Annotated in this window: 102 protein-coding genes, 2 tRNA genes, 1 other RNA gene and 1 pseudogene (2 of these 106 cut by a window edge); 74 read left to right on the top strand and 32 right to left on the bottom strand. The window is 67.8% G+C overall.

Features of this window, described 5'->3' with window-relative positions; all coding sequences use genetic code 11:
* From J4H85_RS13790 to J4H85_RS13765, 6 genes are all read left to right on the top strand, one after another.
* On the top strand, positions 1-169 hold the 3' end of the coding sequence (locus J4H85_RS13790) for a glycosyltransferase (RefSeq protein ID WP_208240799.1). Its footprint begins 1,454 nt before the window's first position; only the last 169 of its 1,623 coding nucleotides appear in the window; its start codon lies off the left edge, out of view; the stop codon is at positions 167-169.
* Positions 157-1,044 carry a glycosyltransferase family 2 protein gene (locus J4H85_RS13785; protein WP_208240797.1) on the top strand — a complete coding sequence of 296 codons (888 nt, stop codon included), beginning with the start codon at positions 157-159 and terminating at the stop codon, positions 1,042-1,044. Before J4H85_RS13790 ends, J4H85_RS13785 begins: the two co-directional genes overlap by 13 nt.
* A 72-nt stretch (positions 1,045-1,116) precedes the next feature.
* Entirely contained in the window at positions 1,117-1,764 is a 648-nt protein-coding gene (locus tag J4H85_RS13780; protein WP_208240795.1) for a hypothetical protein, read from the top strand.
* A 159-nt stretch (positions 1,765-1,923) separates the two neighbouring features.
* A complete protein-coding gene (locus J4H85_RS13775) occupies positions 1,924-2,535 on the top strand; it encodes a copper chaperone PCu(A)C (RefSeq protein ID WP_243893843.1) in 612 nt (203 codons plus the stop codon).
* The gene (locus J4H85_RS13770) at positions 2,532-3,995 is read left to right on the top strand and encodes a PepSY-associated TM helix domain-containing protein (RefSeq protein ID WP_208240793.1); all 1,464 of its coding nucleotides are present in this window, start codon (positions 2,532-2,534) and stop codon (positions 3,993-3,995) included. Before J4H85_RS13775 ends, J4H85_RS13770 begins: the two co-directional genes overlap by 4 nt.
* Entirely contained in the window at positions 3,992-5,266 is a 1,275-nt protein-coding gene (locus J4H85_RS13765; protein ID WP_208240792.1) for a Dyp-type peroxidase, read from the top strand. Before J4H85_RS13770 ends, J4H85_RS13765 begins: the two co-directional genes overlap by 4 nt.
* A gap of 7 nt (positions 5,267-5,273) precedes the next feature.
* Here the strand turns inward: J4H85_RS13765 and J4H85_RS13760 are convergent, their stop codons facing one another.
* The 7 genes from J4H85_RS13760 to J4H85_RS13730 form a co-directional block, all read right to left on the bottom strand.
* Entirely contained in the window at positions 5,274-6,296 is a 1,023-nt protein-coding gene (locus J4H85_RS13760) for a siderophore-interacting protein (protein WP_208240791.1), read from the bottom strand.
* Complete coding sequence (locus J4H85_RS13755; RefSeq protein WP_208240790.1) at positions 6,286-7,086, bottom strand: ABC transporter ATP-binding protein; 801 nt, start codon at positions 7,084-7,086, stop codon at positions 6,286-6,288. Before J4H85_RS13755 ends, J4H85_RS13760 begins: the two co-directional genes overlap by 11 nt.
* Positions 7,083-8,129, bottom strand: coding sequence for a FecCD family ABC transporter permease (locus tag J4H85_RS13750; protein ID WP_208240789.1), 1,047 nt, complete (start codon positions 8,127-8,129; stop codon positions 7,083-7,085). The genes J4H85_RS13755 and J4H85_RS13750 overlap by 4 nt, the downstream gene beginning before the upstream one ends.
* Entirely contained in the window at positions 8,126-9,121 is a 996-nt protein-coding gene (locus J4H85_RS13745) for a FecCD family ABC transporter permease (RefSeq protein WP_208240788.1), read from the bottom strand. The genes J4H85_RS13750 and J4H85_RS13745 overlap by 4 nt, the downstream gene beginning before the upstream one ends.
* A complete protein-coding gene (locus J4H85_RS13740; RefSeq protein ID WP_208240786.1) occupies positions 9,118-10,143 on the bottom strand; it encodes an ABC transporter substrate-binding protein in 1,026 nt (341 codons plus the stop codon). The genes J4H85_RS13745 and J4H85_RS13740 overlap by 4 nt, the downstream gene beginning before the upstream one ends.
* 116 nt (positions 10,144-10,259) lie before the next feature.
* Positions 10,260-10,649: a hypothetical protein gene (locus J4H85_RS13735; RefSeq protein ID WP_307863722.1), complete on the bottom strand. Its 390-nt coding sequence runs from the start codon at positions 10,647-10,649 to the stop codon at positions 10,260-10,262.
* Positions 10,646-12,025, bottom strand: a complete 1,380-nt coding sequence (locus J4H85_RS13730; RefSeq protein ID WP_208240784.1) for an O-antigen ligase family protein — start codon at positions 12,023-12,025, stop codon at positions 10,646-10,648. The genes J4H85_RS13735 and J4H85_RS13730 overlap by 4 nt, the downstream gene beginning before the upstream one ends.
* Positions 12,026-12,081: 56 nt before the next feature.
* Between J4H85_RS13730 and manA the strand changes: the two genes are divergently transcribed.
* The 10 genes from manA to hpf all read left to right on the top strand — a co-directional run bounded on the left by manA (position 12,082) and on the right by hpf (position 24,840).
* Positions 12,082-13,368, top strand: a complete 1,287-nt coding sequence (gene manA, locus J4H85_RS13725) for a mannose-6-phosphate isomerase, class I (protein WP_208240782.1) — start codon at positions 12,082-12,084, stop codon at positions 13,366-13,368.
* A gap of 112 nt (positions 13,369-13,480) precedes the next feature.
* The gene (locus J4H85_RS13720) at positions 13,481-13,795 is read left to right on the top strand and encodes a WhiB family transcriptional regulator (RefSeq protein ID WP_208240780.1); all 315 of its coding nucleotides are present in this window, start codon (positions 13,481-13,483) and stop codon (positions 13,793-13,795) included.
* 89 nt (positions 13,796-13,884) lie between these two features.
* Positions 13,885-17,055, top strand: coding sequence for a glycosyltransferase (locus J4H85_RS13715; RefSeq protein WP_208240778.1), 3,171 nt, complete (start codon positions 13,885-13,887; stop codon positions 17,053-17,055).
* Positions 17,052-18,461 (top strand): DUF5719 family protein, encoded by a 1,410-nt coding sequence (locus tag J4H85_RS13710; RefSeq protein WP_208240776.1) that lies wholly within the window; start codon positions 17,052-17,054, stop codon positions 18,459-18,461. The genes J4H85_RS13715 and J4H85_RS13710 overlap by 4 nt, the downstream gene beginning before the upstream one ends.
* 34 nt (positions 18,462-18,495) lie before the next feature.
* Positions 18,496-18,936, top strand: coding sequence for a hypothetical protein (locus J4H85_RS13705; protein WP_243893841.1), 441 nt, complete (start codon positions 18,496-18,498; stop codon positions 18,934-18,936).
* 17 nt (positions 18,937-18,953) lie between these two features.
* Positions 18,954-19,637, top strand: a complete 684-nt coding sequence (mtrA, locus tag J4H85_RS13700) for an MtrAB system response regulator MtrA (RefSeq protein WP_208240774.1) — start codon at positions 18,954-18,956, stop codon at positions 19,635-19,637.
* 7 nt (positions 19,638-19,644) lie between these two features.
* Positions 19,645-21,345 (top strand): MtrAB system histidine kinase MtrB, encoded by a 1,701-nt coding sequence (mtrB, locus tag J4H85_RS13695; RefSeq protein ID WP_208240772.1) that lies wholly within the window; start codon positions 19,645-19,647, stop codon positions 21,343-21,345.
* Positions 21,342-23,015 carry an LpqB family beta-propeller domain-containing protein gene (locus J4H85_RS13690; protein ID WP_208240770.1) on the top strand — a complete coding sequence of 558 codons (1,674 nt, stop codon included), beginning with the start codon at positions 21,342-21,344 and terminating at the stop codon, positions 23,013-23,015. Before mtrB ends, J4H85_RS13690 begins: the two co-directional genes overlap by 4 nt.
* Before the next feature lie 157 nt (positions 23,016-23,172).
* Positions 23,173-24,093: a ComF family protein gene (locus J4H85_RS13685; protein ID WP_208240768.1), complete on the top strand. Its 921-nt coding sequence runs from the start codon at positions 23,173-23,175 to the stop codon at positions 24,091-24,093.
* 114 nt (positions 24,094-24,207) lie between these two features.
* Positions 24,208-24,840, top strand: coding sequence for a ribosome hibernation-promoting factor, HPF/YfiA family (gene hpf, locus J4H85_RS13680; RefSeq protein ID WP_208240766.1), 633 nt, complete (start codon positions 24,208-24,210; stop codon positions 24,838-24,840).
* A gap of 216 nt (positions 24,841-25,056) precedes the next feature.
* Here the strand turns inward: hpf and J4H85_RS14315 are convergent, their stop codons facing one another.
* The 6 genes from J4H85_RS14315 to J4H85_RS13650 form a co-directional block, all read right to left on the bottom strand.
* On the bottom strand, positions 25,057-25,566 hold the full coding sequence (locus J4H85_RS14315; RefSeq protein WP_208240764.1) for an endonuclease domain-containing protein: 510 nt from the start codon (positions 25,564-25,566) through the stop codon (positions 25,057-25,059).
* Between the two features lie 664 nt (positions 25,567-26,230).
* Positions 26,231-27,253, bottom strand: a complete 1,023-nt coding sequence (locus J4H85_RS13670; protein WP_208240762.1) for a bile acid:sodium symporter family protein — start codon at positions 27,251-27,253, stop codon at positions 26,231-26,233.
* An 85-nt stretch (positions 27,254-27,338) separates the two neighbouring features.
* Complete coding sequence (locus tag J4H85_RS13665; RefSeq protein ID WP_307863719.1) at positions 27,339-28,502, bottom strand: ABC transporter permease; 1,164 nt, start codon at positions 28,500-28,502, stop codon at positions 27,339-27,341.
* On the bottom strand, positions 28,499-29,425 hold the full coding sequence (locus J4H85_RS13660; protein ID WP_208240760.1) for an ABC transporter ATP-binding protein: 927 nt from the start codon (positions 29,423-29,425) through the stop codon (positions 28,499-28,501). Before J4H85_RS13660 ends, J4H85_RS13665 begins: the two co-directional genes overlap by 4 nt.
* A 22-nt stretch (positions 29,426-29,447) precedes the next feature.
* The gene (locus tag J4H85_RS13655; protein WP_307863717.1) at positions 29,448-30,227 is read right to left on the bottom strand and encodes a polyprenol monophosphomannose synthase; all 780 of its coding nucleotides are present in this window, start codon (positions 30,225-30,227) and stop codon (positions 29,448-29,450) included.
* Between the two features lie 45 nt (positions 30,228-30,272).
* Positions 30,273-31,193: an Lrp/AsnC family transcriptional regulator gene (locus J4H85_RS13650; protein WP_208240758.1), complete on the bottom strand. Its 921-nt coding sequence runs from the start codon at positions 31,191-31,193 to the stop codon at positions 30,273-30,275.
* A gap of 202 nt (positions 31,194-31,395) precedes the next feature.
* Here J4H85_RS13650 and J4H85_RS13645 point away from each other — a divergent pair, with 202 nt between their 5' ends.
* Complete coding sequence (locus J4H85_RS13645; RefSeq protein WP_208240756.1) at positions 31,396-33,072, top strand: amidohydrolase; 1,677 nt, start codon at positions 31,396-31,398, stop codon at positions 33,070-33,072.
* A gap of 66 nt (positions 33,073-33,138) precedes the next feature.
* Here J4H85_RS13645 and J4H85_RS13640 read toward each other — a convergent pair whose 3' ends face one another.
* Positions 33,139-34,599 (bottom strand): catalase, encoded by a 1,461-nt coding sequence (locus tag J4H85_RS13640; protein WP_208240754.1) that lies wholly within the window; start codon positions 34,597-34,599, stop codon positions 33,139-33,141.
* A 235-nt stretch (positions 34,600-34,834) separates the two neighbouring features.
* On the opposite strand from J4H85_RS13640, the gene secA reads away from it, so the two are divergent.
* The 4 genes from secA (at position 34,835) to J4H85_RS13620 (ending at position 39,852) form a co-directional block, all read left to right on the top strand.
* On the top strand, positions 34,835-37,624 hold the full coding sequence (secA, locus tag J4H85_RS13635) for a preprotein translocase subunit SecA (protein WP_208240752.1): 2,790 nt from the start codon (positions 34,835-34,837) through the stop codon (positions 37,622-37,624).
* A 53-nt stretch (positions 37,625-37,677) separates the two neighbouring features.
* Positions 37,678-38,640, top strand: a complete 963-nt coding sequence (locus tag J4H85_RS13630; protein ID WP_208240745.1) for a DsbA family protein — start codon at positions 37,678-37,680, stop codon at positions 38,638-38,640.
* Positions 38,641-38,737: 97 nt separating this feature from the next.
* Positions 38,738-38,813 (top strand) — tRNA-Thr (locus tag J4H85_RS13625).
* A 67-nt stretch (positions 38,814-38,880) separates the two neighbouring features.
* The gene (locus J4H85_RS13620) at positions 38,881-39,852 is read left to right on the top strand and encodes a DMT family transporter (RefSeq protein ID WP_307863715.1); all 972 of its coding nucleotides are present in this window, start codon (positions 38,881-38,883) and stop codon (positions 39,850-39,852) included.
* A 2-nt stretch (positions 39,853-39,854) separates the two neighbouring features.
* On the opposite strand, the gene J4H85_RS13615 is transcribed toward J4H85_RS13620, so the two are convergent.
* Positions 39,855-40,436, bottom strand: coding sequence for a nitroreductase family protein (locus J4H85_RS13615; RefSeq protein WP_307863714.1), 582 nt, complete (start codon positions 40,434-40,436; stop codon positions 39,855-39,857).
* 166 nt (positions 40,437-40,602) lie between these two features.
* Here J4H85_RS13615 and J4H85_RS13610 point away from each other — a divergent pair, with 166 nt between their 5' ends.
* From J4H85_RS13610 to groL, 10 genes are all read left to right on the top strand, one after another.
* On the top strand, positions 40,603-41,361 hold the full coding sequence (locus J4H85_RS13610; protein ID WP_208240742.1) for a siderophore-interacting protein: 759 nt from the start codon (positions 40,603-40,605) through the stop codon (positions 41,359-41,361).
* Between the two features lie 165 nt (positions 41,362-41,526).
* Complete coding sequence (locus J4H85_RS13605) at positions 41,527-44,496, top strand: Ig-like domain repeat protein (protein WP_208240740.1); 2,970 nt, start codon at positions 41,527-41,529, stop codon at positions 44,494-44,496.
* 196 nt (positions 44,497-44,692) lie between these two features.
* A complete protein-coding gene (locus J4H85_RS13600; RefSeq protein WP_208240737.1) occupies positions 44,693-48,394 on the top strand; it encodes an HtaA domain-containing protein in 3,702 nt (1,233 codons plus the stop codon).
* A 47-nt stretch (positions 48,395-48,441) separates the two neighbouring features.
* The gene (locus J4H85_RS13595; protein WP_208240736.1) at positions 48,442-49,407 is read left to right on the top strand and encodes an HtaA domain-containing protein; all 966 of its coding nucleotides are present in this window, start codon (positions 48,442-48,444) and stop codon (positions 49,405-49,407) included.
* Positions 49,404-50,564, top strand: coding sequence for a heme/hemin ABC transporter substrate-binding protein (locus tag J4H85_RS13590; protein WP_208240735.1), 1,161 nt, complete (start codon positions 49,404-49,406; stop codon positions 50,562-50,564). Before J4H85_RS13595 ends, J4H85_RS13590 begins: the two co-directional genes overlap by 4 nt.
* Complete coding sequence (locus tag J4H85_RS13585; RefSeq protein WP_208240734.1) at positions 50,561-51,631, top strand: FecCD family ABC transporter permease; 1,071 nt, start codon at positions 50,561-50,563, stop codon at positions 51,629-51,631. Before J4H85_RS13590 ends, J4H85_RS13585 begins: the two co-directional genes overlap by 4 nt.
* On the top strand, positions 51,628-52,404 hold the full coding sequence (locus J4H85_RS13580) for a heme ABC transporter ATP-binding protein (RefSeq protein WP_208240733.1): 777 nt from the start codon (positions 51,628-51,630) through the stop codon (positions 52,402-52,404). The genes J4H85_RS13585 and J4H85_RS13580 overlap by 4 nt, the downstream gene beginning before the upstream one ends.
* 9 nt (positions 52,405-52,413) lie before the next feature.
* Positions 52,414-53,184, top strand: coding sequence for a lytic murein transglycosylase (locus J4H85_RS13575; RefSeq protein ID WP_307863712.1), 771 nt, complete (start codon positions 52,414-52,416; stop codon positions 53,182-53,184).
* Between the two features lie 115 nt (positions 53,185-53,299).
* Positions 53,300-54,028, top strand: a complete 729-nt coding sequence (locus J4H85_RS13570; protein WP_307863711.1) for a LytR C-terminal domain-containing protein — start codon at positions 53,300-53,302, stop codon at positions 54,026-54,028.
* Between the two features lie 153 nt (positions 54,029-54,181).
* Positions 54,182-55,801 (top strand): chaperonin GroEL, encoded by a 1,620-nt coding sequence (gene groL / locus J4H85_RS13565; protein WP_208240732.1) that lies wholly within the window; start codon positions 54,182-54,184, stop codon positions 55,799-55,801.
* Positions 55,802-55,882: 81 nt separating this feature from the next.
* Here the strand turns inward: groL and J4H85_RS13560 are convergent, their stop codons facing one another.
* A complete protein-coding gene (locus J4H85_RS13560; RefSeq protein WP_208240731.1) occupies positions 55,883-56,569 on the bottom strand; it encodes a GntR family transcriptional regulator in 687 nt (228 codons plus the stop codon).
* Between the two features lie 138 nt (positions 56,570-56,707).
* On the opposite strand from J4H85_RS13560, the gene J4H85_RS13555 reads away from it, so the two are divergent.
* The 5 genes from J4H85_RS13555 to J4H85_RS13535 are packed head-to-tail and all read left to right on the top strand — an operon-like array spanning position 56,708 to position 63,071.
* Positions 56,708-57,967 carry an NRAMP family divalent metal transporter gene (locus tag J4H85_RS13555; protein ID WP_208240730.1) on the top strand — a complete coding sequence of 420 codons (1,260 nt, stop codon included), beginning with the start codon at positions 56,708-56,710 and terminating at the stop codon, positions 57,965-57,967.
* Between the two features lie 37 nt (positions 57,968-58,004).
* Entirely contained in the window at positions 58,005-58,790 is a 786-nt protein-coding gene (locus tag J4H85_RS13550; RefSeq protein WP_208240729.1) for a LamB/YcsF family protein, read from the top strand.
* Positions 58,787-60,517 carry a 5-oxoprolinase subunit B/C family protein gene (locus tag J4H85_RS13545; RefSeq protein ID WP_307863710.1) on the top strand — a complete coding sequence of 577 codons (1,731 nt, stop codon included), beginning with the start codon at positions 58,787-58,789 and terminating at the stop codon, positions 60,515-60,517. Before J4H85_RS13550 ends, J4H85_RS13545 begins: the two co-directional genes overlap by 4 nt.
* A complete protein-coding gene (locus J4H85_RS13540) occupies positions 60,514-62,274 on the top strand; it encodes an acetyl/propionyl/methylcrotonyl-CoA carboxylase subunit alpha (RefSeq protein WP_208240727.1) in 1,761 nt (586 codons plus the stop codon). The genes J4H85_RS13545 and J4H85_RS13540 overlap by 4 nt, the downstream gene beginning before the upstream one ends.
* Positions 62,271-63,071 (top strand): putative hydro-lyase, encoded by an 801-nt coding sequence (locus tag J4H85_RS13535; RefSeq protein ID WP_208240725.1) that lies wholly within the window; start codon positions 62,271-62,273, stop codon positions 63,069-63,071. The genes J4H85_RS13540 and J4H85_RS13535 overlap by 4 nt, the downstream gene beginning before the upstream one ends.
* Positions 63,072-63,121: 50 nt before the next feature.
* On the opposite strand, the gene J4H85_RS13530 is transcribed toward J4H85_RS13535, so the two are convergent.
* The 6 genes from J4H85_RS13530 to J4H85_RS13505 all read right to left on the bottom strand — a co-directional run bounded on the left by J4H85_RS13530 (position 63,122) and on the right by J4H85_RS13505 (position 70,386).
* Positions 63,122-64,171, bottom strand: a complete 1,050-nt coding sequence (locus tag J4H85_RS13530) for a homocysteine S-methyltransferase family protein (protein ID WP_208240723.1) — start codon at positions 64,169-64,171, stop codon at positions 63,122-63,124.
* Positions 64,172-64,304: 133 nt separating this feature from the next.
* Positions 64,305-65,774, bottom strand: a complete 1,470-nt coding sequence (locus tag J4H85_RS13525) for a sensor histidine kinase (RefSeq protein ID WP_208240721.1) — start codon at positions 65,772-65,774, stop codon at positions 64,305-64,307.
* Positions 65,775-65,778: 4 nt separating this feature from the next.
* Positions 65,779-66,480 carry a response regulator transcription factor gene (locus J4H85_RS13520; RefSeq protein ID WP_208240719.1) on the bottom strand — a complete coding sequence of 234 codons (702 nt, stop codon included), beginning with the start codon at positions 66,478-66,480 and terminating at the stop codon, positions 65,779-65,781.
* A 48-nt stretch (positions 66,481-66,528) separates the two neighbouring features.
* A complete protein-coding gene (locus J4H85_RS13515) occupies positions 66,529-68,187 on the bottom strand; it encodes a DNA repair helicase XPB (RefSeq protein ID WP_208240717.1) in 1,659 nt (552 codons plus the stop codon).
* Positions 68,188-68,255: 68 nt separating this feature from the next.
* The gene (locus tag J4H85_RS13510; RefSeq protein WP_208240715.1) at positions 68,256-70,097 is read right to left on the bottom strand and encodes a helicase-associated domain-containing protein; all 1,842 of its coding nucleotides are present in this window, start codon (positions 70,095-70,097) and stop codon (positions 68,256-68,258) included.
* A gap of 13 nt (positions 70,098-70,110) precedes the next feature.
* Entirely contained in the window at positions 70,111-70,386 is a 276-nt protein-coding gene (locus J4H85_RS13505) for a hypothetical protein (protein ID WP_208240714.1), read from the bottom strand.
* A 121-nt stretch (positions 70,387-70,507) separates the two neighbouring features.
* On the opposite strand from J4H85_RS13505, the gene J4H85_RS13500 reads away from it, so the two are divergent.
* Positions 70,508-70,885, top strand: coding sequence for a cold-shock protein (locus J4H85_RS13500; RefSeq protein ID WP_208240712.1), 378 nt, complete (start codon positions 70,508-70,510; stop codon positions 70,883-70,885).
* Positions 70,878-71,402, top strand: a complete 525-nt coding sequence (locus tag J4H85_RS13495) for a DUF3027 domain-containing protein (RefSeq protein ID WP_208240710.1) — start codon at positions 70,878-70,880, stop codon at positions 71,400-71,402. Before J4H85_RS13500 ends, J4H85_RS13495 begins: the two co-directional genes overlap by 8 nt.
* A 51-nt stretch (positions 71,403-71,453) precedes the next feature.
* Here the strand turns inward: J4H85_RS13495 and serC are convergent, their stop codons facing one another.
* Positions 71,454-72,572 (bottom strand): phosphoserine transaminase, encoded by a 1,119-nt coding sequence (gene serC / locus J4H85_RS13490; RefSeq protein ID WP_208240708.1) that lies wholly within the window; start codon positions 72,570-72,572, stop codon positions 71,454-71,456.
* A gap of 118 nt (positions 72,573-72,690) precedes the next feature.
* On the opposite strand from serC, the gene J4H85_RS13485 reads away from it, so the two are divergent.
* From J4H85_RS13485 to J4H85_RS13470, 4 genes are all read left to right on the top strand, one after another.
* Positions 72,691-73,383 (top strand): iron-dependent transcriptional repressor DtxR, encoded by a 693-nt coding sequence (locus J4H85_RS13485; RefSeq protein ID WP_208240706.1) that lies wholly within the window; start codon positions 72,691-72,693, stop codon positions 73,381-73,383.
* A gap of 57 nt (positions 73,384-73,440) precedes the next feature.
* Positions 73,441-74,793, top strand: a complete 1,353-nt coding sequence (gdhA, locus tag J4H85_RS13480) for an NADP-specific glutamate dehydrogenase (protein ID WP_208240705.1) — start codon at positions 73,441-73,443, stop codon at positions 74,791-74,793.
* A gap of 332 nt (positions 74,794-75,125) precedes the next feature.
* Positions 75,126-75,800 carry an NlpC/P60 family protein gene (locus J4H85_RS13475; protein ID WP_208240704.1) on the top strand — a complete coding sequence of 225 codons (675 nt, stop codon included), beginning with the start codon at positions 75,126-75,128 and terminating at the stop codon, positions 75,798-75,800.
* 122 nt (positions 75,801-75,922) lie between these two features.
* Positions 75,923-75,998, top strand: a tRNA-Arg gene (locus J4H85_RS13470).
* A 6-nt stretch (positions 75,999-76,004) separates the two neighbouring features.
* Here J4H85_RS13470 and J4H85_RS13465 read toward each other — a convergent pair.
* Positions 76,005-76,295: pseudogene (locus tag J4H85_RS13465) on the bottom strand (tyrosine-type recombinase/integrase); the annotation flags it as partial.
* 397 nt (positions 76,296-76,692) lie between these two features.
* On the opposite strand from J4H85_RS13465, the gene J4H85_RS13460 reads away from it, so the two are divergent.
* Positions 76,693-77,274, top strand: coding sequence for a hypothetical protein (locus tag J4H85_RS13460; protein WP_208240700.1), 582 nt, complete (start codon positions 76,693-76,695; stop codon positions 77,272-77,274).
* Positions 77,275-77,383: 109 nt separating this feature from the next.
* Here the strand turns inward: J4H85_RS13460 and J4H85_RS13455 are convergent, their stop codons facing one another.
* The 3 genes from J4H85_RS13455 to J4H85_RS13445 all read right to left on the bottom strand — a co-directional run bounded on the left by J4H85_RS13455 (position 77,384) and on the right by J4H85_RS13445 (position 79,918).
* Complete coding sequence (locus tag J4H85_RS13455) at positions 77,384-78,502, bottom strand: fatty acid desaturase family protein (RefSeq protein WP_208240698.1); 1,119 nt, start codon at positions 78,500-78,502, stop codon at positions 77,384-77,386.
* Between the two features lie 152 nt (positions 78,503-78,654).
* Positions 78,655-79,053: a hypothetical protein gene (locus tag J4H85_RS13450; protein WP_208240696.1), complete on the bottom strand. Its 399-nt coding sequence runs from the start codon at positions 79,051-79,053 to the stop codon at positions 78,655-78,657.
* A gap of 349 nt (positions 79,054-79,402) precedes the next feature.
* Positions 79,403-79,918, bottom strand: coding sequence for a hypothetical protein (locus tag J4H85_RS13445; protein ID WP_208240694.1), 516 nt, complete (start codon positions 79,916-79,918; stop codon positions 79,403-79,405).
* Positions 79,919-79,995: 77 nt separating this feature from the next.
* Here J4H85_RS13445 and J4H85_RS14365 point away from each other — a divergent pair, with 77 nt between their 5' ends.
* The 3 genes from J4H85_RS14365 (at position 79,996) to J4H85_RS13435 (ending at position 81,755) form a co-directional block, all read left to right on the top strand.
* On the top strand, positions 79,996-80,271 hold the full coding sequence (locus J4H85_RS14365) for a DUF7882 family protein (protein WP_441328008.1): 276 nt from the start codon (positions 79,996-79,998) through the stop codon (positions 80,269-80,271).
* Between the two features lie 116 nt (positions 80,272-80,387).
* Positions 80,388-80,714 carry a DUF7882 family protein gene (locus J4H85_RS13440; protein WP_208240692.1) on the top strand — a complete coding sequence of 109 codons (327 nt, stop codon included), beginning with the start codon at positions 80,388-80,390 and terminating at the stop codon, positions 80,712-80,714.
* Positions 80,715-81,296: 582 nt separating this feature from the next.
* Positions 81,297-81,755 carry a PGPGW domain-containing protein gene (locus J4H85_RS13435; protein WP_208240690.1) on the top strand — a complete coding sequence of 153 codons (459 nt, stop codon included), beginning with the start codon at positions 81,297-81,299 and terminating at the stop codon, positions 81,753-81,755.
* 1,007 nt (positions 81,756-82,762) lie between these two features.
* Here J4H85_RS13435 and J4H85_RS13430 read toward each other — a convergent pair.
* Together J4H85_RS13430 and J4H85_RS13425 are read right to left on the bottom strand one after the other, a co-directional pair.
* On the bottom strand, positions 82,763-83,095 hold the full coding sequence (locus J4H85_RS13430) for a helix-turn-helix transcriptional regulator (RefSeq protein WP_208240688.1): 333 nt from the start codon (positions 83,093-83,095) through the stop codon (positions 82,763-82,765).
* 256 nt (positions 83,096-83,351) lie between these two features.
* Entirely contained in the window at positions 83,352-83,969 is a 618-nt protein-coding gene (locus J4H85_RS13425) for a TetR/AcrR family transcriptional regulator (protein WP_208240686.1), read from the bottom strand.
* Between the two features lie 189 nt (positions 83,970-84,158).
* Between J4H85_RS13425 and J4H85_RS13420 the strand changes: the two genes are divergently transcribed.
* From J4H85_RS13420 to J4H85_RS13410, 3 genes are read left to right on the top strand one after another with little or no spacing between them, the layout of a single operon-like run.
* A complete protein-coding gene (locus J4H85_RS13420) occupies positions 84,159-84,743 on the top strand; it encodes an NfeD C-terminal domain-containing protein (protein WP_208240833.1) in 585 nt (194 codons plus the stop codon).
* Positions 84,740-86,332: an SPFH domain-containing protein gene (locus J4H85_RS13415; RefSeq protein ID WP_243893839.1), complete on the top strand. Its 1,593-nt coding sequence runs from the start codon at positions 84,740-84,742 to the stop codon at positions 86,330-86,332. The genes J4H85_RS13420 and J4H85_RS13415 overlap by 4 nt, the downstream gene beginning before the upstream one ends.
* A complete protein-coding gene (locus J4H85_RS13410; RefSeq protein WP_208240684.1) occupies positions 86,329-86,871 on the top strand; it encodes a PH domain-containing protein in 543 nt (180 codons plus the stop codon). The genes J4H85_RS13415 and J4H85_RS13410 overlap by 4 nt, the downstream gene beginning before the upstream one ends.
* Before the next feature lies 1 nt (position 86,872).
* Here J4H85_RS13410 and J4H85_RS13405 read toward each other — a convergent pair whose 3' ends face one another.
* Positions 86,873-87,460, bottom strand: a complete 588-nt coding sequence (locus tag J4H85_RS13405; RefSeq protein WP_208240674.1) for a YqaJ viral recombinase family protein — start codon at positions 87,458-87,460, stop codon at positions 86,873-86,875.
* A gap of 64 nt (positions 87,461-87,524) precedes the next feature.
* Between J4H85_RS13405 and J4H85_RS13400 the strand changes: the two genes are divergently transcribed.
* The 6 genes from J4H85_RS13400 to ffs all read left to right on the top strand — a co-directional run bounded on the left by J4H85_RS13400 (position 87,525) and on the right by ffs (position 93,589).
* Positions 87,525-88,250: a response regulator transcription factor gene (locus J4H85_RS13400; protein WP_279592073.1), complete on the top strand. Its 726-nt coding sequence runs from the start codon at positions 87,525-87,527 to the stop codon at positions 88,248-88,250.
* Between the two features lie 259 nt (positions 88,251-88,509).
* Positions 88,510-89,019, top strand: coding sequence for a 50S ribosomal protein L10 (gene rplJ, locus J4H85_RS13395; protein ID WP_208240672.1), 510 nt, complete (start codon positions 88,510-88,512; stop codon positions 89,017-89,019).
* Between the two features lie 72 nt (positions 89,020-89,091).
* A complete protein-coding gene (rplL, locus tag J4H85_RS13390) occupies positions 89,092-89,475 on the top strand; it encodes a 50S ribosomal protein L7/L12 (RefSeq protein WP_208240670.1) in 384 nt (127 codons plus the stop codon).
* Positions 89,476-89,736: 261 nt separating this feature from the next.
* Positions 89,737-91,491 (top strand): ABC transporter ATP-binding protein, encoded by a 1,755-nt coding sequence (locus tag J4H85_RS13385; protein ID WP_208240668.1) that lies wholly within the window; start codon positions 89,737-89,739, stop codon positions 91,489-91,491.
* Positions 91,491-93,479, top strand: a complete 1,989-nt coding sequence (locus J4H85_RS13380) for an ABC transporter ATP-binding protein (RefSeq protein WP_208240667.1) — start codon at positions 91,491-91,493, stop codon at positions 93,477-93,479. The genes J4H85_RS13385 and J4H85_RS13380 overlap by 1 nt, the downstream gene beginning before the upstream one ends.
* A 13-nt stretch (positions 93,480-93,492) precedes the next feature.
* Positions 93,493-93,589, top strand: an RNA gene (gene ffs / locus J4H85_RS13375) — signal recognition particle sRNA small type.
* Positions 93,590-93,742: 153 nt separating this feature from the next.
* Here the strand turns inward: ffs and ppa are convergent.
* Positions 93,743-94,234: an inorganic diphosphatase gene (gene ppa, locus J4H85_RS13370; protein WP_208240665.1), complete on the bottom strand. Its 492-nt coding sequence runs from the start codon at positions 94,232-94,234 to the stop codon at positions 93,743-93,745.
* Between the two features lie 116 nt (positions 94,235-94,350).
* Between ppa and tilS the strand changes: the two genes are divergently transcribed.
* From tilS to J4H85_RS13280, 18 genes are all read left to right on the top strand, one after another.
* Entirely contained in the window at positions 94,351-95,394 is a 1,044-nt protein-coding gene (tilS, locus tag J4H85_RS13365; protein WP_243893854.1) for a tRNA lysidine(34) synthetase TilS, read from the top strand.
* A 63-nt stretch (positions 95,395-95,457) separates the two neighbouring features.
* Complete coding sequence (hpt, locus tag J4H85_RS13360; RefSeq protein WP_208240653.1) at positions 95,458-96,015, top strand: hypoxanthine phosphoribosyltransferase; 558 nt, start codon at positions 95,458-95,460, stop codon at positions 96,013-96,015.
* A gap of 168 nt (positions 96,016-96,183) precedes the next feature.
* Positions 96,184-98,262, top strand: a complete 2,079-nt coding sequence (gene ftsH / locus J4H85_RS13355; RefSeq protein WP_208240651.1) for an ATP-dependent zinc metalloprotease FtsH — start codon at positions 96,184-96,186, stop codon at positions 98,260-98,262.
* A 7-nt stretch (positions 98,263-98,269) separates the two neighbouring features.
* The gene (gene folP / locus J4H85_RS13350) at positions 98,270-99,562 is read left to right on the top strand and encodes a dihydropteroate synthase (protein WP_243893838.1); all 1,293 of its coding nucleotides are present in this window, start codon (positions 98,270-98,272) and stop codon (positions 99,560-99,562) included.
* Entirely contained in the window at positions 99,559-100,098 is a 540-nt protein-coding gene (folK, locus tag J4H85_RS13345) for a 2-amino-4-hydroxy-6-hydroxymethyldihydropteridine diphosphokinase (RefSeq protein ID WP_208240649.1), read from the top strand. Before folP ends, folK begins: the two co-directional genes overlap by 4 nt.
* A complete protein-coding gene (locus J4H85_RS13340) occupies positions 100,091-100,624 on the top strand; it encodes a DUF3180 domain-containing protein (protein WP_208240646.1) in 534 nt (177 codons plus the stop codon). The genes folK and J4H85_RS13340 overlap by 8 nt, the downstream gene beginning before the upstream one ends.
* A gap of 76 nt (positions 100,625-100,700) precedes the next feature.
* Positions 100,701-101,234 carry a PH domain-containing protein gene (locus J4H85_RS13335; RefSeq protein ID WP_208240645.1) on the top strand — a complete coding sequence of 178 codons (534 nt, stop codon included), beginning with the start codon at positions 100,701-100,703 and terminating at the stop codon, positions 101,232-101,234.
* A complete protein-coding gene (locus J4H85_RS13330; RefSeq protein ID WP_208240636.1) occupies positions 101,231-102,922 on the top strand; it encodes a PH domain-containing protein in 1,692 nt (563 codons plus the stop codon). Before J4H85_RS13335 ends, J4H85_RS13330 begins: the two co-directional genes overlap by 4 nt.
* Positions 102,919-103,641: a Rossmann-like and DUF2520 domain-containing protein gene (locus J4H85_RS13325; protein WP_208240634.1), complete on the top strand. Its 723-nt coding sequence runs from the start codon at positions 102,919-102,921 to the stop codon at positions 103,639-103,641. Before J4H85_RS13330 ends, J4H85_RS13325 begins: the two co-directional genes overlap by 4 nt.
* Before the next feature lie 40 nt (positions 103,642-103,681).
* Positions 103,682-105,226: a lysine--tRNA ligase gene (gene lysS / locus J4H85_RS13320; RefSeq protein ID WP_208240632.1), complete on the top strand. Its 1,545-nt coding sequence runs from the start codon at positions 103,682-103,684 to the stop codon at positions 105,224-105,226.
* 47 nt (positions 105,227-105,273) lie between these two features.
* On the top strand, positions 105,274-105,477 hold the full coding sequence (locus tag J4H85_RS13315) for a hypothetical protein (RefSeq protein WP_208240630.1): 204 nt from the start codon (positions 105,274-105,276) through the stop codon (positions 105,475-105,477).
* Between the two features lie 76 nt (positions 105,478-105,553).
* A complete protein-coding gene (cls, locus tag J4H85_RS13310; protein WP_208240628.1) occupies positions 105,554-107,038 on the top strand; it encodes a cardiolipin synthase in 1,485 nt (494 codons plus the stop codon).
* Between the two features lie 123 nt (positions 107,039-107,161).
* A complete protein-coding gene (locus J4H85_RS13305) occupies positions 107,162-109,690 on the top strand; it encodes an ATP-dependent Clp protease ATP-binding subunit (protein WP_208240626.1) in 2,529 nt (842 codons plus the stop codon).
* Positions 109,691-109,817: 127 nt separating this feature from the next.
* On the top strand, positions 109,818-110,006 hold the full coding sequence (locus tag J4H85_RS13300; protein WP_208240624.1) for a hypothetical protein: 189 nt from the start codon (positions 109,818-109,820) through the stop codon (positions 110,004-110,006).
* Positions 110,007-110,089: 83 nt separating this feature from the next.
* The gene (locus tag J4H85_RS13295; protein ID WP_208240622.1) at positions 110,090-110,629 is read left to right on the top strand and encodes an amino-acid N-acetyltransferase; all 540 of its coding nucleotides are present in this window, start codon (positions 110,090-110,092) and stop codon (positions 110,627-110,629) included.
* A 55-nt stretch (positions 110,630-110,684) separates the two neighbouring features.
* Positions 110,685-111,299: a hypothetical protein gene (locus J4H85_RS13290; protein WP_208240621.1), complete on the top strand. Its 615-nt coding sequence runs from the start codon at positions 110,685-110,687 to the stop codon at positions 111,297-111,299.
* A gap of 22 nt (positions 111,300-111,321) precedes the next feature.
* Positions 111,322-112,566, top strand: coding sequence for a CaiB/BaiF CoA transferase family protein (locus J4H85_RS13285; protein ID WP_208240620.1), 1,245 nt, complete (start codon positions 111,322-111,324; stop codon positions 112,564-112,566).
* Positions 112,550-113,713, top strand: a complete 1,164-nt coding sequence (locus J4H85_RS13280) for an acyl-CoA dehydrogenase family protein (RefSeq protein ID WP_208240619.1) — start codon at positions 112,550-112,552, stop codon at positions 113,711-113,713. Before J4H85_RS13285 ends, J4H85_RS13280 begins: the two co-directional genes overlap by 17 nt.
* 7 nt (positions 113,714-113,720) lie before the next feature.
* On the opposite strand, the gene J4H85_RS13275 is transcribed toward J4H85_RS13280, so the two are convergent.
* Positions 113,721-114,296: a TetR/AcrR family transcriptional regulator gene (locus tag J4H85_RS13275; protein WP_208240618.1), complete on the bottom strand. Its 576-nt coding sequence runs from the start codon at positions 114,294-114,296 to the stop codon at positions 113,721-113,723.
* Between the two features lie 357 nt (positions 114,297-114,653).
* On the opposite strand from J4H85_RS13275, the gene phoH2 reads away from it, so the two are divergent.
* Positions 114,654-115,343, top strand: partial view of an RNA 5'-3' helicase PhoH2 gene (phoH2, locus tag J4H85_RS13270; protein WP_208240617.1) — the 5' portion only. Its footprint extends 636 nt past the window's final position; only the first 690 of its 1,326 coding nucleotides appear in the window; it begins with the start codon at positions 114,654-114,656; its stop codon lies off the right edge, out of view.

Genomic DNA, 115,343 nt, shown 5'->3' with positions numbered 1-115,343 from the left:
CGGCGGACCGTTCTCCAGGCGCGCCGAAGCCGAGATCCGCCGTCTCGCCGCATCCGAGTCCGAGCGGGAGTCCGCCTGGGCCGCGCAGCGCGATCGCGTCGCCGCGTTCGCGCGCCACGACGACGCACACCACATGATGAAGGAGCAGTTCGCACAATGGCAGGGGTAGCCGCAGTCATCGTCACCTTCAACCGGCTCGCGAAGCTCAAGAAGGTCATCGCCGCCATCGAGGCGCAGAGCACCGCTCCGACGCACCTCGTGATCGTGGACAACGCCTCCACCGATGGCACGGGCGAGTACCTCGCCACCGTCGAGAGCTCGATCCCGGTCGACGTCGTCTCGCTGCCGACGAACACCGGAGGCGCCGGCGGATTCTCCGCGGGGATGCGGCGCGGGTACGAGCTCGGCGCGGACTTCGTCTGGATCATGGACGACGACGGCTACCCCGAACCCGAAGCGCTCGAGCGTCTCCTCTCCGGCCTCTCGGCGGCCTCGGACGAGCTCGGCGCGCCGGTGCCGTTCGCCTGCTCCGTGGTCGTCTTCACCGACGGCGCCATCTGCGAGATGAACAACCCCGCCCCCACCTGGGACTGGGGCCGCCTGCTGGTGAAAGGTCAGAACAGCGTCATGGTGGAGCAGTGCTCCTTCGTGTCGGTGCTCATCCCGCGGTGGGTGCTCGAGACGTTCGGGCTCCCGTTCAAGGAGTACTTCATCTGGTTCGATGACGCGGAGTACACCCTCCGCATCACCCGCGAGACCCCGGGCGTGCAGGTGCTCGACAGCGTCACGGTCCACGACATGGGTGTCAACCAGGGCGTGAACTTCGGCATGATCGACGAGAGCAATGCATGGAAGTTCGCCTACGGCGTGCGCAACCAGGCCTCGTACCAGCGGCACCACCGCTCGCTGCCGCACTTCCTGCTCTTCGCCGCGCAGGTGGTCGTGGGCATGCGCCGCGGGCGGGTCGCCGGCAAGCTGCAGCGGCGGATGATCCGCAAGCTGTGGGAGGGGTTCCGCTTCAACCCCGCCGTCGACCGCGTCTAGGCCTGCCGGCCCGATCCGACCGGACCCGTCGCCGGTCCGCGGCGACCCGTCGCATCTGCGATACTGAATGCTGTGGAATCCTCCCGCGCTCCGATGCTGACGCGAGGCGCCCTCTCAGCGCTCGTGGCGACCTTCGTGGCGCTCTTCTCGCACATCGTGGGCGGCGGTGACATGCCCGCGCTGCTCGGCATCGCGGTGCCGCTGGTGCTCTCGCTCTTCGTGTGCACGCTGCTCGCGGGGCGACGTCTCTCGCTCGGGCGCCTGTCCATCGCGGTGGGCGCGAGCCAGACGCTCTTCCACACCCTCTTCGTGATCGGCACGCCGACGGTTTCGACCGCCACCGACGCAGTGCCCGTCTCGCCGCACGCGCACCACGCGACGATGCCGGCGATCGCCACGGACGGCACGATGGCCGCCGTGCAGGCGGATGCTGGCATGTGGGCGTGGCACCTCATCGGCGCCGCGATCACGGTCGCGGTGCTGCACCGCGGCGAGCGCAGTCTCGAGCGTCTCGCTCGAGTCGCCGGCTGGTTGCGGCACTGGTTCGCCCTGCCCGTGCAGACCCCGCGCATCGCCCCGCTGGCCGAGGCGCAGCCCCGGCGTACGACCGCGACGGCGACGGCACCCGGCTGGACGGTGCTCACCCGAGAAGTGGCGACCGTCCAGGTGCGCCGCGGCCCGCCCGCGCGTGCGCGAGACGCGTTCGCGCTCTGCAGCTGAGCCGGTGACCCCGCGCTGTTCGGCAGCGCTCCACAGTCACGCACGACGCGACGCGTTTCACACGGACCTTCATATTCTCCTGCCGGCCGACTCCCTCGGAGTCGACCGGTGCCGGCCGCGCTGCGGCGACGGCCGGAATCCGTGCGAAAGGCACTCACCTTGACGAATATCACTGCATCATCGCGCCGCCGTGCACGCGGCGCCCGCTTCACCTCGCTCCTGCTGGCCGGCTCGGCCGTATTCGCTCTTGCCGGCTGCGCCACGGCGGCCGACGCCGAGCCCACCCCCGCCGCCGACGCGGTGACGATCGAGGGCGCGTGGGTGAAGACCGGCGACGACGGCATGACCGCCGCGTTCGGCACCCTCGCCAACGAGTCGGACGCGGACGTCACCGTCGTCTCGGTCGAGTCGGACGCCTCGCCGACGCTCGAACTGCACGAGACGCTCGAGAACGAGGCGGGCCAATCCGTCATGCGCGAGGTCGAGAGCGGTTTCACGATCCCCGCGAACGGTACCCTCGAGCTCTCGCCCGCCGGCAACCACATCATGCTCATGGAGCTGCCCGAGCCGGTGCTCGCCGGTGACGATGTCACTTTCACGCTGCGCTTCTCGGACGACTCGACCCTGGAGTTCGACGCCCTTGCGAAGGACTACGCCGGGGCGAACGAAGAGTACGAACCAGGCGAGGGCGACGACATGGACCACAGCGACATGGGCCACGACGACATGAGCCACGACGACGCCGCGCACGACGAGCACGGCGACTCATGACGTCGACCATCGCACGCGAGTCGGCGCCGAGTCCCGGCTCACCGACTGCGCCGTCACCGCGGCGCGCGCAGCGCGGGTGGTTCGCCGCCCTCCTGCTGCGCCTGCACTTCTTCGCCGGGATCCTCGTCGGTCCGTTCATCATCGTCGCCGCAGTCTCGGGCGGGCTCTACGCGCTCACCCCGGCGATCGAGAAGGTCGTGTACGCCGACCAGCTCGAGGCGTCGAGCGATGCGCAGACGGTGAGTCTCACCGATCAGATCGTCGCCGCCGAGACCCGCGTCGGTGACGAGGGAACCCTGACCGCCGTGCGACCCGCCCCGGAGCCCGGGGATACGACGCGCGTCATGTTCGCGGACCCCGCTCTCGGCGAGAGCGAGTCGCGGACCGTCTTCGTGGATCCGTCGACGGGGGAGATCCGCGGTGACCTCACGACGTACGGCACGAGCGGTGCGCTGCCGATGCGCACCTGGATCGATCAGCTGCACCGCAGTCTCCACCTCGGAGACGTGGGACGCTGGTACAGCGAACTGGCGGCCTCGTGGCTCGGCATCGTCGCGGTGGCCGGACTCGCGCTCTGGGTGACGCGTTTTCGGAAGTCGCGGACGAAGCGCGACATGATCCGTCCGCAGCGCGGCTACACCGGGTACCGCAAAGCCCGCAGCTGGCACACCTCGATCGGTCTCTGGGTCGCGATCGGCGCACTGTTCCTGTCGGCGACCGGGATCACGTGGTCCCAGTTCGGCGGGGCGAGCGTGAGCGAGCTGCGCACCGCGCTCGGCTGGCAGACGCCGGCCGTGAGCACGAGTCTCGACGGGTCCGAACCGGCCCCCGACGAGCACGCCCACCATCACGGCGGCGCGGCTCCGACAACGGAGGACGATGCCGAGGTCGCCTCGGCGAACCCGGCGACGTTCGGGTCGGTGCTCACGGTCGCGCAGCGCGAGAACGTGAACTCGGGGCTCGTCGAGATCAGGCCGCCGGCGGAGCCGGGCACCGCGTGGGTGGTGCAGGAGATTCAGCGGAGCTACCCGACCGAGGTCGACTCGGTCGCGATCGACGGGACGACGCTCACGGTGGTCGACCGCGTGGACTTCGCCGACTTCTCGATGCCCGCGAAGCTCAGCCGCTGGGGCATCGATCTGCACATGGGGTCGATGTTCGGGCTGCCCAATCAGATCGCACTCGTACTGCTCGCCGCGGGCATCGCGACGCTGACCGTGCTCGGCTACGTGATGTGGTGGCGCCGGCGGCCGACCCGTGCTGCGCGCTTCGCACCGGGCACGCCTCCGGCACGCGGAGTGCTGCGCGGGGCGCCGTGGTGGGGGATCGTCGCCGTCATCGCGGGGGCGCTCGCCGTCGGCCTGTTCCTCCCCCTCGTCGGATACACGCTCGCAGCGTTCGTCGTGCTCGATGTGCTCATCGGGTTCGTGCAGCGCCGACGGCAGGAGGTGCGGTCATGACGGACACCCCCGAGACCGGTTCCGATCAGGAACCCCGCCGCGGCATGAGCCGCCGCGCCCTCCTTACCGGGGGCGCGGCCGGCGCCGGCATCGGCGCGATCCTGGGACTGGGGTCGGCCGCGGGCTTCACGGCACTGCGTCCGAATCCCGGCTCCGCCGTGCCGTCGGACGACGGGTCGATCCGCTCGGCGGGAGCCGGAGGCGACCTGCCGGGGTTCGGCGGCGAGGCGCTGCCCTGCCACGGCGCACACCAGGCCGGCATCACCACGCCCTCGACGGCGCACGCGCGGTACGTCGCGTATCGCCTCCGCCCCGAGGTGGACGCGGACGGCGTCCGGCGCCTCTTCCGGATCCTGACCGAGGACATCGAGGGACTCGCGTCGGGTGCGGCGCCCCTCGCCGACCCCGAACCCGAACTCGCCGCGCGCCCGTCGCGGCTCAGCGTGACGGTCGGCGTCGGCGCGGGGCTCGTGGATCGCGTCGACCCCTCACGGCGGCCCGAGTGGCTGAAGCCGCTTCCTGCCTTCGCCGAGGATCGGCTCGACGACCGGTACGGCGACGGCGACCTGCTCATCCTGCTGCAGGCCGACGATCCGCTGCCGCTCGCTCACGCGGCGCGAATGATCCACCGCGACCTCACCGGGTTCGCCGAGCACCACTGGACCCAGCAGGGGTTCAGGCAGGCGCGCGGATCCGAGGCCGACGGCACGACCATGCGCAATCTCATGGGTCAGGTCGATGGCACCGTGAATCCGCACCCCGATGAGGAGGACTTCGATCCGCTCGTCTGGATCGGCGCGGACGGGGGCTGGATGTCCGGAGGCACGGCCCTCGTGCTCCGCCGGATCCGCATGGAGCTCGACACCTGGGACCAGATCGATCGCCCGGGCCGTGAGATCACGATCGGGCGCACGCTCGACGACGGTGCGCCGCTCACCGGCGGGGACGAGCACACTCCGATCGATTTCGAGGCGACGACCCCGCTCGGACTGAAGGTCATTCCGATGGCGGCGCACGCGCGCCGGGCGCACTCGACCGATCCGGACGAGCGCATCTTCCGCCGCGCCGTGAACTACGACGACGGCACCGAGGCCGGCCTGCTGTTCGCGTGCTATCAGCGCGACCCGTACCGGCAGTTCGTGCCGATCCAGCAGCGCCTCGACGAGATGGACATGCTCAACGAGTGGGTGACCCACACGGGCTCGGCGGTCTTCGCCATGCTGCCGGGGTTCGCGGCCGGGGAGACCCTCGGCGCCTCCCTCACGGGGTAGGGCGCGGTCAGCCGCGCATCGAGACGCCCTGCTTCCAGTACCCCATGAACGCGACCTGCGAGCGGTCGACGCCGAGGCCCTTCACGAGGTGTCGGCGCAGGGTGGTGACCACGCGGCTCTCGCCGGCGATCCAGTAGTAGCGCTCGGTGGCGTCGGCGCGCTCCGATGGGTCGACGATCTGCTCGCCGAGCTGCGAGTACTGCGGCGTCTCCCACGGCATGTAGTCGGGATCGGCGGCGAGCACCGGATCCTCCTCGACCGGAGCGGGAGCGTCACCGACCTCGGCGATGACAGCGTCGAACAGCTGCGATCCGGGAGCCGAGTCGCCGCGAACCAGCCAGCGCACCTCGAAGCCTTCGGGGGCGTCGATGGGCAGGATGTCATCGGTGGAGGGCACCTCGATGCAGGCGATGCCGCGATTCGGCACGTGGGCGGTGCCGGCCGCTGGGCCCGAACCGCCGTCCGCGGCGCTCAGCGACCCGGCACCGTCTTCGAGGATGCGGGCGATGGCCGGCGCGGCCGTCTCGTCGCCGACGAGCATCACCTCACGCGCCTGACCCGGATCGTACTCGATGCCGCCGCCGTCGAATCGACCGCGCCTCGGGCCGACCACGAGCAGTTCATCACCGACCGCGGCGCGGCTCGCCCAGGTCGAGGCCGGGCCCGTGCCGCCGGGTTCCAGGTGCAGTACGAAGTCGACGGCGACCGTGGTCGAGCTGTCTTCCGCCACCGTGAGATGACGGATCGAGTAGGTGCGCATGCTGCCGCGCTCCGCTTCGGGCAGGGCGAGCCACGCCGGGTACCAATGGTTCTCCGAGGCGGAGAGCTCGGGGAGCGCGCCGGACGCGGCGGGGAAGATGAGCTTGATCCGCTGGTCGAGGGTGCGTCCGGGCGTGCCGAACGCCGCGAGGCTGGGACCGCCGAACGTGATGCGCACGAAGACCGGCGAGACGCGCTCGACGGCGGTCACGGTGGCGCGCACGACGTGGAACGGTGCGGGGGCTGCGGGTGCGGCGGAGTCAGCGGACATGATGCCTTCCGATCGGAGTGACGATGGGCGAACCCGAGACGGGATCGGTGATGATCTGACTGTCGAGCCCGAAGACCTCGCGCACGAGATCGGGGGTGACGATCTCGTTCGGAGCGCCGCAGGCGTGCAGCTGGCCGGCGCGAACGGCGACGAGCGTGTCCGAGTACCGGGCGGCGAGGTTCAGATCGTGCAGCACCATGACGACGGTCGTGCCGCGATCGCGGTTGAGGTCGACGAGGAGGTCGAGCACCTCCACCTGGTGCGCAACATCGAGGAACGTGGTCGGTTCGTCGAGCAGCAGGATGTCGGTCTCCTGCGCCAGTGCCATCGCGATCCACACGCGCTGCCGTTGCCCTCCCGAGAGCTCATCGACCGGGCGGTCGGCCAGGTCGGCGATGCCGGTGGCGTCGAGCGCCGAGGCGACGGCGGCGTAGTCGTGCTGGCTCCACCGCGACAGCGGCTTCTGGTGCGGGGTGCGCCCGCGCCCGACGAGGTCGGTGACGGTGATGCCCTCCGGTGCGATCGGGCTCTGGGGCAGGAGGCCGAGCGTGCGCGCGACGTCGCGCGACGGCTTCGACCGGATCGGCTCCCCGTCGAGCAGCACTTCCCCGGCCTGCGGCTGCAGCAGCCGCGCCAGCGCGCGCAGCAGCGTCGACTTGCCGCATCCGTTGGCGCCGACCACGGACGTGATGGTGCCGGGAACGAGATCGAGGGTGAGCCCGTCGATGATGGTGCGCTCGCCGTAGGAGAGCGTGAGGTCGCGGCCGGCGAGGGTGTGGGACGCGGTCATATGCTGTTGCCCGATCGGTTCATTCTGACGAGGAGGTACATGAGATACGGGGCCCCGAGGACGCCGGTGACGACGCCGACGGGGTAGCGCCCGTCGAGCAGGTACTGCCCGGCGAGGTCTCCGCCGAGCACGAGCACCGCGCCGACGAGACCGGCGGGAACGGTGAGCGACGCGTCGGGTCCGACGAGTCGTGCCGCGATGGGACCCGACATGAACGCCACGAACGCGACCGGACCGCTCGCCGACGTGGCGAACGCGATGAGCGCGACCGCGGCGAAGACGAGCAGGATCCGCACGGTCATCGGCTTCACGCCGAGCGCCTGCGCGGCGTCGTCGCCGAGCCGGAGCGCGCCGAGTCCGCGGCCGCTCATCAGGAGCACCGGGACGAACACCGCGACCGCGACGGCGAGGGGCAGCACGCGGTCCCAGCTGGCACCGTTCAGGCTGCCGGCCAGCCACTGCATGGCGGCCTGGAAGTTCCACGACGGCGCCTTCGACAGGGAGTAGGTGATGACGCTGTGCATCATCGCCGCGATGCCGATCCCGATAAGGATCAGCCGGGCGCCCGAGAATCCACCGCGGTGCGAGAGGAGCAGGATCGCGATCGCGGTGACGAGCGCCGATCCGAACGCCACGAACGAGACGGCCGTCTCGCTGAGCGAGAAGAACACGATGCCGACGACCGCGGCCGCGCTGGCGCCGAAGCTGATGCCGATCACATCGGGTGAGGCGAGCGGGTTGCGCAGCATCGTCTGGAAGGTCACCCCGGCGGCGCCGAACGCGAATCCGGTCAGGACCGCGAGCACCGATCTCGGGAGGCGCAGTTCACCGACGGTGAACGACGCGCCTGGCACGGTCTGCCCGAGCACGACGCGGGCGACCTCGTCGAGCCCGTAGAAGGTGTTGCCGACCATGAGCGTCACCAGGAAGAGCGCGACCGCGATCACGGCGAGCAGGCCGGTCGCGCGCAGTCGGCGTCGTGCGCGCGAGCGACGGCCCGAGACGACGGCCTGCAGTGTGCTGGGTGAGGTGGGAGAGGTCACAGTTCGCGCACCCGCTGTCGTCGGACGATCCAGATGAAGACGGGGGCTCCGATGATCGCCGTGATGATGCCGACCTGGATCTCATCCGGGCGGGCGACCACGCGTCCCACGACATCGGCTGCGACGAGGAGCGATGCCCCGGCGAGCGCCGAGAACGGCAGGAGCCATCGATGATCCGGCCCGAAGAGGAGCCGGCAGAGATGGGGGATGATGAGCCCGACGAAGCCGATGGGGCCGGCGATCGCGGTGGCGGCACCGCAGAGCACGACGGCACCGACCCCGGCGAGCGCTCGCGTGCGCCCGACGTGCTCGCCGAGTCCGACGGCGAGGTCGTCGCCGAGTGCCAGGGAGTTCATGCCGCGGGCGCACACGAAGCAGATCAGCGCCCCGACGGCGAGGACCGGGGCGACGGTGGCGATGCGATCCCACGTGCCGCCGCCGACGCCGCCGACCTGCCAGGACTGGAACGACTGCGCGGCATCGACGCGGGGCAGGATCGCGGCGCTCGTGAGCGAGACGAGGGCGGCGGACATCGCGGCTCCCGAGAGTGCGAGTTTCAACGGGGTGGCCCCGCCGCGGCCGGCGGAACCGATGAGATACACGAGCACGGCGGCGACGGCGGCGCCCGCGATCGCGACGCCCATGACGCTGTACGGCCGCGACAGCTGGAACAGCGTGATGCCGAGCACGACGAAGAACGAGGAGCCCGCCGAGATGCCGAGGATCCCCGGGTCGGCGAGCGGATTGCGCGTGATCGCCTGCAGCGCCGCACCCGAGAGGGCGAGCGCTGCTCCGACGAGGATCGCGAGGACGGTGCGGGGGAGTCGCTTCACGACGGCCGCTTCTCCGACGGTATCGGCCTGCCCGCTCAGCGCGGCGACGATGTCTCCGAAAGACACGTCGCGCACGCCGAGCGATACCGATGCCGCGCAGAGGGCGACGAGGAGTGCGAGGCCCGCGATGAACCAGCCGCTCCGTGCGGCTCGGCTCACTGGCCCTGGGCCGCCGCGTCCGCGATGATGTCGAAGTAGTCGTCGATGCCCCACGGGATCGACAGCGGCGACTGGTTCGCCGAGGCGGCGATCGGTGTGGCGTCGGGAAGGATCGCGACGCGCCCCTCCTTGATCGCGGGGATCTGCGAGAGCAGCGGGTCGGCCTGCATCTGCTCGACCAGGTCGCCGTCGGGGTCGCCGTAGGTGATGAAGACGTCGACGTCCTCGAGCTGGTCCGCCTCCTCGGCGCTGATCTCGAGGTAGAACTGGTCGGTGCCCGCCGTCTCCTCCTCGACGAGCTGCGGAACGCCCATGCCGGCCTGCTCCAGGAAGCCGACGCGGGTGTCGAGGCTCGTGTAGTAGCCGATGGTGCTGAAGTCGGAGGGATCCATGAACGCGAAGAACGGCTTGGCGCCCTCGAGCGAATCGTGCGCGGCCATCGACTCCGCGATCTGGGCATCGAGATCCTCGACGAGGGCCTCGCCCTCCTCGGCCATGCCGATGGCCTCGGAGTTCATGCGGACCATGTCCTCCACCGAGGTGCCCCAGGCGATCTCGGGGTACGCGACCGTGGGCGCGATCTTCGAGAGCGTCTCGTACTCCTCCTCGGTGAGGCCGGAGTAGGAGGCCAGGATCACATCGGGCTCGGTATCGGCGACGGCCTCGAAGTCGATGCCGTCGGTCTCATCGAAGAGGACGGGGGTGTCGGCTCCGAGCTCCTCGAGCTTGTCCTCGACCCAGGGAAGCACTCCGTTGCCGTCGTCGTCGCCCCAGGTGGCCTTGCTCATGCCGACGGGGACGACGTCGAGCGCCAGCGGGACCTCGTGGTTCATCCAGGCGACGGTCGCGATGCGCTCCGGCTTCTCGGGGATCACGGTCGTCCCGAAGGCGTGCTCGATCTCGATCTCACCCTCGCTCCCGCCTTCGTCTGCGGTGGAGGTGGAGCACGCAGCGAGCGTGGCGGTGAGCGATGCCGCGGCGACGGCGGCGAGGATGCGTGAACGCACAGGGGTTCCCTTCATACGAAATGTCTTGATCATATGTTGGTAAGGCACACCTAAATTGTCAAGCTGAGGGACCCTCTTCCTCACTTGTCGATTTTTCTGCTTGCCCGGTCGACTGCGTCGCCATCGCCCGTTCACGCGCCCGCAGAGCCGCCGTTCTCCGGGTCGCCCGCGACATCGAGGTCGTGCGCCACGCCCCACACCGCGACCGCGAGCTGCGGCACGGCGGCGGCGATCTCGCGCAGCAGCTCGAACTCGACGCGGTCCGCGTTGCGCCGGTGTGCGTCAGCGTCGGGGCCGGAGCCCCGAGCAGCGAGGCGCGCCATCGAGAACTCGGCGAGCTGATCGCGATCCTCGAGCATCTCGTCCCGGATCGTGCAGACGACGAGCTCGTCGACGCTCGGGGTCACGCTCAACGCGTCGGCCGGATCCTCGCCGAGCCGTCCGCGGTGCTCGAGGAGCGCGTCGCGCTCGATCCGGGCATCGCGCCGCAGCTCGACGAGACGCGCCGTGGTGAGGTTCACGGCCTCGGCTCCACCGAGTGCTCGCGCGGGATCGGCACGCGTCGCCAAGGCTGCTTCGTCGGTTCGGCATCCTGCGACGGCAACTCGAAGTCGAAGCGCGACTTCACGGCGAAGAGGACGAGCAGCAGCCAGCCCCACTCGATGAGCATGCGGCTCTCGGTCAGTGATTGGACGACCAGGGCGACCATGACGAGGAACGGCCAGAGCGCGCTGGTCGCGTAGGGGAGCGGTGCGCCCGGCCCGCGACGCGGCTGATCGACGGCGCGGAACCAGACGCGCCACACCGTGAGCACGACGAGCGGTGCGAAGAGCAGCACGCCGACGATGCCGAGCTGCAACCAGACGTCGAGCCAGGCGTTGTGCGCGCTCATCACCGCGAGGTTCGCCTGCACGTCGAGCGTGCGGTACGGATCGACCCAGGGTGCCCAGTAGCTGATCCATCCCCACCCGAACCACGGCCGCTGCTCCGCCAGGTCGACGACCTTGATCCAGGTCTCGAGACGTCCGGTCAGGTCTCCGCTCTTGCCGAGCAGCCCGAAGACGAAGTCGCGCGCGAACAGCGTGGTCGCGACGGCCGCCGCGATGATCACGGTGCCCGAGATGTAGAGCGGCATGCGGCGCTCGGGTCCGAGACGTCGCGCCCACAGCGCGAGTCCGAGCGCGACGACGACCGCGACGAGTGCCACGGTGACCGTGGCGCTGCGGGTGAGCACGAGTGTCGCCGCCGCGACCGCGACCCAGAACCAGCCGCCCGACGGGCGGACGAGGCCGGCGCGCAGCTGGATCGCGAAGACGATGAGGGCGAGCAGGGCGATGAACCCGAGGATCACGGAGCTGCCGACGATGCCCTGGATCATGCCCCCCTCGAAGAGCAGGTTGCGGCTCCAGTACAGCAGCTTCGACTCGGGCTCGCCGACCACGGGCTCGGGCAGCCACCACTGCACGACGGGCTGCCGCACGACCGTCGAGACGAACAGCTCGAAGAGCAACGAGACCGAGAGCAGGATGCGGAGCGCCGTCGCCAGAGTGCGCAGCACCTCGTGCCACGTGAGGACGAACGCCAGCACCACCGCGACCGCCGTCGTGATCAGTTGAGCGAGGACCCCGAGCACGCTCTCGAACCGGTACTGCGACCAGATGATGGAGAGGGCGGCGAACCCGAGGAACCAGAACAGCGGAGCAGGCAGCCGGTACCACCGGAATCGGGCCGGTTTGAGCTTCGCGAAGAGCGCGACGCCGACGACCGAGAGCACCACGACGCCGAGGCCGAACCCGTACCAGCTCGTGAGGATTCTCACGCCGTTGCCGCCGAGCGCGAAGGCGAAGACGGTGATCGCGTAGGCGCTGACGCCGAGCCTCGTCTTGTTCTCCGCCATAGTCGGTATGGTAGGGCATATCGCATGAGTGAGAGCAGTGGGAGTGGGGTGCGCGCGTGCTGATCTTCATCGAGAACACGCCCCGCACCTACGCGTGGGGATCAGTCGATGCGCTGCCCGAAATGCTGGGCACGGCCGCGACCGGCGAGCCGCAGGCGGAGCTCTGGTTGGGGGCGCACCCCGGGAATCCCGCATCGGTCGCGAAGGCGACGAAGCAGCCGCGCACGTTGATCGACCTCATCGAGAGCGATCCCGAGCGGTGGGGTGTGGACGGGCGCGATCTCCCCTTCCTGATGAAGGTGCTCGCCATCGGAGCGCCCCTCTCGCTGCAGGTGCATCCGAACGCGGTGCAGGCGGTCGCAGGATACCGGGCCGAAGAGGAGCGGGGCGTGGCACGCGACGCCCCCGAGCGGAGCTACGGGGATCCGCACCACAAACCCGAGCTGCTGGTGGCTCTCGGCGAGATGACGGCGCTCAGCGGGTTCCGGCCGGTGGATGACGCGCGTCGTGACTTCCGGCTGCTCGCCGCGTCGGTCCCGGCCGGACCGTCGCGCGAGGCGCTGCACTTCGCCGCCGACCTGCTCTCCGCGGAGGAGCCGAGTACGGGACGCCGCCGGTTCCTCGCGTGGGCGCTCGGTGCGAGCCGCGAGACCGCGGACGCGGTGCGGGGCGTCTCGGCGGTCGTGCGGACGGTCCGAGACGCTGATCTCGGTCTCGATCCGCTGCGGACGGCGGTGCTGAGAAACCTGGCGGCCGCGCACCCCGGAGATGCCGGCATGCTCGTCTCGGTGACCCTGCACGCGCTTCGTCTGCAGCCGGGCGAGGCGATCTTCCTCGGCGCCGGGCAGCTGCATGCGTATCTCAGCGGCATCGGCGTCGAGGTGATGGCCTCCTCCGATAACGTGTTGCGGGCCGGCCTCACCGTGAAGCACGTCGACGTCGACGAGGTGCAGCGCATCGTCGACACCGAAGAGCTGGTCGAGCCGAAGTTCCGCGCGGAGCGGTGCCGCCCCGGCCTGGTCGCGTGGCGCCCCCCGGTGCCCGACTTCCAGCTCATGCGGGTGCGACTCCACGGTGCCGAGGAAGAGGTGTTCGACGCCGCGCACTCGGCGGAACAGATCGACCTGCCGGCATCTCACCCGCTCGTGCTCATCGCGACCGAGGGCCGGGTCGTCATCGAACGACCGGCAGCGGAGTTCGCGGAGGTCGCCGTCGTGAAGCGCGGTCAATCGCTGTACGTGTCGGCGGGCGAGCCGATCCTGATCCGGGGTCACGGCGAGGCGTTCATCGCGACGGTCGGGGAGTCCTTCGCGCCCGGAGCGGACACGCCCGTGTGTCGCTAAGCCTCAAGTTGTCGTTGAGGGTTTACACTTCCCGGCTTGACTTGTCAGAATCACAACGGTGTAATTGGGTGTGATCAACACGTTGGTATTGGCGGGGAAGGAGCAGGAACCCATGAATCAGCAGGGTGCACATGCTCCGGTTCCAGGAAACTGGTTCGTCGATCCCGTGTTCCTCGGCGTCCCGGGAGTCCGGCAGGCCGATGAGGAAGAGGTCTCGTGGCAATCGGATGCCCTGTGCGCCCAGACCGATCCCGAGGCATTCTTCCCGGAGAAGGGCGGGTCGACCCGCGAGGCGAAGAAGATCTGCGAGAGCTGCGAGGTGCGCTCCGAGTGCCTGCAGTACGCCCTCGAGAACGATGAGCGTTTCGGCATCTGGGGCGGCCTCTCCGAGCGCGAGCGTCGTCGCCTGCGCAACGAAGCCGTCTGAGCTCAGCGAGACACTGCCGATTCTTTTTTCGAGGCTGCCGCGCACGCCTCCACCTCGGAACCAGTCGGCACGCTTAAGCTAGGCCCGATATGCGCACCATCGTCACTGCCATCGTGGTCGCCCAGGAGGGCGGCGAGTGGCTCGAAGAGACCCTCGCGGGCATCGCCGCGCAAACCCGGGGACCGGACCGCGTGATCGCGGTGAACAACGGCGGCGCGCAGCACGTGACCGACCAGTTGTCCGCGGCGAGCCCCGATCGGGTGATCGGGGCCGAGACACGCCGCCCGTTCGGCGAGACGGTGCAGCGTGCACTGGACTACACGCCACCGGCGCTCCCGGATGCCCTCGCGACCGCGGGTGCGGTGGTCGGCGCACGAGCCGCAGACGGCGCGGCGACGGTCGCGAACGACGACGCGGATGCGGCGAGCGGCGTCGACGAGAGCCCGGCACCGGCGACGGCGGACGAGTGGATCTGGCTGCTCGCCGAAGACACCTGCCCCGAGCCCGAGGCGCTGCAACGCATCCTCAGCACCGTCGAGCGCGCTCCATCGGTCGCCGTGGCCGGGCCGAAGCTCGTGGACTGGGATCGCCCCCAGCGCATCATCGAGCTCGGCCAGAGCCTCACCCGATTCGGGTCGCGCTGGAAGCTGCGTCGCCAGGAGCTCGACCAGCAGCAGTACGACCACCTGCAGGACGTGCTCGGCGTCGGCCCGGCCGGCATGCTCGTGCGCCGCGACGCGTGGGAGCAGCTCGGCGGTTTCGACCCCTCGCTGCCCGTGGCCGACGACGGTCTCGACTTCAGTGTGCGCGCTCGGCTCGCCGGCTACCGCGTGGTCGTCGCCCCGTCCTCGCGCGTGCGATTCGCCCAGAGCGGTGTCGTCGGCCCGCGGATCGAGCGCAAGCGCGGAGTGATGCGTGCCGCGCACCGCCGCGACCGCGCGGCGCAGATGCACCGTCGGATCGCCTACGCACCGGCGTTCGTGTCGTTCTTCCTCTGGCTCGGCCTCCCCATCTATGCCGTTCTGCGCATGTTCTGGGCGCTGATTCGCGAGCAGCCGGGCCAGATCCCCGGCGAGTTCACCTCGGCCATGCTCGTGTTCTTCCGGCCGGCAGCGATTCTTGCGTCGCGGCGGCGGATCAAGCGCACCATGACCGCCGGGTGGCCGGCGGTCACCCCGTTGCGCGTCGACCCGAAGTCGGTGCGCACGGCGCGCATGATCGACCGTGAGGCGATCCTGCTCGCCCAGGGCCGGCAACGGCGGGAGATGCACTTCATCTCGTCGGGAGGGCTCGCGGTGCTCATGGGTGCGCTCGTCATCGCCGCCGTGCTCTGCTGGTGGGCGCTGCCGCAGCTGAGCCTCGCCGGCGGTGCGCTGGCCCCGCTCAGCCCCATCGCCGAGCTGTGGACCCACACGCGCACCATCGACGGGCTGCCCGCCGACCCCTTCACCTGGGTGCTCGCCGTGCTCGGCACCCTGGTGTTCTGGAACCCCTCCCACGCGATCGTGCTGCTCGTCATCGCGGCGATTCCGCTCGCCGCGCTCGGCGGGTGGATCTGGTCCGCTCAGCTGACCGAGTCACGCGCGGGTCGTGCGCTGTTCGGCATCGGGGTCGCGATCAGCCCGGTGATGCTCACGTCGCTCGACTCGGGTCGACTGCCGACGCTCATCCTCTCCGTGGTGCTGCCCTGGCTGCTGCTCGCCGCGACGCGGTGCCGGGAATCGTGGAGCTGGGCCGGAACCGCATCGCTGCTCGCGGCGGTCGCGCTCGCGTGCGCGCCGATCCTGATCCCGGCGGCCGCGCTCCTGCTGATCGTCGGCATCGCCACCTCGCCGCGCCGCATCGCCCGCGTGCTCTCGACCGCGATCGCTCCGGCCGCGCTCTTCGCACCCAAGATCGTGACCTCCGTGCTGGCCGGACGGCCGCTCGACATCTTCCTCGATCCGGGAATCACCCCGGTCTACGAACCCGGGAACACCTGGCACCTGATGCTCGGCTTCCCCGGGTTCGGACTCGCCGGCTGGGGCGGCATCTTCGACGACATCGGATGGGGTGCCATCCCCACCACGCTGCTCGTCGGCGTGCTGATGCTCCCGCTCGCGCTGCTCGCGCTGCTCGGGCTGTTCACCGGCCGCATCCACATCACCATCCTCAGCGCCCTCATGGGCGGACTCGGCATGCTCACGGCGGTCGCCGCGAGCCAGCTGCGCATTCTCGTCAGCGGACCCGACACCGTCGCGCTCTGGACGGGATCAGGACTCGCGGTCTACTGGGTCGCCGTGCTCGGCCTCGCCGTCGTCGGGGCGGAGACGCTGCGCCGCGCCGCCGCGCCGATCGTCGCCGTGGCGCTCGTCGCCGCAGCCGTTGCCGTCGCACCGACCGCCGTGCAGCTCACGACCGCGTCGAGCGGCATCACCTCCGGCACGAACCAGATGCCCGCCCTCGTGCAGGCCGCCGGCGGCACGGCGACCGGCACGCGCACCCTCGTCATCGACGTCGGCGCCCCGAACGCCGAGAACGATCGCAGCGTCGGCGCCCGCATCGTCGACGGAACCGGAGAGCGCCTCGACGATATCCGCACCGCCTCGCGCGTGCCCGACCGCAACGCGACCGACGAGGCGATCGCCGAACTCGTCGGCGGACTGGCGAGCACGGGTGACGTCAACGTGGCCGAGCATCTGCGCACCCTCGGCGTGGGCTTCGTGCTGCTCTCGCCCGGCGGCGACAGCGCCGAACGCGCCGAGCTGCAGGCGGTCTTCGACCAGAACGCCGCACTCACCAGCACCGGTCAGACCGACTTCGGACTGCTGTGGCGCGCGACGGCCGGCGACTCGGGTTCGCAAGCCGGTATCGACGAGGTGACCGACCTCGACGGAACAACGCTCGGGGCGAACACGCTCTGGTGGGCGCAGGTGATCCTCGTGCTCAGCATGCTGCTGCTCGCGCTGCCGACCGGAGAGGTCGTCGAGCGGCCGCCGAAGCGCCGGCGTCCGTCGCGTCGTCGCGGCACGAAGACGAAGATCGCCGTCGTCGGCGGGGCGGCGGGCGCAGCGATGACGGCCGGGCAGGAGCCGCAGCCGGTCGACGCCGGCGATGCGGATCGGGATCCCGATCCGCAGACCGTGCCCGAGGAGTCGGTCGACGACGACCTCGACGCACCGGCATCCGAGGAGGCGCCGCGCACCGGTGAGCCGGACGCGGTGGGCGGATCGAGCGTGCCGGACGACGCCTCCGACGAGCGCGAGGGAGAACAGCGATGACGGAGCGATCCCGGGTCGTACTCGGCAGCGTGCGGGCCACCACCGGCCTGCTCATCACGGCGGTGACCGCGACGGCGGTCGTCCTGCTCGCGGGTACCACGCTCCCGGTCGTCACCGCTGAACCCGTCGGGGTGTCGGTCGACACCTCGCAGACCACGCAGCGCACACTCGTGTGCCAGGGCTCCTTCGCGGAGCTCGGGCTCGACCCCGAGAACCCCGAGGCCACCAGCCTGACCGGCGACGTCGATCTCGAGACGGCCGGCGAATCCGAGGGCATCGACCCGCTCACCACCGACAGTGCGGGCTCCGGCAGCGCCCCCGCCGTGCGCACCGGCCAGGACAGCGCCCAGTTCGGCGCCGCCCAGTCCCAGCGCGTCTCCTCCGAAGACATCCGGGGCACGGCGGCCAGCACGTGCGTCGAACCGGTCAACGAGCAGTGGGTCGTCGGCGGCGACACGCTGACCGGGACCTCGACGACCCTGTCCGTCGCCAACCCGGGCGAGGTGCCGGCGACGGTGCGCATCGACCTCTACGACGAGAACGGTCCGGTCGACTCGGGCCAGGTCACCGGGGTACTCGTGCCGCCGAAGTCCGAGCGGACGATCTCCCTGAACGGCTACGCCCCCGAACGCGAGCGCCTCGTGGCCCACGTGGTGAGCACCGGAGCGACGGTCAGCGCGGGCATGGGCATCGGTCAGACCGTCGACATCGATCCATTCTCCGCCGGAAGCGTGACGCGTCAGCTCGACCCGAACGATCGCCTGGTGATCCCCGGCGTGACGAACCGCAACACGCTCGCCGAGAACCACACGGGTGAGGCGCAGGACCTCGATCAGTTCCCCGTCCTGGTGCGCGCGTTCGCGCCGGGCGACGAGGCCGGCACCGCGACGGTGCGGGCGGTGGACGAGAACGGGCGCAGCTACGACCTCGGCGAGATCTCCCTCGAACCGGGTGTCGCCGGGCAGCTCGAGATCGACCAGTGGCCGACACGCGCTCAGGGCATCATCATCGACGCCGATGTACCGATCGTCGGGGGCGCGTTCGGGTCGGTCGACGGAGACGAGCGGCACGACAACGCCTGGTTCTCGCCGGCTCCCGAGCTCCCCGCGGGCGTCGCCGTCGCGGCACCGGTGGTGAACTCGGGCGAGCTCGTACTGTCGAACCCCGGCGAGTCGGATGCGACGGTCCGCGTCGAGCGGGCCGGCGACTCGGCGGACGACGACGCGCGCGAGATCACCGTGCCCGGCGGCGGGACCGTGACCGCCGAGATCCGCAACGGAGCGCAGCTGCGCACCGAGGATCAGGTGCACGCCGCGGTGCGGGTCGTCGGCCGCGGGGCCCTGGCGGCATACCCGATCCTGCCCATCGGCGACCGGACCCAGGAACTCACCGTCTACACGCGCTGAGCCGATGCCCGGTCGTCGCCCGTAGACTGGGCGCATGTTCGCCCGCAAGGCGTCCCGCCGTTCCCCGGTCGCGCTCCGCGATCGGCACGGTCGGCGCCCGATACGTTCCGCACTGACCGGTGCCGGATTGCCCGACCCCGACAGTCGCGCCTCGCGGTTCGAGAACGACGCCCGAGGTGCCGTCGAACTGCTCCAGCGCGAGTTCGCCGCCGAACTCGAGGGAGTGCACATCGGATTCATGACGGTACCGCTCGGCCCGGAGGGGACGAGCGGCAATCCCGAGTTCTACGCGATCGACCGGGCGAAACAGTCCATCATGCTGTTCCGCATGCCGATCCAGCGGGCGCGCGTCCTCCACGTCGACGACGCCGAACACCGCAGGTACTTCGTGGAGCACTGCGTCTATCGCGCCGTGTGCGAGTATCTCGGGCGCGAACCCTGGGATCTGCTGCCCGGACGCTTCGACCACTACTGAACGGCCATAATAGAGACATGAGTGCACGAATCCTGGTAGTCGACGACGATACTCCGCTCGCCGAGATGCTGAGCATGGTGCTCGAGGGGGAGGGGTTCGTCACCGAGACCTCGGGCGACGGCGTCGAGGCGATCGAACGCTTCCGTTCGATGCGACCCGACCTCGTGCTGCTCGACGTGATGCTGCCGGGCGTCGACGGCATCGAGGTGTGCGGGCGCATCCGCGCCGAGTCCGGCGTGCCGATCATCATGCTGACGGCGCGCACCGACACCACCGACGTGGTGCGGGGACTCGAAGCGGGTGCCGACGACTACGTGGTGAAGCCGTTCAACCCGGCCGAACTGATCGCCCGGGTCCGCGCGCGTCTGCGCGAGCCGCAGCAGGAGGTCTCCGAGATGCTCCGCATCGGCGACCTCGACATCGACGTCGCGGCGCACGAGGTGCGGCGCGGATCCCGCCAGATCTCGCTCACCCCGCTCGAGTTCGACCTGCTCGCGATCCTCGCGCGCAAGCCGCAGCAGGTGTTCACCCGCGAGGTGCTGCTCGAGAAGGTGTGGGGCTACCAGTACAAGGCCGACACGCGGCTCGTGAACGTGCACGTGCAGCGCCTCCGGGCGAAGATCGAGCAGGATCCCGACAACCCGACGATCGTGACCACGGTCCGCGGCGTCGGCTACCGCGCGGGCGGTCCAGCGGAATGACCCCGAGATGACCGCGCTCCACGGCCGCTCGCGGCTCGCACTCCGGCGGCGGCGGCTGCGGTTGTGGTGGCTGCGGTTCAGTCAGCCGGTACTGGGCCCGTTCCGGTCGCGGTGGCGATCCTCGCTCCGTCTGCGGACGATGACGATCACGGCATCCATCACCACCGTGATGATCTTCGTCGCCGGCGTCTTCATCCTCACCAACGTCGGAGACGACCTGTACTCATCGCGCCGCGACCAGGCGCTCGCCGACTCGGCGCGGGCGACGCTGGCGGCGCAGAGCGTGCTCGACTCGTCGAACGCGACGGACCGTGCGCGGCTCACCACGCTCGTCGACTCGGTGCGTCGCGCGGTGCTCGACACGTCTTCGAGCTCGATGATCTACCTCCGCAGACAGCCGGGGCAAGTCGACGTCTCCGACGCTCCCGTCGACTCGAACACGTCGCAGTCCCTCGTGGACGCCGTGACCGACGACCTCTCCGAGTCCCTGCGGGACACCGATGCCCCGCAGCACTGGCAACCCGTGTCAGTGCCCGACGAGACCGGGGTCTCCGGCCCGGGTATCGCCGTCGGGTCGACCCTGAGCTTCCCGTCCGGCGTGGGCAACTACGACCTCTTCATCGGGTACAACTTCTCCGACACCGAGGAATCGCTCAACGCGATCCAGCGCACGCTGCTCATCACGACCATCGGACTCCTCGCCCTCATCATCTCGCTCGTCTGGGTCATCTCGCGCAGCGTCTTCCGGCCGATCCGTGCGGCAGCGGACGCCAGTCACCGACTCGCGGCGGGCGACAGCGACGCGCGCATGCCGCTGCAGAACGACGAGCACTTCGACGTGCTCTCGGAGAACTTCAACAACATGGCCGGCACACTGCAGGCCCGGATCACCGAACTCGATGAACTCTCCGACATGCAGCAGCGCTTCGTCTCCGACGTGTCCCACGAACTGCGCACACCGCTGACCACGATCCGCCTCGCGAGCGAGGTGCTTCGCGGTCAGCAGGATGCGATGGACCCCTCCCAGGGCCGCGCCGTGGAAGTGCTCGGCACGCAGATCGACCGGTTCGAGACGCTCCTCGGCGACCTCCTCGAGATCTCGCGCTACGATGCCGGCCGCATCACGCTCGAGACGGAGCCCACCAACCTCGTCGCGCTGGCGCGCGACGTCATCGACGGGATCCAACCCCTCTCGAAGAGCATGATCGAGCTCCGCCCCATCGGCGGGTACGGCACCGTCGACGTCGATGCGCGCCGCATTCGCCGCATCATCTCGAACCTCGTCGGCAACGCCGCCGAGCACGGGGAGGGGCGTCCGGTGGTCGTCACCATCGATTCGAACGCCGCCGCCGTCGCGGTCACCGTGCGCGACTGGGGCGTCGGACTGAAAGCTGAAGACATCGAGCGCGTCTTCGACCGGTTCTGGCGCGCCGACCCCGCCCGCAAACGCACGTTCGGGGGCACCGGACTCGGACTCGCGATCGCCCGCGAGGATGCCGCAGTGCACGGCGGACTGCTCGAAGCGTGGTCCCGGCCGGGTGAGGGGGCGAACTTCCGCCTCACGCTGCCGCGCGGCGATGCCAGCGCCTTCGTCTCCCCGCTCCCGCTCATCCCCGACGACGTCTCCATCGAGGAGACCGATCCCGGCACCACCGGCGGATGGCTGAGACGGCCATTCCGTCGCGTGTGGAAGGAGCGCACGAAGTGACGAAACGTCCGCACCTGCGCGGCGCGCTCGCCGCAGCCGTGATCGCCCTCGTCGCCCTGACGGGGTGCCAGGCCGTTCCCGACGCCGGACCGGTGCAACCGGGCCTCACCGAACTCAGCCAGGGCGATCGCCAGGTCAGGTTCAACCCGAACGGACCTGCAGTGGACGCCGACGCGCAAGAGATCGTGCGCGGATTCATCAACGCCGCGTCATCCAATGCCGACAACTACGCGGTGGCCCGCGAGTTCCTCACGCCCAGCTACTCGGAGCAGTGGGACCCGTCCGCCGGCGTGCTCGTCGACGAGGGCACCCGGCCGTACCGCGAGGAAGAGGGCAACGTCTCGGTGCTCTCGCTCTCCACCATCGCCGACGTCGACGAGCACGGGGTGATGACCTCGGCCGCGCCGAGCCCCACCATCGATGTTCGGTTCGAACTCGAGGAGCAGGACGGGCAATGGCGCATTTCATCGGCGCCGACCGGGGTGATCCTCGAACGCACGACGTTCGAACAGACCTGGACGCGGCAGGAGCTCTTCTTCCTGAACCAGCGCGGGGCGCTCGTGCCCGACTCCCGGTGGTTCCTGAACCGGCCGTCGCTCGCGAGCGAGATCGTGGAGGAGCTCCTCGAAGGACCCATGGCACCGTACCGCGACACGCTGCACACCGCGTTCCCCGGAGGCACGAGACTCGCGAACGGATCGGTGCCGATCATCGAGGGCACCGCCGAGATCGCTCTCTCCACCGAACTCGCGGAGGCGAGCGAAGCCACGCTCGAAGACGTCTCCCGGCAACTCACCGCCACGCTCGACGGGGTATCCGGCGTGACCGATTACGACCTCAGCGCCGGCAACCTCAACATCGGGAGCCGCGACGTCGAGGCTCCCGAGATCGATCAGGAGCCGCAGGCCACCATCGTGGAACGCAACGGAGGATTCGGCGTATTGAGCGGGGGCGACGTCGATCCGCTGAACACGCTCGACGAGCCCGTCGTCGATCTCGACGCCGAGGCCGTCTCAGTGGCACCGACGTTGCAGGGAGCGGCCGTGCTCAGCGAGCGCGGAGTCAGCTGGGTCGACGACACAGGAGTGGCGCTCATCGACGCGCGCGCCGGACAGATCGCACCCGTCATCGATGAGTTCGGGTACGTCTGGACGTACGCGTCACGCGGAACCGACGGGCTGGTCGTCCGGATCCCCGGCGAGGACGGGGTGAGCGTCGATACGCCGTGGGGTGCCGGCCGCACCCCGGTCGCGATCGGTCTCTCGCCATCGGGATCCCGCATCGCGGCGCTCGTCGCCGACGAGGAGAACTCCGTGCTGCTCGTCGCCCCCGTGACTCGCGACGACGACGGACGCCCCACCGGGCTCGGCGATACCGCGGTCCAGGAGCTGTGGACGTCCGGGGCGCCCGTCGACTTCGACTGGATCGACGAGCAGCAGTTCGCGGTCCTCAGTCGCGTCGGCGAGGGCGGCAAGGTGACGTTCGGCGGGCCGGGCCAGTTGATCACCGAGACGGGATCCGTGCCCGGCGGCGTCCACATCAGCAGCGGAGGCGCTCGGACCCAGGTGCGCGTGCTCGACGAGAACGGCGACCTGTACGCGCTGCAGGGTCAGGCGTGGCAGCGGCAGGAACGCGAACGCGGCATCGACGTGCTCGCGAAGGTCGGCTGAGCGGGGCCGATCGGCCCGTTCGGTCGCTCGGCTCACCCTCCCCGTTCGTCGGTTCCCTCGTCCTCCCCGTTCGTCCCGGGCTGTCGAAGCGGGCTGATTCGTCCCCATCCGACGAGCGGTGCGTAACGCGCGGATCACCGTGCCGCAGCCTGGACCCATGACCCGCACCCCGGCGCTCGCCGTTACCCTCACCGTCGTTCGCAGTGTCTGGCTCGATCTGCTCGCACTGCTGTGGCCAACGGAGTGCGTGGGGTGCCGAGCCCCCGATCGCGACCTCTGCGACGCGTGCGCAGCCGAGGTGGAACGGCTGGCCACTTCGCGGCCCGTACCTCGGGGGAACGTGCCAGCAGGGTCGAGCGAGGCCGCGCAGGGTCCTCCGAGGGCGCGCCGGCAGATGCCCGAGGTGCCGTGCTTCGCCGCGGCCCCGTACGCGGGTGTGCAGCGGGAACTTCTGGTCGGGTTGAAGCACGCCGGTCGCGTCGGGTTCGCCCGTCGACTCGGACCTCTGCTCGCCCGCACGCTCGCCGATGCGTTCGAGGAGGTGGGTTCCGAGCCACCCGACGATGGTGCGCCGGTCGAGGTCGAGGTCTCCGTCGAGGCCGGGGTCGCTCCGAGTCGTCGACCAGCCGGAGCACCGCTCATCGTCTGCGTCCCCTCGCGACCCGCTCGTGTCAGGCAACGCGGGTACCGCCACGTCGAGGTCATCCTGAGTCACGCCGTGCGCGCGCTGCGTCGGCCGGATGGACGCCTCTCCAGCGGCGCCGTGCTCGATGTCCCGCGACGCCCAGTGCGCGCCCTTCGTGCGCTCCCCGGACGCACGGGGCAGGTCGGGCTCACCTCATCGGAACGGGTGCGCAACGCGCAGCGCATCGCCGTGCGACGAGGTGCACGAGCCCGTGTGCGGGGCAGACGCGTGGTGGTCGTCGACGACGTGGTGACGACCGGAGCGACGGTCACCGCTGCATGCGAAACGCTTCGAGCGGCCGGCGCCGAAGTCGTCGCAATCGTCTCTGTCTGTCGGGTGGAGCGGCGCGACACGCGCGGCGGCGATGCCGATCGGGGTTCGGATCCGGCGTGATGATGCCGCCCGAGAAGTCGGGTGGAAAGCGCGCACGCGGAGGGAGTATGGTTTTCGAAAGGCGTGAGGATGCGCCGCTTTGGCGCACTCGCCTGAATCACAAGGGAGGTCACCATGGACGTGAACATCCGCGGACGGAACGTCGGTATCACCGATCGTTTCGAGAACTACGTGGGATCGAAGACGGAGAAGGTGTCGGTGCTTCTGCCGAAGGCTCAAGCGTTTGAGGTGAGAGTCTCCCGGCTCAGTGAGCGCAGCCCCCAGAACGGCGACCGCGTGGAGATCACCGTCGTCGGGCCGGGCCCCGTGATTCGGGCCGAATCCTCCGGAGGCGATAAGTACTCGGCGTTCGACCTCGCCTACGGGCGCGTGCTCGAGCGCATCCGCCGCGCCAAAGATCGTCGCAAAGTGCACAAGGGTCGCGCCCTCCCCTCGCTGAGCGAGGTCGCCGCCAATGATTTCGAGGGAGTCGACATCACTCCCGCCTCAGTGGAGACGCTCGAGGCCATCGCCAATGGCGATACTCCTCCCGTGACCGGGGAGTCGCAGGAGGAGCAGTACAGTCCGGTCGTGATCCGCAAGAAGGAGTTCCCTTCCGAGCGGATGACGGTGGACGCGGCAGTCGACCAGATGGAACTCGTCGGACACGACTTCTTCCTCTTCGTCGACGCCGAAACCGACAAGGCCAGCGTCGTGTACCGCCGCAAGGGGTGGAACTACGGCGTCATCGCGCTCGCCGAAGACTGAGCGCGTCACATCGGGGGCGGATCCGGATCACCGGGTTCGCCCCCGATGTGTGTCCGGGGTCGCGTGTGGGTGTGCGGGGTCGCGTGTGGGTGTGCGGGGTCGCGTGTGGGTGTGCGGCTCCGCCCCACGCGTCCGGCTCCGCCCCTTCGTCGAGATTGCGCGAAGTCACCCTTCAGCGCAGGCGAAGCCAGTAGAACAGCGATCTCGGCGCCTCGCTCAATCGCGGAGCGCTGCGGCGACGCAATCCGCGACGGTGTGCGGGGTGCGCAGCACGTCATCGGCGCGGAACCGCAGCACGCGATACCCGGCCTCACGCACCCGGTCGAGGCGGTACTCGTCGCGCACGTACTGTTCGCGTGAAGTTCGATGCTGCTCGCCGTCGTACTCCACGATGAGGCGATGCGCCGAGCAGACGAGGTCGAAGCGTCCGATCCATCCGTGCTCATCGAAGATGTCGCGCTGCAACGTGAAGTGGTGCTCGAGGCCGGCGTCGTCGAGCACCAGTCGCAGCAGTGTCTCCATGCGCGATGCCGAGCCCACCCGTGCGACCTGCAGTGCGCGCCGTAAGACGCGCACACCCCGGGAGGGCCCGGCAGCCTTCTTGCAGAGTTCACCGAGCGAGGTGCGTGCACCGCCTCGCAGATGAGTCCTCGAGCTCTGATCGGTCACCAGGAAGTCGATCGCGACGACCAGTTCTGTCAACGGCAGCGCTGCGGCAGCTTGCACCACCGCCTCCGCGGGGGCAGCGACGGGGAGCCCCCACCTCCCAGAGGCGCTCCCGATGGCAACTCTGACCCGGTGTCCTTGAACGCCACGTGAGCGTGGTGGCGTGAGCGGCGGTGGCGAGGCGACATCGAGCGCCTCAGGCGACCGTATCGGGCACCCGAGGAGCACGAGCGCGGTCCCATGACTGAACACTTCGCCCGCTCGAAGCCTCGGCGCGTAACTCCGCGCGAGGAATTCGAGCCTCGCTGACCCGACGAGCGCCGTGTGCGACACGTCGCCGCGCACACGAACTGCTCGGAACGGTCGGTCGAAGCGCGGGTGCGACAGGACGTTCCTTCCGATTCCCAGGTGCTCCGCTTCGCGTGGGGTGAAAGCGAAGGGGAGATCGTCGGGGACCGGCGTGAGCGGGGCAGGCATACTTTCAAGACTCCCGCTCGCATCAGGAGAACCCAGCTGTTTGTCGGAACATGTGCACGGCACGCCGTAACGGTGGCACCTTCGGGAGGTGGGGACGAAAGATCGCTATCGCCGTCGCCCGCGCCTGGCCCGTTCCCCCACCGAGATCCCGCTCGCGCACCCTTCGACTCCGTTGAAGCCAGTACATCTGCAATCTGGACGGCGCAGCGCGCACGACGGCGCAGCGCCACGCCGGCGCGCCATCCCGCTAGCGCCCCGCACCCACCTCGACGGGCTCGTCGGTGACCGGGCGGCGTCCCATGATCATCGCGAAGAGGGCTCCGGAGAGGTTGTGCCACACCGAGAACACGGCGGCTGGCAGCGCGGCGAGGGGAGAGAAGTGGGCGGCGGCGAGTGAGGCCGCGAGACCCGAGTTCTGCATGCCGACCTCGACGCTGATGGCGCGTCGTTCGCGCTGGGTCATGCGCATCGCCCATGCCGCGAGGTAGCCGAGTAGCAGCCCGAGCCCGTTGTGCAGCACGACGGCGACGAACACGAGCAGTCCGGCCTGCACGATCTGGTCGGCGCTGCCGGCGACGACGGCCGCGACGATGAGCGAGATCGCGATGGTCGACAGCCACGGGAAGACGCCTTGAATCTTGACGATGAGCGACCGGAAGACGATGCGCACCAGCAGGCCGCCGATGACGGGGATGAGCACTGTCTGCAGGATCGAGATCATCATCGGCTGGAACGGCACCTCGAGGATCGCGCCGGCGATCCACAGCGTGAGCAGCGGCGTGGCGATCGGCGCGAGCAGCGTGGAGCAGGTTGTCACGGTCACCGAGAGTGCGGTGTCGCCGCGGGAGAGGTAGGTCACGACGTTCGACGCGGTTCCGCCAGGCGCGCAGCCGACGAGGATGACGCCGGCCGCGAGCTCAGGCGTCAGCTGCAGCGTGAGGGCGATGATCCACGCGAGGAACGGCATGATCCCGTACTGCAGCACCACGCCGATGAGTACCATCCAGGGACGCTTGGCGATCCGGGCGAAGTCGGGAAGGGTGAGCGTCAGGCCCATGCAGAACATGATCGCGCCCAGCAGCCACGGCACCGCGGGGGCGAGCGTCGATGAGGGGCCGGGAAGCGTGAATCCGATCACTCCGGCCACGAGCACCAGGAGGGGGAACACGGTGACGGCAACGCGGGCGGTCCGGTCGGCAGCGGGTGCGGTCGGGGAGGCGCTCGCCGCGGAGGGACGTGTCTCTGCGGTTGCGGGGTCGGTCGAAGGCATGAGGACTACTCTGGCACAGACTCAGATCGGCTCGGAGTATCAGCATCGCCCGCGCCGAGCGCCCCTTCAGCCCGCGCGGGACGCCTTACCCGCGCTTGACGGCGTCCTTCAGCGACACGCGCGCTCCGGTGCGGAGGATGGAGTTGCTGTAGATGCGGGCGCTCACTCTGACGAGCAGCAGGATGGTCGCGAGCACGATGCCGAGCGAGACGAACGGTTCCCACCATTCCGCGCCTCCCATGAAGAGCCGCACGGGCATGCCGACCGGTGCGGAGAAGGGGATGTAGCTCATGATGGCGAGGACGCGCTCGTTGTCGAAGAAGAAGATCACCATGAAGAAGGGGATCATGACGAGCATCATGACGGGGCTCGTGACGGATCCGATGTCCTCCTGCCGTGAGACGAGCGAGGCGGCTCCGGCGTACATGGTGGCGAGCAGCGCGAACCCGCAGGCGAAGAGCACGGCGAACCAGATGATGGAGGAGCCGAGGTCCCCGAGCAGGATGTCTTGTCCGGTCGCGAACATCGCGATCGCGGCGAGCGCGAACGTCAGCACGACGGTGCCGATGGCGAGGATGATGTTGCCGAGCAGCTTCCCGGCGAGCAGGATCCGCGCCGGCACCGTCGCGAGGAGGATCTCGACGATGCGGGTCTGCTTCTCTTCGACGACGCTCTGCGCAATGGTCGTGCCGAAGGTCAGCGCGCTGACGTAGAAGACCATGCCGAATCCCATGGCGACGAGGTAGCCGAGAATGTTGAATCCGTCGTCGTCCGGTGTGCCGAGCAGTTCGACGGTGGGGGCGGCGGAGAGGGCCTGCACGAGGTCGGCCGGGGGGTCGGTGAGCGCGATGACGGTGAGGCCGACCGAGCTGCCTCCGCCAGGCACGACCGCAGCGTCGACGTCCCCGTCTTGCACGAGCTGTTCGGCGGCGGATCGGTCGGCGACCTCGGTGACGGCGAACCCGCTGGTCTCGAGCGCGGCGGCGTCGAGGGGAGCCGAGTCCAGGGTGGCGCTCTCGTCGGGGACGATCGCAATGCTCGTGGAGTCGGGTTCGTCACCGATGATCTGCGAGGCGATGCCGCCGCCGACGACCCCGGCGAGGATCACGAAGATCAAGATCGACATCGAGATGACGAATGCCTTGCTGCGCAGTCGCGTGGTGATCTCGCGCTGACCGATGAGCCACATGGCGCGTGCCGGAGACGGCGATGCGGTGGCGGGCGACGGGGTGTTCGGGTGCGCGTTCACTGCACGACCTCCCTGAAGATCTGCGCGAGCGTCGGGGTGACGGGCGTGAAGCTGCGGACGGGAGCGCCGGTGCCTGCGGTGGATCGGTGCACTGCCTGGGTGAGGACTCGCTGGGCCGCATCATCGGTGTCCGCGGTGAACCGAGCGGTGCCGGGGACCGGGGACGCGCGCAGATCGATGCCGGGCGACGCGTCGAGCCACGCGAGATCGGTGTCGGCCGACTCCCCTCGCGGGTCGAGCACGAGTTCATACTCGTGCTCCGAGTGCTCGGCGCGCAGTCCTTCGCGCGAGCCCTGAGCGAGGATCCGGCCGCCTCCGATGACGACCACGTCATCGCAGAGCCGTTCGACGATGTCGAGCTGGTGGGAGGAGAAGAGCACGGGCGCGCCACGCTCGGCGTAGTCGCGCAGCACTCCGAGCACCACCTCGACGGCCATCGGGTCGAGGCCGGAGAAGGGTTCGTCGAGCACAAGAGCGACGGGTTCGTGCACGAGCGCCGCGGCGATCTGCGCGCGCTGCTGGTTGCCGAGCGAGAGGCTCTCGAGGGTGTCCTTCGCGCGTTCCGCGAGACCGAGCCTGTCGAGCAGGGCGGTGGCCGACGCGGTGGCGGCCGCGGTGGACATGCCGTGCAGGCGTCCGAGGTAGACGAGCTGGTCGAGTACCGGCATCTTCGGGTACAGGCCGCGTTCCTCGGGCATGTAGCCGATGCGCGCGCGATCCTGCCGGGTGATCTCGTGACCGTCGAACTGCACGGTGCCCCGGTCTGACGAGAGCACACCGAGGATGATGCGCATCGTGGTGGTCTTGCCCGCCCCGTTGCCGCCGACGAACCCGGTCATCCGCCCGCCGATGACGTCGAAGCCGACGTCATCGAGGACCAGACGGTCGCCGAAGCTCCGCGAGACTCCCTGCACCTGGATCATTCGACTCCTCTCGGAGTCCAACCTATCGAGGTGGGCGGGCGCCCCGCTCGCGGCGCGACCTGATCCTGAGGGCGAGTCCCCACCCGAGGACGCCGGTGAGGGCTTCCCACACGATCCCGATCGTCATTTTGGATCGTCCGCTCGCCCGTTCCACGAAAGTGATCGGCACCTCGGCGAGGCGGTGGCCGGTGCGCTCGAGCGTCCACGCGATCTCGACCTGGAATCCATAGCCCCGGGACGTGATTGCGTCGAGGTCGAGACCCCGCAGGGCGTCCACGCTGAAGACGCGATAGCCGCTGGTGATGTCGCGGAGTCGGGATCGCAGCGCGAGTCGTGCGACGACGGTTCCGGTGCGCGAGATGGCGCGGCGGTGCCGCGGCCAACCGACGATGCGACCGCCGGGGATCCAACGCGATCCGATGACGAGGTCGGCGTCGACGGCGAGCAGGTGCGGAAGCTCTTCCGGGAGGTGCGAACCGTCGGCGTCCATCTCGACGACGCGGTGGTAGCCGGCTGCGATCGCCTGACGGAAACCGGCGATGTACGCGGTGCCGAGTCCGAGCTTGCCCGCTCGGTGGATCACGGAGATCCGTTCGTCGACGGTGGAGAGCTCATCGGCCAGGGCGCCCGTGCCGTCCGGACTTGCGTCGTCGACGATGAGGATCCGCACGGCCGGGGCGATCTCCAGGACTCGCGATACGACGTCGCGGAGCGAGGCGACCTCATTGTAGGTGGGCAGGATCACCAGAGCGTCTGCGCCCACGCGGTCGGCGTCGGCGCCGGGATCCACGTGGTCGCTCACCCCTCCATCTTGGCGCACGTCGAGCGGGTTGAGGCTGAGCGCCGGTCACCCGAAGCTCGTGTAGTCCTCCTTGATGGTCTGCAGGTGCGACCACGTGGCGGTCCGGACGACGCCGTGCAGGCGGCGCAAGCGTTCGACGCCCTCGAGCAGGGCCACGGATGTCGCGCCCGAGATCGTGGCGATGGCATCGAACTCGCCGACGGATTCTGCGGCGAAGTCGACGGCCGGATCGTTGCGCAGGGCCGCGGCGACTCCGTCGCCGCCCGCGCCGATCCCGATCCCGACGCCCATGAGCATGCGTGCACCTCGGCGCCCGCTGGCCTCGACGACGCCGATCTTCACGACGCGCGAGTCGAGCAGACGCCGCAGGCGCATCCGCACCGCTGAAGGGGAGAGCGAGACGGTGTCAGCCAACGAACGCAGACTTGCACGCCCGTCGGCGCGCAGTAGGCCGATGATCTGGGTGTCGATGCGGTCGACGGTGACGGGCGAGAACGTGTCGTGCGCGATGGCGCCCCGCAGGACGCGCGAGTAGATGAGCGTCGAGAGCTTCGCGACCGAGGGGAGCTCTCTGAATTCCCGCAGCAGACGCTGCAGGTCTTCGTGGGTGCGGACTCTGGCCTCCATGACGCAGTGGTACTGACCGGAAACCGCGGAGACGAGGACGATCTCATCGCGCTCCCGCGCGTACTCCGTGACCTCGGCGATGGAGGTGTGGCAGGCGACCGAGATGTGCGCGATCACCGTGAGTCCGAGATAACCGGGGTTCACGGCGGCGGTGACGCGAATGGCTTCCGAGTCGACGAGTTCGCGCAGACGCGTCGATACGGTCGCCCGGGTTTCGTGAACCGTCTCCGCGAGCTCAGAGACGCTGGCGCGCGGCGCGGCGTGCAGGGCGCGGATCAGTGCGGCGTCCGGCCCGTCGCCGCGCAGGTGCACGGACCCGGAGGAGTGATCGTGTGTCATGTGTCAGCAGTTTCTCTCAGAAGTGCGGTGACCAGGTCGCGCATCGATGCGGGAGTGACCCTTGCGCCGTGACGAGTGTACAGAACAGTGGTGAGGGGTGGGTGCGGACCGCACGATCGATTGCGCGCCGTGACCTCGTCGGCGTACATTGACGGGGTTCAGAACCACCCCTCTGCATGCAGAGCGTTCCGCAGGAGAACCGATGCGTAAACTCGCCTTCACCCGAGCCCGAGAAGACCGGGCGCCGATCATCGTCACCGCGAGCGCGATCCACGCGCTCGATGAGACCGGTGCCCGGCCCGAGGCCTTCCTCGTCTTCGAGGACCGCGTGCGCCGCATCGGCACGCTGGCGGAGTGCCGCGACACCGCCGGGACGCTCAGCCCGATGGACCCCGAGGTGCAGGACTTCGGCGACGCCGTCATCGTTCCCGGCTTCATCGACGCCCACGCGCACCCGCTCATGCTCGGACAGATGATGAGCTGGGTGGATTGCGGACCCGAGCGCGCCGGATCGATTCCGGAGATCGTGGCGCTGCTGCAGGAAGCGGCCCGCGAGATCCCCGCCGGTCGGCCGATTCGCGGGTACGGCTACGAGCAGCGCAACCTCATCGAGCAGCGGCACCCCACCCGGTTCGAGCTCGACGAGGTGGCGACCGACCGCGAGGTGTACCTCATGAACGCGTCGGGGCACGGCGGCGTCGTCAACAGTTTCACCTTCGATCTGCACGGGGTCACGAAGGAGACGCCGAACCCGCAGGGCGGCGAGTTCTTCCGCGACGCCGACGGCGAGCTGACCGGGGAGCTCTCGGACGCCGCGTGCAACGTGCTGACCGGACTCGAGGGCGTGAAGATCGGGCACCACGGGCCCAACTTCCACCTCGCCGACGAGCCCGAGGAGCATCGGCGTCAGCTCGCGGCAGCGCAGGAGAACTTCCTCGCCGGCGGAGTCACGACCATCGGCGATGCTCAGGTGAGTCGCCGCGAGTTCGACATGTATCTCCGCCTCGCCGACACCGACGACCTCAAGGTGCGCGTCAGCATGTACCTGCTGTCGCACCTGCTTGACGAGGCGATCGAGATGGGCTTGCACGGGCAGTTCGGCAACGAGCACCTGAGCTTCGCCGGCATCAAGTTCTACTCGGATGGCACGCTCGGCGGGTGGACGGCCTACTTCCCTGACGGCTATGTCGGCGATCCCTGCCGGACCGGTCAGCTCTACCACGACCCCCGCGATTACACCGAGCTCATCAAGAAGGCGCACCGCGTGGGCTTGCAGACGGCGACCCACTCGCAGTCGCCCACGGCGCTCGAAATGGTGATCGGCGCGATCGAGGAGGCGCTTGCCGAGCGCCCCGACGCCGATGCCAGGCACCGTATCGAGCACTGCGGGCTGCCGACGCCGGAGCAGATCGAGCGGATGCGGGTCGCCGGCATCTACCCGGTGAACCAGCCGCAGCACCACTTCAACTGGGGTGAGGGTGTGGAGCAGGCGATCGGGACACCGGGGGAGCGCTTCAACCCGCTGGGCGAGTTCGAGCGCGCCGGGGTCCCGGTCACCATCTCCTCGGACGCGCCCGTCGCGGATCCGCGCCCGATGGAGGCGATCCAGGCGGCAGCCTCCCGAGTCACCCGACGCGGCACGCAGCTCGGCCCCGACTCGCTCGGCGTCTCCGTCGACACCGCGTTGCGCGGACACACCATTTCGGCGGCACGGGCGCTCGGTCGTGAAGACGACCTTGGCTCCATCGAACCGGGCAAGCGCGCGGACTTCGCGGTGCTGGACGCGGATCCGTACCGGACCCCGGTCGAGCAGCTCGCCGCCGTGTCAGTGCTCGAGACCTGGGTCGGCGGCGCGCAGGTGTACACCCGCGACGCCTGATCTCTACGCCGAAGGGCCCGCCTCCGCAGTCGCACTGCGGAGGCGGGCCCTTCGGGCTTCCCGGGGTTACGCGGAGAAGCGGTCCCGGAGCGTGGCGCCGAGGTTCGCGTCCACGTTCGTCCAGTAGGCGAAGAACTGCTCGCGAATGCGGTCGACCGTGATCGACTGCGCCTGCCCGAGCAGCACCTCCTGGATGCCCGACCGCTCCTCGTCGGAGAAGACCTCGCGGTACAGAATGCCGGCCTGCACGAAGTCGCCGTCGTCCTGACGCAGCGTGTAGGCCGCGCGCACGAGCTCGCCGTCGGATTCCCAGCTGGCCTCGACACCCGCCTGCGGGTCCGGCGCCGGGCCTCCTGCAGCGCCGTAGGAGTGCGGGTGGTAGGCACGCTGCTCCGACGGCGGGAAGTGGTACTGCATGTGGCCCTCGTGCATGTAATTGTGGGACTCGGTCGCGTGCGGCTGGTTCACCGGAAGCTGGTTGAAGTTCGAGCCGATCCGGTGACGGTGCGCGTCGTTATAGGAGAACACGCGAGCCGTCAGCATCTTGTCGGGGGAGATGCCGGTGCCCGGCACCTGGTTGCCCGGTGAGAACGCCGCCTGCTCGATCTGGGCGAAGAAGTTCTCCGGGTTGCGGTTCAGCGTGAACGTGCCGACCTTGATCCGGGGGTAGTCCTGCTTCGACCAGGTCTTCGTGAGATCGAACGGGTTGTATCGGTAGGTCTTCGCCTCCTCGTACGGCATGACCTGCACGTAGACGTCCCAGGCCGGGTAGTCGCCGCGCTCGATCGCCTCGAAGAGGTCGCGACGGTAGTAGTCCGCGTCCTGGCCGGCCATCTGCTCTGCCGCCTCAGGGGACATCGGCTTGACACCCTGCTGCGAGATGAAGTGGTACTTCACCCAGAAGCGCTCGCCGTCGGCGTTGATCCACTGGTAGGTGTGCGACCCGTACCCGTTCAGGTGGCGCCAGTTCTCGGAGAGGCCGCGGGGACCCATGAGGTAGGTCACCTGGTGGGCCGACTCGGGCGAGAGGGTCCAGAAGTCCCACTGCATGTCGGGATCGCGAAGCGCGCGATCGCCGAGTCGCTTCTGCGAGTGGATGAAGTCGGGGAACTTGATCGCGTCGCGGATGAAGAAGACGGGGGTGTTGTTGCCCACGATGTCGAGGTTGCCCTCGGTCGTGTAGAAGCGGAGCGCGAAGCCGCGAACGTCGCGCCAGGTGTCGGGTGAACCCTGCTCGCCGGCGACCGAGGAGAAGCGGAGCAGTGTCTCGCTCGTGGCGCCCGGCTGGAAGACCGCGGCGCGGGTGTACTGCGACACGTCTTCGGTGACGACGAACTCGCCGAATGCGCCGCCGCCCTTCGCGTGGGGGTTCCGCTCGGGGACGCGCTCGCGGTTGAAGTTGGCGAGCTTCTCGACCAGGTAGCGGTCGTGCAGGACGGTGGGTCCGTTCGGGCCGACGGTGAGCGAGTGCTCGTCGCTCGGGATCGGAGTTCCGGTCTGTGTGGTCGTGATCTTCTGCTCGGACATGGTGGCCCTTTCGTTGCGTGCAGGTCGTGATCCCCACCCTAGCGCTTTTTTGAGTGAGTCAAAACAACATCTGATGAAGCCTGAGTGTTCGGCGGAAACGTCCGCCCGAGGGCTCGGATTCCCCAGACAGCGTGCACGGAGCCTTGCTAGGGTGGGGAGCTGTTACATTTCTGCAACCTCTCCCGCGTGCCTGAAATCCGGCGTGCGGGCCGGCGCAACGTACAGGAGAAACCACGTGGCGACAGTTCTCGAGAAACTCCTTCGTGTAGGTGAAGGACGCACGCTGAGAAAGCTGCAGCGGCAGACGAAGCTCGTCGCTGCGCTCGAAGAGTCGTTCGCGGACCTCACCGACGAGGAGCTTCGCAACGAGACGAACGAGTTCCGCGAGCGCCTCGAGAAGGGCGAAACCCTCGACGATCTCATGCCCGAGGCGTTCGCCGCGGTGCGCGAGGCGGCGAAGCGCACGATCGGTCTCCGTCCGTTCGACGTGCAGGTCATGGGCGGAGCGAACCTCCACCTCGGCAACATCTCCGAGATGAAGACCGGTGAGGGCAAGACCCTGGTCGCGACGCTCCCCGCGTACCTCAACGCCCTCGCGGGCAAGGGTGTGCACATCGTCACGGTGAACGACTACCTGGCGACCTACCAGAGCGAGCTCATGGGCCGCGTGTTCCGTGCGCTGGGCATGACCACCGGCTGCATCGTGGCGGGTCAGGATCCGCAGGAGCGTCGCAAGCAGTACGCCGCGGACATCACGTACGGCACGAACAACGAGTTCGGTTTCGACTACCTGCGCGACAACATGGCGGCGTCGGCGACGGACCGCGTGCAGCGCGGCCACTTCTTCGTCATCATCGACGAGGTCGACTCGATCCTGATCGATGAAGCACGTACGCCGCTCATCATCTCGGGCCCCGGAGCGGGTGAAGCCAACCGGTGGTTCGCCGAGTTCGCGCGTCTCGTCAAGCGGTTGAAGCCCGACGTCGACTACGAAGTCGACGAGAAGAAGCGCACCATCGGGGTGCTCGAGCCCGGGATCGAGAAGGTCGAGGACTACCTCGGCATCTCGAACCTGTACGAGTCGGTGAACACCCCCCTGATCTCGTTCCTCAACAACTCGATCAAGGCGAAAGCGCTGTTCACGCGCGACAAGGACTACGTCGTGCTGAACGGTGAGGTGCTCATCGTCGACGAGCACACCGGCCGCATCCTCGCCGGCCGCCGGTACAACGAGGGCATGCACCAGGCCATCGAGGCGAAGGAGGGAGTGCAGGTCAAGGCCGAGAACCAGATGCTCGCCACCGTGACGCTGCAGAACTACTTCCGCCTCTACGACAAGATCTCCGGCATGACGGGTACCGCCGAGACCGAGGCGAGCGAGTTCATGTCGACGTACAAGCTCGGCGTCGTTCCGATCCCCACCAACCGCGAAATGGTCCGCAAGGATCAGCCCGACCTCGTCTACAAGAACGAAGAGGCCAAGTTCGCCCAGGTGGTCGAAGACATCGCTGAGCGCCACGAGAGCGGTCAGCCCGTGCTCGTCGGCACCACGAGCGTCGAGAAGAGCGAGTACCTGTCGCGCCTGCTCGCGAAGAAGGGCGTCCGCCACGAGGTGCTGAACGCGAAGAACCACGCGCGTGAGGCCGCCATCATCGCTCAGGCCGGCCGGTTCAAGGCCGTCACCGTTGCGACGAACATGGCCGGCCGCGGTACCGACATCATGCTCGGCGGCAACGCCGAATTCCTCGCGGTGCAGGAGATGGCTTCCCGCGGACTGTCGACCACCGAGACGCCCGACGAGTACGAGGCCGAGTGGGATGAGGTCTTCACGGCGGTCAAGGCGGCCGTGAAGGAGGAAGCCGACAAGGTCACCGCCGTCGGCGGCCTGTACGTGCTCGGCACCGAGCGCCACGAGTCGCGCCGCATCGACAACCAGCTGCGCGGCCGGTCGGGCCGCCAGGGCGATCCCGGTGAGAGCCGGTTCTACCTCTCGCTCGGCGACGACCTCATGCGCCTCTTCAACTCGGGTGCCGCGCAGGCGCTCATGAACCGCGAGAGCTTCCCCGACGACCTCGCGATCGAGTCGAAGATGGTCACGCGCGCCATCCAGAGCGCGCAGTCGCAGGTCGAGACGCGCAACGCCGAGATTCGCAAGAACGTGCTGAAGTACGACGATGTCCTCGACCGTCAGCGCAAGGCCATCTACGGCGACCGCGCCCAGATTCTCGACGGCGAAGAGATCGAGCCGCGCGTCGAAGCGTTCCGCGAGCAGGTCATCGGGGCGATCATCGATTCGCACGGCACCGACAGCGACTGGGATTACGACGCGCTCTGGGGCGACCTGCAGCAGGTGTACCCCGTGGGGATCACGATCGACGAGCTGCTCGCGGAGGCCGGTTCGAACTCGGTCAGCCGCGACTTCCTGCGCCGTGAGATCCTCTCCGACGCGATCGTCGCCTACGAGAAGCGCGAGGAGACCCTCGGAAGCGAGGCGATGCGCGAGCTCGAGCGCCGCGTGGTGCTCACGACCATCGATCGCCGCTGGCGCGACCACCTCTACGAGATGGAGTACTTGCGCGAGGGCATCGGTCTGCGCGCGATGGCGCAGCGCGATCCGATCATCGAGTACCAGCGCGAGGGCTACCAGTTGTTCAACGCGATGATGGGCCAGATCAAGGAGGAGTCGCTCGGGCTGCTCTATAACCTCGAGGTGCAGGTGCGCCCTGCCGAGGGGCCGAAGGATCACGTGCACCTCGAAGGCGGCGGGCTCGACGAGACCACCGGACCCGACGAGGCGAAGCTCAGCTTCACCGCACCCAGCGAAGACGGCGGGACCGAGGTGCGCGACGCCGACGGGAAGCCGCAGGGCGGCGCTGCCGCGAAGGCCGCCAAGAAGGGCGCGAAGAAGGGCGGCAAGGCGCAGACGCGACCCGCCGCAGCTCAGCAGCGTGGCGCGTTCGGCCAGGACGGCGGCGAGAGCGCTCCCGAGCCTCAGAATCGCGCTCAGCGGCGCGCGCAGAAGTAGCACGACCGGCGCGCTGCACCGCGGCGTGCTGTACGGAACCACCGGAGACCCCCATGGCAAACGAAAACCCGGCCCGCCCGACCAAGACGGAACGCCGACAGCAGGCTCGCGAGCAGGCGCGAGTCGCCCGTGAGCGCGAGCAGAAGCGCGAGAAGCGCAACAAGCGCCTCATCCAGGGCGGCATCGTCGTCGGTGTGCTCGCGGTCGTCGCGATCATCGCCCTCGTGCTCACGCAGACGCTCAAGCCGGCCGGACCCGGACCCGAGAACATGGCCTCGGGTGGAGCCGTGTTCGGCGCCGACCTCGAGGTCGAGGCGTCACCGGCGTTGCAACCGGATCAGTCGCGGGAGTACCCGGAGGTCGACCGCGAGGAGTTGCCGCTCGACATCTCGATCTACGTCGACTACATGTGCCCGGGCTGCGGAAACTTCGAGCAGACCTACGGCACCATGCTCGAGAACTACGTGGGTGGCGGCGACGCGACGCTCCGCGTGTATCCCCTGAACTTCCTGGACAACCGGTCGCAGGGCACCAATTACTCGACTCGCGCGGCCAACATGTTCGGCTGCCTCGTCGAGCAGCAGCCCGACGTGGCCTTCGCCGTGCACAACCGTCTGCTGAGCGCAGAGGTGCAGCCGCAGGAGGGCACCTCGGGACTCACCGACGATCAGCTGCTCGAGCAGGCCGAGCTCGCCGGCGCAGAGGTCACGTCGGAACTCGAGAGCTGCGTCAGCGACAAGCGCTTCTCCAGCTTCATCTCGGCGAACACCAAGGCCGTGACCGAGCAGGGACTGCTCGGCCTGGCCGAGGGAGCGCAGCTCGCCGCGGGCAACCAGCTGATCCCTGCCGACGAGCCGCAGACGCTGAGCCAGACCCCCACGGTCATCGTGAACGGCGAGCAGTGGGTGCAGTCCCGCGATGGCGACCTCGAGGCCTACCTGTTGAAGGTGAAGAGCGAGGTCGAGCAGCAGCAGCTGAAGAACAGCCAGCCCGACGATTCTGCGGCATCCGAGTGATGCTCGACGGTCGTCGCGGGACCTGAAGGTGCCCGCGACGACCGTCGGGAACAGCTAGACTGTTCCCGGATCGGACACCGCGGTGTCCGATGTTTCCGCCGGCTTAGCTCATCTGGTAGAGCAGCGATCTTGTAAGTCGCAGGTGATCGGTTCGAGTCCGATAGCCGGCTCCATGGCATCCTGTTGCCGCCCTCCGTGGGCGTGTGCGACGCACCGCCTGCGCAGGAGTACAGTGGCCTGGTGACCGCCGCGAAACCTTCATTCCCCGTGTGGGCCGCGCTCGTCGTCTCCGGTGTCGCGGGCATGATGGTGTCGACGCAGTCGCGGGTCAACGGCGGGCTGAGTCAGCAGCTCCAGAACGGCTATCTCGCGGCGGCGGTGTCGTTCGGGTCAGGGCTCGTGATCCTGATCGTCCTGGTCGCGTGCGTGCCGCGCGGTCGTCGCGGCCTCGTCAAGCTGCGGCGGGAGGTCGCTGCGGGAGCGTACCCGGTGTGGGGCTTGCTCGGCGGAACGTGCGGCGCATTCTTCGTGCTGACCCAGGGACTCGTTGCGACGGTGTTGGGCGTCGCGCTCTTCACGGTCGGCATCGTCGCGGGGCAGGTGTCCGGCGGGCTCGTGATCGACCGCGTCGGTCTCGGTCCCGGGGGACGGATCGCCCCGACGACCACCCGACTCATCGGGACGGGACTCGCGATCGTCGCGGTCGCGGTGTCGGTCTCCGACCGGATCCTCGGCGGCGACGGCGGCTCGGTGTGGCTCATCGTCATTCCCGTGGTCGCCGGCATCGGTATGGCGTGGCAGAGCGCCGTCAACGGTCTCGTTCGGGTGGCCGCCCAGAGCGCGATCACCGCGACGTTCGTGAACTTCCTGGTGGGAACCGTGGTGCTGGCGATCGCGGCGGCGGTGTCGATCGCGGTGCAGGGATGGCCCACGGGCTGGCCATCGGAGCCGTGGTTCTACATCGGCGGGCTCGCCGGTGTGGTGTTCATCGCCCTGGCGACGATCCTCGTGCGCACGGCGGGGGTCCTGCTGCTGAGCATGTCGAATGTCGCGGGTCAGCTCGTCGGGTCAGTGGTCTTCGAGGTGTGGGTGCCGTTGGCGGACGGGGTGACGATCCCGCTCCTGTCGGGCGTGGGGCTGGCCCTGGTGGCCGTGGTGATCGCCGCGCTTCCGGCGCGACCGAGCGCTGCCGGTGCGACCGATCGCGCCTGATCTCACGCCGGATCGACGCCCTCGCTGAGGAAGCGCTCGACCGGAAGCGGCTTCCGCGGCTTTTCGCGTCGGTCGCGATCGGGGATCCCGCCCACGTACAGCCACCCGAGCAGGTACTCCGAGCCGGAGAGCCGGTGGGCGCGATGCACGGCCTCGGATCGGGTCTGCAGACCGGTCCGCCACATGACGCCCCAGCCCGCCTCATGCAGCAGGAGCGACAGCAAGTGCGCCGCGCCCGACGCCACGGCTTCCTGCTCCCACGTCGGCACCTTCTTGCTGTCCTGCACGCACGCGACGATGGCGAGCACGAGCGGGGCGCGCCGAGCCTTCTTCACGAACTTCTCGTGCTGCTCGGGTTCACCGCCTGACGCCTCGGCCAGCGCGTGACCGATGAGATCGCGCTCGTCGCCGCGGAGGGCGATGATGCGCCAGGGGCGCATCCCCGAGTGGTCGGCGATTGACGAGAGCGGTGCGATGAGCTCCGCGAGTTGCTCGGAAGTCGGTGCTTCGTCGGTGACTTTGGAGTGCGATCTGCGGCCGCGGACGGCGTCCAGTGCAGGGCAGGGGTCGGAGTTCAGTGTCACGAAGGGGCTCCCGGAGTGGTGTGCGCTCGGCAGTGGCGGTCCCCAGTGTACGCGGCTGATGCGGTCCGCGACCGCTTCTGATTAGAATCATCAGATGAATGCTTGATCGGTTCGGGCGGAGTCCTGAGGCGGCCGATCGGGCGGTCGATCATGAAGGAGAATCGAAATGGCTCGAGGAGTGCAAGGTGCTGTGCTGAGCCTGCTCGGCGCGAAGGATCATCGTGCGGAGGTGATCGAGACCGAGCTGCTCACCTCCGAGTTGGTGCGCGTCCGGTTCCACGCGCCGACGCTGCTCGACGCGATCGACGCGACCCCCACCGCCTGGGCGCGCTTCTGGTTTCCCGACGCCGACGGTGGCGCGCAGGATTACCAGCGGGCGTACTCGATCCTCGCGAGGGATGACGCCGCGGGGTGGTGCGACGTGGTCTTCGTGCTGCACGGGATCGACGGCCCGGGGTCGCTCTGGGCGTCACGGGCCGCTGTGGGCGACGCGCTGCCGGTGCAGGTGCTGGGGTCGTCCTCATTCGAACTCGATCCGGAGAGTGATGGACTCGTCGCCATCGGCGACCTCTCCTCGCTGCCGGCGATCGCGACGATCGTGGCATCGCTTCCGGATCGGACGGACGTTCACGTGCTGCTCGAGGACTGCGCAGAGGCGGCACTGCGCGCCCTGAGTGTCGCGCACCCTCGTCTGGTCGTCGCGCATGCGCGTCGATCGGGTGCGGCGTCGCTCGCTGAAGCGCTGCACGCATCGGAGATTCCGCTCGACGGGCGCCAAGTCTGGGTGGCGGGGGAGAGCGGCTCGCTGAAGTCGCTGCGGCGCATCCTGCGCGACCGGCACGGAGCCTCGCGAGCGAATACTCACGCCCTCGCCTACTGGATCGAGGGGCGCTCCATGGGGAAAGAGCGGCGCGAAGTGGGGTGAATCACGCATCACGGGGCGGGTGCGCGTCCGTGCTGCCAAATCGCACTTGCATCATCAGATGAAAGCAGCCATGATGTTCAGTGGATATTAAGGTAAGACTTACCTAACCTCCATCTGATGAGACTCGGAGCGCCTGCGCTCGCCTGTGAAAAGGAGAACTTTCGCATGAAAGTTAGTGCTGCCCCGCGGAGAAAGGTGCGTTCGCTCGTCGGCGCATTCACCTCCGCATTATTGGTCGCAAGCGGACTCGCGCTCGCCCCTGCCGCGGCCAACGCGGCGCCCACTGATGGAACGGTTGCGGATGCGACGCTCGACTGGGGATTCAAGCAGTCGTTCCGTTCTTACATCAAGAATCCGGTGCTCGCCAAGGGTACGATTCAGACCCTCGGGACCGCGACGTCGTCTGCGCCAAACGCAGCTGCGGGGATCTTCTCGTGGACCGGCGGTGAGGGTACCGCGGCTTCGGACGGCACTGCCGCTGACGTGAGTTTCGGGGCTGCTGACGGAGTCCGGTTCCAGGGTCACGCGAGCGATACCGGCGAGTACGTGCTCGACCTGCAGCTGACGCACCCGCGCATCGTGGTGACGTCTGCGACGACGGCTGAGCTGTACGTGGATGTGCGTGGGCGCGAGTTCGTCGACACGTCGACCGTGGGTGAGTGGTACGAGGGTGCTGGTGTGCACTTCGCTGATGTGCAGCTAGGTACGCCGACCACGAATGGTGAAGTGTTCACCTGGACGGCAGCTCCGACGACACTCACCGAGGAGGGTGCGGAGTCGTTCGCGAGTTTCTATGAGCCCGATGAGGCGCTGGATCCGATGACATTCTCCCTCCCCATCGAAGAGGTGGTCGAGGCGCAGGAGACCCAGACCACGCTCACGGCGTCGGCCGCGAAGATCACCGAGGGCGACGCGGTCGACCTGTCGGCGAAGGTCGTACCGGCAGAAGCCGCCGGAACTGTGCAGTTCATGGACGGCGACGAGACCCTGGGTGAACCTCAGACGGTCAGCAACGGCGCCGCCTCGCTGCGAACGAACGATCTGACGCTCGGCGAGCACAGCTTGACCGCAGAGTTCGTGCCGTCCGACGACTCGGTGTTCACTGCGTCGAGCTCCGAGCCAGTTTCGGTGACTGTCGAGAAGGCCGAAGAGCCTGTTGCGTGGGAGCCTCAGGTTGATGTGTTCCTCGAGGACGGATCGACTCCGGTCGGGAACACCGAGGTCTCCGAGGGCGACACTCTCGTCGTGAAGGGAACCGGTTACGATCCCGGGTCGAACGTCGGAGGTCGCGGAGTACCGATTCCGAGCACCCTGCCCCAGGGCGTCTACGTCGTCTTCGGCGAGTTCGCCCAGAAGTGGCAGCCTTCGGCCAATGCGCCGAGCGATTCCCGAGCGATTGGCGCTCAGCGTTGGGCGCTGACCGAGTCGACGGTCAATAGCGTTCCCGCTCAGTACCAGAGCACCGTGCGCGGCCAGTGGGTCGAGCTGAACGCCGATGGTTCTTTTGAGTGGCACGCCAAGGTCGCGGATCACGACGGCAAGAAGCCGATCGTTGAGGGCGAATACGGCGTGTACACCTACCCCGGCGGCGGAGTGAAGAATGCGTCGCAAGAGCAGAGCGTTCCGGTGAACTTCGTTCAAGCCGTTTCGGAGCCAGTGGCGACGACGACGACGGTTGCGGCGACTTCGGCCGAGGTCACCGAGGGTGACGCGGTGACCTTGAGTGCGACGGTCGCGCCTGCGGCGGCGTCGGGTTCGGTGCAGTTCGCCAGCGGTGGGTCGAACCTGGGTGAGCCGGTGACGGTTGCCAATGGTGCGGCGGAGCTGAACGTGTCCGACCTTCCGGTCGGCGTGAATGTTGTTACCGCGGCGTTCAACCCGGCTGACGCGAAGGATTTCAAGGCGTCGACGTCGAAGAACGAGGTGAAAGTGACGGTCGCGAAGAAGGCTGTTGCTGATCCGAAGATCTCGGTGACGCCGTCTGAGGACCTCGATCCCGCGGAGGAGCAGACGCTGACAGTCACGGGCACCGGGTTCGTGGGTGCCGGTGCGGTCAACGGTGCGTACGTGCTGTTCGGCGAACAGAGTGTGTGGGCTGGTGATGGTCCGTTGCCGAGCGCCGGGTGGATCGCTCAGGGTTGGGTGCGTCCGGCTCAGATCGTCGACGGCGCATTCTCGACATCGGTGAAGGTTCCGGCGGGGTCGCTGGATCCGGCGAAGACCTACCATGTTGCGACGTCTGCCGCGCATGGTCTGTCCGTCACGGATCGTTCGCTCGATGCGTTCGCAGAGGTCACGGTTGCACAGCCTGCGCCTGAGCCGGCGGTTGACACCACGACGACGCTGACGGTCTCGGATGATGCGATCGTGCATGGCGACGAGGTCGAACTCGCCGCTCAGGTCGCACCCTCGGAGGCTGCTGGCACGGTGCAGTTCATGAATGACGCCGAGAAGCTCGGGAAGACCGTGCCGGTGGACAACGGCTCGGCTTCGCTGAAGATCGCGGACCTTCCCGTGGGTGCCCATAGCCTGACCGCTGAGTTCACCCCGTCAGATGCCGATGCCTACGCCGCCTCCTCTTCCGAGTCTGTGGCCGTCAAGGTAACGGCGAAGCCGTCGATCAAGATCAACGGAGGCGACTCAGCGGGCAAGGTCGTGCAGGGTGAAGATGTCGTCTTCACCGCCGGCCCGTTCGTCGAGGGTGAGACGTTCCAGGTCGAGGTTCGCTCCGAGGTCGTCGCTCTCGGTGAGCAGACGGCCGACTCCCGGGGTGTTGTGACCGCCGGATGGACCGTCCCCGCTGACTTCGCGGTCGGCGAGCATGCGGTCGTGTTCATCGACGCAACCGGAGACGAACTGTCGACGACGTTCGAAGTGATCGCGGCAGACGCGCCCTCCGGTAGCGACAACGGCGGTGACGCCGATGCAAACGAGGGCGGGCAGGATGAGCGTGACCCTGCGAGCACCGGTGGTCAGGTCGGCGCGAACGGTCAGCAGCACGCCGGTCAGGGCGGCCTCGCGAATACCGGCTCGAACGGCCATGAACTGGGTCTCCTGTTCGCCGGCGGTGCGATCCTGCTCGGGGCGGCGGGCTTGGTGCTCGCTCGCCGACGCAGCATCGCGCTCAGCGAGTAAGCGGCCTCGAAAGAATGCACAGTGAGGTGCCCCGCACGCTTCGGCGCGCGGGGCACCCGTGTTCGAGAGAAATGTACTGGTGGGAGTGATGTCGGTGTCTCCGTCTGCAGAAGAAACTCAGAGGATTCGAGTTGATCGCCGGTCGCGGGGTGCGCGGAGCGTGCGAGCTCTCCTCGGTGCGGGACTTGCCGCAGTCTTGGCTGCTGGAGCGGCGTTCGTTTCCGCCCCCACCGCCTACGCGGCGCCCACTGATGGAACGGTTGCGGGTGCGACGCTCGACTGGGGAGTGAAGCAGTCGTTCCGGAGCTACCTGTTCGGCCCGATCGCGCACGGTGCGTACGAGCTGCTCGGCAACACCACGGCGAGCGCGGAGAATCTGCGTCCGGCTGCTGAGCACCTGTCCTGGTCCGGTGGTGCGGGGACTGCCGCGACGGATGGCAGCACCGCCGATGTGAGTTTCGGAGCGGGGAACGGTGTGCACTTCACCGGTCACGAGATGACGGTTGACGGGGTGACGGCTCCGGCGCTCGATATGCAGTTCACGAATCCGCGGGTGGAGGTGACCTCAGCGACTGAGGGCACGCTGTACCTGGATGTGAAGAGCCGCAAGTTCGAGGGGATGACCTCGATCAGTCAGGAGTTCTTCGAGGAGAGCAACGTTCCTTTCGCGACGTTGAATCTGAGTGCTGGTGCGACAGCTGACGGATCGGCGTTCACCTGGGCGGCGGTTCCGGCGACGCTGACTGACGAGGGTGAGACCGCGTTTGGTGGGTTCTACGAGGCCGGTGAGGTGCTGGATCCGCTGACGTTCACACTCCCCGTCGACGCAGCCGGAGGCGCCGACGGCGGGTCGGCCGACCCGGGTGATGGCGCGGCTGATGCCGGCGACGGGTCATCCGATGCCAGCGACGGTTCCGCTGATGCGGGTGATGGTTCGTCAGGTGCTGACGACGGTTCGTCCGATTCCGGTGACGGGTCGGACGACGCTGGTGATGGGTCGGACGGGTCGGACGGCATCGCCGAGACGACTACGACGGTCACGGCTGCACAAGCACAGATTGAGGTGGGCGAGCCCCTCCGGATCCGAGCGAATGTGGCGCCGAGGGAGGCTGCCGGAAGCGTGCAGTTCTTGTTCGGCACCGGGAATCTTGGATCATCGGTCGAGGTCGCGAACGGGTCGGCCGCGTTGTCGACCGATGCACTTCCGGTAGGGGCCCACCAGATCACGGCCGCCTTCACACCGCGGGATCCCCAGGCGTTTCGCGCCTCGGTCTCCGCCGCGGATGAGGTCGTCGTCACGGAGCGAGAGGACGCGCCGATCGAGACCACCGTCGACGCTGCACAGCTCGATTGGGGGGTGAAGGCGTCGTTCCGCAGCTACGTGCAGGGACCGGTCGCGAAGGGAGCGTTCGTGCTGCTCGGCGCGACGACCAGCGATAGCGAGAACATGCGGCCGGCGGATCGCCAGTTCAAGTGGTCCGCAGGGTCGGGCAAGGGGATGTCCGATGGAAGTACTCTCGATACGACCTTCGGCCTTGATGACGGAGTGCACTTCACCGGGCACCGCATGGCAGTCGACGGAAGAACCGCCCCCGCCCTCGACATGCGGTTCACGAAACCCCGCGTCGAGATCACCTCGCCAGGCGAGGGCACACTGTACCTGGACGTGAGAAGCCGCGAGTTCGCGGGTATGACGTCGATCAGCGACAACTTCTTCGAGCAGCAGAACGTGCCATTCGCCACGCTCACGCTCGACGGACCCGATGTGGACGGAAGCACCTACACCTGGTCTGATGCACCGGCGACCCTCACGGCGGAGGGGGCACGCGCGTTCGGAGGGTTCTACGATCCGGGCGTCGAACTCGATCCGGTCACCCTCACGGCGGAACTCGGAGACTCGGCGGGGCCAGCCCCGTCACCGAAGGCGACACAGACCACTCTCTCGGCGTCGCGCGCCTCGATCGTGGAGGGGAACGAGGTCACACTGACCGCAACGGTCGCTCCCGCCGACGCTCGCGGACGCGTCCAGTTCACGAGCAACGGTTCGAGCCTCGGAACCGCGGAGTTGAAGGGTGGGAAAGCGTCGGTGCGGGTCAGTGGCCTGCAGGCAGGCGACCATATGCTCACGGCAACGTTCGTCCCGACCGACTCGCGCGCATACCGATCATCGCAGGGGACGACGAAGGTCACCGTCGACACGAAGAGCTCCGGAAGCATCGGTACGATGAGCTGGGGTGTGAAAGAGAGTTTTCTGAAGTACGTCACGGGCCCGATCGCGCACGGCACCGTTTCGGCTCGAGATGGCGCTTCTCAGCGGGCGCAGGGCGAACCTTTCGTGTTCAGGCAAGTGTCAAACGAGCACTGGAACGCAGCGACGAACCGTGGCACCGTTGAGTACTCCGGAGCGGTGCAATTCAAGGGTCACCAAATGGACGGCGGACACGCGCTGAACCTCACATTCCTCAACCCGCGCATCAAGGTCACATCTGCGACGAAGGCCCAGCTCATTTTCGACGTGACGGGCCTCAAGTTCGAGGGGATGGATGCTGTCGGAGGCAAGCTGAACCTGAAGAACGTCGTGGTGGCCAGTCTCAAGCTCGACTCGGGCGCCCGATTCGGCAGCAGTGTGACGTGGTCCGATGCGGCAGCAACGCTGACGGAGAAGGGTGCCGAAGCGTTCGGCGGCTTCTACGAGGCAGGAACGGCACTCGATCCCATCACATTCACCGTTGGGGACAACGATCCGAATGTGAAGAAAGCTGTTGCGTCTGATCCGAAGGCTCCGAACCCGTCGCAGAAGCGCGCCGAGCCGCGGGCTGTGGGCACCGCCGGCGGTGCCGCCGGTGCCGGCTCGCTGAAGTGGGGCGTGTCGCAATACTTCGCAGATTACACGAGCAAGAAGTCTGGATCGGGGTGCCCCACTCCGTCACGGCACTGCGCGGGGGGCACCATCGAGACGAGCGGCGTCGGCGGCGGCTGGTTGTTCCCGCAGGCCGAGGGCAGTAATTGGGATCAGCGCAGCCAGACGGGCACGGTGAAGTTCTCGGGCGTCGTCTCGTTCAAGGGGTACGGCATGACCATGTTCCAGGTCGCGAACCCGTCGATCACGGTGAACAGTGCGTCGTCGGCGACACTCAACACCGGCAACACCACCTCGTACGGCAAGGCGTCGTACGCCCTCGACCTGTCCGGGGCGAGCAAGTCGGTGGGGCCGAACGGCGAAGTGACCTGGAGCAACGTTCCGGTGAGCGGGTCGCTGATGGGCCTGAACTCCTCGCAGTCGATCGGGTTCGACAACCTCACGTTCACCGTCGGCGATCCGAGCCGGGTCTCCTACGGCGCGACCCAGGACGGTGACGACGGGAAGCAGTACACAGCTGCGGCCACGCCTCCGACCACGGAGGGCCTCGAAGTGCTCACCCCGGCGGACAAGGTCCGCGAGGGCGGCCGGATCGAGGCGCAGGCGGCAGGGTTCGAACCTGAGGACGACGGCGTGCTCGTCGTGCTGTACACGGATCCTGTCGACGGAGAGCCCATGGTGCTCGATGACGAGGCTTCGGCTGACGAGAACGGCCTCGTGACCTGGTCGGGGACGCTGCCGAAGGAGGGGACGGGCGATCACGTGCTCACCTTCCAGGGCAGCACCGATGCGGGAGCGAAGATCGAGATCCTCGAACCCGACGAGCGTGCGTCTGCCGATACCGTCGCGGCGGTGACCGCTGCAGGCGGCGCCGGCGGTGGCGGCGGAATCGGCGACCTCATTCGTGCCGGAGGCATGGCACCCTGGGAGTGGTGGGCGAGCGCCGGCGCGCTGCTGGCGATCGCGGCGTGCACCTCGCTGCTGGTGGTGAGGCAGCGTCGCGAGCTCGCCGCTGCGCCCCAGGTGCAGCTCGCATGACCACCGGCCGACCCCACATCACCCCAGATTGCAGTGAAGGAACACCCGTGAAATCTCGTTCAGGTCTTCGCGTCGGAGGGGCACTGCTGACCGCATCGCTCGCCGCGGCGGTGCTCGCCGTACCCACCGCGGCAGCGGCGGCACCGCTTGCAGCCCAGGAGCAGTCCGCGTCGTGCGCGGTGACCGGGGGCACGCTCGACTGGGGAGTGAAGGAGAGCTTCCGCTCATACATCAGCGGTTCGATCGCGAACGGCTCGTGGGAGACCTCGGACGGTGCGGAGTATGAGACCCCGAACTTCCGGTGGTCCGACGCGACCGGCAGCATCGACCCCGCCACCGGCACCGGAACCATCTCCTTCACCGGGACCGTGCACTTCACCGGACACGACGGCGTGCTGGATCTGACCCTCGCCAATCCGACCATCGAGTTCGAGGGCGACGGCCGAGCCGCCCTGCTGCTCGATGCGAAGAGCACCGACATGGAAGGAGAGGTCGCGGTCGACACCGCGCAGGAGTGGGTGGGCGACGTCGCCGTGGAGGGGGCGCTCGCGCCCGCTGACGACGTACTCGACATCGCCGATCTGCCGACGACACTGACGAACTCGGGGGCACAGGCGTTCGCCGGATTCTACGAGTCGGGTGAAGCGCTCGACCCGCTGACCGTGTCCCTGCAGTTCGACGGGTGCGACTCCGTCGCCGCGGCTCCCGTGCAGACCGCGGCGACCCCAGATCCAGAGGCGACCGACACCGAGACGACCGTCCTCCCGGTTCCGCAGGTTCCGTGGCTGCCGCTCGTCATCGGCGGAGTGGCTCTGCTCGTCATCGGGTTCACCGTCGGCATGCTGGTCGGCGGGCGCCGACCGAAGGCCGCCCCAACCGCCCCAACCGCACCGACCGCGCAAGACGGAGCGGGGGCCGCGAGTCCCACACCCATCGGTGAGTCGACCCCGTCGGGGACCGGCGACCCGGCATCCGACGACCAGGTGCGCAAGCTGTACGGGGACGACCGATGAGCGGCGCCGCACTCGGACACCGGTGTCCCGGCGCGCGTCGCCGCCGCATCACCGCGCTCGTCGCGACCGCGGTTGCAGGTGCGCTCGTGCTCGTCGGCTGCTCGGGCAGTCCGCACGGGGAATCCGGCGCGTCGAACGAACCGCAGCGGCCGCTCTCCGAGCTCGAGGTGCTCGACGACCCGCGCAGCTACGAGGGGCCTTCGACCGCGGTGCTGCCCGATTCGGCGATCGAACCGATCGCCGAGGATCCGGCTCAGACGCTCCCGGCCACCGTGACGTCCTATGCCCAGGGCGGCGGCGAAGACGAGATGATCGTCGAGTCCACGGACCGCGTCGTCGCCCTCGACCTCGCCGGATCGATCGCGGCGAGCGCCTGGGCACTCGGCTTCGGAGAGACGCTCGTCGGAAAGGACCAGTCGACGACCTTCCCCGGTACCGAGGACCTCGAGGTCGTCACGTCTGGCGGCCACACGGTGAACGCCGAGGCGGTCATCGGGCTGAAGCCCGACGTGGTCATCACGGACGGAACGATCGGCCCCCGCGACGTGATCGAACAGCTCAGGGACGTCGGCATCACGGTGATCTTCGTGCAGAACGATCCGTCGTTCGCCGGAGCGCAGCACCTCGTCACACAAGTCGCCGCGGTCTACGGTGCCGAGGAAGCCGGCGAGCAGCTCGCGGAGCGCATCGGCGACGAGGTCGATGCGAAGGTCGCCGAGGTCGCCGACATGGTGCCGGCCGCCGAGGGGGATCGGGTGCGCATCCTCTTCCTCTATCTGCGCGGAAACGCAGGTGTGTACTATATGTTCGGATCGGAATCCGGCGCGGATCAGCTGATCGAGGCCCTGGGCGGTGTCGACGTCGCGGGCGAACTCGGGTGGGCCGGCATGAAGCCCATGACCGATGAGGCGCTCGTCGCGGCGAATCCCGACCTGATCCTGACCATGACCGGTGGAATCGAGTCAGTCGGAGGGGTGGACGGGTTGGTCCAGGAGAAGCCCGCGATCGCGGTGACTGCCGCCGGTGAACACCGGCGGGTCGTCGACATGGACGATGGAGCGGTGCTCTCGTTCGGACCGCGCTCGGCCGAGGTGGTCGACGCGCTGGCCCGAGCGATCTACGCGCCCGAGTCCGGTTCCGGATCCGAGGCCCCGTGACCGACGTCTCGACCGCTCAGGCCCCGCCGCCGACCGTCAAGCGCGGCGCGTGGGTGCTGGTGGTGACCTGTGCGCTCCTCGCCATCGGCGTGCTCCTCTCCGCGGGACTCGGTCAGCTGCCCATCGGCCCTGCCGAAGTCGTGGGGTCGATCCTGAAGACCATCGGCATCGACACCCCGTGGGCTCCCGGCGACCGGTTGATCGAGCAGACGCTCTGGCAGATCCGGTTCCCGCGCGTGGTGATGTCTCTCCTCGTCGGCGCGGCGCTCGCCGTCGCGGGCGGCGTCATGCAGGCGATCTTCGGCAATCCGCTCGCCGAGCCCGGAGTGGTCGGGGTCTCTTCGGGCGCAGCTCTCGGGGCGGCCGGCGCCATCACGTTCGGCCTGGGCGTGTTCGGCGGGTGGACGATCGCCGCGTTCGCGTTCCTCGGCGGGCTCGCCGCGACGCTCGTCGTGTATGCGACGGCGCGTGCGCAGGGGCGCACCGAGGTCGTCACGCTGCTCCTGACCGGCATCGCCGTGAACGCGTTCGCCGGCGCTGGCCTCGCCCTCATCATGTTCGCGGGCGACACGTCCAGCCGCGAGCAGATCGTGTTCTGGCAGCTCGGATCCATCAACGGCTCGCGGTGGAACGAGGTCGCCATCGTCGCGATCGTCGGTGTGCTCGCCGCGGGTCTGGCGATCAAGCTCGCTCCGCAGTACGACCTGCTCTCCCTGGGCGATCGCACGGCCGCGCACCTCGGGGTGAAAGTGGAGCGGTTGCGCATCTGGTCGGTCGTGCTCGTCGCGTTGCTCACCGGGGTCGGTGTCGCGTTCGTCGGCATCATCGCGTTCGTGGGGCTCGTGGTGCCGCACGTGGTGCGCATGATCCTCGGCCCCGCGCATCGCTGGTTGCTGGTCTGCTCGATCGCCGGGGGTGCGACACTGCTCGTGTACGCCGATCTGATCGCACGCACCATCGTCCCCTCGGCAGACCTGCCGATCGGCATGCTGACCTCTCTGGTCGGCGGGCCGTTCTTCTACTGGCTCATCCGGCGCAACCGACGTCGTTCCGGAGGGTGGGCGTGAGCGCGGCGCAGCGGCTCGAGGCCGCGAGTTACCGTGCCGGACGCATCCGGATCGTCGAGTCGGTCTCGATGGACGTGCGCTACGGCGAAGTGCTCGCGCTCGTCGGTCCGAACGGGGCGGGCAAATCGACGGTGCTCGGCTTGCTGTCGGGCGATCTGACTCCCACGGAGGGACGAGTCACACTCGACGGCCGGCCGCTCGGCGAGTGGGACGCGAGGGAGCTCGCGCGCATTCGCGCCGTCTTGCTGCAGGCGAACCAGGTGGCGTTCTCGTTCACCGCCCGGCAGGTCATCGACATGGGGCGAGCCCCCTGGATGGGTACGGACCGTGCCGACGACGACGATGCCGCCATCGCCGATGCGATCGCGGTCACCGATGTCGCGCACCTCACGGACCGCATGTTTCCGACGCTCTCGGGCGGCGAGAAGGCGCGGGTGTCGCTGGCGCGCGTGCTGGCCCAGCAGACGCGGATCGTGCTGCTCGACGAGCCGACGGCCGCGCTCGACCTGCGCCACCAAGAGGAGGTGCTGCGCATCTCCCGTCGCCTCGCCGCCGCAGGGAAGGCGGTCATCGTCGTACTCCACGACCTGTCGCTGGCGGCTGCGTACGCCGATGAGATCGCGATCCTCGCCGACGGCGCGCTCGCGGCGCGGGGCGCTCCGGAATCGGTGCTCACGGCCGAGCGGATCGAGGCCGTCTACGGAACCCCGGTGCGGGTGATGCCGGATCCGGACACCGGTCGTCCCATCGTGATCCCGCGCCGAGCGGGGTAAGAACGCACCGTGTCGGGATCGGACGATCGACGTGCGCGTCGTCGCTTGACGGTCCTCGTGCCCCTCGGTTGCGCGGCGACCGTCTGCGTCGTCTGGTCGATCGGGACGCTCGCCTCTCACGCGCAGAGTCGGGACTTCACCCGCGAGCGTGCGGTGTCCGCGTCGTCAGAGGTGACGCCGACGACTGAGGCGACGGCCGACGCGGACCCCCGGGTGGTCGGTTCCCTGCCCGACCCTGGCTGGGTCGCCAACGTCGCTGAGCGAACCGGCATCCCCGACAGGGCGTTGCTGGCGTATGCGGGGGCCGATCTGCGCGTCCGCGCCGACTCCGGCTGCGAGGTGGGGTGGAACACGCTCGCGGCGATCGGTTTCGTCGAGACCGAGCACGGCACACTCGGTGGCGGTGCGATTCGCGAGGACGGGCGTGCGACTCCTCGGATCGTCGGCATTCCGCTGGATGGGGCGACGACCGACGCCATCCCCGACACCGACGGTGGCGTCATCGACGGAGATGACCAGTGGGATCGCGCGGTCGGTCCGATGCAGTTCATTCCGCAGACCTGGACGGAGTGGGGGAGAGACGGCAGCGGGGACGGGAGCGCAGACATCGATCACATCGATGACGCGGCGCTCACGGCCGCGCGCTACTTGTGCGCGGCGCGCGGCACACTCGCCGACGGGGACGCCTGGGTCGCCGCGGTCCGCTCGTACAACGACTCCGCGGAGTACCAGCAGCGCGTCGCGGACGCCGCCGCGGAGTACGTGCGCGCGGCGCAGTGAGCGTCACCCGTCAGGTATCGTCAAGCCGCTGTCGAGCGCGCACCTGTATTCTGGAACGCAGGTCCGGCACCGCTCGAGCGCGCTCGGACCATCAGAGAACCCCGAGAGGATCCGCGTGAGTCAACCACCCCGCGACGAAACGTCCCGGCGCGATGCATCGCAGGAGTACCCTGAGGATCGTTTCGACCACCCCGAGATGCGGGGTCGGGTGGGCGCGCACCGCGTCGTCGCGCGACCGCGGAACGCCTGGCGTTTCGTCATTGCCGGCGTGGTCGGCTTTCTGCTGCTCACCGGGCTCGGCATCTTCACGGTCGAGCGGATCGGCGCGAACCTCGGCCTCGACGAACGCATCGGTGGCTCGAGCGAGACCGCGCAGATCGAACCCGAACTCGATCCCGAAGCATCGGTCGCGGTACTCAACGGGACGGACACGCCCTATCTCGCGGAGGGCGTCGGTCAGGTCATCGGTGACGGAGACCTCGGGGTCATCGTCTTCGCGGGCAACGCCGCAGAAGACGACGTCTCCATCTCGGGCGTGTTCTACGAGGACGAAGCCGACATCCCCGCGGCCGAGGGCCTCGCTCGCGAACTCGGCGGGCTCTCGATCTACCAGAGCAACGGCTACGCCTCGTACGGTGCCCGACTCGTGGTGCTGCTCGGTACCGATTACGGCGGACCCGGAGCCGACGAGGCCACCGAGCTCGAGCAGAGTACGAGTGAGAACACGATCCCTGGGACCGAGTCTCCTGACGCCGATGCCGGGGTCGAAGCCGATGCCGCAGCGGACGCCACGGCTGACATCGACGGAGGCGTCGACGCGTCGGGCGACGTCCCGGTGCAGTAGTCCTCCGAGCTCGCCCGGAGTCTCCTCCCGCGCTTGCACTCGTCGGGTGTGAGTGCCAAGATTGTCTTAGCACTCGAAATGATCGAGTGCTAAGTCTGTGAGCATCGTGTCCCGGACTGGGGCACACCTGGAACGTCCGGGAGGGACGACTACATGGCAAAGATCATTGCTTTTGATGAGGAAGCACGTCGCGGCCTTGAGCGGGGTCTGAACACCCTCGCCGATGCCGTCAGGGTGACCCTGGGGCCGCGTGGCCGCAACGTCGTGCTCGAGAAGAAGTGGGGCGCCCCCACCATCACGAACGACGGCGTGTCCATCGCCAAGGAGATCGAGCTCGAGGATCCCTACGAGAAGATCGGTGCTGAGCTCGTCAAGGAGGTCGCCAAGAAGACGGACGACGTCGCTGGCGACGGCACCACCACCGCGACCGTGCTCGCGCAGGCGCTCGTTCGCGAGGGTCTCCGCAACGTCGCAGCCGGCACCGACCCCATCGCGCTGAAGAAGGGCATCGAGAAGGCTGTCGCAGCCGTCGTCGAGAAGCTCCTCGCCAACGCGAAGGAGGTCGAGACCACCGACCAGATCGCCGCCACCGCCTCGATTTCGGCGGCTGACGAGCAGATCGGTGCGCTCATCGCCGAGGCGATCGACAAGGTCGGCAAGGAGGGCGTGGTCACCGTCGAGGAGTCCAACACCTTCGGCACCGAGCTCGAGCTCACCGAGGGCATGCGCTTCGACAAGGGCTACCTGTCGGCGTACTTCGTCACCGACTCCGACCGCCAGGAGGTCGTGTTCGAGGATCCCTACATCCTCACGGTGAACAGCAAGGTCTCGAACATCAAGGACCTGCTCCCCGTCGTCGACCCGGTGATCCAGTCGGGCAAGCAGCTCCTCATCATCGCTGAGGACGTCGAGGGCGAAGCCCTCGCCACGCTCGTGCTCAACAAGATCCGCGGCATCTTCAAGTCGGCCGCCGTCAAGGCGCCCGGCTTCGGCGACCGTCGCAAGGCCATGCTGCAGGACATCGCGATCCTCACGGGTGGCCAGGTCATCTCGGAAGAGGTCGGCCTGAAGCTCGAGAACGCGACCCTCGACATGCTCGGCACCGCGCGCAAGGTCATCATCACCAAGGACGAGACCACCATCGTCCAGGGCGGCGGCGAGAACGACGCGATCGAGGGCCGTGTGGCGCAGATCCGTCGCGAGATCGACAACACCGACAGCGACTACGATCGCGAGAAGCTGCAGGAGCGCCTCGCGAAGCTCGCCGGTGGCGTCGCCGTCATCAAGGCGGGTGCCGCGACCGAGGTCGAGCTGAAGGAGCGCAAGCACCGCATCGAAGATGCTGTCCGCAACGCGAAGGCTGCCGTCGACGAGGGCGTCCTCCCCGGCGGCGGTGTCGCACTCATCCAGGCGGGCAAAGACGTGTTCGCGTCGCTCGAGCTCAAGGGTGACGAGGCTGTCGGCGCGAAGATCGTGCAGACCGCCATCGAGGCACCGCTGCGCCAGATCGCGCAGAACGCGGGTCTCGAGCCCGGCGTCGTCGTGGATCGCGTTGCGAACCTCGAGGTCGGCTACGGACTGAACGCCGCGACCGGTGAGTACGGCGACCTGGTGGCCCAGGGCATCCTGGACCCGGCGAAGGTCACCCGCTCGGCGCTGCAGAACGCGGCATCGATCGCCGGCCTGTTCCTCACGACCGAGGCCGTCGTCGCCGACAAGCCGGAGCCCGCAGCTTCGGCGCCGGCCGACCCGACGGGCGGCATGGACTTCTAAGTCCTGCATCGCGAAAGCGGGGTCGCACCTTCGGGTGCGGCCCCGCTTTTTCGTCTGTGCGCGACGACCCGACCGACTGCGTCAGGCGCGTGCGGCGCTGGCGCGCTCGTACGCGGTGACGAGCACGCGTTCGGCGCGGTGCAGGTAGCCCTCGAGCGCCTCGGCAGCCTCGTCTGCACTCCCCGCTGCGACGAGCTCGACGATGCGGGCATTCTGATCGATGAACGGGGCGTGCAGATACTCGGGGTCGTCGACGAGGCCGAATGCGAGTCGCACCTCGGCCGCGAGCGCGTCAGCGAAGCGGGCGAGGCGTGGACTGTCGGCGAGTTCGATGATGGCGGAATGGAACAAGATGTTCGCGGTACCCACGGTGCGCCAGTCGCCCGATTCACGGGCGGCCAGCGCGGTGTCGACGGCCTCGCGCATGCGCGTGACGCCGGGATGCTTCGGCAGTGCGGTGCGCAGCGCTCCGCATTCGATCATGCGCCGCACGTGATAGATGTCGATGATCGACATCACGGACGGGGTGGCGACGAAGGCGCCGCGGTGCGGAACCTGGACGACGAGCGACTGCTCGCTGAGGATGCGGAAGGCTTCGCGCAGCGTATTGCGGGACACGGCGTGGGTGCGCGCGAGGTCCACTTCGGCGAGGCGCATACCCGGCGTGAGTTCGGCATCGGCGATCAGCGCGCGGAGCGCGGCCGCGGTCTCCTCGGCGCGCGACCGACCGAGCGGTGCGGCGACGGCGTCGTCAGCGGGCTGAGTCATGCTCCGATCCTACTGGCACCCCATCCGTGTTGAACGTCTCGCTTGCATTGTTGAACAATCTAGCGCAAGATGGTCGAGACGCTCCGGCGTCGAGCTGGGCGACTGGCGCAGTGAAGCACCGATGAAAGGCAGCAGCAGATGAGCGAACGGAACGCTGCGGTTCCGGGTCCGGAAACCGTCGCGAGCGGGGCGGTCGGCTTCGTCCGCGCACGACGCGCGTCCCTCCTCGGGGCGATCTTCATGATGGCAACGTCGGCCATCGGACCCGGATTCATCACGCAGACGGCGACCTTCACCGCGACGCTCGGCGCCGCATTCGCATTCGGCATCCTCGCGTCGATCCTCATCGACTTCGTGGTGCAAGCCAATATCTGGCGCATCATCACGGTGAGCGGTCGCCGCGCCGCGGAGCTCGCCAACGCAGCCGTACCCTTCAGCGGATACGTGCTCGCCGTGCTCGTGATCTTCGGCGGGCTCGTGTTCAACATCGGCAACATCGCCGGCGCCGGCCTCGGACTCAACGCGCTCTTCGGACTCGACGCGAAGATCGGCGGAGCCGTCAGCGCGGCGCTCGCCATCGTCATCTTCATCGTCAAACGCGCAGGCGTGGTCATGGACCGCGTGATGATCCTGCTCGGACTCGTGATGATCATCCTGACGGTGATCGTCGCGATCGTCGCGAACCCGCCCATCGGTGAGGCGCTCACCCAGACGGTCCTGCCCGATGTGATCGATTTCGCGATGATCACGACGATCGTCGGCGGCACCGTCGGCGGGTACATCACCTACGCCGGTGCGCACAAGCTGCTCGATTCCGGAGTCTCTGGCGTCGAGCACGCCGAACAGGTGACCCGATCCGCGTTCACCGGCATCGCCGTGACCGGCGTGATGCGGTACGTGCTGTTCCTCGCGTTCCTCGGCGTGACCGCCAGCGGTGTGACGCTCGACCTCGCGGGCAACCCGGCCGGCGATGCGTTCCAGGCCGCCGCGGGTGAGATCGGCCTCCGGGCGTTCGGTCTGGTGCTCTGGGCCGCGGGCATCTCGAGCGTCATCGGCGCCGCGTTCACCTCGGTGTCGTTCACGACGGTGTTCAGCCGTCGCATCGACATGCGGGTGCGCTCGTGGATCACGGTGGGCTTCATCCTCTTCGGGCTCAGCGTCTATCTCGTGCTCGGCACGACGCCCGTCGCGCTCCTCGTGTTCGCCGGCGGGTTCAACGGTCTGATCCTGCCCCTCGGATTCACGATCTTCATGTACATCGGCTGGTTCCGCCGTGACCTGCTGAACGGCTACCGGGTGCCGAAGTGGCTGCTCATCTCGGGGACCGTCGTGACCGTGCTGACCTGGTACATGGGCATCATGTCATTCACGGGGATCTTCGCCTTCCTGGCGGCGTGACCCCGCAGAGCACCATCCGCACGAGAAAGGCCGGTACATGAGCATCGATCTGAATAGCGACCTCGGCGAGCACTTCGGTGCGTGGCGCCTCGGCGACGACGACGCCATGCTCGGCATCGTCACGAGCGCGAACGTCGCCTGCGGGTTCCACGCGGGCGATCCTCGTTCCATTCTCGACACGCTCCGCGGTGCGGCCGCTCGAGGCGTCGCCGTGGGAGCCCACGTCGCCTACCCCGATCTCGTCGGGTTCGGCCGCAGGCCGATGGACGTCGCCGACGCCGAGCTCGAGGCCGATGTGATCTATCAGATCGGTGCGCTTCAGGCGCTCGCCCGCGTCGCCGGCACCGAGGTGACCTACGTGAAACCGCATGGCGCGCTCTACAACACCATCGCGCGCGACGAGCGGCAGGCCGCGGCGGTCATCCGTGCCATCCGGGCCGTCGATTCGACGCTGCCGCTCGTCTGTCTGGCCGGCTCGCGGCTGGTGAACTGGGCCGAGGCCGCCGGATTGCACGCCGTACCCGAAGCGTTCGCCGACCGCGCCTACGAGCCGAACGGCGCGCTCGTCTCGCGGCGGGAATCGGGATCGGTGATCCACGACCCGGCCGAGGTCGCGGAGCGCATGGTGCGGTTGGCTCGCGAGGGCGTCGTCGCCGCGAAGGACGGTACCGATATCGCAGTGCCCGCCGCCTCGATCTGCGTGCACGGCGACAGCCCCGGCGCGGTCGAGATCGCCGCTGCCGTGCGCACCGCGCTGCTCGACGCGGGCGAGGAGCTGTCCGCTTTCGCGAGCGGAGCGTCCGGATCGCGGGGTGCGCAGTGATCCGCGACGGGGCGCTGCCGCACCGCTCGGGATCGGACGTGTCGTTCGACGTGCGGCCGGTCGGAGACGGTGCGCTGCTCGTCGACTGCGGGGATCTCGCGACGGCGCTGGCACTGCACGACGCGCTCTCGCGGGCGCGCGACGACGGTGCGCTCGATATCGATGAACTCGTGCCTGCGGCGCGGACGGTGCTGCTGCGCGGACGTGATGCCGCGGCGCAGGTCGCCGGCAGGGGCGAGATCGGGTTCGCCGAGCTGTGGGACGCCTACGCCGGTGAGACCGTGCGCGCTTCGACCTCGGAGCCGCTGATCGACGTTCCGGTCGTGTACGACGGCGCGGACCTCGACGAGGTCGCGCAGCTCACCGGACTCTCCACGGAAGAGGTCGTCGAGCGGCACCAGGCGGCGACCTACACGGTCGCTTTCACCGGCTTCGCACCCGGGTTCGCGTACATCACCGGGGGCGATCCGGCGCTGCAGGTGCCGCGTCGATCGTCTCCCCGCGCTCGGATCCCGGCGGGGTCCGTCGGGCTCGCCGGCTCGTTCAGCGGGGTGTACCCCCGCGAGAGTCCGGGCGGGTGGCAGCTCATCGGGCGCACGGAGACGCCGATGTGGGATCTCGATCGCGAGCCGCCGGCTCTCCTGCGACCGGGCGCGGGCGTGCGGTTCGTGGCGGTGGAGCCCGGAGACGGCGCAGCGGATGCAGCGCCGCACACGGCGACCGCTGAACGTCGCGGAGCCGGCGAAGCACCCGCGTCCGGCGGCGCCGTCGATGCGCCGGACAGCGCCGTCGCGCTCCGGGTGCACGATGCCGGCCTGCGGTGCCTCGTGCAGGACCTCGGGCGTCCGGGACTCGCGCACCTCGGCGTGAGCGCGTCGGGAGCTGCCGACCGCGGGGCGACTCGACGGGCGAATCGGCTCGTCGGCAACGATGACACGGCGGCGGTGCTCGAGATCGGCATGGGCGCCTTCGCCGCAAGGGCCGAGCGGACGCTCGTACTCGGACTCACCGGCGCCACCCGACCCGGGACGGTGACCGGCGTCGCAGGTGCGCGACCGATCCGGACGGGTGTGCCGTTCAGGGTCGACGCCGGCGATGAGGTGCTCCTGCACCCGGCGGAGGCCGGACTGCGGACGGTGCTCGCGATCCGCGGCGGGATCGCGGCTCCGGAGACGCTCGGCAGCGCCGCAACGGACACGCTCGCGGGGCTCGGTCCCGGCCCGGTCGTTTCCGGCTCCCCGGTGCGGGTGCGCACGGGCGCGATCGATGCGCAGCGCGCGGCAGCAGTCCAGGACGACGCCGACGGTGAGGCGCGCGAAGCCGCGCGGCTCCCGCGCTCGGGCGACGAGACCGTGCTCAGGGTCCGTCGGGGGCCGCGCGACGACTGGTTCGACGACGCGGCGTTCGCCGCGCTCGCCGCGCAGGAGTGGGAGGTGACGCCGCGCAGCGATCGGGTCGGGGTGCGGCTCGCGGGTGAACCGCTCGTGCGCACGGCGGCGTACCGCGACGCGGAGCTTCCGAGCGAGGGGCTCGCCCGAGGCGCGATTCAAGTGCCCCCGGCCGGACAGCCCGTCCTCTTCCTGGCAGACCACCCGCTGACCGGCGGGTACCCGGTCATCGGCGTCGTGATCGATGCCGATCTGGACCGAGCAGCGCAGCTCCCTCCGGGGGCGCGTGTGAGATTCGCGGTACTCGACAGTGCCGGGACCGAAGGAGTGATTCGATGACGATCCGAACCGTACTCATCGCGAACCGCGGCGAGATCGCCGTGCGCGTGGCTCGCGCCGCTCGTGATGCCGGTATCACCGCGATCGGCGTGTACGCCGATGGCGACGACGACAGTCTGCACGTGCGCACCGTCGACGCGGCGTACGCGTTGCACGGCGCGACACCGGCGGAGACGTACCTCGATGCCGAGAAACTCATCGCGGTGGCGAAGCGCGCCGGCGCGGACGCCGTGCATCCCGGCTACGGCTTCCTCTCCGAGAGTGCGGCCTTCGCGCGGGCCGTGATCGACGCGGGTCTCGTCTGGATCGGGCCGGATCCCGAAACGATCGAGCAGCTCGGCGACAAGGCGCGTGCGCGCACGATCGCCGCAAGCGTCGGGGCTCCGCTCGTGCCGGGAACGAACGACCCGGTGTCGAGCGCGGACGAGGTGATCGCCTTCGCCGACGCGCACGGTCTGCCCGTCGCCATCAAGGCGGTGCACGGCGGTGGCGGGCGCGGCATGCGCGTCGTGCGTGAGCGCGATCGGATCGCCGAGGAGTACGAGTCGGCCGTTCGCGAGGCGGAATCGGCGTTCGGGGCGGGCGCGTGCCTGGTCGAGCGGTTCCTCGACCGCCCGAGGCACATCGAGGCGCAGGTGCTCGGCGATCGTCACGGACGCATCGCCGTGCTCGGCACCCGCGACTGCTCATTGCAGCGCCGGAATCAGAAACTCGTCGAAGAGGCGCCGGCACCGTTCATCGATGACGAGCTGCGCGAGCGCATTCACCGTGCCGCGACGGATATCTGCGGCGCGGCCTCCTATGTGGGGGCCGGGACGGTGGAGTTCCTGCTCGGCGAAGACGGCACGCTCACGTTCCTCGAGGTCAACACGCGGCTCCAGGTGGAGCACCCCGTCACCGAGGTGACATCGGGCGTGGACCTCGTGCAGGAGCAGTTCCGCATCGCGGCGGGCGAGCCGATGCGCGCACCCGAGACGGTGACGCCGATCGGGCACGCCATCGAGTTCCGCATCAACGCCGAGGACCCCGGACTCGGGTTTCTGCCGACCCCTGGCACGCTCACCCGGTGGGACCCGCCGGCCGGTCCGGGAGTCCGGTTCGACTCGGGCGTCACCGCCGGCGACGTCGTGTCGGGCAGCTTCGACTCGCTGCTCGCGAAGCTCGTGGTGTGGGGTGCTGACCGCGACGAGGCGATCGCGCGTGCGCGGCGCGCGCTCGCGGAGTTCACGGTCGACGGGGTGGCCACGGTGCTGCCCTTCGACCGGCACATCGTCGAGGATCCGGCCTTCACGGGCGCCGGCGCCACCGGGTTCTCGGTGCATACGCGGTGGATCGAAGAGGACTGCACGGCCGAGTTCTCGGTCGGTTCGGACGTCTCCTACCCCGCGGCCCAGTCGCTCACCCGCCTGCCGATCGAGTGGGAGGGCCGCCTGACGACGATCGGGCTGCCGGCGACCCTGCTTGCGGCGCTCGGTTCGGTCTCCGGATCGCAGCCGACAGGATCTGAAACGCAGGTTGCCGCACCGGACGGGCCCGAATCGGAGGGGGCGCTGCTCGCGCCGTTCGCGGGAACGCTCAGCGCCTGGAAGGTCGCCGACGGTGAGACCGTGTCTGCCGGACAGACCGTCGCCGTGCTCGAAGCGATGAAGATGGAGGTGCCGGTGACGGCTCCCGTCGACGGCGTGCTCCGGCACGCGATCGCCAGCGGGGCGGACGTTGCGGCGCGGGGAACGATGGGCGAGGTGACGGGCGCATGAGCGTGCTCGCGACGGCGGACCAGCTGGCTGCGGCCCTCGCGGCGCGCGGCGAAGCTCGGTCGGGCGCCACGTCGCCGACCAGTGGACTCGCCCCAGGACTCGTGCAGGCCAACCTCATCTCGGTGCCGGCGGACTGGGCGTACGACGTGCTGCTCTTCGCACAGCGCAACCCGCGACCGTGCCCCGTGCTCGAGGTGCTCGACGCCGGGTCGTGGGAGTCGCGGCTCGCCGCCGGGTCGGACCTCCGCACCGATATTCCGGGGTATCGCCTCTGGCGCGACGGAGTGCTCGCCGCAGAGGTCACCGACGCCACGGCGGCGTGGGAGGAGCACCCCGATCTGGTGTCGTTCCTGATCGGGTGCAGCTTCACCTTCGAAGCGGGGCTCGTCGAGGCGGGGATCCCGATCCGGCACCAGGAGGCGGGCCGGAACGTGCCGATGTACCGGACATCGCGGGCGTGCGCGCCGGCCGGGCGTCTGCGCGGCGACATGGTCGTCTCGATGCGGGCGATCCCTGCGGACCGTGTGGCGGACGCGGTGCAGATCTCGGGTCGGTACCCCGCAGTGCACGGGGCGCCCGTGGCGATCGGCGACCCCGCGTCGCTCGGGATCGCGCGGCTCGACGCTCCCGAGTTCGGTGACGCCCCGGTGATCGAGCCCGGCGACGTACCGGTGTTCTGGGCATGCGGGGTCACGCCGCAAGCGGCCATCATGGAGTCCCGGCCGCCGTTCGCGCTCACGCACGCGCCCGGCAGCATGTTCGTCACCGACGTTCCCGACGCCAACTATCTCGTCTAGCGGACGGACGGGGGCGATGGTGGTCGCCGTCACCCCCGTCCCGCCGCTCGTCAGGCCCGGTCGCCGAGTGCGACGACGTTGTCGGCGAGGCGCTCGTTGTCTCCGTACATGAAGTGGTTCTTCATGTTCTCCGAGAAGCGACTCGCCTCGGTGGTGAGTCCCACGGCCTCCGCGACCTCGCGGATGTGCATCGGGGTGGCACCGCAGCAGACACCGATGTAGTGCACGCCGAGGTCGTACGCCTCTTTCGCGAACGCGCCGATCTCGTACCGGTTCGTGTACAGCGGATCGAGCGCGGTCGGGAAGGTCCGGCCGTGCGGGGACGGCACCGCGGCGTGCGGATCGGACAGGTTGAAGAAGGTGGGCTCCGCCTCCGTCGTGCGGTACGGGATCGGCAGGGCGCCGACGTGGCACGAGACCGCCTCGCGGATCTGTCGCAGCCACGGCAGCATCGTCTCGGGTCCGCGGAAGCAGTTCAGGCCGACGACGTCCACGCCGATCTGCTCGAGGCGCTGCGCGGTCTCGACGATGCTGACCCCGTCGGCCATCTCCTGGAACGCCATCGGCGCCAGGGTCAGCACCACGGGCAGTCCGCTCGCCTTCGCGGACTCCGCTGCGGCGATGGCTTCGCCCGCGAAGTAGAAGGTTTCGCCGATGATGAGGTCGGCGCCCTCATCGACGGCCCAGCCGACCATCTCGTCGAAGAAGCCGCGCACCTCGGCCTGGCGTCCGGTGTCTTCGGGGTCCCAGATGTTCGAGTTCGAGATGTTGCCCGCCATGAAGTTGCCCGGCACGCGGTCGGCGACCTTTCGGGCGATCTGCAGTGCCGAACGGTTGAGGGGCTCGAGCAGGTCCTCCTTGCCGATGACCCGCATCTTCTCGCGGTGGCCGTTGTAGGTGAACGCCTCCACGATGTCGGAGCCGGCGCGCTGGAAGTCGATGTGCAGTGACTCGAGGGCGTCCGGGAATTCGAGGGCCACCTCGGGAACGAACTCTCCCGCGGTCAGGTAGCCGCGCTTCTCGAGTTCGAAGAGGAAGCCCTCGGCACAGATGACGGGGCCCGCATCGAGGCGGGCCTGCAGCGTATTGGTGTCGGTCATGCGGATCTCCTGAAGTCGTTGCGACGGCCGTCCGGCCGCAACTCCCGATGATAATCGCGCTCTCGTCGTCGTCTCCTGCGGATGCGTAACACAACCACACACGAGCAGTCGTCGGCGCGATCGTCCGGGACGCTCACGCCTGAGTGGTGCCGCTCTCGGCGGGGCCGGGCAGGTCGATGCGGAACGTCGCGCCCCCGCCGGGGGTCTCGTGCACGGCGACGGTTCCTCCGTGGAGGTCGACGATCGACTTGACGATGGCGAGCCCGAGTCCCGAACCGCCGGTCTCGCGGTTCCGCGACGTATCAGCGCGCCAGAAGCGGTCGAAGATCTTGGTGCGAATCTGCTCGGGGATCCCGTCGCCGTGATCGACGATCTCGAATCGGGCGCCGCTCGCGTGTTCGGGGCGCGAGACGACGATCTCGATGGGGCTGCCCTCGGGCGTGTGCCGCAGCGCGTTCCCGATGAGGTTCGTCATGACTTGTCTGACGCGGTGCTCGTCTCCGACGACCACCGGGTCCGTGGGGTCGGCGACCGCGATGATCTCCCGGTCCGGGGCCTGGACCCCGGCATCGAGAGCGGCGTCGCCGGCGAGGTCGTTGAGCGCCAGCTCCGTGAGCTCGAGCGGGCGCCGCTCGTCGAGCCGGGCGAGCGAGAGGAGGTCCTCGACCAGCGAGGTCATGCGGATCGCCTCCTTCTCGATCCGTTCCATCGCCTGCGCCACGTGCTCATCGTCCTGCAGTGCGCCCATGCGGTACAGCTCGGCATAGCCGCGCACCGAGACGAGCGGCGTGCGCAGTTCGTGACCGGCATCTCCGACGAAACGCCGCATCTGTTCGATGGTGCGGGCGCGGTCGGCGAGCGAACCGTCGAGCCGGTCGAGCATGACGTTCAGCGACTCACCGAGGTGCCCGACTTCGGTGTGGGGGCTCGCCACCATGATGCGCTTCGAGTAGTCGCCCTTCGAGATCTCGAGGGCGGTCTTCTCGACCGAGGCCAGCGGCATCAGGGTGCCGGTGATCAGGATCCGAGTGAGTGCGGCGCCGAGCAGGATCACGGCGATCCCGAATCCGGTGAAGATGATGACGAACTGCGTGAGCACCCGGTTGGCCCACGCCGTCGAACTCGCGATGAGGAGGGTGCCGTTGACCTCGCCGTCGGAACCCGTGATGGGGAGTGTGACCGCGAGCCAGGTGGTGCCGTCGTCGCCCGAGAGGCGCGTGATGTCGTCGCGGTTGCTCGCGACCTCGTCTTGCGTGAGATGCGGAACGTTCGGGATATTCGCCGACGTCGAACCGCGAGTGTTGTCGTACTGGACGCTCCCGGACGTGCCGAGCACGGCGACGTAATACTGGTTCGTCGCGTACAGCACATCGTTGCGCTTCAGCTGATTCGTATCGGCCTCCGGAGCGAGCGCACCCGCGGGGTCGCTCCGCAGCTGCCGCAACTGCGTCTCCTGCGATCCCAGCAGCAGCGGCTGGAGGAGCGTCAAGGTGCCGATCCCCGCCACGAACAGACCGAGGAAGAGGATGAACACCGTCACCGCGGTCGTCTTGGCCCGCAGCGACACGTCGGCCAAGCGCTCGGTGAGGGTGCGCTTCGCCACCGTGCTACTTCTGTTCGGTCTTCAGCATGTAGCCGAATCCGCGCTTCGTCTGGATGAGGGACTCCTCGGTGAGCGGATCGAGCTTGCGCCGCAGGTACGAGATGTACGACTCGACGATGCCGGCGTCGCCATTGAAGTCGTACTCCCAGACGTGGTCGAGAATCTGCGCCTTCGACAGCACGCGGTTCGTGTTCTGCATGAGGTACCGGAGCAGCTTGAACTCGGTGGGGGAGAGCTCGACGGGCGTGCCGGCGACGGACACCTCGTGCGTGTCCTGATCCATCGTGATGGGTCCGACCGACAGCACCGACTCCTCATCCTCCTGCGTGGTGCGGCGAAGGATGGCCTTGATGCGGGCGATGATCTCGTCGAGGCTGAACGGCTTCGTGACGTAGTCGTCGCCCCCGACCGTGAGACCCTCGACCTTGTCATCGGTCTCGTCCTTGGCCGTCAGGAAGATGATAGGAGCCGTGTAGCCGGCGCTCCGCAGCCGCTTCGTCACGCTGAAGCCGTTCATGTCGGGCAGCATGACATCGAGGATGATGAGGTCGGGCTCCTCCTCGAGAACAGCGGAGATGGTCTGCGCACCGTTCGCCACGGCACGGATGCCGAACCCGGCGAACCGCAAGCTGGTGCTCAGGAGCTCGCGAATGCTGGGCTCGTCGTCGACGATCAGGATCCTGGGGCCTTTGGGCTGTGCGTTCATGCTCACCAGTGTCTGACGGTTTGCTATGAAGTCGCTGACAACGGCGCGCTACAGTCCATCGGCGTTCATGAGGGTGTAGGCGTACCCCTGCTCCGCGAGGAACCGCTGCCGGTTCTGCGCGAAGTCCTGATCCACGGTGTCTCGGGTGACGAGGGTGTAGAAGGACGCGGAAGCGCCGTTCGCCTTCGGGCGGAGCAGGCGGCCGAGGCGCTGCGCCTCCTCTTGTCGTGAGCCGAACGATCCCGAGATCTGGATCGCCACGGACGCATCGGGCAGGTCGACGGAGAAGTTCGCGACCTTCGAGACCACCAGGATCCGCTCGGCGCCCTCGCGGAACGCCTGGAAGAGCCGCTCCCGCTCGTCAACCGGGGTCTGCCCGGTGATGAGGGGGGAGCGCAGGGCCTCCGCCATCGACTCGAGCTGCTCGATGTACTGGCCGATGACGAGCACGCTCTCACCGGCGTGCTTCTCGATGATGCGCCGAGCGACGGGCTGCTTCACCGAAGCGCTCGAGGCGATCCGGTACCGGTCGTGATCCTCGGCGACGGCGTAGTCCATGCGCTCGGACTCGGGCAGTTCGACGCGCACCTCGAAGCACTCCGCCGGGGCGATGAACCCTTGCGCCTCGATGTCGCGCCAGGCGGCGTCGTAGCGCTTCGGTCCGATCAGACTGAACACGTCGCCCTCGCGGCCGTCTTCGCGCACGAGCGTCGCGGTGAGACCGATGCGTCGACGCGCCTGCAGGTCGGCGGTGAGCTTGAAGACCGGGGCCGGCAGCAGGTGGACCTCGTCGTACACGATGAGGCCCCAGTCCTGCGCGTCGAGCAGCGAGAGGTGCTGGTACTCGCCTTTTCGCCGGCTCGTGAGGATCTGGTAGGTCGCGATGGTGACCGCCTTCACCTCTTTGACCTGGCCGGAGTATTCGCCGATCTCGTCCTCGGTGAGCGACGTGCGGCGCAGCAGTTCATCGCGCCACTGCCGTGCCGAGACGGCGTTGGTGACGAGGATGAGCGTCTTCGCACCCACCGCCGCCATCGACGCGGCACCCACGATCGTCTTCCCGGCACCGCACGGCAGCACGACCACGCCTGACCCGCCGCGCTCGAACGCGTCGACGGCCTTGGCCTGGTAGTCGCGCAGGTGCCAGCCGTCTTCCTCGAGCCTGATCTCGTGGGGTTCACCCGGCGTGAAGCCGGCCAGGTCTTCCGCCGGCCATCCGCGGCCCACGAGCTCCTGCTTCAGCTGGCCGCGCGCCCACGCTTCGACCGGGTAGGTGTGCGCGTCGATCCGAGTCCCGAGCAGGGGCGCGATCTTCTTGGCGCTCGCCACCTCCTGCAGGATCATGGGCTCATCGGAGCGGAGCACGAGCGGTGCCGGTTCGACGTCGTCTCCGGCTGCGGGCTCCAGCCGCTCGATCGTCAGCTTGCCGTAGCGCCGCATGGTCTCCTCGATCTCGCTCGACACCGAGGTCGGGACCGGGAACTTCGCGTACTCGTTCAGCGTGCCGATGATCTCATCCGCGGTGTGGCCGGCTGCGCGCGCGTTCCACAGGCCGAGTCGAGTGACCCGGTAGGTGTGGATGTGCTCGGGCGCTCGCTCGAGTTCGGCGAAGACCGCCAGGGCGTGCCTGGCCTCTTCGGCGTCGGGGTGCGCCACTTCGAGGAGCACGGTGTGGTCGCTCTGCACGATGAGGGGGCCGAGAGTCATAGTGTTCCAGTTTACTCGCGGCGGGTCACGTCAGGCTGAGCGAGGCCGGACCCGTGAGCGTCGCGGAGTCAGATCGACTCGACGCCGGTGATGGCGGAGATCGGCAGAGTGCGCTCGACTCCCGCCTGCTGATCGGCGGCGCGCAGACGACCTCCGCTGATGGAGAGGGGCTGGAGCGTGAAGCTGTGGGTCGACCCGCGCGCTTCGGCGCTCACCCTGACCGGTCGGCGATCCCGAATCGCGAGTTCGAGATGCCGGGTGAAGTCACCGGCGCCCGGTTCGCTGCGCGAGGCGGCGAAGACCCGGTCGACGAGGTCGTTCCCCGGCACCGTCGGCTCGGGATCGGACGCTGTGGTCGGCGCCGGAGCGGGCGACGACGGTACGGCGCCCCCGCCCAGCCTGGCGGGGTATCTGGCGTCCACCAGCGCCGCGTGCACGTGCTCGGGAGCGAGCGGGGAGAAGAGGATCAGGGCGTCCGCGGACTGCTCGGCCGAACCGGGTCGGCCCGTAACGGCGCCGGAAGCCGACTGCCGCTCGGAGACGACGAACGTCTGCAGTCTGAGGTGTCGCAGCGCGCGATCCGCCGCCAGGCGCTGCAGCACATCGGGCTTCACCACCCGCACGCGGGCGCGACCCTCGTCGCCGTGATGGGCTTCGACCGTGATGCTGCCGGCGCGCTCTCCGAGGTCGCTGAGGAGGTACTCGAGCGGCTGCGGCACTCCGGTGAGCGACAGGCGTTCGAGGAACGCGCGCACGTCGGCGATGGGGTGCCCCGCGTCGAGTGCGCGCAGCAGCGAGGCGTCGGTCAGTCGGAAGGTCGATGCCACACCCAGTTGCTCGACCGCGGAGATCGCGAAGAGCATCTCCTCGTCCTCCGGGGAGAGGGGGCCTGGCGCCACCACGCTGAGGTCGGGCTGGAGGTACACGCCGGGCGCCTGGTCGGGGAGGGTCTCTGCAACGGTCTCGAGCAGCTCGTCGGCGTGCGCGACGTCGTCCCAGAGCCCGGCGGCCGGTCGCGTCAGGAACCCGTCGAGCGTCAGGCCGAGCTGCTCGGCCGCGTCCGCGAACTCCCGCGCCGTCTCGAGGGTCCGCTCCGCACTGAGGGGGTACTCGGTCAGCAGACGCTCCGCGACCGCGGTCCGCACATCGCCGCCTGCGAGCGCGACGACTCGGTGCAGGGCCGGTGCGATCGCCGCGACGCGCGCGGCAGCGAGGGCGATCCAGCGGGCGGCGTGCGTGCGGGTCAACCACTCGGTCGCACGCTCCGTCACGACGACCCGGCGTTCGGCGACATCGCGTTGACCGGTCACGGCGATGAGACCGGCCAGGCGCAGCGTGGTCAGCGTTGCGACCGCGCGTTCGGGGGCGGAGCGTGCGGCCTCGGCGAGGGCCCGCGCGCTCGTCACCGCGACCTCCCCGCGACGGTTCGCCTTACCCGGAGCGGCGCGGAGTGCGCGCAGAATCGCCGCCGCCCGTTGGGTTTCGACGAGCGCCGGGGCGTACCAGGCGGACAGGTCTTCGCGCCGTTCGCGTGCCCGATTCTCGGGCGCGTGCTCCGCGCGAGGACCGTTCTCGGCGGATGCGCGTTGCGCGGTCGCGTTCTCGAGTGCCGAAACGACCTCGGGGAGCTCGACGATGCCGGTCGCGTCCACACCGACGAGGCCCCAGGACCTCAGGGTCGCGGCGGTCGTCTCGTCCGCCGCACCGAGGCTGCCGAGGGCACCCAGGCTCGCCCGGTCCTGGGACTCCAGCGCGCGCTGCACGGAGTCGTCCCGCAGCAGGTCGAGCGCGAGCGAGATGCTATCGACGACCTGCGCGGGGGCGATCGGCGGGCGTCGCGACACCAGCTGTTCGAGTTCCGCGCGGTCCATGGCGGCGATCGATGCGGCGAGTGCGAGCGTTCCGCTCATGGTCGTCCCCGGACTACCGTTGCCGGTTCCGGGCGTCCGACGCGTTCTCCTTGCCGCGACGCCGCATGCTGACGATGAGCAGCACCACCAGCAGGACGAACGCGACCGGAAGCCCGACGTAGGTCAGGGCGACGAGCACCGGCCACACTCCCTCGGCGAGCAGAAAACGGTCGTTCATGCCGACGATGAGCGTGACGAAGAAGCAGATCACGGCGACACCGATGATCGCCAGCGTCGTCAGCGCGAGCACGCGCTCGAGGCGTGACGGGGTGTTCGGATCTCGGGACATCCCGACCAGTCTATCGCGGTCCGGTGCCGCGATAGAGTGGGAGCCGGGTGGGGCGCGCACTGCGGACCACAACGAGCGACAGCGGAGCCCGCCCGGGCTACGCAGCGGAAAGGGACGAGGCATGCCGAACGGCAAGGTCAGGTTCTACGACGAGGACAAGGGATTCGGATTCATCCAGGGCGATGACGGGCAGCAGGTGTACCTGCACGCCTCCGTCGTTCCCGAGGGTGCTGAAGTGCATGCGGGATCACGGCTCGAGTACAGCGTCGGCGAAGGACGCCGAGGCCCCCAGGCGCTGTCCGTCCGCGTGCTCGATGCGCCGAAACTCGCGAAGCGATCGCGCAAGCCGGCCGACGAGATGGCGGTCATCATCGAGGATCTCGTGAAGCTCCTCGACGGAATGGGCACGCGACTCAAGCACGGACAGTATCCCGAGCGCGCGCAGTCGCGGAAGGTCGCTACGATGCTGCGCAAGGTTGCGGACGACTTCGATGTCTGAGCCCGTGGCGAACGCCGAACCCGTCGACACGACCCCCGCGCAGGTGATCCCTGAGGATCCGACGCTGCTCGGCGCTCACGAGCAGGCCATTGCCGCGCTCGCCGAGGTCACCGACCGCTCGGACATCGGTGCGTCGGAGGGCGGCGAAATGGTGGAGCCGAACGTCGCCACGCTGTACTTCGAATGCCGCTTGCGCGGATACCCCGGATGGCGGTGGGCCGCCTCGCTCACGCGCGTCGACGAGTCGTCGCCGATCACGGTCCTCGAGGTCGAGCTGCTGCCGGGCGACGGCGCCGTCGTGGCTCCCGAGTGGGTGCCGTGGTCGGAGCGGATGGCGCAGTTCCGCGACGCCCAGTCGCAGGCTGACGCCGACGAGACGGCTGAGGACGACGCCGGCGACGATGACGCCGAGTACGACGACGCGGGGGATGACGACGACTTCGACGACGATGATGACATCGACGGTGTCGATGTCGACGCCGTCGACACCGACGAGGCCGTCACCGACGACGACTGAGCGGCGTGCGCGGGAGCAAACAGCGGTTGCCCCGCGCACACCGCTCAGCGGTCAGATGATCCGCTCGAGCACGTGGTCGATGCAGGCCGTGAGCGCGCGCACGTCGTCCGGTTCGATCGCGGTGAAGGTCGCGACCCTGAGCTGGTTCCGACCGAGCTTGCGGTACGGCTCGGTGTCGACGATGCCGTTGGCGCGCAGCACGCGCGAGATCTGACCGGCATCGACGCTGTCGTCGAAGTCGATCGTCACGACGACCTGCGAGCGATCCTCGGGTCGGGACGCGAACGGCGTGGCCACGGCGCTCCGCTCCGCCCAGGTGTACAGCACGCCCGAGGACTCCGCGGTGCGCGAGGACGCCCACGCGAGGCCGCCGTTGTCGTTCATCCACCGCACCTGCTCGTCCATGAGCGCGACTGAGGCGAGAGCGGGGGTGTTGAGGGTCTGATTCTTACGCGAGTTCTCGATCGCGCCCGCCAGGTTCAAGACCTCGGGGATGTAGCGACCCGATGCGGCGACCCGCTCGATGCGCTCGATCGCCGCGGGCGAGACGAGCGCGAACCACAGCCCGCCGTCCGATGCGAAGTTCTTCTGCGGCGAGAAGTAGTAGACATCCACCTCGTTCGCATCGAAGTCGATGCCGCCCGCGCCGCTCGTGGCGTCGACGACGGTGAGCGCGCGCGCATCGCCGTGCACGCGCTGCACGGGAGCCATGACTCCGGTCGATGTCTCGTTCTGCGGGTAGGCGTACACGTCGATGCCCGCGACGGCCTCGGCGGTGGCGCGGGAGCCGGCGTCCGCGGTGCGCACGTCGGGGTCCTGCAGAAACGGCGCCGCAGCTGCGGCCTTGCCGAACTTCGCACCGAACTCGCCGAACGACAGGTGCTGGCTGCGCGTTTCGATGAGCGAGTGCACCGCCGAATCCCAGAATGTCGTCGCCCCGCCGTTCGCGAGGAGGATCTCGTATCCCTCCGGAGCGCGGAAAAGCTCAGAGAGTCCGTCGCGCACGCTCCCGACGAGATCCTTCACGGGCGCCTGACGGTGCGAGGTGCCGAGCACCGAACCGCGGATCGAGTCGAGGAAGCCCAGCTGGGCGTCGCGCACTTTCGATGGACCGCACCCGAATCGTCCGTCGGCGGGAAGGAGGTCTTCGGGAATCACGATTTCGGCCATGGCACCGATCCTAGCCCGGCGCGACCGTCGCACCGCCGCTCCCGGTATCCGCCCGTGCCCGCGTCACATACACTCGTGCCATACACTGGTCGGCGAACGCGTGCATGGAGGTGCCCAGTTGACAGACTTGATCGACACGACGGAGATGTACCTGCGCACGATCCTGGAACTCGAGGAAGAGGGGATCGTGCCATTGCGCGCGCGCATCTCCGAGCGACTCGGGCACTCCGGGCCCACGGTCTCGCAGACGGTGGGGCGCATGGAGCGCGACGGCCTAGTCGTCGTCACGGGTGACCGCCACCTCGAATTCACTCCGGAAGGTCGCGAGAAGGCTGTGCACGTGATGCGCAAGCATCGCATCGCGGAACGGCTGCTCGCCGATGTCATCGGACTCGAGTGGGAGTACGTGCACGAAGAGGCGTGCCGGTGGGAGCACGTGATGAGCGAGCAGGTCGAACGCAAGCTCCTCGAGATCCTCGATCACCCCACCGAGTCCCCCTACGGCAATCCGATCCCCGGCCTCGAAGAGCTTGGCGCCCGGACCGGATCCCCGTTCCAGGCAGGTGTCGAGAACCTCTCCACGGTGCTTGAGACGGTGGGCGCATCGGCGACCGCGCGCGTCCGTCGTCTCGCGGAGCCCGCGCAGTACGATCCCGATCTGCTGAAGCAGCTCGCTGAGGCCCGGATCACGCCGGGGCAGATGGCGACGTTCCTGCGTGACGAGGATTCCGTACGGATCCGGGTCGACGGGGGCACGGAGGATTTCCACCTCCCCATCGAGTTCATGCCCTACGTGTTCGTCTCCCCCTAACGAGAGAGACCCAGACGCCCGACGGCGGGCGGCGCACCGACATTCGAGGAGCCGGCTTTGACAGCGCACACCCCTGAGTTCCACATCCACCACGTTCTGGAGACGCTGGAGCAACGGGGAAGCAACGAACGAGAGTTCTTGCAGGCGGCCCACGAAGTGCTCGATACCCTCACCCCGGTACTCGCCGAGCACCCGGAGTATCTCGAGGCAGGGGTCCTCGAGCGTCTCGTCGAGCCGGAGCGTCAGATCATCTTCCGCGTTCCGTGGATCGACGACGACGATCGAGTCCGGGTCAATCGCGGCTTCCGCGTGCAGTTCAACTCGGCGCTGGGGCCGTTCAAGGGCGGGCTCCGCTTCCACCCGAGCGTGACGCTGTCCGTCGTGAAGTTCCTCGGGTTCGAGCAGATCTTCAAGAACGCGCTCACGCAGCAGCGGATCGGCGGGGGCAAAGGCGGCTCCGACTTCGATCCGCGCGGCAAGAGCGATCGCGAGGTCATGCGGTTCTGCCAGAGCTTCATGACCGAACTCGTGAACCACATCGGCGAGGACATCGATGTGCCCGCCGGGGACATCGGAGTCGGGGGTCGCGAGATCGGGTACCTCTTCGGTCAGTATCGACGTCTGACCGGCCGACATGAAGCCGGAGTGCTGACGGGCAAGGGAACCGGCTGGGGCGGTGCACAGGTCCGCACCGAAGCGACCGGGTACGGCGTCGTCTACTTCCTCGACGAGATGCTCCGACGTGCCGACGACGGCATCGAGGGGCGACGGGCCATCGTGTCCGGATCGGGCAACGTAGCGACCTACGCCATCGAAAAGGTGCACCAGCTCGGCGGCACCGCGGTCACGGCGTCCGATTCCTCAGGATACGTCGTGGACGAATCCGGCATCGATCTCGAGCTGCTCAAGCAGATCAAAGAGGTCGAACGCGGGCGCATCTCGGACTACGCCGATCGGAAGCCGGGCGCGCACTTCGTCGACGGCGGATCGGTCTGGGACGTCGCCGGCGAGGTCGCGCTCCCGTGCGCGACGCAGAACGAACTCGACGCCGACGGCGCCCGCGCACTCATCTCGAACGGCGTGCGCGCGGTCGCCGAGGGGGCGAACATGCCCACGACGCCCGAGGCGGTCTCCCTGTTGCAGGAGGCCGGGGTGCTGTTCGGGCCGGGCAAGGCGGCGAATGCCGGGGGCGTCGCGACGTCAGCGCTCGAGATGAGTCAGAACGCCTCGCGCGAGCGCTGGGACTTCGCAACGAGCGAGTCGCGACTGCACGACATCATGCGCGATGTGCACGATGCGGCGTACGCCGCTTCGGAGCGCTACGGGCGCCCTGGAGACTACGTGCTCGGAGCCAACTCGGCGGCATTCGTGACCGTCGCGCAGGCCATGGTCGCGCAGGGCGTGATCTGATCCCGCTGCGGGCGCCGTACAGCACGCGGATTCTCTCGATGTCGAACGATGACGGGTGCCGATCCGCGCGTCCAGAATGGCGTCATTCCGCCAATTTTGCGACTTCCTGAACAAGTTCCCACGAGAGTGTGACAATTTCGTGATCTTCGGTTAGGCTGGTCCGAGTCGTGGTTCGCAAGGAACCTCATACGTCCACGTACGCACAACGTTAGGCAGATTCACCAGTGACTCAGAGCTCCGATCTCGTAGCGGCCACCGCCGCTCCCTCGGCACCCTCGAAGACCAAGCGATTCGCCCAGGTAGCAGGCGCCGCGGCACTGAGTGTCGGTCTCATGGGAACGTTCGCGTTCCCGGCGTACGCCACGTTCGACGACGCAGGGAACGGCCCCGACGGGCTCTCCGCCAGCGCAGCTGAATACAGCGCTCCGCTCGAAGGCGCGCAGTCGCTGACGGCCCCCGCCGCTCCGATCGAGACCGCGGATGTCGCACCCGCGACCGTCTCGACGACCGAGAACGCTGACGAGGCCGCCGAAGCGAAGGCTGTGAAGGAAGCAGCAAAGGCTGAAGAGCAGGCTGCGGAAGAGGCTGAAGCCCTTGCCGCGCAGCAGGAATCGGCCGCAGCAGACGACGAGGCACCCGCTGACGACGTCGCCGGCGAAGACATCCCCTCCGGCGAAGGCGCCGGTGCGATCGTCGACGCTGCGAAGGCTCAGCTCGGCGTGATGCAGGATTGCACCGCACTGGTCGAGAAGTCGCTCCGCGCAGCGGGCATCCCCGCAGGCGACCTCGGCACGCAGGTCGGCGAGTACACCGCCCTCGGCGGCAAGCAGGTCTCGACCGGCTCGATGGCCCCCGGCGACATCCTCGTCTGGCCCGGCGCCCACGTCGCCGTCTACATCGGCAACGGCCAGGCCGTGCACGGTGGCTGGAACGGCGGCACGACCGCGATCGGCCCGATCTCGGGCGGCACCATGGGTGGCGGTCCCGGCGCGGTCGTTCGCTTCTAAGCGTTCCCCGCAGGAATCGACTGAGGCCCGCGTCCCCCTCGGGGGAGGCGGGCCTCAGTCGTGAGTGGACAACAACCTTCTGCTAACGTGGTTCACTGGTGCGGCCGAGGCGGCACCCGACCGCCCTGGTAGCTCAGTGGATAGAGCACTTCTCTCCTAAAGAAGGTGTCGGAGGTTCGATTCCTCTCCAGGGCACCACCCGATTTAAGCCCCTTCTTCCGCATCATTCTGCGGGGGAAGGGGCTTTTCCTGTTTGCCCGAAGTGCCCGTGGCAACCGAGTTGACAACAATTGCCCCGGCAATGTCAGAATCCAAGCGGTCTCGCAGTGACTCAAGATCGTCTTCGAAGAGGTCGGCGTAGGTGTCTAGCGTCACTGCGGCGGACTTGTGCCCGAGCATTCTCTGCACGATCTTCACGTGCGCCCCCGACCGGACAGCGAGGCTCGCGGCGGTGTGCCTGAGGTCGTGGATCGGCATGTAGGTGAGTCCCGCACCCTTAAGCGCGCTTTTCTACCATGTACGGGCCTGTTCCCACCAGTTGGCGGCAGGAGGTAAGCGCCGCGCCCATTGTCGAACAGGATGTCGCTCGCAGACCTTTCCTTCGCCTGCTCAACCAGCATGTCCCACACGACCGAAGGTGCAGGAACCGTGCGCACTTTGTGCGTCTTCGGAGTGCCCTCGACAAGCTGCGACCCGACCTGCACAGCATTTCTCTCAATGCGGATGAGGCGACGCTCAACATCCATGTCGGAAACCCGCAGCGCGGTGAGCTCCCCCCCACCGGATGCCACAGTATCCGAGCATTAGAATCAGTGTCTTCCGATCGCCCGCAGCGCCCGCGAGATCCCAGAGCTGCTGATGGTTCAGGTACCGGTGTGCCTTCGATGAGCCGATGTCGCCTGAGGTGAAGGGGCGTCTTGAGGAGCTGGGTTACACGGTGCGTGAGTTGCCGGACGGGCGTATCGAGGTGTCGCTCAGCGGTGTGGAAAGCGCGGAGGCTGCGCTGAATCAGCTTGTTCGGGATCGTGTTGCTTCTGTGAAGGTGCGGGCTGAGATGCCTGACTTGAATGGTTCCGGGTCTGGTAGTGGGCGTCCTGGTGTCGCTGAGGGTGGTGTGTTTGAGTTCGCTGATGGTGGCTTGAACAACTACACGACAGCGTTCGCGAATGATACGGGCATTTATTCCGGCAGGGCGGGGTCGCTGTACAAGTTCGCTGAGCCGGAAACCGGTTGGGAGGCCTTCATTTCGGGGAAGCCTTCTGCGCGCGACAGGAATCGGCAGATCTGGCTCGAAACAGGGTCGCGTCTCGGCATGGATATGCGCGGTGGCGGTGGGTCAATGGTGCAGGTTCCCGCGGAGGTCATCGTGAAGGACACTCACGGTGCTCTCGTCGGCCGCATGCAGGTCGAGGCAACGCGCGCTGTCGACACGTTTATCAAGCAGCAGGCTGCTGCGAGTCGGAGAGCGGAGTAAGACGAAGGGATACCGGTGCAGAGTCCCAGCGGTTCCGGCGCACTCGGTCTAGACCGGGACAGATTTTTCCATCCCCTTGACCCGAGCGCTCCATGAACTTGACGGGTGGTTACCCAACACGAGAGCGACCGTATTGTGCGCTGATCGGACAATCGAACGGGTCGCGGGCGGCAAGGCCCACACGGTTGAGGTAGTCAACGACGATCAAGTAGGAGTGCCCCAGCGAGGTCTCTGTGTATGGCACGTCGAGGTCCTTGCAGTGGGCGCGCACGATGCGGCGAGCTCGAGACAAGAATGGGCGCGACATGCTGGGGAACAAGTGGTGTTCCACCTGGTGGTTGAGGCCTCCCATGAGTGTTGTGGCCCACCATCCGCCGCGGATGTTGCGAGATGTGCGTACTTGCTTCGTGAAGAAGTCGAGCTTCGCATCGTGCGCGATCACTGGCATGCCCTTGTGGTTGGGAGCGAACGAGGCACCCATGTAGACGCCGAAAACCGCCAGCTGTACACCAAGGAACGCGAACGCCATCCCCAGCGGGAGCAACAAGAAGAGGGGCGTCAGCAGGAGTGCAAACCTCGTGACGATGATCGTGAGTTCTACCCACCGTCCCTTCACCGGTTCCCTGCCAAGCAGATGTCGCAGGCTGTGGAAGTGAAGGTTCAACCCTTCCATTGTGAGGAGTGGGAAAAAGAACCAGCCCTGTCGCTTCGTGATGGATCGCCGCAACCCGCGGGCCTGTACTGCGTCTTCTTCGATGAAGGAGATGGTGTCGACCTGAATGTCGGGGTCTTTGCCGACGCGGTTCGGGTTTGAGTGGTGACGACTGTGTTTGGAGTCCCACCACGCGTAGCTCATCCCGATCGAGCCCGCGAGGACGCGCGCAAGGCGATCGTTTGCTGGTCCGCGGGAAAGGATCTGTCGGTGCGCTGCCTCGTGCGCAAGGAATGCGATCTGCGTGAATACGAGGCCAAGTGCGCCGGCTATGAGTAGCTGGAACCAACTTTGCCCGAGGAGTATGAAACCTGTAATCGCGCCGCCAACTGCGACGGCGATGGCGATCCCAACGAGGGAATAGAACACGGGTGCACGGCGCAGTAGGCCGGCATCTCGAACCTCGGCGGATACGCGTTTGTAGGCCTGAGCAATAGGTGGAAAGTCCGAAGACTTCGCTCGAGTGGGGCGGACTGGGCCGAGGCCGTCGAGTCCCTGGATCATGGTTGCCGACATGAGCGGCACCTGCTTCCATTGCAGCCGCGCTATGGACGACCATTGTGAAGCTTCGGCAAATGCCGAATGCTATGCCTCACTCTACGGTCGTAACCCTGTGTTCAGCTGTGCTGCGTGAGATCCACCCGATGTGAGTAGTACTTCACATCACTTCACTTGCCCCGTCGCTTTCTTCCGAGTTCGACGATTCTCGCGAGTACATCTTGTTCGTAGCCATGCATCTCCCTCACGCCACGAAACTCTTCTTGAACCGTAGGGTCACGAAAGTACCGTCGTGCTTCTTCGTACCCGGGGAGTTGGAGTCTTCGGAAAATCTCGACGAACTCGTCCAAGCTGAGGACACCACTATCAGCCACTCCATTGTTCATAGGGCCTTTGGACAACATTGCGGTGAGAAAACTCTGTCCGTCCCAGCCAAGCGCATCAGCCAGGAGGATCGATGATGAAGCGCGATAGTCATCGCAGCCGTACTGATGCACAATACTGAAGCCCGACTTCTGCCGCCGTTGCTCGCCGCTCAGTTTCCAGATCAAGAGTCCCGTCGTGGCCAAGACTTCCTCGTCACAGGTGTCGCAGTACCAACTCTCGGTAGTGCATAAGTGCTCCCGAGCATCGTTGTCATCGACCGCTAACTGGGTCTCTGGTCTCCAAGCCAACAGGTGATCCGTTCTACTGGAGTCCGCTCCCATCACTCTCGCCCCCTGGGCCCGGTTTCTCAGCCTGTCGTTTGGCGGCGAGGTTGCGAGCGAGAGTGGCCGGCGAGGGACGCTTACTCTGTGACTGCGTAACGTCCCTGCCCGCTTCATGTGCCTCGTCATGTGGAAAGGCGCGGTTTTCAGTTGTCATGGGCACAAGCTATAGGGGTCAGATGTGCGCTTCACAGCCTCGATCATGCCGGTTCTAATTTCTTCCCGGATCTCCGCCCTCGTCTTCCCAGACCCGGACGAGTCCTTCAGAGCGACGCTTCGTTTCGTCGGTGCTCTCAAAGTCCACCGACATCGCCAGGAGCTCCACGGCAACGACTCTGTCATGTTCTTGCGACGCTGCACGCTCTGCACGGGAGATGACTTCATCTCTCGCGTTCTGCGATTCCTCGCTAATGTGGTCGAGAATGTCGGTGATCACGGTTGCTAAACCGTCACGCAACTCCTCGAGACTCGTGTTTGCGATCTCCAGTCGTCGATCCGAGACCTTCAATTCGACCGTGGAATGACCTGTCTCGGTGAGGACGTCTCGGGTACGAGTGCTTTCGATCTCGATTACCTCCTCGCGCTCGACCGGGCGGTTGAAAACCGCCTCGACGGTGTAGCGGTCGGGCGCATCTGCGGTGAACAGTGTGGGCGGAAGTGATGAGATCAAGATCGATGTGAGATGGAGTCGTTGATCTTCGGGGCTCGGTGCTGTCGCGTTACTCATCTTCGCACTGTACGCCGCGAACATGCGCCACTCACAGGAACAGGTGCGGAACTCTTGAAGCTGTGTACTCTACGACCATGGGTCATATGCTCTACCACGGTGGGCAACACGAATTTGACGATCGTCTTCTCGCTCATATCAGGGCGGCTGTGGGTGTAAAGCTTCGGCGGCACGAGTCGTTCTACTTGTGCTGGACCAAGAAGCTCAAGGAGGGGGACGGGCGCATCGCGATTTGGGTCACGCCTTACGCTCCTCTGACTTTCCGGTTTCGGGAGGCCGGCAGCCTGAACTTAATCCGACTTGGGTACGTGTGCTTGAGGAAACCTCGAATAGTTCCTTCGGCATGCGAGTGATCTCTGAAAGTGCCGCCGAGGAGTGGATGAAATCCCGGATCGGGAACTCTCACGGCGCATCCCGGTAGCAACCTGAGGGGGTAGACGTTTGGCATCGCGCCTGTCATGGTGAGCACATGGGCGTACTCATCTTCAACCGGCAGGAGTACGACTTCAGCGACCGGCTCCTCGCACACCTTCGAGAAGCAATCACTGGAAAGCTCCTGCGACGTGAGTCGTTCTCAATGTCATGGGTGGCGAACATGGGTTTCGCACGACATCTCACCACGCTTTGGGTGACACCGAATGCTGCGATGGAGTTCTACTTCTCGCACGATCGAGAAGAGGAAATCAACCCAAACTGGGTCGACGCGCTGGAATGGTCCGCCTATCGCGACAGCGGTATGGAGATCATGACCGAGGCGTCCGCGGCGAAATTTGTTCGCGAGCACGACCTCGAATGACCATCGGAGCGATTTACACCGTTGCTATGCGTCCCCGGACTCTCGGCGGGAGCGCTCGGCTTCCTGTTCGTCCCGGCTAATTTCAGCGTCCCTGCGAATTTGTGTGGCTTCGGTAGGCTCATAAGCGTGACCTGAATGGTGGACTTCTTGGTCCCAACGAGCCGAGCGCTCGCGCGCTTGATGATTCTCGTTGGCTTCGTCCTCGACGGGTTCGACTGCATCAATCATGTCTCAACCATAAGCGTCCCGAACGGCCTGGGGGTATCGCGGATCTCACAGCCTGCTATGTAGCCGCGCTGGGTCGGCCCTCAACACCGCTGCTTCGACTGTACTTCTAGGTCGCGGCGGTGTGCCTTGTACGCGCCAGTGGCGTCGTTTCCACGGCCCGTCTACACGCCGCTCATGTCCCATCTTGCTCAGAAGCTCGCGTCCTCGAGGGTGTCGTAGATGGCCATTACGCGCCGGCGGCGTTGTTGGAACTGTCAGGCAGCAGGAGGAGGTTGGTCCCTGAATCGTCCGAATCGGCCCTGCGAAATCAGTCAACCCGCTGGTATGACTTTCGAAGAGTGAAACACTTTCCACATGAGCGAGGGGAAAACAATGCCTCGATGGTTGCGTCGGGTGGGCATAGAGGTTCTCGGTTGGCTGCTTGTCGTCCTAGGGTTGCTGGCTCTAGTCCTGCCCGGGCCGGGCCTCATTACTCTTGCCGCTGGACTGATCGTGCTGTCGTGGCGATACACCTGGGCGAGGCGACTCCTGGTGCCGGTGAAGAAACGGGCGATTCTTCTCGCACGGAAAGGCGTCGAGACTTGGCCACGAATCATCTCGAGTATCTGCGGAGCATCGATACTTTTTGTTTTCGGACTGCTCTGGGGTCTGCGGCCACCAATGCCGGAGTGGTGGCCCCTGGATGATGCGTGGTGGCTTCCTGGCGGCTGGAACACCAGCATCACGTTGATGGCTTCGGGCGTGATCGCGCTTGCGCTCATCGCCTATAGCTACCGACAGTTTCGACCGAAGTGTGTCGCGCGACACACATGAGTTCTCGGCTCGACTGCCTCACATGTCGGAGATCCGGGGCCTGCGCCTGATCTGAATCGTGTTTCGATTCCGGCTGGCCTCTTGTGGCGGCTGCGCGAGGGGCTCAGACTCGTTTCATGTTCCTCAATGACGAGATGAAGCGGGAGATTAGGTCGGAGGTTGAGCGCGCTCTTCGCGAGCTCGGCGTAACCCCCGGACGAGCCCCAGAACCTCAGACCCAGTTCCTCACCACCGCGGAAGTCGCACGCGCCTACAAGCGTCACGCGGTGACCGTGCGGCTCGCACTGAATGATGGGTCACTTCACGGCCACCAACATGGCACCAGGGGGTACGTGGCTCATTGAGAGAGCATGCGCAGAAGCATGGCTGAATGGGGCCAAGTGCGAGCACTATACGCCCTCTGTGAAGCTGGAACGAAGACGGTAGTTTGATGCGCAGCCGGATTCGAGACAGCCGAAGTTAGAACCAGCACGACGCAATTTTGAGATTTCGAGGGTCATCAACCCGATGCCGGGTAGTGTCGTGATGTGGATTGGTGGGAGTGGGTCACGTGGGGTGGGACCGCCCTTATCGCTGCAGCGGGCCTAGTGCTGGGCATTAGGGCTGAGCGGCGAGTCTCATACAGAAAGCATTGGGTTGTTGTCGACGGGCCCGTTACGTACGTGATCAATCGGTCGAGGGAAGACGCCACTCGCGTCAACATCGAGTTCTTCGGGGCCGATGTGGTGTCTGGCTCCACTATGAGACCGTTCGTTGAGGCAGATAAGGTACTCGCGTTAACGCTTCGCACGCCCGAGCGAAAGGTCGCTGAAGTTGGATGGCGCATCAGTTGGACTCGGCCTTTAACTGAGAAGCGATACCACCTACGCTCTAAGGCTGCCCCCGAGATTGCGGATCAGCCCGAACGCGTGACGCCCTGGACCGCGCCTTTGGCCTGACCCCGACGGCGAGAAAAATGAGAGCGTAGTCGTTGTCTCTCCGGAGAAAGAACAAAGAGAGACATCTCATCAGTCGCGGTTGGCCATTATCCACGCGATGACGTCGGACTTTAGGTAGTAAACCCTTCTTGCGTTATCGGCTTTTACCGACATTGGCCCAACGCCTTTGGTTCTCCAGTCCTCGAGCGTTCGCCGTGACAATTCGGGAAACTGTCCGGCGAGCATTTCGGTGGTCATGATCTTCGGCATCCCACTGAGATCGTCATCGCCGTCAGCACCTTCATCTTTGGGGAGTGCGGGAGGGGTGCCTAGGGTGCGTCGTAATTTTTCTATCTCAGTTCGGAGCTGTCGCGTCTCTTCATGAATCAGTGCGCGGACGGCGACAGTGAGTGCATCTTCCATCCCTCAATCTTGTCTCCCCTGGTCAACGTGGCAACAGGAATGGCAACAATTCGACGGTGAACGGCCAAATTATGCTTCGTCAACTGAAATCGAAAACGCCCCTATATATAAGGACTAGCTAGTCGCTCTATTGGTGACCCCGATCCCAGGAGGTTCGATTCCTCTCCAGGGCACCACCACAGTCGGCAGGGCCCGCTGACACCCCGGAGCGCGGATGCGGGCGGTGCACTCGGCTCCCCCTCGGAGGAGCGACGTATCAGGCGGGTTCCGGTGTCGCGATCCCGACCGCCGCGAGCGCGTGGCGGTGTGCCGTCTCCGCGGTTCGTTCGGCGAATTCCGCGTCGAACCCGCCGCCGGTGGGCAGGAGGATCCGGGCGATGATCGGTCCGATCATGAGATCGCGCAGTTCTTCGATATCGATGCCGGGTACGGCGCCGAGCTCTCCACGCTCGGCCGCTCGATCGACGGCGAGGCGGATCGATTCGCGACGGGGGGCGAGGAACCGCTCGGTGAAGAGTTCGCGCACCTGGTCGTCGGTGCGCATCGCCTCGAGCAACCCGGCGAGGTTGTTGCGCATGAGCTGCGAGGAGAGCATCTGCACGTCTGCGCGCTGCACCTCGGTGAGGTCGCCGAGCAGGGATCCGGTGTCGGTGTCGCCGACGTCGCCGAACTTCGCGGCCAGTACCTCGAATGCCAGGTGCGAAGCTCCGGTGAAGCGGCGGTAGAACGTCGCCCGAGTGGTGCCCGCTTCGCGGACCAGGGTGTCGACCGTCAGATTGGAGTAGCCGCCGCGCTCCATCGCGCGCTCCGCAGCCTCGAGAAGATCCGTCGTGATCTCGGTGGAGAACGGTCTCCCCGGCTGTCGCTTCGCCATCTGCTCTCCTCCAACACGTTCTGTGCTCAACCGAAACCTACACTAGTTGCCTTACGCTCGACCAATACAGTGTGATTGCTCACATTTCGGTGACGACATTCCGGTCCGGTGTCGCTCCGCGTCTCGCCAGCGGGCCCGGCGAGACTGCCCGCTAGACTGGCCGGAGCGATACGATGCGGGGTGAGAGAGATGATTGCGGCGATGGACTGGATCGGGCGACTCCTCGATGGATCGCTCTTCGCCGGCAGCATCTTCCTCGTCATCGGCATCGTCGGCGGCGTGCTCCTGCTCATCTCCCTCGTGCTGGACGGCATCTTCGACGCATTCGACTTCGGCGACGGGCCGCTCAGCCTGACCACGATCGCGGCGTTCACGTCGATCTTCGGCTTCACCGCCTTCGCCAGCGTCGGTGCGGGAATGTCGCCGGGGGCGGGGTCCGTCGTCGGTGCGATCGCGGGCCTCTTCGGCGCCGTCGCCGCGTGGTGGCTGAGCAAGCTCATCCGCGGTGCGGAGTCGTCGACCGCGGTCAGCGGCAGCGACCTGGTCGGCAGTGAGGCCTTCGTCGTTCTCGCCATTCCGCAGGGCGGCCTGGGCGAAGTCGCCCTCGTGCGGCACGGGGAGCGCGTCTCGCTCTCGGCCACCGCGCAGCAGAGCATCGAGCGTGGCGCACGCGTGCGCATCGTGCAGACGCTCACCTCGACATCGGTGCAGGTCGCCTCGATCGACCCCGACACCACTGAACCGCCAGAACCACCGAGAACGGAGCATTCATGATCTTGTTCACCCCCGCCATCGTCGGGATATTCGGCGCGATCGTCGCGCTGGTGCTGATCGCGCTGGTGATCATCAAGCGCTACCGCATCGCGAAGCCCGACGAAGCGATCATCGTCACCGGCGGCAGGGGCAAGGAGGTCTCCGACACGAAGACGGGTCAGACCGTCCGCGACCTCTCAGGACAGAAGGTCGTGACGGGCGGCGGCGTCTTCGTCGTGCCCTTCGTGCAGAAGTCGTTCACGATCTCGCTGCGCTCGCGACGTCTCACTATCACGACCGAGGCGCAGACGACCGACGGCATCACGATCCAGGCTCAGGCCGTCGCGGTGGTGAAGGTCGGCGGATCCCAGGAGATGATCCGCGCCGCAGCCCAGCGCTTCCTCTCGAACTCGGACGAGATCGACGAGTCGACGCAGGAGGTCCTCTCGGGTTCCCTCCGCTCCATCATCGGCGGACTGACGGTGCTCCAGATCATCCGCGACCGCGCGGTCGTCGCTCAGAGCGTGCTCGAAGCCGCGGAAGAAGCGCTCACGAAGCAGGGTCTCGTCGTCGATACCCTGCAGATCCAGGAGATCCGCGACGGAGCCGACTACATCACCAACATCGGCCGCCCCGAGGCTGCGAAGGTGCGCCAGGCCGCCGATATCGCCGAGACCAACGCCTACCAGGCTTCGGAAGAGGCGAAGATCTCGGCCGAGCAGCACCTGCTCGATCGCAATCGCGAGTTCAAGCTGCGTCAGGCGGCCGTTCAGGCCGAGACGGACAAGGCGACCGCGCAGGCCTCGGCCGCGCAGCCGCTCGAGGACGCGATCCAGCAGCAGGACATCGTCGAGCAGCAGCAGCTCACCGCGCAGCGGCAGGTGACGCTCCGCAAGGAGCAGTTGAATGCCGACGTCCGCGCCGTCGCCGAGGCGGAGGCGTACCGCGTCGAGCAGATCGCCAAGGCCGAGGCCGCCGCGGCGGTCGCAGCAGCCGACGGTCGTGCGCAGGCGACGGAGCGCGAAGGGCTCGCGGCCCGGGCAGCGCGTATCGCGGGCGCCGAGGCGCTCGCCGCAGAGGGCGAGGCCGAGGCCCGCGCGCTGCGCGCCAAGGGTACGGCCGAGGCCGACGCGATCGACGCGCGTGCGCGTGCGCTCGAGACCCAGTCGCAGGCGGTGCTCGCGCAGGAACTCATCCAGTTGCTGCCGCAGATCGCCTCGGAGTACGCGAACGCGATCAGTGCGATCGACACGATGACGGTGGTCTCCGCGGACGGCACCTCGAAGGTTGCCGGCGATGCGATGGGCAACATCAAGGGACTCCTCGACATGGCGCGCGACACCGTCGGCGTCGATCTGGTCGGCATGCTGAACGGTGTCGCCACCGGGAGCGCCGCAGGCGCAGCCGCCGGTCGCGCGCAGCAGCGTTCCGCGTCGAGCTTCGGCGAAGCCGCCGACCGGGCGGCGACCGATGTGCGCCGCGCAGATCTGCGGCGCGAGCGCGCGGCGGACATGGATCCGTCGATCGCGACGCCCGACCTCGGTTCCGAGGATCGGCAGGCGACGGGCACCGCTGATGCACCGGAGAGCGGCGGTACCGACGCGTCATGAGTCGGCAGCGACGTTCGCTCGACTCCAGTGCGGCCGATCTCGAGGCCGCGCTGGGGCCGGCGCCCGAACCTCCGGCGCGGCCGGAGGTGGTGGTGCTGCGGGTCCGTCGGCACGGGCGGCACCTGACGGTCCCCGTCGTCCTGCTCTTCGCGCTCGCCGCGGCGACGGGCTACTGGGTCGGCTCCTTCGCTCAACCCCTGGCGAACGTCGCCGCCGGCATTGCCGCGATCCTGCTCAGCATCCTGCTCGTCTTCCTGCCGATCCTCACCTGGCTGGCGGAGCGGACGACCATTACGACCCGCCGCGTCATCATGCGGCGGGGGTTCTTCGTCCGTCATCGGCTCGAGATCTCGCTGTCACGAGTGAGCGAAGTGCGGACGCGGCGGACGGTCGGGCAGCGAATGCACGGATCGGGCGACATCGACCTGTGCGTCGGGCCCGACCGCACGACCATCGCCGACGTGCCCGGAATGACACGGGTCGCGGAGGCGGTTCAGGAGCTCGTGGCTCGGACCGCCGCTCCGCCGCAGCGTTTCTGACTCAGGTCGTGCGCGCGATGAGCACGTCGATCAGTCGCCCCGCGAGATCGACGAGCCGGGCGATCTCGTTCTCATCGCGGTCGATCCACCGGCATTCCGGGTCGCCCACGGGGACGAAACCCTCGTGCCGTTCCCACACCATCAGCGTGCGCTCGGCCCCGAGCACGTACTGCTGCCACCAGACCTGCCGCAGGTAGTGGCGGGGGATCGACCGCCACTCCTTATTGGTCGTCTTGATCTCGGCGAGTTCGATGTGGCCGTTCTCACGCTGGACGACGCCGTCCGGGGTGGCCAGGTGCCGCAGGTCGGAGGCGGCGTGGAAGAGCGCGGCGCTCGGAGAGATGGTGTGCTCTTGCAGCACCCAGGCGGCGATCTCGGGTTCGCGCGCCCGCCCATGATCGGTGTAGACGTTGCCGCTGAACGATGTGCCGAAGAGCTTCGCGTGCGCCGCCGTCTCGATGGAGCGGGGCGTTGAGAGCTTCGCGACATCGGTCGCCGTGATCCCTCGTGAGCGCGCGCGCATCCACGCGACCCGGTCGGAACCGTCGGTGACGACGCGGGTGAGATAGCTCGGGGCAGCGACTGACATCGTCAGTATTCTGCCACTTCGCCGGGCACAGCGGGCACACAGCAGCAAGCCGGACAATGCTCCTATGACTCCAGGTGACATGCTGCGTGCGGACGGCGGAAAGCTGCGTGCGCTCATTACCGATGACGAGGATTCGATCTCGCAACTCATCGCCATGGCGCTGCGGTACGAGGGGTGGGACGTGCGCACGTCGGCAACCGGTCAGGGAGCGCTCGACGCGATGCGGGAGTTCGCCCCCGACGTGGCGGTGCTCGACATCATGCTGCCCGACATCGACGGCATGCAGGTGCTTTCCCGGCTCCGGAGTCAGGGGGTGACGGTGCCCGTGCTGTTCCTCACGGCACTCGACTCCGTCGACGACCGGATCAACGGACTCACGGCGGGCGGCGACGACTATGTCGTGAAGCCGTTCAGTCTCGAGGAGCTCATCGCGCGACTCCGAGGCCTGGTGCGGCGGTCGCAGATCACGCAGAGCGCGGCCCCCGATCCGGTCATCCGTGTCGGAGATCTCACCTTGAACGAGGACAGCTACGAGGTCGAGCGCGGGGGCGAGGCGATCGACGTGACGAGCACGGAGTTCGAGCTGCTGCGCTACCTCATGCGCAACCCGCGACGCGTCCTGTCGAAGGCGCAGATCCTCGACCGCGTGTGGACCTACGATTTCACCGGCAAACCCGCCGTCGTCGAGCTGTACATCTCGTACCTGCGCAAGAAGATCGATGCCGGTCGCACGCCGATGATTCACACGGTGCGCGGCGCCGGCTACATGCTGAAGGCCGCGGACGTCTGAGCGGACGCGCTCCGTACCCGTGCCGCTTTGCCGTGCAGCGCGCGGCGTGGTATGTTCGTATCTGGCCAAAGACCGCCGGTAGGGTCCCCCGGGATCCCGGAACGTTCGCAGCAGCGAAGACCAGCGCAGGTGCGAATCTTCGAAACACTTGAAGCTCCGTGCGTGCGCGCCGGAGCTTTTCTCATGTTCAGAGCAGCTCCGAGCGGCACGGCCTCCGCCGGACGCCCGTCCGACGGATGACGACAAGCTAGGGAGCGCCATGGCTACGAAGGAAGCTACGGTTGCCGATCTTCAGCAGAAGTTTGAAGAGTCGAGCGCCGTTCTGCTGACCGAGTACCGCGGACTCACGGTTGCACAGCTGCAGGAACTGCGGCGGAGCATCCGCGAGCACGCGACGTACGCCGTGTCGAAGAACACGCTGACCAAGATTGCGGCCAACAACGCCGGGATCACCGCATTCGATGACGAGCTCGCCGGACCTTCGGCGATCGCCTTCGTGCACGGTGACACCGTCGCGGTCGCCAAGGCACTGCGTGACTTCGCCAAGGCACACCCTCTTTTGGTGGTGAAGGCGGGCTACTTCGATGGCAAGCCCCTCACCGCCGCTGAGGTAGGCAAGCTCGCCGATCTCGAGAGCCGCGAGGTGCTGCTGGCCAAGGCCGCCGGCGCCATGCAGGCATCGCTGATCGGTGCAGCGCAGCTGTTCAACGCTCTGCCCGCCAAGGCCGCTCGCGGCTTCGGCGCGCTGCAGGAAAAGCAGGACGCGTAAGCACTCGTTCACGCAGTTCGGTACTGACAAGATCCGTCCGCTTCGTGCGGGCACACACCAAGGAGATACATCATGGCTAAGCTTTCGACTGAAGAGCTGCTCGAGCAGTTCAAGGAGCTCACCCTCATCGAGCTCTCGGAGTTCGTGAAGGCGTTCGAGGAGACCTTCGACGTCTCGGCCGCCGCCCCCGTCGCGGTTGCTGCAGCGCCCGCCGCCGGTGGCGAGGCCGCCGCTGAGGAGGAGAAGGACGAGTTCGACGTCGTCCTCGACTCGGTCGGCGACAAGAAGATCCAGGTCATCAAGGTCGTTCGCGAGCTCACCGGTCTCGGCCTGGGCGAGGCGAAGGCCCTCGTCGAGGAAGCCCCCAAGAACGTGCTCGAGGGCGCGAACAAGGAGGACGCCGAGGCGGCCAAGGCCAAGCTCGAAGAGGCAGGCGCAGGCGTCAAGCTCGCGTAAGTTCTCTCACGGCTCGCAGGGGCGGTACCACTTCCGGGTGGTGCCGCCCCTGCGGCGTTTCCAGGGGTCCACGACTCGGCGGATCCCGATCGAACCGCGCGCAGACTCTCGACGTGAGCACTGGCCGATCGAGTACGATTGTCAGGGCGATGGACGTCTGATAGAGTCACCCGTCTGCCGCGAAGCACGTCTCGGTTCGTGCGCCCCTGCGGTCCACGTTGCGGGTGGACGCAGGCGTGGCGACTGGACGAAGGGAACATCGTGGCGCTCCTCAGGCTCACGCTCCAACACGCGAAGCGCTATCGCGTGTTCATCACGCTCGTACTGGTGCTGCAACTGCTCGCGACCATCGCGGCGCTGTGGTTGCCGAGCCTCAACGCGCAGATCATCGATCGCGGCATCGCAAACGGCGACACCGACTTCATCTGGAGCACCGGGGCCACGATGCTGCTCGTCTCCCTCGCTCAGGTCGTCGCGGCCGTCGCGGCCGTCTACTTCGGCGCCCGAGCGAGCATGGGCATCGGCCGGGATCTGCGCAGTCGCGTGTACCGCAAGGTCGACTCCCTCTCCACGCTCGAAGCGACGCGCTTCGGGGCCGGCACCCTCATCACGCGCGGCACCAACGATGTGCAGCAGATCCAGATGCTCGCCATGATGACGTTCAACTTCATGGTGACGGCGCCCATCATGGCGATCGGCGGCATCATCATGGCGCTCCGCGAAGACGCCGGACTCGCCTGGCTCGTCTGGGCATCGGTCGCGGTGCTGGCCGTCATCGTGAGCTTCCTCGTCTGGTTGCTGCTGCCGCTGTTCCGCAAGATGCAGGATCGCGTCGACGCGATCAACGGCGTGCTGCGCGAGCAGATCATGGGGATCCGCGTGGTTCGCGCGTTCGTGCGCGAGCACTTCGAAGCCGATCGCTACGAGGTCGCGAACCGCAACATCACCGACGTCTCGGTGAAGGTCGGCAATGTGTTCGTCCTGATGTTCCCCGTCATCATGATGGTGCTGCACATCGCGACCGGTGCCGTGCTCTGGTTCGGCGGTCAGCGCGTCGATGCCGGCCTCGTCGAGGTGGGATCTCTGACGGCGTTCCTGCAGTACCTGCTGCAGATCCTGATGGCCGTCATGATGGGCGTCTTCATGACGATGATGATTCCGCGAGCCGTGGTCTGCGCCGAACGCCTCCGCGATCTCTTCGACACGCAGTCCGCCCTGTCGTTCCCCGAAACCGAGTCGGTGCCGACGCCGGCAGCCGGCCGCGTCGAGTTCCGGGACGTGACGTTCGGGTTCCCCGGCGCGGAGCTGCCCGTGATCAAGAACGCCTCATTCGTCGCTGAGCCCGGGCGGACGACCGCGATCATCGGATCGACGGGGTCGGGTAAGACCACGCTGCTGAACCTGGTGCTCAGGCTCTTCGATCCGCAGAGCGGCTCCGTGACCATCGACGGATCCGAGGTCAGCCGGCTCACGCGCGCGCAGCTGGCCAGTGCGGTCAGTCTCGTCCCCCAGCGACCGTACCTCTTCTCGGGCACCGTCGCCACGAATCTGCGGTTCGGCAACGAGGCGGCGAGCGACGACGAACTCTGGGAGGCGCTCCGCGTCGCTCAGGGCGACGACTTCGTGCGCGCCAAGGAGCACGGCCTCGACGAGCCCATCTCGCAAGGCGGCACCAGTGTCTCCGGAGGGCAGCGGCAGCGGATCTCGATCGCCCGCGCCCTCGTGGCGCGGCCGCGGGTCTACCTCTTCGACGACTCCTTCTCCGCCCTCGACGTCGCGACCGATGCGCGGCTGCGGGACGCGCTCCCGTCGGCGACCGCGGGAGCGACCACGATCATCGTGGCGCAGCGCGTGTCCACCATCACCGACGCCGATCAGATCCTGGTGATGGAGGACGGCGAGATCGTGGGACGCGGCACCCACGCGGAGTTGCTCGAACAGAGCCCCGTCTATCAGGAGATCGTCGAGTCGCAGCTCGAGAAGGCCGACGCGACACCGAACGGGGGTGCGGCGTAATGGCGAAGCAGCGTGACAACACCTCGACCGACGAGTTCGAACTGCCGGACGACTACCAGCCCGACAACGACGACTGGTCGGGATCGCAGCCGACGAAGAAGGCGAAGCACTTCTGGCCGTCGGCGAAGCGCCTCTTCGGACTCCTGAAACCCGAAAAATGGCTGTTCGCCTTCGTCGTGGTCCTGGTGGTGCTGTCGGTCGTGCTGACCGTGATCGCCCCGAAGATCCTCGGACAGGCCGTCGACGTGATCTTCGACGGAGTCGTGAGCGGATCCCCGATCGACTTCCCGGTGCTCTCGCGCCTCATCATCGCGGTCATCGGTCTGTACTTCGTCGCGTCCGTGCTCATGTGGCTGCAGGGCTACATTCTCAACCGCATGGTGATGCGCATCGTCTACGGGTTGCGCGCCGACATCGAAGCGAAGCTCAATCGGTTGCCGCTCAGCTACTTCGATAGTCGCCAGCGCGGCGACGTCCTCTCGCGCGTGACGAACGACGTCGACAACATTCAGCAGGCGCTGCAGCAGGCGTTCTCGCAGTTGGTGCAGTCGGTGCTCACGGTCATCGGCATCGCGGCGATGATGTTCATCGTGTCGTGGCAGTTGGCCCTCATCGCCCTGATCGCCCTTCCGCTCTCGGCGGTCATCGTCGGCTTCGTCGGAGTCCGTGCGCAGAAGCTCTTCGTGACGCAGTGGAAGTACACCGGTGCCGTGAACGGGCACATCGAGGAGTCGTTCACCGGTCACGAGTTGGTGCGCATCTTCAACCGCGACCGCGAGATGGCCGCAGAATTCGACCGGCGCAACGAGGAGCTCTTCCAGGCCTCCTACAAGGCGCAAGCGCTGTCGGGCACGATCATGCCGTCGATGCAGTTCGTGCAGTACTTGAGCTACGTGCTCATCGCCGTCGTCGGCGCGCTGCGCGTCACCACCGGCCAGATGACGCTCGGCGACGTGACCGCCTTCATCCAGTACTCCCGCGAGTTCGCCCAGCCCCTCGCCGAGATGGGTGGCATGGCGAACATGCTGCAGTCGGGCGTCGCCTCGGCCGAGCGCACCTTCGAGCTGCTGGACGCGGACGAGCAGGATCCCGACACCGCATCCGAGCATCTGCCCGAGCGGACCGCCGGGCGGATCGACTTCGCGCACGTCTCGTTCAGCTACGATCCGGCCGAACCGCTCATCGACGACCTCTCGCTCTCGGCGCAACCCGGGCAGACGATCGCGATCGTCGGACCGACCGGTGCCGGGAAGACGACGCTCGTGAACCTCATCATGCGGTTCTACGAGTTGAACGCGGGGCAGATCCTGCTCGACGGCGTCGACATCACGACGCTCAGTCGAGCCGAGCTCCGGGGCCACGTCGGCATGGTGCTCCAGGACGCGTTCCTCTTCGAGGGAACGATCCGTGAGAACATCCGGTACGGGCGTCTCGACGCGACCGACGACGAGGTCGTGGCGGCGGCCCAGGCGACGATGGTCGACCGCTTCGTGCGCCAGTTGCCGAACGGGTACGACACCGTCATCGAGGAGAACGCCTCCACGCTCTCATCGGGGGAGCGCCAGCTGCTCACCATCGCGCGCGCGTTCATCGCGAACCCGTCACTGCTGATCCTCGACGAAGCCACGTCGTCGGTCGACACCCGCACCGAGGTCCTCGTCCAGCAGGCCATGCAGGCCTTGCGCACCGACCGCACCTCGTTCGTGATCGCCCACCGGCTCTCCACGATCCGCGACGCCGACACGATCCTGATGATGCAGTCCGGTCGGATCGTCGAGCAGGGCTCCCACGAGGAGCTGCTCGCGCTCGACGGGGCGTACGCCGAGCTGTATCAGGCGCAGTTCAGCGGCGAGGTCGACGCGGCTCACGCCGAAGAGCTGCTCACCGGCGAGCCCGTCGCCGCCACCGGCGCCGTACCCGTGGCCGGGGCCGGGACGACCGGCGACACGAGCGCCGGGACGAGTGCCGATTCGAGCGGGCGGAGCTGATCCGCTACACTGAACGGGCCTCCTACGTGGCGCTATCCTCAGGAACTCCCCCAGGTCGGAAACGAAGCAAGGGTACTGGGGCTCTAGCGGGTGCGTAGGGGGTCTTTTCATGTCTGCGCGCCTGCGAGGCGTGTCGCGCCGCCTCCGCGCGGGCCTCGTCGAGAATGCAGAAAGTGGGGCTTCCGATGAACGGAAACCCCACTTCGTGCGCTCTCGGCGCGTGGCGTGCGGCGCGATGCGCGTCGCGGTGCCGCGCCGGGCGGCTAGTGCTGGTCGGCGAGACGCTGCTGCGCCTCGATGATGAGCTGCTCCGCGTCGGCAGCGTTCCCCCACGCGTCGACCTTGACCCACTTGCCCGGCTCGAGATCCTTATAGCGCTCGAAGAAGTGCTCGATCTCCTTGCGGGTGTACTCGGGAATGTCCTCGACGTCCTGGATGTGCTGCCAGCGCGGATCCTTGTGCTGCACCGCGATGACCTTGTCGTCGCCGCCGGCCTCGTCGCTCATCTTGAGCACACCGACCGGGCGCACCTTCACACCGACTCCGGGGAAGACGGGGTAGTCGAGCAGCACCAGCACGTCGAGCGGATCGCCGTCCTCGCCGAGGGTCTCCTCGAAGAAGCCGTAGTCGGTCGGGTACACGAAACCGGTGTAGAGCACGCGGTCGAGATAGACCCGGCCCGTCTCGTGGTCGACCTCGTACTTGTTGCGGCTCCCCTTCGGGATTTCGATCACGGCGTCGAATGCAGCGGCCATGCGCGCTCCTCATCTGTTCGGGGGCGCGGTGCGCCCGGCGTGTCATGCTGGCACCAGGGTACCGGAGGAAGCCGGGCGACCGCCCCTCCGCGGGGTACCGTGGTGAGGTGACGAAACTGCCCCCGCTCGACCCCGCGGTCGCCGCCACGCGCCGAGCGGTGCGGCGCGCGCTCCGGGGGCGCGGCGAGCGTCGGGTGATCGTGGCGCTGTCGGGCGGCGCGGACTCGCTCGCGCTCGCCGCCGCGACGGCGTTCGAAGCCCCCAGGCTCGGCATCGTCGCGGGGGCAGTGGTGGTGGATCACGGTCTCCAGCAGGGCTCGGACTCCGCGGCCGCGGCCGCGGCCGCGCAGGCCCGGAAACTGGGTCTGGATCCCGTCGAGGTGCGATCGGTCGTCGTCGAGTCCGGCGGCGGGCCGGAGTCCGCCGCGCGGACGGCACGCTACGCCGCGCTCGCGTCTGCCGCAGCAGCAGCGGGGGAGGGGTCGCCGGCGCTGATCCTGACCGGGCACACCCGCGACGACCAGGCCGAGCAGGTGCTGCTCGCGCTCGCGCGGGGGTCGGGCACGCGCAGCATCGCCGGTATTCCCGCCATCGGATCGGCCGAAGGGGTGCCGGTGCTCCGCCCGTTCCTCGACGAGGCGTCGGAGGTGACGCGCGCCGTGACCGTGGCCGCGTGCGCGGCGCAGTCGCTCGAACCCTGGAGCGATCCGCACAATCGGGATGCGGTCTACGCGCGGGTGCGGGTGCGGGAGCGGATCCTGCCGCTCATCGACCGAGAGCTCGGCCCCGAGGTGCGCGGAGCGCTCGCACGATCAGCCGATCTCGCCCGGGAGGACGCCGATGCACTGGATGCGATCGCGTCCGTCACGGTCGACCGCCTGCTCGCAGCCGCCGGCGGGCATGCGGTCGAGGCTCCGGAGATGACGGTGCGCGTGCCGGTGCAGGTGCTGCTCGCGGAGCCTGCGGCGATCCGCAACCGGATCATTCGCGGCGTTTCCGCTGCGTTCGGCGGGTATCTCGGACGCGAGCATACGCGTGCGGTCGCCGCGCTCGTGACGGACTGGCGCGGCCAGAAGCCGGTCTTCGTGCCCGGCGTCCGCGTCACGCGGCGTGCGGAGGAGCTGGTGTTCGCACGACAGATCGGGTCACCGAGGGACTGACGGCTCGGGTTCGATCCGGTGGCGACGGCGCGGCGACCCCCGCGGCACGCGTACAGTAGATGCATGGATTCGCATCAGCTGGGGGACAACCTCTCCGCCATTCTGCACACCGAAGACGAACTCCGCTCGCGATTGGCGGAAATGGCTCGCGAGATCGAGGTGGATTACGCGGGCAACCCGCCCCTCCTGGTGGGGGTGCTCAAAGGCGCGGTCATGGTGATGGCCGACCTGGCGCGCGAACTGCGCTTCCACGCGCAGATGGACTGGATGGCGGTCTCGTCATACGGCGCGAGCACCAAGTCGAGCGGTGTGGTCCGGATCCTCAAGGATCTCGACGCGGATATCACCGGTCGCGATGTGCTTATCGTGGAGGACATCATCGACTCCGGACTGACGCTGTCGTGGTTGAAGGAGAACCTCGAGAGCCGCGGCGCGAAGTCGGTGCGTATCTGCACGATGCTCCGGAAGCCCGAGGCGCTCAAAGTCGAGGTGGATGTGGCGTACGTCGGCTTCGACATTCCGGTCGAGTTCGTCGTGGGGTACGGTCTGGACTTCGCAGAGGACTATCGCAACCTGCGTGATGTCGCGGTTCTCGCGCCCCACGTGTACGGCGGCGAATAGTCCGGATCCGCGCTCCGTCGGCGCCGTTCGCGACCGGCGGAACGCTCCGCCTCCGGTATTTGGCGGAATCACAGGGCGGTGACGGGGGTCCGGGCTACTCTGGAACGGATCACGCAGCCCGCGCATCGCGTCGCGGCGGCACAGCGCGCACGCAGAAAGGCCCGCACTTTGGCTGAACAGGCTGAAACGCCCTCGAAGACCCGCAAGCTCTTCCGGGGGCCGCTGCTCTACCTGCTGATCGCACCGATCATCGTGCTCGTCGGGTGGATGCTGCTGTCCGGCAGCGGTTCGCGAGAGATCACGACGCAGCAGGGACTCGAACTGCTCGGCGACGGCGGGGTGCAGTCCGTAGAGATCATCGACGGGGACCAGCGCGTCAATGTCGATCTGACGAAAGTCGATGACGACTACGGCACCGATCAGGTCTACTTCTACTACGTGAGCCAGCGCGGCGACGACGTGATCGATGCGGTCACCGCATCCGATCCGAAGGACGGGTTCACCGACCAGAACCCGCAGCCGAATCCGCTGTGGTCGCTGCTCGGATTCCTGTTCCCGCTGCTGCTCATCGGACTGCTCATCTGGTGGATGATCTCGTCGATGTCCGCCGGCGGCGGGCGCGGGGTGATGCAGTTCGGGAAGAACAAGGCGAAACTCGTCAACAAAGAGATGTCGCAGGTCACCTTCGCCGACGTCGCCGGTTCGGATGAGGCCGTCGAAGAGCTGCACGAGATCAAGGACTTCCTGCAAGACGCCTCGCGGTTCCAGGCCGTCGGTGCGCGAATCCCGAAGGGCGTGCTGCTCTACGGACCTCCGGGAACGGGCAAGACGCTGCTGGCACGCGCCGTCGCCGGCGAAGCCGGTGTCCCCTTCTACTCGATCTCCGGCTCCGACTTCGTCGAGATGTTCGTAGGCGTCGGCGCGAGCCGGGTGCGCGACCTCTTCAAGGAGGCGAAGGCCAACTCGCCCGCCATCATCTTCGTGGACGAGATCGACGCGGTCGGCCAGCGACGCGGGCAGGGCATGGGCGGCGGCCACGACGAGCGCGAGCAGACGCTGAATCAGCTGCTCGTCGAGATGGACGGGTTCGATCCGAAGACCAACGTGATCATGATCGCGGCCACGAACCGGCCCGACATGCTCGACCCGGCGCTGCTGCGCCCGGGACGGTTCGACCGGCAGGTCGGCGTCGACGCTCCGGATATGCCCGGCCGACTGAAGATCCTCGAAGTCCACTCGAAGGGCAAGCCGCTCTCGCCGAACGTCGACCTCGACACCGTCGCCCGGAAGACCCCGGGGTTCTCGGGCGCCGATCTCGCGAACGTGCTGAACGAGGCTGCGCTGCTGACCGCGCGGTCGAACGCGCAGCTCATCGACAACCGCGCGCTCGACGAGGCGATCGACCGCGTGATCGCCGGCCCGCAGCGGCGTACCCGCGTGATGCGCGACCACGAGAAGCTCGTCACGGCCTACCACGAGGGCGGTCACGCACTGGTGGCGGCGGGGCTCAACCACACCGATCCGGTGACGAAGATCACGATTCTTCCGCGTGGCCGCGCGCTCGGGTACACGATGGTCATTCCGCTCGAGGATAGGTTCTCGGTCAGCCGCAACGAGCTGCTGGATCAGATCGCGTACGCGCTCGGCGGTCGCGTCGCCGAGGAGCTCATCTTCCACGACCCGACCACCGGGGCGGGCAATGACATCGAGAAAGCGACGAGCACGGCGCGCAAGATGGTGACCGACTACGGCATGTCCGCATCCGTCGGACCGGTGAAGCTGGGCCAAGCTCAGCAGGGCGCCTTCCTGGGCGAGTTCGGGCAGAGCCGCGACTACTCGGAGGGCATCGCCGTCTCGGTGGACCAGGAAGTCCGCGCCATCATGGAGCAGGCGCACAACGAGGCGTACGAGGTGCTGACGAAGAACCGTCACGTGCTCGACCGCCTCGCCGCCGAGCTGCTCGAGAAAGAGACGCTCGATCACCGGCAGATCGCGACGATCTTCTCCGACGTCGAGAAGCTGCCGCAGCGACCCGTCTGGCTGTCGCACCCCGACCGGCCGGTGCTCGACCAGAAACCGCCGATCGCGATGCCCGAGGCCGCGCGCACCGACGATCTCGGAGCAGCGGGTCCGGACGCCGCAGGAGAGACTCAGCCCCCCGAGGGCGGGTTGATCGTCGGACCCGAGGTCGGCACCGCCCCGCACGCGCCCGAGCCGGAAATCGGCGGCGACCCCGACCCGCGGTAAGCTCACGATGACGAACATCGAGGTGCCCGGCAACGTCCGGGTCATGGGCGTGCTGAACGTCACGCCCGACTCGTTCAGCGACGGCGGACGTTTCATCGACGCCGATCGCGCGATCGAACGGGCGCGGGCGCTGAGCGTGCGGGGCGCGGACATCATCGACGTGGGCGGAGAGTCCACACGTCCCGGGGCCGAGCCGGTGAGCGCGGCCGAGGAGTGCCGGCGGGTGATCCCGGTCGTCCGCGCGCTCGCCGCGGACGGCGTGCACGTCTCGATCGACACGATCCACGCCGAGACCGCGATCGCGGCCATCGAGGCCGGGGCACGAATCGTCAACGACGTCTCCGGCGCGACGTTCGACCCGCACATGCTCGACGCCGTCGCTGCGACGCGGACTCCGAGCGGGCAGCCTGCGGCCATCGTGCTTGGGCACTGGCGCGGCGTCCCCGATCCCGACCATCAGCGCTCCGATTACGACGATGTCGTGGACGATGTCGTGAACGGCCTGCGCGCGCAGGCGCAGGCCGCGATCCGCGCCGGCATCGCTGCCGACCGGATCGTGCTCGATCCCGGTCTCGGATTCGACAAGACCGGTGCGCAGTGCTGGGAGCTCCTGCGACGGTTCCCCGAGCTCGCCGCACTCGGGTTTCCGGTGCTCATCGGCGCCTCGCGCAAGCGCATGCTCGCCGAGACGCTGCGGGGGGTACCCGAGTCGGCCCGTGACCTCGGTGGTCTCGAGCACGAACGCGATCTCGCAACGGCCGTCGTGAGCGCTCTCGCCGCCCGTGCCGGTGCGTGGGGGGTCAGGGTGCACGACGTCGCCGGCACCGTGCAGGCGCTCGCGGTGGAGCGCGCCTGGGGAGCCGGGCCGGATCGGGAAGACGCACCGACCGCCGACCGCCCGCGCTCCGGCGTCAGCGCTGACCGCGCGACCGATCGCATCACGCTCACCGGGCTCGAGGTGTTCGCGCATCACGGCGTGTTCGACTTCGAGCGCGAGCAGGGGCAGACCTTCATCATCGACGCCGAGGTGCGCCTCGATCTTCGCCCGGCGGCGGACGGTGATGCGCTCGGCGCGACGGTGCACTACGGCGAACTCGCCGAAGCGATCGACGCCGCGGTGCGGCGGGACCCCGTCGACCTCATCGAGACGGTCGCCGAGCGGGCGGCGAACGTGGCGCTCGGCTTCTCCGGGGTGCGGTCGGTGCGCGTGACGGTGCACAAGCCGGACGCGCCGATCGAACTGACGTTCCGCGATGTGTCGGTCACGGTGGAGCGATCGTCGGACGGAGCCGTGCGATGATCGCCCGCATCGTTCCGGTGCTCGTGGCGTTCGGGGCGAACCTCGGTGATCGGGGAGAGACGATCGAGCGAGCCGCGCATGCGCTGGCGCAGACACCTGGGGTGTCCGATCTGGTGCTGTCGCCGCTGCGCGAGACGGTGGCGTTGACGGAGTCGGGGCCCGATCCGGAGGCCCCCGCCTACCTGAACGCCGTGGCGTCCGCGACGACCACACTGACGGCGCACGAATTGCTCGATCGCATGCAGGCGATCGAGACCGATCACGGTCGCACCCGCGACATCAGATGGGGTGACCGCACCCTCGACATCGACCTCATTCTCTTCGGCGGCGGCGCCGTGCGCGATGACCGGCTGACCGTGCCGCACCCGCGAGCGCACGAGCGCGACTTCGTGCTCGCGCCGTGGCTCGATCTCGACCCCGATGCGGTGCTCATGGGGCACGGGAGAGTCAGAGACCTCCTCGACCGGATCGGCGACACCACGCGTCCGCTCACCCCGACCGCATCGGTCGAGCCGTCGAACGGCCACGATGACTAGCGGACAGCGAGCGACCTCTCCGCTCGCGACCCTGGCATTCGCGGTGAGCGGTCTCGGCATCGGCCTGCTGCTCCACGTCACGCGTGCCTCGCGCGGCTTCGCGCTCTTCGTGCCGCCGCTGTCGTTGCCCCTCACGCTGACCGCGGTCGCGATCGCCGTGCTCGTCATGGCGGTGATCCTGCGACGCAGGGTGACGCGGGACACCGGTGGCAACGTCGATCCGTTCGCGGCGGTCAGGATCCTGGCGGGCGCACGCGCCAGCCAGTTCGCTGGCGGCCTGTTCGCCGGGTTCGGGGTCGGATTGCTGGTCCCGGCGCTGCTGCGCACGGTGGTCCCCGCCGCGTCGGCGTGGGGGCCCATGGCGTGCGTCGCCGGCGCCGGACTGGTGCTGCTCATCGCCGGCGTGATCGCCGAGCGCCTGTGTCGCGTGCCGCCGGGCGATGGCGACGCGCATGACGGGCCGGGCGACGGAAGCCCCGAGAGCGGGCCGGTAGACCAGCCGGCCTTCCGCGATTCGGCGCGCTGAGCGCGGGACCGCAGCCCTGTGCGGCGTCGGTCCACGCCGGTATGGTGGTGACGTGAGTGCAACAGGGAGTGACCCCATGACCGGCCGGGAATCCGGCACCGCGGCCGGAACGGGAGCGAACGCGGCCGAGTGGCCGATTCCCGACCACGAGTGGAAGCGGGTGTCGTCGAAGTACGCGGTCGCCGATCTCGTGACCAACCTCATCCTGGTGCTGGTGGTGATCGCGGTCGGTGTCGTCGTGCTGGTCGTCGCGGACGAACCGGCACCGTGGGTGCTCGCGGGCATCGGGGTGCTGTCGCTCGTCCTGCTCGTGAACGCGGTGCTCGCCTTCCGTCGTGTGAAAGCGATCGGCTACGTGCTGCGCGACGATGATCTGCTCTTCCGCCGCGGCATTCTCTTCGAGCGCGTCATCGCCGTCCCCTACGGCCGATTGCAGCTCGTCGATGTCACCCGTGGGCCGCTGCTGCGCGCGCTGGGGCTCGCGACGCTGAAGTTCGTGACCGCGTCCGCGGCGACCGGTGTGCATCTGCCCGGGCTGCCGATGGCCGATGCGGAGACCTTGCGCGACCGTCTCGTGGAGCTCGCGGAGACCCGGCGGTCGGGGCTGTGAGCGACCAGTCCGAGGTTCCGGACGACGAGCAGGGGACGATCGCTCCGGCGGCCGAGGCCCTGCCCGGCAAGGCGGACAGCGCGGGATGGCGCCGCATGCACCCCCTCACTCCGCTCATGCAGGGCGGTCTCGCGCTGCTCGTGATCCTCGGCATCATCATCGCCAACCTCCGTGAGATGCTCATCGAGCTGTTCGTCGGGGAGTCGTACTCGGGTGGCGGACCCGAGGAGCTCATCGAGACGGTGATCGCCGAGGGCATGCTCGGCATCGGGATCGCCGCCATCTTCGGACTGATCCTGGTGATCGTGCTCTTCTCCTGGCTGAGCTGGCGGGTGCACACCTACCGCATCACCGGAGAAGCGGTCGAGAATCGCTCGGGGATCCTGTTCAAGAAGCACCGTCGGGCCCCGCTCGATCGCATTCAGAGTGTGAATCTGCAGCGACCGCTGCTGGCGCGCATGCTCGGTCTCACGAAGATCGACGTGCAGACCGGCGGCGCGGGCGGCAAGGTCGAACTCGCGTACCTGGGGCACCGTGACGCGAAGACGGTGCGCGAGCAGATCGTCCGATCTGCCGCGCGATCGCAGGGCGACGACCCGTCTGAGAGCGCACCCGAACCGGTGCACGACGCGGCTGCCGTGCCGACCGGCGATCCGGTCGGTGCCGTCGGATACGACGGCACCTCGTACGGCGAGGCCCATGGTGCGTTCGACCGGCGCGTGCAAGAGTTCGCCGACTTCGACATCGACGCCTCGGCGCGTCGCTCCGGCGTGCTGGTCGCCGTGCCCGTTCCGCGGTTGATCGGCAGCATTCTGCTGAGCTGGGAGATGCTGTTCACCGTCGCCGTGCTCATCGCGATCGTGGTGATCGCGATCGTGCGGTCGCCAGGGGCGCTCGTCGGTCTCATCCCGCTCGCCCTCGTCATGGTGGGGCTCATCTTCGGGCAGTTCAACAAGGGCTTCAACTTCACCCTCACGCGGTCGCGCGAGGGAATCCGTACGAGTGCTGGTCTCACGGCGACGAACACCGAGACGATTCCGCTCGGCCGCGTGCACAGCGTGGAGGCGATGCAGCCGCTCGGGTGGCGCATCTTCGGCTGGTGGAAGGTCAGGATCAACGTCGCCGGCTACTCCGTCTCACAGGGTGGCCAGAACAGCAACCGCAATATCGTGCTGCCGGTCGGCCGTGTGGAGGACGCGGTGCGCGTGCTCGAAGCGCTCCTGCCCGACGCGTTCGACGAGCAGCACCCGCTGCGTGACGCTCTGGTCGGTTCGGGTGAGGGGTACGTCCGCCCCGGCACCCGGTCGGCCTCGGTGCTCTGGTTCGCCCGTCGGCGTGCCGGCGTGCAGCTCGTGGCCCAGAGCCGCAACGACGAACGAGCCACCCTCCGCATCCGACGCGGTGCGCTGACCCGTTCGCTCATCGTGGCGCCCCTGCTGCGGACGCAGTCGGTGCAGCTCAGGCGACCGCTCGTGCACCGCATGCTGGGGCTCGCGTCGATCCAGACCCACACCGTGCTCGGCCCGATCGGTGTCGAAGCCCGCGGTCTCGCCCTCCCGACCGCCCGCGCGTTCTTCGACGAGCTCGCCGGCACCGTCGTGCGGGTGCAGAGCGGTGAGGCCGATCGACGCGAGGCCGAGCGTCTCGCCGAGGCCTCCGCCCCCGACGCCGGGACGGAGCAGCGGTGACCCCGGCGCCGCAGCAGTCCCGACTCGGGGTCGGGATCATCGGCGCCGGACGCGTGGGTCCGGTCCTGGGTCGCGCTCTCGCGGGCGCGGGTCACGCGATCACCGGCATCTCGGCGCTCAGCGAACAGAGCCGTGAACGCGCCGAGTCCATGCTGCCGGGCGTCCCGGTGCTCGAGGTGCCCGAGATCGTCCGCAGGTCCGAGCTCGTGCTGTGCGCGGTCCCGGGGGATCAGCTGCCCGGGCTCGTGCACGGGCTCACCGAAACGGGCGCGTGGCAGCCGGGTCAGATCGTGATGCACACGTCCCCAGAGCACGGCTTTCGCGTCTTCGAGCCGGCCCTCGCGAACGGCGTGATCCCGCTCGCACTGCACCCTGCCATCGTCTTCACCGGCACGAGCCTCGATCTCGCGCGACTCGCCAACGCGATGGTAGCCGTGACGGGACCGACACCGGTGCTGCCGATCGGACAGGCCCTCGCCGTCGAGATGGGTGCCGAACCGGTCATCATCGACGAGGCGGATCGGCCGGCCTATGCCGAGGCCGTCGCCGCAGCCGAACAGTTCTCGCGCGCGGTCGTGCGCCAGGCGACCGAAGCCATGCGCGGGTTCGGCGTCGATCGACCGGACCGTGTCGTCGGCGGCATCGTCCGTGCGGCGATCGAGGAGGAGCTCATCTCGGCGGAGACCGCCGGGCCGTCCGCGCCGAACCTCGACGGGTAGACTTGTGCGGTACGCCGACCACACGGAGGACCCCGCCCACATGAGCGATCAGACCACGCCAGAGCGCATCGATACCGAGAGCTTCGAAAACGAGGTCTTCGAGCAGAAGCAGGTGCGACTCGACAAGCGGGAACGGCTGAACGCCGACGCGGATCTCGCCGGAGGAGCCTACCCGGTGTCGGTGCCCGTCACGACGACGATCCCCGCGGTGCGGGCGCAGTGGGCCCACCTGACCGAGACCCCCGACAGCGCGTCGGGAGAGACGGTGGGACTCGCGGGTCGTGTCGTCTTCCAGCGCAACACCGGCAAGCTCTGCTTCGCGAGCCTGCAGTCCGGCAGCGGCGAGCGGATCCAGGCCATGGTGAGCTTGGCCGAGGTCGGTGAGGAGTCGCTCGCGCGGTTCAAGGATCTCGTCGATCTCGGTGATCATCTGTTCGTCAGCGGCGAGGTCATCTCGAGCCGCCGCGGGGAGCTGTCGATCATGGTGCGCGACTGGCAGATCGCGGCGAAGGCGCTCGCGCCGCTGCCGAACATGTATGGCGAGCTGAATGAGGAGACGCGGGTGCGCCAGCGCTACCTGGACCTCATCCAGCGCGATCAGGCGCGCATCAACGTGCGCGCTCGCGCGGCCGCGATGGCCAGCCTGCGGCAGACGTTCGCCGAGCGGGACTACATCGAGGTCGAGACTCCAATGCTGCAGACGATGCACGGCGGTGCGTCCGCCCGCCCGTTCATCACCCGGTCCAACGCGTTCGACACCGAACTCTACCTCCGGATCGCACCCGAGCTGTTCTTGAAGCGTGCGGCCGTCGGCGGGCTCGAGCGCGTCTTCGAGATCAACCGCAACTTCCGGAACGAGGGCGCGGACTCGACGCACAGCCCCGAGTTCGCGATGCTCGAGGCGTATGAGGCCTACTCCGATTACCAGGGCATCGCAGACCTGACGCAGGCGCTCGTGCAGAACGCGGCGCTCGCCGCGAACGCCGGCACCGACCGCGCGGGATCGCACACGGTGCTCTGGGCCGATGGCACACTGTTCGACCTCGGCGGCGACTGGGATCGCATCTCGATGTACGGCACGCTTTCGGAGGCTGCCGGACGCGAGATCACCCCGGAGACCTCCGTCGAGGAGCTGCTGGCGATCGCTGATGCCGAAGGGGTCGAAGTGAAGCTGCCGAACCACGGCAAGCTGGTCGAGGAGCTGTGGGAGCACTTCGTGAAGGACGGCCTGACCCGACCCACATTCGTCATGGACTTCCCGGTCGAAACGAGCCCGCTCACGAGGCACCACCGCTCGATTCCGGGCGTCGTCGAGAAGTGGGACCTGTACGTGCGCGGATTCGAGCTGGCCACGGGCTACTCCGAACTCGTCGACCCCGTCGTGCAGCGCGAGCGATTCGTCGAGCAGGCGGCGCAGGCGGCGCGCGGCGACGACGAAGCGATGCGCGTCGACGAAGAGTTCCTCCGCGCCCTCGAGCACGGCATGCCGCCGTCGGGCGGTATGGGCATGGGCATCGACCGGTTGCTCATGGCGCTCACGGGCCTCGGCATTCGCGAGACGATCCTCTTCCCGCTCGTCAAGTAGGGGTCGGTCCCTGCGGTGCTCCCAGGCGGGTGCCGTACTCTGGTCGCATGGACAACTGGTGGCTGAACGCGGTCTGGTCGATCACGCCGACCGTGCTCATCGGCATCTTCTTCTTCGTCGTCATGCGTCTCATCCTGCGCGCTGATCGTACGGAGCGGCGCGTGTATCGCGAGATGGAGGCGCAGGAGCGGGAGCGCATGGGCCTCCCGCCGCGCACCGAGAAGCCGACAGCGTCCGACGCGCGGAGCTGATCTCTGCGCGTCTCCGCGGCCTCCTGCCCGGTACAGTTACGGGAGGAGTTGATGATGGGCTGACGGAGAGGGCGCCATGGAAGCGATCGGGGCGGCAGTCGCCGACTGGTCGTGGAGCTGGGCGCTCGTTCCGGTCTTCATCGACCTCGTCATCCGTGTGGTCGCGCTGTTCGTCGTCCCCCGCAACCGGCGTCCGACGTCGGGTATGGCGTGGTTGCTCGCCATCTTCTTCTTCCCGATCCCCGGCCTCATCCTCTTCCTGATCATCGGCAGCAACCGTCTGCCGAAGGGACGGGTGCAGAAGCAGGAGGCGATCAACGAGCTCGTCGCCGAGATCGCGGCGCGGGAGGAGGAAGCGCTCGTCACACGGGCCATCGACCTTCCACCGGGCGTCTTCGGGGCGGTCAAGCTCGGACGCTCGCTGGGCGCGCAGCCCATGCTGCGGGGCAATCACGCCCAGCTGCATACGGACTACGAGGGCTCGTTCGCAAGCATGGCGGAGGCGATCCGCACCGCTCGCACCTACGTGCACATCGAGTTCTACATCCTCGTCTTCGATGCGACGACCGAGGTCGTCTTCGACGCCCTCGCAGAGGTGCGCAGGCGCGGAGTCGAGGTCCGTGTACTGCTCGATCACATCTCCTCGGTGCGCAACCCCGGCATGAAGCGCACGGCCGACAAGCTGACGGAGCTCGGGGCGCAGTGGTCGTACATGCTGCCCGTGCGCCCGTGGCGCGGCGAATACCAGCGTCCCGATCTGAGAAACCATCGCAAGATCGTCGTCGTCGACGGCGAGGTCGGATTCATGGGATCCCAGAATCTCGTAGACTCGAGCTACAACAAGCGGTCGAACCGCCGCCGCGGACTGCACTGGAAAGACTTGATGGTGCGGGTCGAGGGGCCCGTGGTCCTCGGCCTCGAGGCGGTCTTCCAGGGGGACTGGTTTCTCGAGACCGGCGAGTACCTCGAGCACCTCGCCGAGAACCAGATCGCCGTGCCCCAGCCGGGCGACCTCGACTGCCAGATCGTGCCGAGCGGCCCCGGGTACGTGAGCGAGAACAACCTCCAGGTATTCGTGGCCCTCATGTACACCGCGGTGTCGCGGATCAGTATCACCAGCCCGTACTTCGTTCCCGACGGCTCGATCATGAACGCCATTCGTGCCGCAACAGGACGCGGGGTGCACGTCGAACTCTTCGTCTCCGAGATCGGGGATCAGCCGGTCGTCTATCACGCGCAGCGCTCCTACTACGAGGAGCTCCTGCGCGCCGGCGTGCGCATCCACATGTTCCGCCCGCCCTACATCCTCCACTCGAAGCACTTCACCGTCGACGACGAGGTGGCGGTCATCGGCTCATCGAACATGGATCAACGATCCTTCGGCCTCAACATGGAGGTCTCCATGGTGGTGCACGGCACGGAGTTCGTGTGCGAGCTCGACGAGGTGAACGACTACTACCGCGAGAATTCACGGGAGATGACGGCCGAGGAGTGGGCGAGACAACCGCTCAGGTGGCAGCTCATGGACAACCTCGCGCGACTCACGTCGGCACTGCAGTAGCGGGCCCGCCCGCGGGCGTCACGCCTGCGGCGAACACGCACGCAAACTCCGCACGCGGCACGTATTCTGGTTTCCATCGGCTGAGGTCGCACCGTCGACGAACCCAGCCGCGGGAGGTTATTGATGTTTGAGAGATTCACCGACAGGGCTCGCCGTGTCGTCGTCCTCGCCCAGGAAGAGGCGAAGATGCTCAACCACAACTACATCGGCACCGAGCACATTCTGCTCGGGCTGATTCACGAGGGTGAGGGCGTTGCCGCCAAGGCGCTCGAGCAGCTCGACATCTCGCTGGACGCCGTCCGCGAGCAGGTGACCGACATCATCGGCACCGGTCAGCAACCGCCGGCGGGGCACATCCCGTTCACCCCGCGCGCCAAGAAGGTGCTGGAGTTGAGCCTGCGCGAAGCCCTGCAGCTCGGTCACAACTACATCGGGACCGAGCACATCCTGCTCGGCCTCATTCGTGAGGGCGAGGGTGTCGCCGCTCAGGTGCTCGTGAAGCTCGGGGCAGACCTGAACCGTGTGCGCCAGACCGTGATTCAGCTCCTCTCCGGCTACCAGGCCGGCAAGGAGTCCGTCGCGGTCGGCGGCGGCGAGCAGCCCGAGGGCAACACCAAGGGCTCGCAGGTGCTCGACCAGTTCGGTCGCAACCTGACGCAGGCCGCCCGTGAGGGCAAGCTCGATCCGGTCATCGGCCGCGAGAAAGAGGTCGAGCGGGTCATGCAGATCCTCTCGCGCCGCTCGAAGAACAACCCGGTGCTGATCGGTGAGCCGGGCGTCGGTAAGACGGCCGTGGTCGAGGGCCTCGCGCAGGCGATCGTGAAGAACCAGGTGCCCGAGATCCTGAAGGACAAGCAGGTCTACGTGCTCGACCTCGGATCCCTCATCGCCGGAAGCCGGTACCGCGGCGACTTCGAGGAGCGCCTGAAGAAGGTCACCAAGGAGATCCGCAACCGCGGCGACATCATCATCTTCATCGATGAGATCCACACGCTCGTGGGCGCCGGTGCTGCCGAGGGCGCGATCGACGCGGCGAACATCCTGAAGCCGATGCTGGCGCGCGGCGAGCTGCAGACCATCGGTGCGACGACGCTGGACGAGTTCCGCAAGCACTTCGAGAAGGATGCCGCGCTCGAGCGCCGCTTCCAATCGATCATGGTCAACGAGCCGTCGATCCCGCACTCGATCAACATCTTGAAGGGGCTGCGCGATCGGTACGAGGCGCACCATAAGGTCTCGATCACCGACGGTGCGCTCGTCGCCGCGGCGAACCTCGCCGATCGCTACGTGCAGGATCGGTACCTTCCGGATAAGGCGATCGACCTGATCGACGAGGCGGGTGCCCGCCTGCGTCTGTCGATCCTCTCGAGCCCGCCAGAGTTGCGCGAGTTCGATGAGAAGATCGCCGTCGTCCGCGCCGACAAGGAGCAGGCGATCGAGAACCAGGACTTCGAACTCGCCGCGAACAAGCGCGACGAGGAGAAGAAGTTGATCGCCGAGCGCCTGCAGCTCGAGAAGCAGTGGCGCAAGGGAGACGTGGCGACGAACGCCGAGGTGGATGAGGGTCTCATCGCCGAGGTGCTGGCACAGGCCACCGGGATCCCGGTCTTCAAGCTCACCGAGGAGGAGACGAGCCGTCTGCGCTTCATGGAGGATGCCCTGCACCAGCGGGTCATCGGCCAGGACGAGGCGATCTCGGCGCTCGCGAAGACGATCCGTCGTCAGCGCGCCGGCCTCAAGGATCCGAAGCGTCCCTCCGGTTCGTTCATCTTCGCCGGCCCGACCGGCGTCGGCAAGACGGAGCTCGCCAAGGCGCTCGCAGAGTTCCTGTTCGATGACGAAGACGCGCTGATCTCGCTCGACATGTCGGAGTACGGCGAAAAGCACACCGTCTCACGTCTGTTCGGTGCTCCTCCGGGGTTTGTCGGCTTCGAAGAGGGCGGCCAGCTCACGGAGAAGGTGCGTCGCAAGCCGTTCTCGGTGGTGCTGTTCGACGAGATCGAGAAGGCCCACCCCGACATCTTCAATTCGCTGCTGCAGATTCTTGAAGAGGGACGTCTGACCGACGGTCAGGGTCGCGTGATCGACTTCAAGAACACCGTGATCATCATGACGACGAACCTCGGTTCGTCGGCCATCGCTGGCGGTCCGGTCGGGTTCCAGATCGAGGGCGACAGCCAGGTCGGGTACGACACGATGAAGGGCAAGGTGAACGAGGAGCTGAAGAAGCACTTCAAGCCCGAGTTCCTGAACCGTGTCGATGACACGATCGTGTTCCCGCAGCTGTCGAAGGACGAGTTGCTGCAGATCGTCGACCTGTTCGTCAAGAACCTGCGCGAGCGTCTCTACGATCGCGACATGCGCATCGAGATCTCGCTTCCGGCGAAGGAGCGTCTCATCGAGGTCGGGTACGATCCGACGCTCGGCGCCCGTCCGCTGCGCCGCGCCATGCAGCGCGAGATCGAGGACCTGCTGTCGGAGAAGATCCTGGGCGCCGAGCTGCTCGCCGGTGACCTGGTGAAGGTCGACTTCGTCGACGGTGCCTTCACCTTCGAGACCGACCGCTCGGGTGAAGCCTCGCAGGAGTCCGGCACCGCGTCGTCCGCCGCGGCCGTCGCGTCGACCGCCGCCACCCCGGGCACGGGGGAGTAGCGCGAGACGCGCACGCCGAACCACGACAGGCCGTCACCTCCGGGTGGCGGCCTGTCGTGCTCTCTCATGCCGGACGATTCTCAGGGACCGCTCTTCCGCGTTCGTCCACCCGGACGTACGATGAAGCATGGAACGCAAAGCGGTGACACCGACCGGCGGTATTCGTCTCGAGATGCTTCCGGGCACCGGAGAGGGCATCGCGGTCGACGCGCTGATCGACGACTTCTTGCACGGCGACATCATCGGCTCGCTGCACGAGTTGCACGAACCGCACCGCGACGATCACCCGGGGCACGACCTCGGCTCGCATCGCTGACGCGGCAGCGCTGACCCGTCGACGCGCATGCGTCGACGTCACACGGTCAAGCGGCGAGCGGGTCAGCCGCTAGGCTGGAGCGCATGTCCGTCAGCTCTCCCGTGCGCATTCGTCCGGCGCGCACCTCAGACATCCCCCAGATGGTCGAGCTCATGTCTCCGCTCGTCGACCGACGCATCCTGCTCGGAAAAGATCTGGTGGTCCTCTACGGAGACGTGCCCGAGTTCCTCGTCGCCGTCGATGACGCCGATCGCGTGATCGGGTACGGAGCCGTGCACGTCATGTGGGAGCGACTGGGTGAGGTCCGCACGCTCGGGGTGTCCGAGCAGTGGTTGGGACGCGGCATCGGGCACCAGCTGCTGGCCGCGCTGGAGCAGCGGGCCCGCGATCTCGGTCTCAGCCAGTTGTTCTGCCTGACGTTCGAGGTGGACTTCTTCAGCCGCCATGGGTTCTCCCCGGTCGAGGAGGACGCCGAGCTCGTCGCCGCTGAGGTATATGCCGAGCTGCTGCGTTCCACGGATGAGGGCGTCGCCGAGTTCCTCGACCTGGCGCGAGTGAAGCCGAACACGTTGGGAAACACGCGCATGCTGAAGCATTTGGACGCCGAAGACGCACGCGGCTGAGCGCTCCTGCGCGTGCCTGACCGCCGTTTCGATGTGACAGGGTTACGCTGACGCTATGTCGACGTTGCGCAACCCCGTGGGGCCGAAGGATCGGAAGGTCTACATCCGGCGGCGCCTCCTGGTGCTCGCCGGGATCGTCGCCGTCATTGCGGTGATCGTGCTGATCTTCCTGCGTCCCGGCGCCAGCGGCGGCGCCGGGGGCGCGTCGGAGGTCAGCGTGCCCGACGACATCGTGGGTGAGGAGACGGCGACGCCCGAGGGCGAGGTCCCGGAGTGTGGGAGCGGTGCGATCACCGTGACGCCTGCGACCGATCAGGCGAGTTACGCCGACGGCGAGCAGCCGGCGCTCTCGATGACCATCGAGAACACCGGTGACGAGGTGTGCGCCGCCGACCTCGGTACGGCGATGCAGGAGTTCGAGATCACGAGCGGCGACGACGCGGTCTGGCGGTCGAAGGACTGCCAGGAGGATCCCGAGCACTTGAACGTCGAACTGCAGCCGGGTGAACCGCTCGAAACCGAGACGGTGGCCTGGGACCGGACGCGCTCGAGCGCGGAGTCCTGCGATATCACGCGCGATCCGGTCCCCGCAGACGGCTCCTCGTATCATCTGAAGGTGAAGGTGGGCGACTTCGCTGGCAAGGACACCGCTCAGTTCCTGCTGTATTGACGGGTGAGGGACCGAGACCGAGATGAACGTGAAGGACGGTGATTCGACCGTGGGATCCGGTGCGCTATCGGGTGTGCGGGTGGCCGACTTCTCGCGCGTGCTCGCGGGACCGTACGCCACCATGATGCTCGCCGATCTCGGGGCCGACGTGATCAAGATCGAGAGCCCCGACGGCGACGGGACGCGGCAGTGGGCGCCTCCGGTGAACGCCGCGGGCACCAGCACGTACTTCGCGGGGGCGAACCGGGGGAAACGATCCGTCGTGTGCGATCTGCGCGACCCCGATGGGGTGCGCCGCGCTCGCGAGCTGGCGGAGACCGCTGATGTCGTCATCGAGAACTTCCGTCCGGGGACCATGGAGCGGTTCGGCCTCGACTACGACGCGATCGCCGCCCGGAATCCCGGTGTGGTCTTCTGCTCCATCAGCGGCTTCGGAACCGCGGGCGGCGCCGACCTGCCCGGCTACGACCTGCTCGTGCAGGCGGTCGGCGGGCTCATGAGCATCACCGGAACCCCCGACGCCGATGGGGGAGCGCCGACGAAGGTCGGGGTCGCGCTCGTCGACATTCTCACCGGGCAGAACGCGGTCATCGGCATTCAGGCGGCACTGCGAGCCCGGGATACCCCGGGTACCGCGCAGAGCGGGCGCGGCCAGCGGGTCTCCGTCACGCTGCTCGGGTCCCTGCTCTCCGCGCTCGCGAATCAGGCGTCGTCGACGCTCGAGACCGGGGTGTCTCCTGAGCGCATGGGCAACGCGCACCCGTCGATCGCGCCCTACGAGACGCTGCGCGCCGCAGATCAGCCCATCGCGGTCGCCGTCGGCACCGATGCCCAGTTCACCCGGCTCTGCGAGGCGATCGGCGCGCCCGAACTCGCGATCGACACGAGGTTCGCGACCAATCGGGACCGCGTCGCGCACCGCGACGCCCTGCGCGAGATGCTCGAGACGCGTCTCGCGACAGGAAACGCCGACACATGGATCGACCGTCTCACCGCGCTCGCGATCCCCGCCGGTCGGGTGAACTCCGTGGGGCAGGCGCTCGATCTTGCGGCGTCGCTCGGGCTCGATCCCGTCGTGTCGCTCGAAGCTCCGGGAGCCGACGGGGCCGTGCACGTCGTCCGCTCGGTCGCGAACCCCGTCGACCTGTCTGCGACCCCGGCCGACTATGTGCTGCCCCCGCCCGCTCTGGGCGCCCACGATACCGACGGGAACTGGCGAACGCCTCCCGTCCAGAACATGAAGGAATGCCATGACGACGACCGTTGACGCCCTCTTCGATATCTCCGCGCTCGTGAGTGATGAGGAGCGGGAGTGGCAGATGCGCGCGCGCGACTTCGCGCAGACGCGCATCCGACCCATCATCGACCAGGCGTTCGAGGATCGTCGGCTCCCGGTCGAATTGCTGCCCGAGGTCGGCGAGCTCGGCGCATTCGGCATGTATCTGCACGGGTACGGTCTGCCTGGCGCGTCGTCCGTCGCCTACGGTCTCGTGGCGATGGAGTTCGAGGCCGTCGATTCGGGGTTCCGGACGGCGCTCTCGGTGCAGGGGTCGCTCGTCATGGGGGCGATCTGGAAGTTCGGTTCGGAGGAGCAGAAGCAGACATGGCTGCCGCGCATGGGACGCGGTGAGGCGATCGGTTGCTTCGGGCTCACCGAGCCGCAGGGCGGCTCCGATCCGAACACCATGCTCACGAGCGCGCGACGCGACGGAGACGAGTGGGTGCTGAACGGTGCGAAGCGCTGGATCGGTCTCGCGACCATCGCCGAAGTCGCGGTCATCTGGGCGAAAGACGAGGAGGGTGTGGTCCGCGGCTTCGTCGTCCCGACCGAGACACCGGGCTTCACCGCGACGGCGATCGAGAACAAGCTCTCGATGCGGGCATCGCTGCAGTGCGAGATCGAACTGACGGATGTGCGGTTGCCCGCGGACGCGATGCTCCCGGAGGCCCGCGGGCTTTCGGCGCCGTTCAAGTGCCTCAACGAGGCTCGGTACGGCATCGTGTGGGGGGCGATGGGGGCGGCGCGCGATTGCCTCGAGGTGGGTGTCGAGCGCGCGCAGACCCGGGAGGTGTTCGGCACGCCGATCGGTGGCAAGCAGCTGACGCAGGCGAAACTCGCGGACTGCTTCGTCGAGTACGAGAAGGGGCTGTTGCTCGCCTTGCATCTCGGGCGACAGAAGGATGCCGGCACGCTCACGCACGGGCAAATCTCCGTCGGCAAGCTCAACAGCGTGCGCGAGGCGATCGCGATCGCCGGGACCGTGCGATCGATTCTGGGCGGCGACGGCATCACCAGCGAGTTCCCGGTGATGCGACACATGGCCAACTTGGAATCGGTGCGTACCTACGAGGGGACCGACGAGGTGCACCAGCTGGTGATCGGCCGCGAGCTGACCGGTCTCGCGGCGTTCTGAGCGCGACTCAGCGGGCGGGTGCGCGTTCTTCGTGCGCCCACCCGGGCAGGCATGACGAGATCGCGCGAAGCAGCGACGGGCGATCACTCGATCCTGCGCGAAGCCAGGCTTCGACGGTGCCAGCGACCCCGGAACCGACGAAACGGGCCGTGAGCGCCGGATCGCTTTCGAATGCGAGGACAGCGCCGTCGTGCGACTCCATGAAGTGCGCCACCGCATCGGTGAAGTGCTCGCTCAGGACATTGGAGACGACGCCGTCGAGCGGCTGCTCCACGGCGGTCGCGTACACATCGGTGAACCGGGCGATGTGATCGAAGGTGTCGCCGAGCAGTTTCTCGATGACGGTCGCGAGTGACGCGGCACCCGAGACCTCGCGAGCGCGGACCACGGCGAGGTCATCGCGGAGCGGCGCAGCGAGCGCCTCGTTCGGCGACATGTAGTGCTTGTAGAAGGTAGCGCGGTTGATACCCGCCTCGGCAGCCAAGTCAGACACCGTGATTGCCGAGACGGCTCGCTCTGAGGCGAGTCGGGTCGCGGCCCGGTGCAGTGCTGCTCGAGTTCGAACCACTCTCGCATCAGTCATGGACCCAGCTTAGCCACCGTTGCGAGGGCCATTCTGGCAGCCCCGGAGTTCAGAGTGAAGACACAGTCTCCACATTTCTGACCTCCGAAGTAAACGATCGGATGAGCCGTCGAGCGGCGTCGCTCCGCAGACGCCCGGGCGATTTCGGCGGCGGCATTGCGCATCTGGGCAGTGATGCAAAGAAATTATACGACCTTGGTGCCAACGGTTCAGTGTCGAATCGGTGAAGATTGCATGTCACCCGGAATTCACTTCGGCGAACTGGGCAGCCCGGGCATGTCGCGCCGGTCGCTCTGCCTCCGCGGCGTAGCGTAAGCCCTGTCCAGGTCTTGCTCCCCCGGTCCAGAAGGAGTCCTCATGGCGGACACCACCCCCACCACCCCCGCACCTCGGGTCTGCACGTACGTGCTCGACACCTCAGTGCTGCTCGGCGATCCGAGCGCTCCGCAGCGGTTCGCGGAACACGAGGTCGTGATCCCCGTCGTCGTCGTCACCGAGCTGGAGAAGAAGCGCCACGATCCCGACCTCGGGTACTTCGCGCGTCGCGCACTCCGGTTCTTGGACGAGCTGCGGGTTCGTCACGGTCGTCTCGACCTTCCGGTCCCCGTCGGCGACGACGGCGGCACGCTCAGGGTCGAGCTCAACCATGGAGCGGATTCAGGACTCCCGCGCGGGTTGCGCTTGGGGGACAACGACACCCGGATTCTCGCCGTCGCGCACAACCTTGCCGCTGAGGGCGCCGATGTGACCGTCGTCTCGAAGGATCTGCCAATGCGGGTCAAGGCGGCGGCGATCGGCCTCGGCGCCGATGAGTACCTCGCCGAGCAGATCGGCGATGACGGGTACACCGGCATCGTCGAGGTCGGCCTCGCGGAGGATCGCATGGCGGACCTCTGGAGTGAGGGCAAGCTGCCCGAAGCACAGGAAACCGCCGGGGTGCCGATCGGCACGGGACTGATCCTGACCTCTCAGCGCGGATCAGCACTCGGTCGGGTGACGGCGGACCGATCGCTCGCGCTCGTTCGGGGCGACCGGGAGGTCTTCGGC

This window comes from Leucobacter tardus, from assembly GCF_017583045.1.
In the GTDB taxonomy this organism is placed as follows: Bacteria; Actinomycetota; Actinomycetes; order Actinomycetales; family Microbacteriaceae; genus Leucobacter; species Leucobacter tardus.
The sequence above is the reverse complement of the archived record's forward strand: the minus strand, read 5'-3'. Positions and strand labels throughout refer to the sequence as shown.

Bases quoted from the DNA above. Each gene is read 5' to 3' on its own strand.
- J4H85_RS13785 (WP_208240797.1), top strand. From the start codon at position 157: ATGGCAGGGGTAGCCGCAGTCATCGTCACCTTCAACCGGCTCGCGAAG.
- J4H85_RS13770 (WP_208240793.1), top strand. From the start codon at position 2,532: ATGACGTCGACCATCGCACGCGAGTCGGCGCCGAGTCCCGGCTCACCG.
- J4H85_RS13765 (WP_208240792.1), top strand. From the start codon at position 3,992: ATGACGGACACCCCCGAGACCGGTTCCGATCAGGAACCCCGCCGCGGC.
- J4H85_RS13760 (WP_208240791.1), bottom strand. From the start codon at position 6,296: ATGTCCGCTGACTCCGCCGCACCCGCAGCCCCCGCACCGTTCCACGTC.
- J4H85_RS13755 (WP_208240790.1), bottom strand. From the start codon at position 7,086: ATGACCGCGTCCCACACCCTCGCCGGCCGCGACCTCACGCTCTCCTAC.
- J4H85_RS13740 (WP_208240786.1), bottom strand. From the start codon at position 10,143: ATGAAGGGAACCCCTGTGCGTTCACGCATCCTCGCCGCCGTCGCCGCG.
- J4H85_RS13730 (WP_208240784.1), bottom strand. From the start codon at position 12,025: ATGGCGGAGAACAAGACGAGGCTCGGCGTCAGCGCCTACGCGATCACC.
- J4H85_RS13720 (WP_208240780.1), top strand. From the start codon at position 13,481: ATGAATCAGCAGGGTGCACATGCTCCGGTTCCAGGAAACTGGTTCGTC.
- J4H85_RS13715 (WP_208240778.1), top strand. From the start codon at position 13,885: ATGCGCACCATCGTCACTGCCATCGTGGTCGCCCAGGAGGGCGGCGAG.
- J4H85_RS13710 (WP_208240776.1), top strand. From the start codon at position 17,052: ATGACGGAGCGATCCCGGGTCGTACTCGGCAGCGTGCGGGCCACCACC.
- J4H85_RS13705 (WP_243893841.1), top strand. From the start codon at position 18,496: ATGTTCGCCCGCAAGGCGTCCCGCCGTTCCCCGGTCGCGCTCCGCGAT.
- mtrA (WP_208240774.1), top strand. From the start codon at position 18,954: ATGAGTGCACGAATCCTGGTAGTCGACGACGATACTCCGCTCGCCGAG.
- mtrB (WP_208240772.1), top strand. From the start codon at position 19,645: ATGACCGCGCTCCACGGCCGCTCGCGGCTCGCACTCCGGCGGCGGCGG.
- J4H85_RS13685 (WP_208240768.1), top strand. From the start codon at position 23,173: ATGACCCGCACCCCGGCGCTCGCCGTTACCCTCACCGTCGTTCGCAGT.
- hpf (WP_208240766.1), top strand. From the start codon at position 24,208: ATGGACGTGAACATCCGCGGACGGAACGTCGGTATCACCGATCGTTTC.
- J4H85_RS13670 (WP_208240762.1), bottom strand. From the start codon at position 27,253: ATGCCTTCGACCGACCCCGCAACCGCAGAGACACGTCCCTCCGCGGCG.
- J4H85_RS13660 (WP_208240760.1), bottom strand. From the start codon at position 29,425: ATGATCCAGGTGCAGGGAGTCTCGCGGAGCTTCGGCGACCGTCTGGTC.
- J4H85_RS13650 (WP_208240758.1), bottom strand. From the start codon at position 31,193: ATGACACACGATCACTCCTCCGGGTCCGTGCACCTGCGCGGCGACGGG.
- J4H85_RS13645 (WP_208240756.1), top strand. From the start codon at position 31,396: ATGCGTAAACTCGCCTTCACCCGAGCCCGAGAAGACCGGGCGCCGATC.
- J4H85_RS13640 (WP_208240754.1), bottom strand. From the start codon at position 34,599: ATGTCCGAGCAGAAGATCACGACCACACAGACCGGAACTCCGATCCCG.
- J4H85_RS13630 (WP_208240745.1), top strand. From the start codon at position 37,678: ATGGCAAACGAAAACCCGGCCCGCCCGACCAAGACGGAACGCCGACAG.
- J4H85_RS13610 (WP_208240742.1), top strand. From the start codon at position 40,603: ATGGCTCGAGGAGTGCAAGGTGCTGTGCTGAGCCTGCTCGGCGCGAAG.
- J4H85_RS13605 (WP_208240740.1), top strand. From the start codon at position 41,527: ATGAAAGTTAGTGCTGCCCCGCGGAGAAAGGTGCGTTCGCTCGTCGGC.
- J4H85_RS13590 (WP_208240735.1), top strand. From the start codon at position 49,404: ATGAGCGGCGCCGCACTCGGACACCGGTGTCCCGGCGCGCGTCGCCGC.
- groL (WP_208240732.1), top strand. From the start codon at position 54,182: ATGGCAAAGATCATTGCTTTTGATGAGGAAGCACGTCGCGGCCTTGAG.
- J4H85_RS13560 (WP_208240731.1), bottom strand. From the start codon at position 56,569: ATGACTCAGCCCGCTGACGACGCCGTCGCCGCACCGCTCGGTCGGTCG.
- J4H85_RS13555 (WP_208240730.1), top strand. From the start codon at position 56,708: ATGAGCGAACGGAACGCTGCGGTTCCGGGTCCGGAAACCGTCGCGAGC.
- J4H85_RS13550 (WP_208240729.1), top strand. From the start codon at position 58,005: ATGAGCATCGATCTGAATAGCGACCTCGGCGAGCACTTCGGTGCGTGG.
- J4H85_RS13540 (WP_208240727.1), top strand. From the start codon at position 60,514: ATGACGATCCGAACCGTACTCATCGCGAACCGCGGCGAGATCGCCGTG.
- J4H85_RS13535 (WP_208240725.1), top strand. From the start codon at position 62,271: ATGAGCGTGCTCGCGACGGCGGACCAGCTGGCTGCGGCCCTCGCGGCG.
- J4H85_RS13530 (WP_208240723.1), bottom strand. From the start codon at position 64,171: ATGACCGACACCAATACGCTGCAGGCCCGCCTCGATGCGGGCCCCGTC.
- J4H85_RS13520 (WP_208240719.1), bottom strand. From the start codon at position 66,480: ATGAACGCACAGCCCAAAGGCCCCAGGATCCTGATCGTCGACGACGAG.
- J4H85_RS13515 (WP_208240717.1), bottom strand. From the start codon at position 68,187: ATGACTCTCGGCCCCCTCATCGTGCAGAGCGACCACACCGTGCTCCTC.
- J4H85_RS13510 (WP_208240715.1), bottom strand. From the start codon at position 70,097: ATGAGCGGAACGCTCGCACTCGCCGCATCGATCGCCGCCATGGACCGC.
- J4H85_RS13505 (WP_208240714.1), bottom strand. From the start codon at position 70,386: ATGTCCCGAGATCCGAACACCCCGTCACGCCTCGAGCGCGTGCTCGCG.
- J4H85_RS13500 (WP_208240712.1), top strand. From the start codon at position 70,508: ATGCCGAACGGCAAGGTCAGGTTCTACGACGAGGACAAGGGATTCGGA.
- J4H85_RS13495 (WP_208240710.1), top strand. From the start codon at position 70,878: ATGTCTGAGCCCGTGGCGAACGCCGAACCCGTCGACACGACCCCCGCG.
- serC (WP_208240708.1), bottom strand. From the start codon at position 72,572: ATGGCCGAAATCGTGATTCCCGAAGACCTCCTTCCCGCCGACGGACGA.
- J4H85_RS13475 (WP_208240704.1), top strand. From the start codon at position 75,126: ATGGGAACGTTCGCGTTCCCGGCGTACGCCACGTTCGACGACGCAGGG.
- J4H85_RS13460 (WP_208240700.1), top strand. From the start codon at position 76,693: ATGTCGCCTGAGGTGAAGGGGCGTCTTGAGGAGCTGGGTTACACGGTG.
- J4H85_RS13455 (WP_208240698.1), bottom strand. From the start codon at position 78,502: ATGTCGGCAACCATGATCCAGGGACTCGACGGCCTCGGCCCAGTCCGC.
- J4H85_RS13445 (WP_208240694.1), bottom strand. From the start codon at position 79,918: ATGAGTAACGCGACAGCACCGAGCCCCGAAGATCAACGACTCCATCTC.
- J4H85_RS14365 (WP_441328008.1), top strand. From the start codon at position 79,996: ATGGGTCATATGCTCTACCACGGTGGGCAACACGAATTTGACGATCGT.
- J4H85_RS13440 (WP_208240692.1), top strand. From the start codon at position 80,388: ATGGGCGTACTCATCTTCAACCGGCAGGAGTACGACTTCAGCGACCGG.
- J4H85_RS13435 (WP_208240690.1), top strand. From the start codon at position 81,297: ATGAGCGAGGGGAAAACAATGCCTCGATGGTTGCGTCGGGTGGGCATA.
- J4H85_RS13430 (WP_208240688.1), bottom strand. From the start codon at position 83,095: ATGGAAGATGCACTCACTGTCGCCGTCCGCGCACTGATTCATGAAGAG.
- J4H85_RS13425 (WP_208240686.1), bottom strand. From the start codon at position 83,969: ATGGCGAAGCGACAGCCGGGGAGACCGTTCTCCACCGAGATCACGACG.
- J4H85_RS13420 (WP_208240833.1), top strand. From the start codon at position 84,159: ATGATTGCGGCGATGGACTGGATCGGGCGACTCCTCGATGGATCGCTC.
- J4H85_RS13415 (WP_243893839.1), top strand. From the start codon at position 84,740: ATGATCTTGTTCACCCCCGCCATCGTCGGGATATTCGGCGCGATCGTC.
- J4H85_RS13410 (WP_208240684.1), top strand. From the start codon at position 86,329: ATGAGTCGGCAGCGACGTTCGCTCGACTCCAGTGCGGCCGATCTCGAG.
- J4H85_RS13405 (WP_208240674.1), bottom strand. From the start codon at position 87,460: ATGTCAGTCGCTGCCCCGAGCTATCTCACCCGCGTCGTCACCGACGGT.
- J4H85_RS13400 (WP_279592073.1), top strand. From the start codon at position 87,525: ATGACTCCAGGTGACATGCTGCGTGCGGACGGCGGAAAGCTGCGTGCG.
- rplJ (WP_208240672.1), top strand. From the start codon at position 88,510: ATGGCTACGAAGGAAGCTACGGTTGCCGATCTTCAGCAGAAGTTTGAA.
- rplL (WP_208240670.1), top strand. From the start codon at position 89,092: ATGGCTAAGCTTTCGACTGAAGAGCTGCTCGAGCAGTTCAAGGAGCTC.
- J4H85_RS13380 (WP_208240667.1), top strand. From the start codon at position 91,491: ATGGCGAAGCAGCGTGACAACACCTCGACCGACGAGTTCGAACTGCCG.
- ppa (WP_208240665.1), bottom strand. From the start codon at position 94,234: ATGGCCGCTGCATTCGACGCCGTGATCGAAATCCCGAAGGGGAGCCGC.
- hpt (WP_208240653.1), top strand. From the start codon at position 95,458: ATGGATTCGCATCAGCTGGGGGACAACCTCTCCGCCATTCTGCACACC.
- folP (WP_243893838.1), top strand. From the start codon at position 98,270: ATGACGAACATCGAGGTGCCCGGCAACGTCCGGGTCATGGGCGTGCTG.
- folK (WP_208240649.1), top strand. From the start codon at position 99,559: ATGATCGCCCGCATCGTTCCGGTGCTCGTGGCGTTCGGGGCGAACCTC.
- J4H85_RS13340 (WP_208240646.1), top strand. From the start codon at position 100,091: ATGACTAGCGGACAGCGAGCGACCTCTCCGCTCGCGACCCTGGCATTC.
- J4H85_RS13335 (WP_208240645.1), top strand. From the start codon at position 100,701: ATGACCGGCCGGGAATCCGGCACCGCGGCCGGAACGGGAGCGAACGCG.
- lysS (WP_208240632.1), top strand. From the start codon at position 103,682: ATGAGCGATCAGACCACGCCAGAGCGCATCGATACCGAGAGCTTCGAA.
- J4H85_RS13315 (WP_208240630.1), top strand. From the start codon at position 105,274: ATGGACAACTGGTGGCTGAACGCGGTCTGGTCGATCACGCCGACCGTG.
- cls (WP_208240628.1), top strand. From the start codon at position 105,554: ATGGAAGCGATCGGGGCGGCAGTCGCCGACTGGTCGTGGAGCTGGGCG.
- J4H85_RS13305 (WP_208240626.1), top strand. From the start codon at position 107,162: ATGTTTGAGAGATTCACCGACAGGGCTCGCCGTGTCGTCGTCCTCGCC.
- J4H85_RS13300 (WP_208240624.1), top strand. From the start codon at position 109,818: ATGGAACGCAAAGCGGTGACACCGACCGGCGGTATTCGTCTCGAGATG.
- J4H85_RS13295 (WP_208240622.1), top strand. From the start codon at position 110,090: ATGTCCGTCAGCTCTCCCGTGCGCATTCGTCCGGCGCGCACCTCAGAC.
- J4H85_RS13290 (WP_208240621.1), top strand. From the start codon at position 110,685: ATGTCGACGTTGCGCAACCCCGTGGGGCCGAAGGATCGGAAGGTCTAC.
- J4H85_RS13285 (WP_208240620.1), top strand. From the start codon at position 111,322: ATGAACGTGAAGGACGGTGATTCGACCGTGGGATCCGGTGCGCTATCG.
- J4H85_RS13280 (WP_208240619.1), top strand. From the start codon at position 112,550: ATGACGACGACCGTTGACGCCCTCTTCGATATCTCCGCGCTCGTGAGT.
- J4H85_RS13275 (WP_208240618.1), bottom strand. From the start codon at position 114,296: ATGACTGATGCGAGAGTGGTTCGAACTCGAGCAGCACTGCACCGGGCC.